Origin of the sequence: Cystobacter fuscus DSM 2262, from assembly GCF_000335475.2 — a bacterium.
Classification (GTDB): domain Bacteria; phylum Myxococcota; class Myxococcia; order Myxococcales; family Myxococcaceae; genus Cystobacter; species Cystobacter fuscus.
In genome coordinates this window covers 454,768-570,110 of sequence record NZ_ANAH02000004.1, presented here as the reverse complement: position 1 = coordinate 570,110, position 115,343 = coordinate 454,768, and the positions used below count along the sequence as shown (strand labels likewise).

Here is a 115,343-nt window from a genome sequence, read left to right as displayed (position 1 = left end):
CTGGACGAGGAGGCGCCGTCCGGTGCGTTCAGCTACTCCAATACCTTCTCCTGTATTTCCGCGAAGGTGCCCTTCCGGCCGCCCCGGCGCACACCGCGCCCCGTGGTGCGCGGCATCCAGACGGCCATCGTCGTGGGCCCCGCCGGCGAGGAGATCCACGTCGACGAGCATGGCCGGATAAAGGTCCAGTTCCACTGGGACCGGGAGGGCCAGCACGATGACAGGAGCTCCTGCTGGGTGCGGGTGAGCCAGCCCTGGGTGGGCGAGTCCTGGGGCGGCATGTTCATTCCGCGCGTCGGCCAGGAGGTCGTCGTCGACTTCATCGAGGGAGATCCGGACCGTCCGCTCATCACCGGACGCGTGTACAACGGGGTCAATCCTCCGCCCCATCCCCTGCCGGACCAGAAGACGAAGAGCAGCATCCGGACGAACTCGTCGCCGGGCGGAGGGGGCTTCAACGAGCTGCGCTTCGAGGACAAGAAGGGCGCCGAGCAGGTGTTCATGCACGCCCAGCGCAACATGGACGTGCACGTCAAGAACGACTCCCTGGAGGACATCCTCAACGACAGGCACCAGACCATCGGAAGGGACCAGAACGAGCGAGTGAAACGGGACCAGAGCCTCAAGGTGCACCGCCACCGCCAGGAGCACATCGGCGGGGACCTGAAACTGCTGGTGGGAGGCATCGACGGAGCAGGCAACCAGGACATCCACGTCAAGGCGAGCCGCAAGGAGAAGGTGGACGCGGACAGCCACCTCACCATCACCGGCAAGCGCAACGAGCATGTGGGGGACACCTGGTCCATCACGCTCGGCAATGACTTGCAGGTGAAGGTGGGCATCAACCACGCGCTGTCTGCGGGCAACGAAATCCACCTGAGCGCCCCCACGGTGGTGATTGAAGCGACCCAAGGACTGACGCTGAAGGTGGGGGCGAACTTCATCACCCTGGATCAGGCCAGCATCTCGGTGATGGGGACGGTGCTCAACCTCAACAGCGGGGGCGCGCCGCTCGATGGCCAGGGCGTGAAGCCCGTCAAGCCGGAGGAGCCCGCGGACGCGCAGCCCACCGAGCCGACGCCCGCGGACGGCGGGTGAGCCAGGACGCACCGGAGGAGCCCCGATGGTGAAGAAGAACGCGGTGGAGCGGCGGCTGGACGTGCTGCACGACCAGTGGACGGAGTTCGCCCAGCTTCCCGAGGCGCGCCTGTTGCGCTGGGTGGTGGAGCCGGACGAGGTGCGCATGGTGGAGGCCTTCCTGCGAAAGGAGGAGGACGAGCGGCTCGGGGAGTGTCCGGACCTCTTCCTGCGCCTGGAGGAGCCCTTCGACGAGCCGGCGCGGTACGGGCACGCGCTGCGCGAGGCCCTGGTACGGATGGAGGAGGAGAGCCGCGCCGGACTGGAGGAAGAGAGCCTGTCGGGCTGGAGGTGTCCTCCGGTGAAGGAGGGCGCGACGGACGAGGAAGCCTTCCTCGCCGCGTGCGAGTCCCTGCGAGACCATTACGAGGACCTGTGCGAGCACCTCGTCCTGGTGCTGCTGCCGGTGAGGGGAACGGACGCGAGCGCCTGGCGCGAGTGGTTGCGGCGCGCGGTGGGGAAGGCGAAGGCCCCGCATGTCCGACTGGTGGTGCTGGATGACGCGAGGACCCTGGCGCTGGAGCCGCTGGCGGAGCTGCTCCCCGAGCGGGTGGTGACAATTCCGGCGAGATTGGACATGGGGCGAGCGCTGGAGGAGCTATCGCGGGAGGCCGGGCACGTGGACACGCCGGGAGGACAGTTCCGGGAGCTGTTCGTGCGGATGGGCAACGCGGCGACGAAGGGGCACGTGGACAAGGTGGAGGAGCTGGGGGCACGGGCGGTGGCGGTGGCGGCCGCGCACGGGCTGGACTCGCTGGTGGTGACGGCGCGCTTCGTGATGGGGGGAGCACACCTGGGGGCGCAGCGGCCGCGCGAGGCGCTCGAGCACTACCGTCAAGCGGAGGCGGCGGCCGAACAGGCGGAGGCCAAGGGTGCACCGGAGGGCACGCCGCTGCGACTCAAGGCGCGACTGGCGCAGGGCGCCGCGCGGGTGACGGCCCAGGAGTACGCCCAGGCGGCCACGCTGTACGAAGAGACGGCGTCCCTGGCGCGCACGTTGAAGGACGCGCGCATGGAGTTGGAGTGCTGGCGGATGGCGAGCTGGTGCTGCGAGCTCCAGAAGGAGGTGGAGCGGGCGTGGGCGCACGGCCAGCGCGCGTGGGACGTGGGCCGGGCCATGGACGCCGCGACGAGGGAGACCTCAACGCTGCCCTACGTGGCGGAGGCGCTGGTGAGGCTGAGCCACGAGCGGCGGGGGCCTCGGGCGGCCCGGGAAATGGAACTGGAAGTCGAGTCGGTGCTGGGCCAGGACTGGCGGCCGGAAGCTCCGGCCGCGGGGGGACAGTGATGCTCGCGGTGAAGCACCTCGACCCCGTGCTGGGCGTGGACATCCACTTCATCATCACCCCGCCGGGGGCGGTGGTGCCCATTCCCCACCCGCATATTGGAATCGTGTTCGACCCGTTCGACTACCTGCCGCTCATCGGGGCGACAGTGAAGGTGAACGGGCTGCCCCGGGCGCAAGCGGGCACGGGCGGGCGCACGCTGCCTCCGCACTTCCCCATTGGCGGGGTGTTCGCCAAGCCGCCGGGCAACGAGAACGAGACGTTCATGGGCAGCGCCACCGTGGTGGTGGAGGACGAGCCCTTCACCTACATGCTGCTGCCGGTGTTGAGCTGCCAGGACATCGGCATGCCCTCGCCGCCGCGCAAGAAGGGGCCCGGAGCGAAGACGCTGCTGTTGCCCCTGTCCATCGCGCTGTCCATTCCCGCCGGACCTCCGGTGTTCGTGGGAGGGCCGCCCACCATCTCCCTGATGGGATTGGGGATGAACCTGGCGATGGGGGGCCTGCTCAAGGGATTGAAGAAGCTGCGCCGGGTGCAGAAGGGCAGCCGGAGGATGAAGGCGCTGTCGGACCGCATCCACCGCAAGGCGGCCGGCGTCATGGACAAGCTGGGGTTGAGCCAGCGTGCCCGGGACCGGGTGCACAAAGCCATCTGCACGCTGACGGGACACCCGGTGGACGTGGTGACGGGGCGGGTGGTGACGGAGGCGACGGACTGGGAGTTGCCGGGACCCATTCCGTTGCGTTTCACCCGCCACTACTCCTCCAGCCTGGGGTGGCGGGACACGGCGATGGGGTACGGGTGGAGCCACTCGTTGGACCTCGCGGTGTGGGAGGAAGACGGGCGGGTGGTGTACCGGGCGGAGGATGGGCGGGAGCTCGAGTTCGACACCACGGGCTTTCCCAGGAAGCGCATGCCCGTGGGCGCGCAGCTCTACTCACCCGTGGACAGGCTGACGCTGCTTCGGGTGGGCGAGCTGCGTTGGGAGGTGGAAGCAGCGGATGGCCTCACGCACGAGCTGCGGCGGGTACCCGGGGAGCGGCAGGCGGGCGTGTGCCGGGTGGTCCGCACGCGCGACCGGGTGGGGCACTCGGTGGAGTACGAGTACGACGGACAGGGCCGGCTGCGGTGGGTGAGGGACAGCGCGGGCCGACGGGTGCTCTTCGAGAGTGACGCGGCGGGACGCCTCATCCGGGTGGCACTGCCACATCCACGCGAGCCGGGACAGGTGACGCACAACCGCTATGTGTACTCGGAGGCGGGGCACCTGCTGGAGGCGCGAGACGCCCTGGACCAGGCCATGCGCTACGCCTACGAGGGCGCGCTGCTGATCCGGGAGACGGACAGAACGGGACTCTCCTTTCATTTCGAGTACGACGGACAGGGTCCGGACGCCTGGTGCATGCGCACGTGGGGGGACGGTGGCATCTTCCACCACCGGCTGCGCTACGACAGACAGGCACACATCACCGAGGTGACGGACTCGCTGGGCCACACCACCACGTACGAGTCGGACGGACGCGGCGTGGTGGTGCGGGAGGTGGACGCGCTGGGAGGGGAGAAGCGCAAGGAGTACGACGAGGCGCTGCGCCTGGTGGCGGAGACAGACGCGCTGGGACACACCACGCGCTACGAATACGACGCACGGGGCAACCGCACGAAGGTGGAGGGGCCGGACGGGGCCGCGGTGACGGTGCGCTACAACGCCCACAACCAGCCCGAGGAGGCGACCGACACCAACGGGGGCACGTGGCGCTGGCGCTACGACGCGCGAGGCCAGCGGTTGGAGGAAACCAATCCCCTGGGGGAGACGCGGCGCTACGAGTACGCGGACGGCCTCCTGGTGGCGGAGGTGGGTGGAGGCGGCGAGCGGACGGAGTATGGGTATGACGAGCACCGCAACCCGACTCGGGTCCACCTCCCCACGGGAGGACTGGTGCGCCTGTCGTATGACCGACGAGGCCGGAGGGTGGCGCTGCGAGATGCGCGCGGTGGCGGGGAGCGGGTGCAATACGACTTGCTGGACAGGCCCGTGCGGGTGGAGGGGCCCGGCGGCGAGGTGCTCGAGAGCCGTTACGACGCGGAGAGCAACCTGCTGGAGGTCAAGGGACCCCTGCGGCAGGTACGCCTGGGCTACGAGGGCTTCCACTGGCCCGCCTTCCGGGAGGAGGCGGGCACCCGGCTGAGCTGGCGCCATGACGCCGAGGGCCGGCTGGTGGAGGTGACGAACGAGGCGGGCGAGGTGTACCGCTTCACGCGGGACGCCCTGGGGCAGGTGGTGCGCGAGGAGGGCTTCGACGGAGCCGCGTGGACCTACCAATACGACGCGGCTGGGCGGCTGACGCGGGCCATCCAACCCAGCGGGCGGACACGGCAGCTGTCCTACGACAAGGCCGGACGGCTGGCACGGGTGGAGTATGGCGATGGCACCTTCAGCGCCTTCCGCTACCGGGCGGACGGGGCGCTGGTGGAGGCGGAGAACGAGTCGGGCAAGGTGGCCCTGGAACGAGACGCGCTCGGGCGGGTGGTGGCCGAGAAGCAGGCGCACGGGGAGGTGACGTCGCGCTATTCGCCAGCGGGCCACCGGGTGGAGGTGGAGAGCACGCTGGGCGCGCACCAGAAGATGCTGCGGGACGCGCTGGGCTCGGTGCGGGGGGTGACCTACACCTCGCCGAGCAGGCCCGAGTGGGCCGTGCGCATGGAGCGGGACGCGGGTGGGCTGGAGGTGGCGCGGTGGATGCCGGGCGGAGTGGAGGCCACCTGGAAGCACGACGAGGCCGGCCGCCCCACCGAGCGACGCACGCGGGTGGGAGGCGGCACGGTGGCCCGGCGAACCTGGCGCTGGCGATCCGAGGGGCAGTTGGCGGCCATGTCCGACGCGGCGCATGGCCCCACCGACTACATCCACGACGTCCGGGGACGACTGGTGGGAGAGAGGCGGCCCGACGGCAGTCTCCAGCACCGAGCCATGGACGTGGTGGGCAACCTCTACCGCCAACCGGGACGGGAGGACAGGCGCTATGGCCCGGGCGGACGCCTGCGGGAGGCGGACGGCATCCACTACACCCATGACGCCGACGGCAACCTGACCGAGAAGCAAACACCCCAAGGCACCTGGCGCTACAACTGGAATGGAGCGGGCCTGCTGCGAGAGGTGCAGCGGCCGGACGGCCAGCGCGTGCTCCTGGACTATGACGCGCTGGCTCGACGCACACGAAAGGTCGTGCTGAGCGCGGAGGCGGAGGACCTATCAGCCCCCGGACGTGAGGTGCGTTTCGTATGGGACGGGCACGTGCCCCTGCACGAGGTGGCCTCGTCCGAGGGACTCACCACCTGGCTGTTCGAGCCCGAGAGCTTCGCCCCTCTCGCCAAGGAGGACACCACCGGGCGCTATGCCGTGGTGACCGACCACCTGGGTGCACCCACCGAGATGTACGACGAGTTGGGGCAACTCGCCTGGCGCATGCAGTTGGACGCCTTCGGAGTGGGCAAAACCGACGTGGCCCTGCGGCACTGCCCCTGGCGCTGGCCGGGACAGTACGCGGACGAGGAAACAGGCCTCCTCTACAACCGCTTCCGCTACTACGATGCGTACGCCGGACGCTACATCAGCCAGGACCCCCTGGGGCTGGCGGCTGGACCCAGCATCTATGGCTACCCCGAAGATCCCCTCTCCGCCACTGACCCCTTGGGTCTGACTGGGTGTCCGGAACTGGCAAAGAAGCAAGAGGCTGCGGCAACTGCACTCACTGCACTCCGGAAAGCGTTCCCTGATGCAAAGGTAGGATTCCGGGGATCTTTGGCTCGCGGAGCAAAGGGGGCCCACAAAAAGGGGGCGCCCTTCGATCCAACGGATTTTGATGTCGACGCCTTCGTCGTGAGTGACGCGCTGGCGGCTCGGGTGGACGCGAACGCCGGAGGGTTCCGCAATCTGGGTAGACTCCCTGAATACCGGGGGCTTATTGGAGATGTCGGTGCGAGCGTGAAGTCAATTCCGGGAGTTCGTCAAGCCGACACATTCAAGGTCAGAGTTTTCTCCGAAGCCGAATTCGAAAAGGTTGGTGCGGACGAAAGATATCTGCTGAGGTAACTACAAATGAAATCTCTCAAATTCCCTGTCGTCTATGTAGACTTCACCAGTCCAGACCCCTTGATGATGCTCGCCCACAAGCTCTCTGAACAGCTTTTCGGTGGCATCGAATTCATCGGAGAGAACTCCGGGATATGGGATGAGGTACCTGCCGTTCGTTTGGCCCGCCGGTTCCTTGGGTTGAGTGTGGAACTGGGTGGGACAGATGGACGCTATACACTTCAGGTTGATGCGCCTGAGTTCCCATGGCCATTGGTGCCCGAGACGGAACGAACAAGTGCCAGCGTGGACATCTCCAGCTTTGTCGCTCATTTGTTGGGGCAGATCCCAGGAGTCGAACTTTCCGTCGACGGTTGGTCTGGTAAGCCGCAATAGGAACTGGGGCAACTCGCCTGGCGCATGCAGTTGGATGCCTTCGGCGTGGGCAAGGCCGACGTGGCCCTCCAGCACTGCCCCTGGCGCTGGCCGGGACAGTACGAGGACGAGGAAACAGGCCTCCTCTACAACCGCTTCCGCTACTACGACGCGTACGCCGGGCGCTACATCAGCCAGGACCCCCTTGGGCTTGCCGCTGGGCCCAGCCTCTATGGCTACCCCGAGGACCCTCTCTCCGCTACCGACCCTCTTGGTCTTTCCAAGAAACCATGTAACGAGGTTTACCGAGAACTTAGCTTTGATGATAGAGTAAATTTTGACTCTGGACTCGGGCTTGTCCCCAAGGGGGAAGGAGGAAGCATCGCGGATCACGTCGCCGGGAAGAAATCCGGTCATATATCCCCAGAAGCTACAAAAACATTCTCTAGCAAGAACGGCTTGGTCGCTATCGATGTGGACAAAGCCATCCAATTGGGCGCCAAGTTCATAGACCATGGAAACGTTCTCAACGCCGTCTCAAAAGACCTAACCAGCAGACGCAATGCAAAACGCGCCGAAGAGGTCTTGTTCAGAGGTCCGATCCCTCAAGAGGCCATTCGGCTGATCAGGAGATAAAATGCCCGCTCTTTCTGAATATACCAACGTTTACAACACTGCCCTCTTGATTCTACAGAAGAAGGGCTTCCAGGTCTGGCTCGACGAGTCAATCGACATGTATTGCGCGGAGAAGGACGGCTGGGACTTCATGGCACAAACTCCCTGCGGACTTCTCGGAGTGGTAGCCATCTTCGAGTACAAGCAGCCCTCGGAGTATCGCGAGTACTGGTGGCAAGAGCAGGGACAGGACATCTACTCGAATCTGCCCCGTCAACCCCGTGCTTACAAACCGGTTTGAAAGAAGCAGGCATTCACGTCAGCGACCGAATGGGCATGCCCCTGATGCATCCTCCTCACGTCCACAAGCGGCGAACGAGGGAGTCATATGCGGCTATCTGGAATGACAATTCGGTATACCCATGTCGCATTGGAGAGATGAACGAAGGTGCACAATCCTCCTCGAAGCGCTATTCGAGGAGATGTTGCACACCCGGGAGGCGGTCGCGGGCCGTGCAACCCAGCGGCAGGAGACGGCACCTGTCCTACGACGAGACCGGACGGCTGACGCGGGTGGAGTACGGAGATGGCACCTTCAGCGCCTTCCGCTATCGACCGGACGGGGCGCTGGTGGAGGCGGAGAACGAGTCGAGCAAGGTGACCCTGGAGCGGGACGCGGGCGGGCTGGAGGTGGCGCGATGGATGCCGGGCGGCGTGGAGGCCAATAGGCTCTGCCATGACCGATGAGAATTCGCAGGTACTCAACCTCATGCAGGCGATGATTGGCGCCATCACGCCCAACTTCCGCAGGGTCACCCTGGAACTGCTCTCCCCCAGGACTGTTTGTCTTCGCTTCATTCTTGAACGAGATGACCCGGATGACCGGGAGGAACTGGATGACATCGCCTTTGAGTTCGAGGCGCTCCAAACCCACGGCATCGAGCTTGACGTGAAGGTCATCGTGGACGCTCGGCCCATCGCGGAACTCGATCTTCCGGGGAGGGTGGTCTTCGGCCGGAAGGAGTAGGTCGTCCGAGGCCCCTCACGAAGCTCCAGCGCGGGAGCGTCGTCACGAGGAGGATCGGCGCCGCGGTTCCAAGGAAGGCCATACGCAGAGTCTCCTGGGCCACCAGCGACCCCGGGTGACGACGCGGCGCGTCCCGACTGCGCGCTGGCCATCACCTCTCCCGACTCGCGGGCCCTCTGGATTGACTCCCCAGTCAGGGGTGTGCAGGAGAATGGGACGCGGGCAGGCGCGGGCCCGCTGCCTGCCTACCCCTCCGCCGCGCCGGGAGTTCCACCATGAAGCTTCCTTCCCCGAACCGCCTCCCCTGGCGCGCCCTCATCGCCGCGGGCGCCGTCCTGTCCTGCGGCACCCCGTCCGTCGACTCCAGCACGCCCGACACCTCCAACACCCAGGTGAGCCAGGCGGGGCTGTCCTGGACGCTCGGCGCCCAGTACGACGCGACGCAGAGCAACATCACCTTCAACGTCTTCTCCTCACGCGCCACCCGCATCGAGGTCTTCGTCTACAACACCGCCCAGGGCGAGCAGGAGAAGGCCCGGTACGCGCTCACCAAGAACGCCAACAACGTGTGGAGCACGACGGTGGCCGTCTCCGCGCTGCGGAGCGCTGGCGTCGCCGGCACCGTGTACTACGGCTATCGCGCCTGGGGCCCCAACTGGCCCTACAGCGCCTCCTGGACCAAGGGCAGCTCCACCGGCTTCGTCTCGGACGTGGACGCGCAGGGCAACCGCTTCAACCCCAACAAGCTCCTGGTGGACCCGTACGCGCTCGAAATCAGCCACGACCCCACCAACCCCAGCAACACGGACGGCACCCTCTATGCCTCCGGCCCCACCCACCGCACCAAGGACAGCGGCACCAAGGCGCCCAAGGGCATCGTCCTCGCGCCAGACACCACCACCTTCGGCACCAAGCCCACGCGCGCCCTCAAGGACGACATCATCTACGAGGTGCACGTGCGCGGCCTCACCAAGGGGGACTCGAGCATCGCCGCCGCCTACCAGGGCACCTACAAGGGCGCGGGCCTGAAGGCCGCGTCACTCGCGGCGCTGGGCGTCACCGCCGTCGAGTTCCTCCCCGTGCAGGAGACGGACAACGACGACAACGACGTGGTCCCCACCACCACCCAGGACGACAACTACTGGGGGTACATGACGCTCAACTTCTTCGCGCCGGATCGCCGCTACTCGTCCGACCGCACCCCCGGCGGCCCCACGCGCGAGTTCAAGGAGATGGTGAAGGCCTTCCATGCCCAGGGCATCAAGGTCTTCATCGACGTGGTCTACAACCACACGGGCGAGGGCGGCTCGTGGAGCAGCTCGGACACGAGCACCTACAACGTCCTCACCTTCCGCGGCCTGGACAACCCCACGTACTACAGCCTCACCAGCGACAAGCAGAGCAGCTGGGACAACACGGGCGTGGGCGGCAACTTCAACACGCGCAACGGCGTGGCGCAGGATCTCATCATCCACTCGCTCAAGTACTGGAAGGACGAGCTGGGCGTGGACGGGTTCCGCTTCGACCTCGCGTCGGTGCTGGGCAACACGTGCGAGCACGGCTGCTTCAACTACGACAAGATGGACAGCGGCAACGCCCTCAACCGCGTGTGGAACAACCTGTCGCCGCGCGCGCCGGGCGGCGGCACGGGCGCGGACCTCATCGCCGAGCCGTGGGCCATTGGCGGCAACAGCTACCAGGTGGGCAACTTCCCCAGCGGCTGGGCCGAGTGGAACGGCTACTACCGCGACACCTTCCGCAAGGACCAGAACCAGCTCGGCTCGGCCACGGTGACGCCGGGCGACCTGGCCACGCGGCTGGCGGGCTCCTCGGACCTGTATGGGGATGACGGCCGCAAGCCCGCCCACTCCATCAACTTCCTGGTGGCCCACGACGGCTTCACCCTCAAGGACCTGTACAGCTGCAACAGCAAGAACAACTCCCAGGCCTGGCCCTACGGCCCGTCCGACGGCGGCGAGGACCACAACATCTCCTGGGACCAGGGCGGCGCGGGCGCGGATCAGCGCCGGGCCGCGCGCAATGGCCTCGCCCTGCTGATGCTCAGCGCCGGCACGCCCATGTTCAACGGCGGCGACGAGTTCCTGCGCAGCCAGAACTGCAACAACAACGCCTACAACCTGGACTCCAGCGCCAACTGGCTCAACTACTCGCTGACGGCGGAGCAGACGAACTTCAAGACGTTCGCCCAGCGGCTCATCGCCTTCCGCAAGGCGCACCCGGCGCTGCGCCCGGCCAACTTCTTCAGCGGCTCGGACACCAACGGCAACGTCATGGAGCAGCTGCGCTGGTTCCGCCCGGACGGCGCCCTGGCGGACTCGGCCTACATGACCAATGCCGGCAACCACGCGCTCGCCTGGCGCATCGACGGCACCGAGTTCGGTGACCCGGCCGCGGCCATCTACGTCGCGTACAACGGCTGGAGCGACGCGGTGAACTTCACGCTGCCCTGGCCCTTCGCCGGCAAGAGCTGGTACCGGGTGACGGACACGTGCAACTGGGCCGAGGGCTCGACTCAAGTGGCGAGTCCCGGCAGCGAGACGCTCGTCGGCGGGGAGAACACCGTCTACGGCGTGTGCGCCCGGGGCCTCGTGGTGCTGATCGCGAAGTAGACGAAGGAGAGCGCAGCGACGGAGTCATCCGCGGGGCGCGGCGCCAGGGAGGGCCGCGCCCCGTGGCGCTTCGTGCTCGCGGAGGGCTGGACTTCTTTGGTAGGTATCCGCGCCATGACTTCAAAAGTCCACTGGATGGACTGTCAGGGCGCCTCTCATGTCGAAGCGGTACTTCGAACTCACTGACGACCTCCACATCCCCGAGCGCTGGGACCTGGACGCGCCCCTGGACGCGCGGGGCCAGCAACTGGCGGAGTCGCTGTTCACGGCGGGCGAGCCGGTCACGTGCGAGGGGCCGCTGAGCCTGCCGCTCCGGGCGTATGACGGCGTGGCGCTGGACTTCACCGAGGCGGGCGTGGGCATCCCGGTCGTCAGCGCGCGGCTGGCCGCCGTCTTCGCCGAGCGGGCGCCCCGGGACACGCAACTGCTGCCCGTGCAGGTGGAGGCCCATCCCGAGCCCTTCTTCCTGCTGGTGTGCACGCGGCGGGTGGAGCAGGAGAAGACGCCCTCCCGCGCGGGTCCTCCGCGACTGGATGTCACGCGGGTGGGTGACGCGCAGGTGTTCCGCGCCCGGGGGTGGCAGACGCTGCTCGTCACCGAGGAGCTGAAGCAGGCGCTGGAAGCGGTGGGCGGCACGGGCCTGCGCTTCTGGGAACTGCCGGCGGCCCCGAGTCCGAGCCCGGGCACCGGCACCGCTGCCGCGGCGGAGGCCCGGCGCCAGGCGCGGGAGCGGCACGAGCAAGCACAGGTGGCGCGCGTGGACTTCTGGCACACGCTGGGCGTGGTGGATGAACAAGCGCGGATTCCCCTGGTGAACCACGGGGCGTGGCCGGGCCGTCGTCAGGCGTGGCGTGTCCTGCGCCGCGCCGGGGGCAGCACCCTGCTGGTGACGGACGGACTGTCGGATCCCTTCCCCGAGAGCGAGGCCCCCTCGGTGGGGTTCGGCCTGGAGCTGCTGCTGGAGACGGACTCGGAGATGAAGGAGGTGCACAAGAATTGGCCCCTCCAGCTCCTGCAGCGGGTGGGTGATGAACTGGCGCGGAGCGAGCCCGTGCGCGAGGCGGTGAAGGTGGGCCCCTTCTGCCTGGATGTGTCGGGCAAGCGGATGCCCACGTTGCTCGTCACCCAGGAGGGCCGGGTGGGCGTGCTGTTGGGTGTGGAGTCGGGGACGCTGCCTGGACACTTCGCACTGCCAGAGGGAGACGTGAGGCTCGTCACGGTGAAGGCACTGCTGCCGGCGGAGTTCGCGTACGTGATGGAGCGAGGAGCCGAGGGCCGGGAGCAACTGGCGCGCTACTTCTCGAGCAGTGGCGAGGAGCACCTGTCCCGGGCGCGGAGGAAGTCCGTGCTGCCCATGCTGCGGTGAGCGGGGCCACCCCTCCCTGCTCGATCGGTGATACCATGCGACTCACGTGGGGGGGGGATGAGTCCATGAAACACCGAGTGCTGACGCTGGCACTGCTTCTCGGCTGGGGAACAGGGTGCCCACATGCCTGGGTCAAGGGAGGTACCATGGACATGGCCTTGCGAAAGGACATGGAAGCGGAGCGAAGGAGCAAGGGGCTGGTGTTCCCTTGCCACATGCCCAGGGCAGAATGGATGGAACTTTGCTTTGACGAAGACGGACACACGACTTCGCTGGAGTGCCCACCAGAATGTCGACCCTACAAGTAGCTTGAGGCGACGCACTCCATGAAATGGCGCATCTTGGGGGCAGTTCTCGTCGGCATTTCCCTACCGCTACCCACGCTATGGCTGCTCGCATCCACCTCGGTCGTTCCCAGCGCGCAATCGCCACATACCCAACGCCGGAATCTCGTTCCCATGCTCACGCCAATCGAGCGGCAGAACGTGCTCACCTATGGCCGGAAGTGCCGAACGGATATGGACTGCGATCCACGGCTGCGCTGTTTCTTCAGCATGGTGACTCAGGACAGTTACTGTGTGGACAGCAGGTGCATGACGGACTCGCAGTGCCCAGATGGATTCGCCTGCCAGACATATACAGCCAGGAACAAACAAGACCTCATCAACGCCTGCTCCCTCGTGGGAGACCGCAAGGAAGGAGAAGTGTGCGCGGGCTTCACTCGCGAGCGGCAGTACGGCTGTGAACAAGGGCTGCGCTGCCATTACCGGTGCGGCCGTCCCTGCCAGCCGGACGACCCAGCCAGTTGTCCGGAGGGCTTCTTTTGTAAGGACGTGCCCACCGGAGCTGTGTGTCAGCCCACGTGCGAGGGGCGCACCTGCCCCGAGGGACAGCAGTGCATTTCGGTGGCCCCGCGCATCTCCATCTGCGCCACGGTCCACGGAGAGAACTGTCAGCAGACCCCTTGCGAGCGGGAACAAGTCTGCACCGTCAGCGACTACCCCCTGTCTCCGGGCGAGGTGTGGATGGGCTGCCAGCAACCCTGTGACACCCAGGCCGAAGGTCCGTTCTGTCCCGAGGACTCGGTGTGTGACCTGTACCGGTGTCGCAAGAAGTGCACACCCGGGGATTCCTCCATCTGCGGAGACGGGTACATCTGCAAGCACCGCACCGATGAACTGTGGCTATGCGAGTCCAACCATCGGACCGCGAGTACTGATTGACATCGATGCTCCACCCGAGCCATCAAAAGGCCGTCCCCGCCCCCAGCACGGGAGAGGCCACGCGGCCCAGTCGCACGGTGCGTGACCCGTTCGCTTCCCACAACTTCAAGACGAAGGGCCCCTCCATCCGCACGTCCTCGACCCGTGCCTCAATGAAGAGATCGACGGATTTGCTCGGCGGAACAGGTTCCTCGGGCCACCCCCAGGCTTGATCCAAAGTCCTGGGGGGAGGTTTTGAGGAGGGGTGGGAGGGAGACAAGCCGTATCAGGCAATGAGGTGGCGTTCTCCCAGACGGCCCTCGCGAGAGGCGCCCCCCGGGGAGGGATACTGGCTGAAGACGGACCCGCGAAGCCGAGGAGGTGGAAGCAGAGGAGACCGGAGCCAGGCGCTGGCGGGCGCTCAGGCAAGTGCGGCCAGAGTCTCCGGGAGCACCGCCAGGCCCAGCAAGCCTTGGTAGAGCACTTCCTGGGTGCGAGCATAGGACACGGGCCTGCCGTCTTTTGGGGGCAGGTGCGTGCGCACCAACGCCAACAGGTTGTAGGCCAGCAGCCGCAGCCAACTGAGCACCACGGGAGCCTGCCCCCGTAGGCTGGCCGAGGCCGTGTCTTCCTCCAGCACCACGTCCGCCGTCCAGTTCGGCCCGTTCTCTATTCCCCAATGCCCTCTCACTACTGTCAGCATCTGCTCCCCCGACAACTCCCCACTGGGAATGGAGGTGAGAAACAGTCGCGTCTCCACCTCGGGCAAACGCCCCTCGCGCTCCCGCGTGCTGCGCACCCATATCCATTGCCGGGCTTCGGGAAACTCTTCTGTCTCGGGTACGGGCGTGACTCTCAACTCCCTTTCCACCCACTCGCCCCGCGCCTTCTCTCTCACTCTCACCTGTACCGGGGCCGTTGCCAGCGCTATCCACGCCACGTCGTGCAACCGGCTGAAGTTCTCCTTGAGCGCGAACAGGTAATGTTTGCCCGCTTCCCTCACCGCCCTCGCGTTCGCCGCGCTCGTCAGCCCCGCGTCCCCTGTCACATACTTGAAGTGCTCGCCATACTTCTCCACGACTCGTCCGAGCAACTTCGCAAAGGCCGTCGCTTCTCCTTGCTTGCCTTCCAACATCATCTGGTCGAGCACCGGGCACGCCCTGCTGCTGGTGAGCGCCGCCCGGAGCGCGAAGGGGTACCAATACTCCTGCCCTTGCTCATCCCGGAGTGTGTGACAGGGCTCGCACGGCGCTTGTCCTCGCGTGCTCTCCCCCGCCTTGCCGTCAATCGACACCACTCCCGCCGCCAGCTTGTCTTGCCTCAGCACTCCCTGCTCGAGTGCTGTCCGCACCGACTGCTGCAACACCTTGTCCCATCCCTCGGGCCCAAGCTGACTGAGCAGTCTATCCAACGTCGTGTCCGACACCGCTCCGCTCAACCCCTTCGGCTCCGTCCCTTCACGCACCAGGTCCTCCCCCAATGCCTCTACCTGTCGCAGCACTCTTCTTCCCGTCGCCATCCCCACCACCAGCAGCGACAGGAGCGCCCCCAACCCGTGCCTCTTGCCGCGACTGGCCCGCGGGTCCACTATCTCCTTGAACGTCAGTCCCAATCGCGTCAGCATCTGCTGCACGGCCGAGGTGTTTGCTCCCTGCTGCTTCCTCGTCCCTGTTTGCTTCTCAGGGGGTGTGGAGGGCCCGCCAGCTCTCCCGCCCCGGTTTTTCTCCCCGTCCACGTCGACTCTCCAACGGCCTCATCTGGCCCGCGTCCTACCTGTGCCGGACTCGTGCCTCGCGATCAGCCCACCGCTGCCCGCGCCACCTCGTCCCATGGATGGGCACCTTACCTCGCCCGTAGGTCCAGGTGGGATAACTTCTCTCGTGGGACTTTGAATCAAGCCTGCGGGCCACCCCTCCCTGCTCGATCGGTGATACCATGCGACTCACGTGGGGGGACGAGTCCATGAAACACCGAGTGCTGACACTGGTACTCATTGTCACCTGGGGAACAGGGTGCCCACATGCCTGGGTCAAGGGCGGTACCATGGACATGGCCCTGCGCAAGGACATGGAAGCGGAGCGAAGGAGCAGGGGACTGGTGTTTTCCTGCGACATGCCCAGGGAAAAGTGGCTGCGACTTTGCTCCAACAAGAATGGACGCACGACTTCGGCCAGCTGCCCACAGGAATGTTGGCCCAGAGATTGAGCCGAGGCAACGCAATCCATGAACTGGCGCATCTTGGGCACAGCCCTCATCGGCGTTATCCTCCCACTCCCCGCGCTATGGCTGCTCGCCTCCGCCTCGTTGGTCCCTGGCTGGAAACCAGCACACGCCGAGCGCCAGGATGTCATTCCCATGCTCACTCCAGCCGAGAGGAACAACACGCTCACCTATGGCCGGAGCTGCCAAACGGACGCGGACTGTGATCCGCGGCTGCGCTGCTTCTTCAGCATGGTGACCCATCACAGCTACTGTGTGGATAGCAGATGCATGACGGACTCGCAGTGTCCGGAGGGATTCACCTGCCAGACCTATACATCCGACAGCGGCAAGGACCTCCTCAACGCCTGCTCGCTGGTGGGAGATCGCAAGGAAGGAGAAGTGTGCGCGGGATTCACTCGCGAGCGGCAGTATGGCTGTGAAAAAGGACTGCTCTGCCATTACCGGTGCGGCCGTCCCTGCCAGTTGGATGAACCCGCCAGTTGCCCGGAGGGCTTCTTCTGCGAGGACACGCCCACTGGCGCCCTTTGCCAACCCACGTGCGAGGGGCGCACCTGTCCCGAGGGGCAGCAATGCGTCTCGGTGGCCCCGCGCATCTCCATCTGCGCCACGGTCCACGGGCAGAACTGCCAGCAGACCCCTTGCGAGCGGGAACAGCCCTGCACCGTCAGGGACTATCCCCTGTCTCCAGGCGAGGTGTGGATGGGATGCCGGCAACCCTGTGATACCCAGGCCGAAGGTCCGTTCTGTCCCGAGGACTCGGTGTGTGACATGTACCAGTGTCGCAAGAAGTGCACGCCCGGGGATTCCGCCGCCTGCGGAGACGGGTACATCTGCAAACACCGCACCGATGAACTGTGGCTATGCGAGTCCAACCACCGGGCCGCGAGTGATGATTGACATCGATGCACCACCCGAGCCGTCATCAAAAGGCGGTCCCCGTGCCCAACACGGGGAAGGCCACACGGCCCAGCCGCACGGTGCGTGACCCGTTCGCCTCCCACAACTTCAAGACGAAGGGCCCCTCCGTCCGCACGTCCTCGACCCGCGCCTCGATGAAGAGATCAACCAATGTGCTCGGCGGAATAGGTTCCTCGGGCCACACCGAGCCTCGCCAGGCTTCACCCTTTGGGCCCACCAACTTCGCCCCGTGAGCTGTCCAGGGCGTCTCACTGTTGTTCCGCACCCGAACCCGTACGATGGCCCTCTTGGAAGTTCGACAGGTGGAGAACTCCGCCGTGATCAACACCGAGCCCAGCGGTTGGACGGTATCACCGGGCACACAAGACATTCCGCGCTCGTCCGCCACTCCAGACACCAACATTCCCGCGAGTCCGAGCGGCGCGTCGCGTCCGGCGTTCAACCTCGCGAGTTCCGCGTGGAGCCGGTCATTCTCCTCGTGAGTTCGCCTCAACTCCGCTTCCAGCGAACTCGCCGAGCGGGGGTGGCGCAAAACCCGGACCTGCCGTTCGGCCATCACGGGATGCATGAGCAGCCGGAAGGAGACACACGCAGGTGCAGCGTCATCCGCGAAGCACACCGTCAACGCACCAGGCTTTTCGCTCCTCGGATTTTCCACGGGCATGAGCGCCAACGTGTGTTTTCCAAGCTCCGCCACCTCGAATCGACCGGAATCCTCGAGCGTCATTCCGTCCGGACGCACGTCCGAGTCGAAGACAAACGTCGTCACCAATCCCGGACTCAGCTGGACCTCGTGCATCTCCGCCAAGGCCCCCACGGTCAACTCGATGCATCGACCCTCCACATCCTCTGGAGGAGGACACATCTGGGAGGGAGCGGATACCCCCATGAAGAGCGACAACATCAGAGGTGAAGTGAACACAGGGCCTTGAACCTCGATGAGAAAGCGATGGGGAGCGGACCCAGAGCGTTCCGGCCCGCGCTCCCCTCATTTGAATTGCTTCACGGCAACCACATACTCCGAGGAGTAGATCAAGACCGTGTCTGGGCTCCTGCCGGGCTCCCGGATGAGCACCCCTCGCCCCCCCTTGAACATGTCCGTCAGCTCCAGACATACCGGAAAAGGTTCTCCGCCCTTGATGCGCGCCTGGGTGAAACGGCCATACACACGGTCCCGCCCCACGGTGAGCATCCCGGAAATGAAGATGCCGGTCTGCCCCGCCCAGCGGCCATGTCGCAAGTCGATTTCCACATGTGCGAGACCTTCCTGCACGGGGATGTTGTTGACCTGCCGGCTGTCAAACATGACCAGTGCTCTCTCGCCCACGGGCAATGCCAACTCACGAGACATAGCCTCGACCGCTCCCGCCGGGCACTCGGCCGGCTCCGGAGTGGCCGACACCTGCCGCTGCGGGGCCGAGCACCCCGCCAAGGCGTGACACACCAGTCCCGCCCCCACCACCCGGGCCGTGCGTCCGAGGGCCTTCTTCGTCTTCGTGTCCTTGTTCAAGCGCGTGTCTTCCTTACCGAGCATCGTGGGAACCACGACGGGCGCGGGGATGAGTTCCTCGGGAGAGGACACCGCGCCCCCCTCAGCGTCCATTGGCCTCCCCGGCGGCGCCATTTCCTGGCCCGAGAGGGATTGAAGCACCCCGAGCGCCAGCCCCAGCACCAGCACCCCGCCGAGCCCCCACCACCACCCCCTCGGGGAACGCCCGGGCACCAGGGACTCCTCCCTGGCCACGGGGCGGCCCCGCACGGGAGGGTGGTGCTCGGCATGGGCCACCAGCCGCTCGAGGCGGGCCAGGGCCTCGTCCGTCTCCAGCGGCGCCACCTCGTGCGTGGTGGCGGTGTCTGGCCCATAAGCGTCACACAACGGCACCTCCCAGTCCGCCCCCGCCCCCGCCCGCGCCGCCTCCAGGGCCTCGCCCACCGCCGCCGCGTCCGCGAAGCGCTCCCCGGGCGTCCTCGCCAGCAGGCGCAGGCACAGCGCGCTCAGGGCCACGGGCACCCGGGGGTTGCGCGCGCGTGGGGGCTCCGGCTCCGGGTGCAGCACCGCCCCCCACTCCGTCCCCTCGAAGGGCCAGCTCCCCGTGAGCAGCCAGTACAGCAGCACCCCGAAGGCCCACAGGTCATCCCCCGGCGGGGACTCGTAGCGCTCGCCCCGCGAGTGCCCCAGCAGGAAGCGCATCGCCTCGGGGCTGCGGTAGCGCGGCGTGCCCGGAGGCAGGAGCACGGTGAGGCGCGGAGCGTTCACGTAGCTCGCGGCGCCGAAGTCCACCAGCACCACCTCGCCCCCCTCCTCGCGCACCAGCACGTTGTCGCCCTTCACGTCCCGGTGCACCACGCCCGCGCCATGCACCGCCTCCAGCACCCCCACCAGCGCCCGCGCCTTCTCCACCACCTCGCGCGCCGAGGGATTCGTCTCCCGCGCCCAGGCGTACACCGTGCGGCCCTTCACGTACCGGGTGACCAGGAAGAGAAAGCGCGGCGCCACCGCGGGCCAGTGTCCATGTCCCTCCAGCGCCGCGATACCGGGCAGCTTCAGCCGCGCCATCACCTCCAGCTCCCGCTGCCCCCACGTGCGCGCGAGCGCCAGCGGAATGAGCTTCACCGCGAATACCCCGCCCTCGCGGCGCGCCCGGTACACGCTGCCCTGTCCTCCCGTCCCCAGCCGCGCCTCCAGGTGGTAGCCACCCACGTTCACGCCCGGGCGCGGGAACTCGAACGCCCGGGCGCGCTCCCGCCTCCAGCCCCTCGGACGCCGGAGCACGAAGGCGCCGCGCGAGTGCACGCCCCGGGCCTGTCCTTCCGCCCGGCTCATCGGGTCGTCGTGGAGCGCGCGGAGTCTCCACCGCGAGCGCTGTAGGAGCCCACGGTCTGGGCCTCGTGCGGCAGGTGGGCCACCTCGCGCTCCAGTTGCCGGACCTCCCGCGCGGCCCGCCAGGCGCCGTACCAGAGGGTCCGGCCCTTCAGGCAGCGCAGCAGCTCCGCCTGCACTTCAGCGGCCGTCACGTAGCGATCCCCGGGCTCCTGGCGCAGCAACGTGTGGACAACCGCCTTCACCGGCTCCGAGACGTCCCGCGCGGCGTACTCCACGTCACTGGGACGGAAGAGCTCGGCCCGGATCGCCAGCTGATCCACCGACCGGGCCTCTTCTCGCGACATGGGGTGGACGGCGAGCCGGAGCAGCAGGAGGAGCCGCGCCACGCGCTGGTCCACGGTCGCCACGTAGTAGAGGTGCTTGTGGGTGAGCAGTTCCAGCAGCACGAGCCCCAGGGAGAACAGGTCCAGCCGTGCATCCGGCCTCGCGCGCACCAGCCGCGGGCACAGCCGCTCGGGCGCGGCATAGTCGGGGTCTCCGAGCGGATCCGTCAGCCCCGTGAGCGTCTCGCGTCCCGGCAGGGGACACCCGGCGAGGTCGAAGTGGGTGAGCTTGGGCTGGCCGCCGCGGTCCACCCGGATGTTGTCCGGGCACACGTTGCGATGAACCAGGCCCCAGGGCGGGAAGTCCCCACCCCGCATGGAATGCGCGGCATGGAGGGCCCCGGCCACCTGGGCGCAGACATACAGGGCGAACTCCTCGCTCAGGGGCCTGCCCCGCATCGCCGCGTAGCCGAGCAGCTTGGTCAGGGAGTGGCCCTCGATGAACTCCGACACCGTGAAGTGCTGGGTCCCACGCGAGTGGCAACCGAGGACGCGGGCGATCCCCGGATGCACGAGCCCCGACAGCAACCGCGCTTCCGCCTCCAGGCGCCGGCGCGGCTTCCAGGGCTGCAACCCCCCCAGGCTCTTCACCACCACCGGGGTGGAGCCGTGGTGCGCGGCGTGCCGCCAGGCCAGGAAGATGAGCTCTCCGTAGGGACCCGTGCCCACACACTTGATCTGCTCGTACTCGACGCCTTCCTCGCGGAAGAGCAGCTGCCCCGTGCCGGGCGGGACGCGCCGGTGCCGGGACGGGATGAAACCGAACATGGGGTGACCTCCATCTGGCGACATGACTCGCCAGGTGGGGTTCACCCTACTTCCAATGTGATGTCCGCCGGAATGACCTGGAGGGTCAGGCACCCCTGGGCGGATGCATCAGGACTCCAGGGCGCACGTGGCCTGGACGATGTTCTCCGCGGCGCGAGGCAGGGGCCGCGCGACGAAGGGCTCCGGGTCCGGATGGATGGGCACCGTGCGCTGGCGCAACGCCCCGCCCTCGCGTCCGGCGACGAAGGACTGCAGCTCCGAGACGATCGACAGGGCGATCTCGTCCGCCCCCTCCGCCCCGATGTCCAACCCCACCGGCCCGTACAGCCGCGCGAGCTGCGCGGGCGTCGGCCGTATGCCCTGCCCCTCCAGCGTCGTGAGCAGCCGCTCGAGGCGGCGCCGGGGACCCAGCACGCCGATGTAGCGCACGGGCGAGGGCAGCAGCCGCGAGAGCAGCTCCTCGTCCTCGGTGAAGTTGTGCGTCATGAGCACCGCGAGCGTGCGCGCGTCCAGGTTCAGCGCGTCCAGCGTCATGCCGGCGCGGGCGCCCACCCACGCGTCCGCCCGGGGAAAGCGCGTCTTCAGGTTGCCCGAGGGCCGCGTACCCACCACCGTCACGTGCCAGCCAATGTTCTTGGCCAGCTCCACCACCGGGTGCACGTCGAAGCCCGTGCCGAAGAGCACCAGCGGCACCGGCGGAGCCACCACCTCGATGGCCACCTCCACCACGCACGTGTCCGTCTCCCGGCGCTGGTAACCCGAGTGGCCGCTCGCGAGCGCCTGCGCCAGGTCCTCCATCAACAGCGCGCGCAGGGCCTCGTCCTGGACGCTCGAGTCCGTACGCCCGAGCGCGTCACGCATCACCCGCGCCCCCACCCGCTCGCGCCCCGTGCCCGAGACGACCACGGTGGCGATCGCCGCCGTCACCCGCTCGGCCTGGCTGCGCTCCAGGAAGTCCAACACGTGGGGCCGGGAGCCCTCCAACCGCTCCAGGAGCAGCTCGACGAGCCCGTTGCAGCCCAGACCCATGGTGAAGGCGAACTCGTCATCCGCGCGCGAGTCGTACTGGATGACGACCGCCTCGCCCTGCTCGGTGCGCCAGAGCGCCTTGCGCAGCACGTCGGACTCCAGGCACCCACCGCTGATGCCGCCCGCGAGCTGACGCTCGCCCGTCATCAACATCCGCGCACCGGGCCGCCGGTACGTCGAGCCCTCCACCCGCACGAGCGTGGCGAGCAGCAGCGGCTCTCCGCTCGCCCGGGCCGCCCTGTACGCGGTGAGGACCTCGCTCAACTCTCGCATGGGGCGTCGTGCCTCCTCGTAGCTCCAGCGGCCAGTGTCGCACACGCCGGGCCGTGGCATGAAATACGGGGGTCATACCTAGTTGCCCGGTGTTTTCGACGCCAATCTCATTCACGCTTCACTCCCAGGGAAATCCCCCAGCGCCGAGTGAAGAAAGGGTGCGCGCATGGAAGCGGTGACGGTGGTGGTGCTCGCGGCGGGGGCCTCCTCGCGGCTCGGCCGGCCCAAGCAGCTCGTCGAGTGGCGGGGGGAGACGCTCGTGCACCGGGCGGCGAGGCTCGCGGTGGAGTCGGGGCTGGGCCCGGTGCGGGTGGTGACGGGGGCGCGCGCGGAGGAGGTCTCCCGGGCCGTGACCTCCCTGCCCGTCACCTGCGTCCACAACCCGCGCGCCGAGGAGGGAATCGCCAGCTCCATCCGCCAGGGGCTCGAGGGCGTCGACACGGCGGTGCTGGTGCTCACGTGCGATCAGCCGTTGCTCACGGCCGAGCACCTGCGCGCCCTGGCCCACACCTGGCGCGACACGGGGGCGCCCATCGTCGCGTCGGCCTACGAGGGCGTCGTGGGGGTGCCCGCCCTGTTCTCCCCGGCCCTGCTCCCGGAGCTGCTCGCGCTCGAGGGGGACCAGGGGGCGCGCGCCGTGTTCCGGGGACGCCGGGTGGAGCCGGTGACGCTCGAGGGCGGAGGCCTGGACGTGGACACCGAGGCGGACGTGGAGCGGCTCCAGGAGCGGCTCCAGGAGCGACTCCAGCGGGGCGGCGAGCCCGGTTGAGCCGCCGCCCGGGCCCGCGCGCTACGCGGACGGAAGCCGCCGGGTGGACTCCACGAGGGCCGCCAGGGGGGCGCTCTCCGAGCGCAGGAGCGCGGGGGCGGGCTGCTCACGGCGCAGCGCCACGTACGCCTTGATGGCGGCGTCCAGGCCCACGTCCCGCTTGGCCTTCTCCGACAGGAACCACTTGTGCTCGAGCACCTGGCAGTACAGCTCGGCCTCGTCCGCCGCCGCGCCCAGGTCCTTCTGGAACTTGTTGATGGTGGGCCGGAAGCGCTCGTCGAGCCAGCGGAACGCCGCCACGCTCAGGGGCACGCTCCGGTTGAGCTCGCGCGTGAGCGTGGCCTTCAGCTCGCGCACCTCGTTGAGCAGCATCGCCGCCTGGCGCTCCTCGGCCACCAGGCCCGTGAGGTTGTGCAGCTGGTGGCGATGGTACTCGCGGTCCGTGACGATGGTGCGCATGCGCAGCTGGCTGCCGTCGCCGCTGGCCACCAGGTCCACCTCGCCCACCGAGAAGCCCAGGTCATTGAGCGCCCGGATGCGCTCGTGGATGCGGTAGCTCTCGCTGCGCGAGATGGGGATCTCCTTGTTGATCTCCGTCCACAGCCGCTCGTAGCGCTGGCGGATGCTCGGGGCCGTCTCGTACACGTCGAGCACCGCGGGCAGCTCCACCTCCTCCATGGCCGCCAGGTCCGCCAGGCCCCCGGTGACGTTCTCCTCCATGATCATCAGGTCCAGCTCGCGCTGGCCGTCGGACAGCTTCGCGTGCAGCTCGGACGTCTCGGCGTCCACCGCGTACGCCTGCAGCTCGCCCGCGTCGCGGCGGAAGAGCACGTTGGACAGGGAGCAGTCGCCCCAGAAGAAGCCACCCAGGTGCAGGCGCACGAGCAGGCTGGCCATGGCGTCGAGGAGCCGCTCGCGGTAGCGCTCCAGGCCCTTGTTCATGAAGAGCACGCGGTAGGGCAGCGACGAGCTCAGGTACTGGGTGAAGAGGATGGCCACCTCGTTGCCGGGCTGATCCGGGGCGCGCACGCGCGCGTGCCCCACGGGGGTGACCGAGGGCAGCCGCCGATCCTCCAGGCCGCGCAGCACGTCGTACTCGCGCTGGCCGATGGGCATGGGCAGCTCCTTGAGCGCGTAGATCTCCGCCCCGTAGCTCACGAAGACGACCGTGTGCCGCGACAGACCGCGCGGCACCTCGACCAGGCGCGGACACACCTCGCGGTTCCAGGCCTCCAGCGGTAGGTGCCAGGGCAGATCCAGGAAGTCCGGATGGCCCTGGCGCAGGTGGATCGCGTTGAGAGCACGAGCGGGCGTCATGACGCCCATGTTAACGCGAGAACCCACGGGAATCAGACTCCGGGTGTCATGAGACACGTGCACTCCTCCCCCGCGCCGGTAGGATCGGCGACCATGAACACGCTTCAAGGATGGACAGCCCTGGTGACCGGGGCCACTTCGGGCATTGGTGAAGCCTGCGCCCTCTCGCTCTCCCAGGAAGGCGCGCGGCTCATCCTAGTGGGACGCCGCGAGGAGCGGTTGCATTCCCTCGCCGCACGCCTCCCTACCCCATCCCACTGTCTCGTATTGGACGTCGGTTCGCGCGAAGAGGTCGACTCCTCGCTCGCCTCCCTGCCGCCGGAGTTCGCCGACGTGGACGTGCTCGTCAACAACGCGGGGCTGGCGCTGGGGCAGTCGCCCGCGCACGAGGCGTCCATGGATGACTGGGAGGCGATGATCGACACCAACTGCAAGGGGCTGGTGTACGTGACGCGCGCGCTCCTGCCGGGCATGGTGCGGCGCAACCGGGGGCACGTGGTGAACCTGGGCTCGGTGGCGGCCACCTACCCCTACCCGGGCGGCAACGTGTACGGGGCCACCAAGGCGTTCGTGCACCAGTTCTCCCAGAACCTGAAGGCGGACCTGGCGGGCACACGCGTGCGGGTGACGGACGTGCAGCCCGGCATGGTGGAGACGGAGTTCTCGCTGGTGCGCTTCAAGGGCGACGCCGAGCGCGCGGGCAAGGTGTACGAGGGCATGGAGCCGCTCACCGCCGCGGACATCGCCGACGTGGTGCTGTGGTGCGTCACCCGCCCCCCGCGCGTGAACATCAACGTCATCGAGGTCATGCCCGCCGACCAGGGCTTCGGCCCCTTCAACGTGAAGCGGCGCTGAGCGCATGACCTCGGACGAACGGCGAGCGGAGCGGGAGGCTCCCCAAGGCGAGCGCACGGTGCACTGCGCGGATGCGCTCGCGTGGCTGGAGGCGCAGGGGGTGCTCGAGGGGTGCTCGCTCATCACCTCCATGCCCGACGTGTCCGAGTTCCCCACCCTCACCCTCGCCGAGTGGAAGGACTGGTTCGTGCGCACCGCGGCGCTCGTGCTCTCGCGCTGCCCGGACGAGGGCGTCACCATCTTCTACCAGACGGACATCAAGAAGGACGGGACGTGGGTGGACAAGGGCTACCTGGTGCAGAAGGCCGCCGAGCAACAGGGACACGCCCTGCTCTGGCACAAGGTGGTGTGCCGCGCCCCCGCGGGGCAGACGACCTTCGGACGCCCCGCGTACTCGCACCTGTTGTGCTTCTCGCGCGACGTGCGCGCCGACCTCTCGCGCTCCACCCCCGACGTGCTCCCCCAGGCGGGTGAGGTGACGTGGACGCGCGGCATGGGCGTGGAGGCGTGCCTCGCCGCCTGCCGTTACGTGCTGGAGAACACCTCCACGCGCCGCATCGTGGACCCCTTCTGTGGCCATGGCACGGTGCTCGCCGTGGCCAATGACCTGGGGCTGGACGCGGTGGGCGTGGAGCTCAGCCGCAAGCGCGCGAAGAAAGCCCGCGCCCTGCGCATGCCCCTGGGCGACACCGAGCCCGGCGACTCGGGCCCGGACGAGGAGTCCTGAGCCACCGCCCGCGCACCTCCCCCGATGCGCGAGCGTTCAAGTTAGGGCTAAAGCCATGACCCTGTCACAGATGCCGGTGCTTGAGTTTCCAGCGATGCTCCACGGTCCTACCGGCGCCATCCTCCGCGCGGTGAGAACCGAGGGCCGCAGGTGGGCCCGGGAGTACCTCAAGACGGGAGCCTTTACCCATCCCCGGCGGATGCTCCAGGTGCCGCCCGGCGAGGTGCTGCTCATGCATTCGGGGGCCGAGTTCGACATCATCCCCCAGCCCCGCTGGCGGGTGCACCTGTTCGACGAGGTCTTCATGTACTTGAATGACGGCGTCCCGAAAGAGGAGCGTCAGCGAATGGAGGAAGCCTTCGAGTCCTTCAGCTTGAGCACCCCGTGGGGGGCACTCCACCATGCAGTATCTCCTCCCCCGCCGCGCAGCGCACAGCGCATGGCGAGGCGGCTCGCCGCGCTGCTGCGCTTCTGGGACGTCCTCCAAGGCCCGCGCTACGCATTCTGGTTTGATCGCGAGTACACGCTGGAGGAGTTGGTGGAGGACATCTACGGCATGACGCTGGAGGCGTGGTGCCCTGGAGGCCCTGTCTCGGTGCACGAGCAGTTGGCACGGACAGTGGAGCACATGTCTCGTGCGACCCGACAGGATTGCATGGAGGCCTTGATCCGGGTGATTCCTGCATTGGTCAAGGTGGACACCGAATTCAAGCACCGAGAGGAACTCAGCGACCCGGGCTTCCTTCGCGAGCGCCTCGGCGCACTCCGCCCAGAGGACTTCGAGGATGTCTCCAGCGCATGGAAATACACGGTGACCATGCAGTTGGCTGCCTGGGACAGGGCGTTGGGGCGACACTAGCATCCCAGCTCTGAAGTGCCCTCCCTTAACGCATCTCCTGCCGCGCCCCCAGCCACTCGGTGAATCGCTGGCTTCCGCCGACGGCGCGCTCCCGGGCGAATTCGGCGAAGGCGGGCACGATCTCGGCTCGTGCCCGCCGCAGCGGTGTCTTCCAATCGGCCGGCTCGCCATGGGCCAGGAGGTCATAGCCGTCGGACAGCACACGCTGCCGGTGGGCGATCACGGAAAAGGGCAGGCGGTGCGCGTTGCGCAGCAGATCGTGGAGCAGCAGGAAGGTCGAGGTGCGTCCGCGCCCGCCGCGGCAGTGATAATGAACCCAGGCGCCGTCGGGCAGGCGCTCGAGAAACGCGACGAAGCGATCGAGCTCTCCGGCATCCGGGCCGTGGTGGTCCGTGACGAGCAGCCGGGCATAGCCGGCGCCGGCCTCGGTGCAGATGGACTCCTCGGTGCACACGGTGCCGAACGCGGCGATGGGACGCACCGGCTCGGGCGGGCCGCGATCCTTGCCCTGGCCGTCGAAGGCGAGTGATTCGTGGCGCCGCAGCGAGTCCAGCAGGCGCAGTTCCTCGGCCAGCGTGGCCTCCCGCGTGCGGCCTCGATTGCCGACATTGCGTGGCGCGTACCACGACACGGGCAGGTCGCCGAGGAACCCGTGTGACTCCTCGCGGAGGTCCACGACGACGAGTGGGCCAGGGGTGTTGGCGGCGAGCGCTCGCAGCGCGGCGCCTCCCATTTGCGCGCTGCCAGACGCACGGAGTGCGTACCAGCCTGCTTCCTCGATACCGGCCGGGACGTTCGCGGTCGAGCGGAAGCGTCGCGGGAGCGCCTCGTCGCCAGCAGCGTCGCGAACAAGGAGTGGAGCGTGTTCGTGTGGTGGGGCCGTGAGCGACATGAATGAACTGTCGCCGAAACCTACCACCTGCGCCAGGGTGCCCATCGCCAGTGCGAGGTGCGGACCCGCGACAAGGCCCAGCGCGATGCGAATCACCACCGCTGGGTCTGGTACACCATTCGTCCCAGCCCAGACGTTCTGGCTGGACTATCCGGGTATTCGGGAGTTCAGTCCCAGGCTCTCCTCACACCAGGAGCCGTACCCGATGAAGAACAGTCCTCTGCTGTTGATGTTGGCGGTACTCCACCTGTCCGGCACAGCCGCCCTGGCCCGGACCGGAATGGCCGGCGCCGAGTCAGGCCACCGCGAAAGCCCCGAGGGTGCCGGGCTGGCCGCGGCGCAGTGCAGCCCGCGCGTTCCGCTGAGCACCCGGGGCCGGTACATCGTCGACCGCTGCGGAGAGCGCTTCAAGCTGAAGTCCTTCAACTGGTTCGGCGCGAGTGATCAGCTCGAGGTGGTGGGAGGCCTGGACAAGCAGAAGCTGTCGGACCTCGTCACGGGAATGAAGGCGCTGGGCTTCAACTCCGTCCGGCTGCCGTTCTCCAACAACATGCTGCACCCGGATGACAACAAGCCCGCGGCGCAGCGGTGTCTGGAGAAGCACGGCGTCACGTGTATCGACACCACGAAGAACCCGGAGCTGCTGAACAAGACGGCGCTCGAGGTCTACGACGCCGTCGTGGCGGAGCTGACGCGGCAGGGACTGGTGGTCATCCTGAACAACCACACGACGAAGTCCATGTGGTGCTGCGGCTGGGATGGCAATGGCTTCTGGGACAGCAGCCAGGCCCTGCAGCGGTGGCAGGACGACTGGGTGATGCTGGCGACGCGCTACCAGGGCAACAAGTGGGTGGCCGGGGCCGACCTGCGCAACGAGGTGCGTCCGGACGGACTGGACAGCCCCAACTGGGGGATGCGCAACCAGCATGACTGGCACATGGCGGCCCAGACGATGGGCAACCTGCTGCTGCGCACGAACCCGGACCTGCTCATCGTCGTCGAGGCGGTCAACTGGTGGGGACTCCTGGACGGAGCGCGCCCGCAGCTCAAGCCCATGAGGCAGCGGCCCGTCGCCCTGTTGCGCGGAGACAAGCTCGTCTACGCCGTGCACAACTATGGCTACACCGGGCCCAATCAGTCGGGAGGCTCGCTGGGCAGCGGCCCGAAGTACAGCGACATGGACAAGGCAACACTCCACGGCACGTTGGATCAGGAGTGGGGCTTCGTGCTCGAGGCGAATCAGGCGTACACCGCGCCGGTCTGGATGAGCGAGTTCGGCGTCGGCTACAACGAGCAGGCGGCCAACTCCCGGGCGTGGTTCAACCACCTCGCGGACTACCTGATCGACAAGGACGTCGACTGGGCCTACTGGGCCATCAACGCGGCGAAGATCCAGAACTCGGTGCAGGGGGAGGAAGAGACCTACGGCCTGTGGAGCTATCCGGACTGGAATGGCGTGCGCGGCGGTGACTGGCGGCTCGGGACGGGCCCCTTGGGCCGACTGCTCGGGGCGGACGGGCGGACAGGCGCCGTGGATGCGACGCGCTTCCTGGCGATGGCCGTCCTCGTGAAGGACGGCGACTCCACCTACTACGTGGACAACAACTCGCTGGATTTCGACTGGCACTCGGGCAAGGCGAAGCTCAGCTGTCCGCGGGGCTACCGCCTGGTGGGGGTGAGCGAGAACTTCTCCATCCTCTGCACCAACGCGGGAGCCGTTCCCGCGCAGCAGGGCACGGGGAGCTACCACACGGTCACCCAGGAGGTCTCACCGCTGCGCTACCCGGGTGACTGGGCCAGCCAGAGCATCAAGTTCGAGTGCCCCACGGGCTCCTACGCGGTGGGCATCTCCACGGCGAACCCGTTCACGATCGAGCTGGCGGGCCTGCTCTGCGAGCAGAACACCGGTGGAATCCCTCTCAACAACAGATCGGCGAAGGACTTCTGGGGAGGAGACCAGCGCGCATCGAACTCGGGAGGCGACTGGAGCGCGGGCAAGCACAAGGGGCAGTGCGCCGACAACCAATACATCATCGGGGTGGCGCATCGCCGGAGCTGGCTCACGGACTACGCGTCGGTGGTGCTCTGCTCCAACTGAGAGCGCTCGGGGCCTCGCGAGTCACCCGCGGACCGTCCAGGCGGAGGGCTGGGTCATCCACCTCGAACCAGCCCTCGGACATCGTGTATCCATCGCGACGATGCCGCGCCCGTTCAGCTCCTCGAAGGCGCTGGCGATGGCGTCGTTCAGCGTTGGCGCGCTCGTCATCCCGGTGTTCCCCGAGCGGCCCGGGCGAGGCGCTCGGACATGCGGCGCAGGTGCTCGATGAGCTCCGGTGGCTCGTGCACCTCGAAGTCGAAACCCATGAAACCCAGGTGGAACGCGAGCGCCTCGAGGCTGTCCGCGCCCGTGTGCACGAGGCACCGCTCCCCCTCCCGTTCCTCCACGCGGGCGGCGACGCCGGACAGGCGCTCGGAGACCGTCCGCGCCGAGGCATGCACCGTCACCCGCGCGCGGAAGCGGTAGACCTCCGTCGAGACGGCTTGCGACACGTAGGCGGCCACGTCCTCGGACGGCAGGGGCCGGGGTTTGAAGGCGCGTCCCGTCCTCGGGCCCGGGCCGATGCGGTCCACGCGGAACGTGCGCCACCCCTCCCGCTCGAGGTCGTACGCCAGCAGGTACCAGCGGGAGCGGGTGTGCACGAGGCGGTAGGGCTCCACGCACCGCGCGCTCACCGCGCCCTCGCGGCCCGCGTAGTCGAAGCGCAGCGACTCCCCATCCCGGCAGGCGTTCGCGATCACCGCCAGGGCCTCGGCATCCACCGTGGGCCCCGCGTCCCCGAGCCGCACGCTCACGGCTTGCAGGGCATTCACCCGGCGCCGCAGCCGCTTGGGCAGCACCTGCTCCAGCTTCCCGAGCGCCCGCACCGCCGCATCCTCCAGGCCCGTCACCGGACCGGCCGCCGCGGCACGCAGGCCCACCGCCACGGCCACGGCCTCGTCGTCCTCGAGCGGCAGTGGAGGCAATTCCTTCCCGGCACCGAGCTGGTAGCCACCGCCCACGCCCGCCGTCGCGTGCACCGGGTAGCCCAGCGTCCGCAACCGCTCCACGTCCCGGCGCACGCTGCGCTCGGTGACGCCCAGCTCGCTCGCCAGCGCTCCGCCCGCCCAGAAGCGCCGGGACTGCAACAGTGACAGCACCTTGAGCAGCCGGGCGGAGGTCTGGACCATGGGACGGCTCCTCGAATCGCGGACCGAATCTGTCCGCGAGGCTTCCTAGCTTCTCCTCGTCACCGGGGCGAGCCCGAAAGCGCCGCGCCCCCTTTCCAGGAGTCCCACCATGACGACCGCTTCCTCCCCTTCCACCGGTGTCCGGACATACCGGGGCAGCTGCCAGTGTGGCGCCGTGCGCTTCGAGGCCGACTTCAATCCGAGCGCCGGAACGACCCGGTGCAATTGCACCATCTGCACCAAGACGGCCTGGTGGGGCATGAACGTGAAGCCGGAGTCCTTCCGCCTCGTGGCCGGCCAGGAGGTGCTGCGTGACTTCTCGCGCCATGAGGCCATCCATGCCCACTTCTGCGGGGTGTGCGGCATCCGCGTCTTCGGGCACGGGAACATCCCGGAGCTGGGCGGCGCGTTCTACGGGGTGAACCTCAACTGCCTGGATGGCGCGGAGCTCTCAGGCGCCCCGGTGCGCTACCTCGATGGGCTCCACGACACCTGGGCGGAACTCGCCGTGGCGCCCTACGTGAGCCCGTTCTCTCCCGCGGCGCACGCCCGCGCGTAGCTCCGTGACCGGGGGCGCGCGGAGGACCACCGAAACGAATTCTTCGACACCTTCCGTGGAGCACGGACGCGGCACGTGAAAACACCATGGGCCCCGGGGAGAAAGTCCCCGGAGGCCCGTGTCTTCTTCAGGCGGAGTAGCTCGTTTGTTAGGCTGCCGCCTCCCGATGCCCGCTGGTCCCGACCTGTTCGCCGCTTCCGTCGATGTGAACCGCTTCGCGCCGCTGGCCGAGCGCATGCGTCCGCGCACCCCCGAGGAGTTCATCGGGCAGTCGCACCTGCTCGGCCCTGGCGCGCCCCTGCGCCAGCTCATCGAGCGCAAGTCCATCGTCTCCTGCCTCTTCGGTGGGCCTCCGGGCGTGGGGAAGACCACGCTCGCGCGCATGCTGGCGGCCAGCGTCGACGCGGAGTTCGTCATCCTCTCGGCCGTCTCCGATGGCATCCCCCGCATCCGCGAGGTGGTGGCCGAGGCCGAGCGCCTGCGCAACCAGTACCACCGGCGCACCGTCGTCTTCGTGGATGAGATCCACCGCTGGGCCAAGAACGTCCAGGAACAGGCCCTGCCCCATGTGGAGAGCGGTCTGCTCATCCTCCTCGGGGCGACGACGGAGAACATCAGCTTCGAGGTGAGGCCCGCGCTCGTCAGCCGCTGCCGCGTCTTCCTGCTGCGCGAACTCACCCCCGCGGACCTCCGGACCGCGCTCCTGCGGGCGCTCTCCGAGGAGAAGCGGGGGCTGGGCGCCCGGCGTCTGAGCGCGAGTGACGAGGCGCTCTCCGTCCTGGTGGAGGGCAGCGGAGGGGACGTGCGCAAGGCGCTGGGCGGGCTGGAGCTCGCGGCCCAGCTCACCGCCGACGGCGCGGAGATTTCGCGCGAGACGGCCCTCCAGGCCACCGGGACCCGGCTGGCACGGCACAACAAGGACGGGGACGAGCACTTCGAGCTCTTGAGCGCCCTCCAGAAGTCGTGCCGGGGCTCCAACCCCCAGGGGGCCATCTTCTGGGCGGCGCGGCTGCTGCAGACGGGCGACCACGTGGCGCTGTGGCGCCGGCTCAAGGTCATCGCCGTGGAGGACGTGGGGCTGGCCATGCCCGAGGCCATCGGCATCGTGCGCGCGTGCGAGGAGGGCTTCCACTCCGTGGGCATGCCCGAGGGGCGCATCTTCGTGGCCCAGGCGACCCTCTTGCTGGCCACGGCGAAGAAGAGCAACCGGGGCTATCAGGCGATGGACGCGGCGCTGGCGGCCGTGGAGGCCCACCCCAACGCGGCCCCGCCGCTCCACCTGCGCAACGCCCCCACCGAGCTCATGAAGGAGCTGGGCTACAAGAAGGGCTACGAGGCGCCTTGGAACCACAAGGACCACTACGTGCCCGGGCAGACGTACCTCCCCGAGCCCCTCGAGCGCTCCGTCTTCTACCGGCCGAGCAAGGAAGGCCACGAGGCGGAGATCCACGAGCGGATGAGCCACTGGTGGCGCGAGGACAAGGCGTCCCGGGGCGAGTGACAACTCCGGCGCCGCCGGGTGCACCCGCCTCTGACGCCCTCCACACTGGGTGATAGAAGCACTGCGCCCGGCAGCGCGACGAGGGAGCCCGTGAGCAAGAAACCATCCACCAGGAAACCCCGGAGCGCCTCGCGGGAAGGTGAGGTGGAACGGGTTGCCCCCTTGGCTCGCTTCCCCGTGGTGGGCATCGGGGCCTCCGCGGGAGGACTGCCCGCCCTCCAGGCCCTGCTCGAGGCCCTGCCCTCCGACACCGGGATGGCCTTCGTCATCGTGCAGCACCTCTCGCCCGACCACGCGAGCGTCCTGCCCGCCCTGCTGGCCTTGCGCACGTCCATGCCCGTGCTCGAGGCCCGGGAGGGGCTGGCGCTCACGCCGGATCACGTCTACGTCGGTCCGCCGGGCGTCCGCCTGACACTCGAGCGGAACACGCTGCACCTCGGCAAGACCCGCTCCACCCAGGGCCCGCCCCGCCTCATCGACGAGTTCCTGGGCTCCCTCGCGCAATCGGCGCCAGGCCGCGCCATCGGCGTCATCCTCTCCGGCTCGGGCACGGACGGCGCTCGGGGCCTGCGCGCCATCCGGAGCGCCGGGGGCACCACCTTCGCCCAGGAGCCAGCCTCGGCGAACTTCGATGGCATGCCCCGCGCCGCCATCGACGCGGGCGGCGTGGAGCACGTGCTGCCCGCCGAGGGGATCGCGGCGGCGCTGGCCCGGCTCGCCCATGGCCCCCAGGCGCCCTTCACACCGCCCCTTCCGCCTTCTTTCTCCTCGGACGGGTCCGGGCAGGATCTGTCCCGTGTCTTCCACCTGCTGCGCACCCGGACGGGGGTGGACTTCACCCACTACAAGTCGAGCACCATCCACCGGCGTCTGGGTCAGCGGATGCGCCTGCGGCGTACGGACCGGCTCGCCGACTATGCCCGCTATCTGGAGGAATACCCCGAGGAGTGCGAGGCATTGGGACAGGATCTGCTCATCCACGTGACGAGCTTCTTCCGGGACCCGGAGTCCTTCGAGGCCGTGAAGCAGCACGTCTTCCCCGAGAGCTTCCGCGACCGCGACCCCAGCAGCCCCTTCCGCCTCTGGGTGCCGGGCTGCTCCACCGGGGAGGAGGTCTACTCGCTCCTCATCTGCCTGCTGGAGTACCTCGGCGAGGACGTCGCCACCACGTCCATCCAGGCCTTCGGCACCGACTTGAGCGAACCGGCACTCGCCCAGGCCCGCGCCGCCTTCTACCCCGAGTCCATCGCCGCCGACGTCTCCCCCGAGCGGCTGCGCCGCTTCTTCGTGCGCGGCGAGGGGGGCTATCGCATCCACAAGTCCCTGCGCGACCTGTGCATCTTCGCGCGGCAGAACGTGGTGGGGGATCCGCCCTTCTCCCGGATGGATCTCATCAGCTGCCGCAACGTCCTCATCTACCTGGACCCGGTGCTGCAGAAGAAGGTCCTGCCCATCTTCCACTACGCCCTCAATCCCGGGGGCTGCCTCCTGCTGGGGAGCGCCGAGACCGTGGGCGCCTCGGTGGATCTCTTCTCGCTGGTGGACCGGCGCAACAAGCTCTACCGCAAGAAGTCCATCTCGTACCGGCCCCACCTCTCCTTCACCTACCGGGAGCCGGTGACCGAGCGGCGCGAGGACACGCCCCTTCCGTCCAGGCGCGGCGCGGCGGAGCAGGATCCCCAGCGGGAGGCGGACCGGCTCGTCCTCGCCTCGTATGGGCCCCCGGGTGTCATCATCAACGACGCGCTGGAGATCCTCCACTTCCGCGGGCACACCGGCCCCTATCTCGAGCCCCTTGCCGGAGCCGCGAGCTTGAACCTGCTGAAGATGGCGCGCGAGGGCCTGGCGCTGGAACTGCGCGCGGCCATCCGCCAGGTCCAGCGGGGCACCAGCCGGGTGCGCAAGGAGCAGGTGCGGGTGTCCGGACGGGAGGGCGAGCGGCGCATCAACCTCGAGGTGAACCTGCTGCAAGCCTCCTCGGACAACCGGGAGCACTACTACCTCGTCCTCTTCGAGGAGGCCCCGGTGCCCCCCGCCTCCACCGCGCCCCGCGGAGCCAGGGTGCAGGAGGTTCGCGGCCAGCGCGCCGCCACCCGCCAGGAGTTGGAGTCGCTGCGCGAGGAGCTGCGCACCACCCGCCAGCACCTGCAGACGCTGTTGCAGGAACAGGAGAGCACCTCCGAGCAGCTGCGCGCCGCCCACGAGGAGGCCCAGTCCAGCAACGAGGAGCTCCAATCCACCAACGAGGAGCTGGAGACGGCCAAGGAGGAGCTCCAGTCCACCAACGAGGAGCTCACCACCCTCAACGAGGAATTGCAGAACCGCAACCTCGAGCTCAGCCAGCTCAACAGCGACCTGAACAACCTGCTGGGCAGCACGCAGATCGCCACCATCATGCTGGGCGACGACCTGCGCATCCGCCGCTTCACCCCCATGGCGCAGGAGGTGCTCGGACTGAGCGCCGGCGACATGGGCCGCTCGCTGCTCGACCTGCCCGTCCCCCTCGAGCTGACCGACCTGGAGCGCGCGGTCTCGCAGGTCACCCGCCAGCTCACCCCCTTCGAGCGGGAGGTGCGCGCTCGCGACGGGCACTGGTACTCGCTGCGGCTGCGCCCCTACAAGACGTTGGACAACAAGCTCGACGGCGTCGTGATGACGCTGCTGGACGTCGACCGGCTCAAGCACAGCCTCGAGGACGCCCACCAGGCCAGGGAGTACGCGGAAGCCCTCGTGGAGACGATGCGCGAGCCGTTCCTGGTGCTCGACGGCCACCTCCGGGTGCTCACCGCCAACCCCGCCTTCTACGAGGCCTTCCAGGTGACCGAGGCGCGGACCCTGGGCCAGCTCGTCTACCAGCTCGGCAATGGCCAGTGGGACATTCCCCAGTTGCGATTGCTGCTGGAGGAGGTCCTCCCGCGCAACGCCCGGCTGCGCGACTTCGTGGTGGAGCACGACTTCGATCAAATCGGCCACCGGCGCATGCTGCTCAACGCCCGCCGGAGTTCCGGCCGGGAGTTGGGAACACAACGCATCCTGCTCTCCATCTCGGACGTCACCGAGCAGACATAAGCCCTGGCGGCGGGAGGGGGGGATGGCTCTCCCCTTCGTATCGATGGTAGAGATTGCCTCTCACCGGGAGCATCCATGCCGGAGTATGCGAGCCTGTCCAAGGCCGAGTTGGCGCAGGCGTTGGAATCCCTGGACTCCACGCCCCTGGCGGCCAACGAACTCAAGCGCTTGCTCAGGGAGTTGCAACGACACCAGCTCGAACTCGAGATGCAGAACCGCGAGCTCCGGGAGACCCAGCACGAGTTGGAGGAGTCGCGCAGCCGCTACGTGGACCTCTACGACTTCGCTCCCATGGCCTGCATGAGCCTGGATGGCCGGGGCTGTCTGCGCGAGCTCAACCTCACCGGGGCCCGCCTGCTGCGGCGCGAGCGTCCCCTGCTGCTGGGCCAGCCCCTCACTCCCTTCGTGGAACCGCGGGACCTGGGCCGCTTCCTCGATCACGTGCGTCAGTGCCTCTCGGGTGAGACGCTGAGCACGGAGCTGGCGCTGCGGGTGGGCGAGGACCGGCTCCTGGTCCGGCTCCACAGCGCGCCCTTCGACGGTGGGGCGCCCCACGGCCTGCTGTGCCGTACGGTCCTGATCGACATCACCGAGCTGCGTCAGATGCAGTTGCGCCTGAGCCTCACCGAGCGGCTGGCCACCGTGGGCACGCTCGCGGCGGGAGTGGCCCACGAGCTCAACAACCCGCTCGCCTTCGTCCTCGGCAACCTCCAGCTCGCCACGCGCCAGCTCATGAGTTCCTCCGAGTCCGCGCCGAAGCAGCTCGACACCCTCCTCAAGTACTTGATGGATGCCCGGGTCGGGGCCGAGCGCATCCAGGGCATCGTGCGCGACCTTGGCTCCTTCTCCCACCCGGACGAGCAACCCCCGGGCCCCATCGACGTGAGGCAGGTGCTCGAGCTGTCCGTGAAGATGGCCTCGGGGGAGCTGCGCCACCGGGCCCGGCTGGTGCGCGAGTATGGGCAGGTCCCGGACGTCCTCGCGGACAGCGCCCGGCTGGGCCAGGTGTTCCTCAACCTGCTGGTGAACGCGGCCCAGGCCATTCCAGAGGGCCACGCGGACCAGCATGAAATCCGCCTGAGCACCTGGGCCGAGGAGCGGACGGTCTGCATCGAGGTGCGGGACACGGGGCAAGGCATCCCCGCGGAGCTGCTCGGCCGCGTCTTCGACCCGTTCTTCACGACCAAGGCGGTGGGGAAGGGAATCGGGCTCGGCCTGTCCATCAGCCATGGCCTGGTGAGGGCGCTCGGGGGCGAGCTCAGCGTGGAGAGCGAGCCGGGACGGGGGAGCGTGTTCCGCGTCCGCCTCCCGGTGGCACCAGCCGGGCTCGCGGCGTCCCCCTCCCCCCCGCGCCGGGAAGCCCCTCGCCGGGGCCGGCTCCTCATCGTGGACGACGAGCCCCTGTTCGCGCTGTCCCTCCGGCTGCTCCTCAAACCGGAGCACGACGTCACGGTCTTCCATGATGCGCGCGGCGCGCTGGAACACCTGCGCGACGACACCGCCTACGACGCCATCCTGTGTGATCTCATGATGGCGGAGATGACCGGGGCGCAGTTCCACGAAGAGCTCTCACGCACCACGCCCGAGCTGACCGCCCGGATCATCTTCATGACCGGCGGCGCCTTCACGCAGAACGCCCGCGAGTTCCTGGCGCGGGTGTCCAACCCCCGGCTCCTCAAACCCTTCCAGCAGCAGGAGCTCGACAAGCTGCTCGCCGTGCTCCTGCGCGAGCCGCGCCTGGTACCCGCGGCGGGAGGCGGTTGGAGGACCCCAGACGAGCAACCCTGAGCCCCGCCCGTCGCATGGCGTCGTGGTCCCTTTCCCTAGAAGGGAGCGGGCGAGTCGAAATCGAGCCGCACGCCCGTGCGTGGGTGGGTGAAGCCCAGCCCCTCGGCGTGGAGCATCAGCCGAGTGTCCTCGCGGCCGAAGCGGACATCCCCGACGAGGGGTGCGCCCAGGCCGAGCGGATGCGCGGTGTGGATGCGCAGCTGAAGCGGATGCCGGGTCCGGGGCCAGAGGAGCACGCGCGTGCGGGCATCGCTCGCTCCGCAGACGCGCCATTCCGTGACAGCCCGCTTGCCGTGCAGTCCATCGGCGAGCACCTCGAGCGCGCCCGTGGAGGTGCCGCGAAGGGCAAGCTCGACGCTCCCGTGCTCACCCCCGAGGAGGCCGTCCACCCACGCCACGTGACGATGCTCGGCCTCGCGGCGCGCGAATTGACGCTGGAGGGACGCCTGCGTGGCGGAGTCCCGCGCGAGCAACACGAGGCCAGAGGACTCCGGCTCCAGCGGATGGACGAAGAGGGAACTGGAGAGCTCCGGAAACCGCCGCTGGAGCCGGACGAGCACCGAGTCCCGTGCGGGCGAGTGACGACCGGGCACGCAAGGCAGTCCGTGGGGTTTGTCGATGACGAGCAGCCACGGATCCTCGTGAAGGACTCGTGGCTCCTCGAGGATGGCCACCGGCCGCGGGGGCGCGGGCTCCACCGCGAGCCCTTCGAGCATGTACGGCAGGAGCTTGCCGCATTTGCTGTCACACGCCGGGTAGTACGCGCCGGACCGCCGGGTCCCCTTGAGCGGGGACGCACCCCACCAGAACTCGGCGAGCGCCAGGGGCTTGAGGTGATGGCGATAGGCGAACGCCAGCAGCTTGGGCGCGGCGCAGTCTCCAGCGCCTCCAGGAGGTGGCTGGGGCGCGAACAGCGCGGCCAGCGGCAGGCGCTCTCCGCGCGCATTGGGAATCACATAGCAGTGGGCCATGCGCCGCCATAGCTCCCGGGAGCGCTCCGCACGAAGGTGGGCGATGTCCGCGAGGCGTGCCTCGCACTCCCGCCGGGCCGCCATCCGCGGCTCACGCGAGGCCTCGTGAAGCGCTTGCGCGTGACGCTGCTCCAGCACCGCCAGCTCCGCCTCCCCCGCCGGCCAGAACGCCTCGCGCGCGGCCGCGTCGAACAGCGGTGGGACGAAGCCCTCCACGTTCCAGGCGCCCTCCAGCATTCCGGAGAACGCGCACAGCGAGCCGAGGCGCCCTCCGGGTGCTTCGACGACCAGCACCCCGAACATCTTGCCGCCACCGGGACGCCACAGCGACTCCCACCGTGCGCGCTCCTGGTGCAGGCGCTGCTGGAGCGCCTCCGCCGAGCGGCGGGCCAGCGGCCCCGGGGGTCCTGGGTCGAAGGGGCTCGCGAGGCGCGCAGGCACGTCCCCAGGAGCCGGCGGCCCCTCGAAGAACGTCACGGTCCGTGGGACGTCCGCATCGCTCACGCTGTCATCCGACACGTCGCTCGTTCCGCTCCGGAAGCTTCCGCCACGACCCACCATACCCTCTTGGCGGGAGCCCCCGGGACGCCGGGCGCGGGAACGTTATCGGCCAGCCAGGAGCCCCTCTTGGAAGTTGAGGCCCTGAGCGGGCGGCGGCACGCGCGGCAGGAAGGCCGACGGCGCCAGACTCCGCGCCGCGTAGTCGATCCCGCTGAAGGCGGCGTAGTCCGCGACCGAGCGCACCTTGCCCAGTCCGTAGACCCCCAGCGGCGCCCCCGAGACCAAGGCGGCCAGCCGCTTGCGCGAGTGCTGCTCCAGCGTCCACCAGCTCACCTCGCGCTGCGACTCGTGCGACGCGTCCCAGTGCATCGCCCGGGGTGGCGCGCCGGATTTGCCGTCGTTGTACAGGTGGTGGATGGGCAGGCCGGGCATGTGGAACAGGTCCCAGCCGTGCGTGTACAGGCGCAGGGCGAACGCCTGCTCCTCGCCGTGGAAGTAGAACCAGGGATCGTACGGGACCTCTTCGACGATGCGCCCGGGCGCGAACACGCAGCCAGCGCCGAGATTGAAGCCCGGCACTGGCTGGGTGGTCTCCACCGGTTGTGCCTCGAAGATGAGCACCGGGTGCTCGGGGTTGAACACACTGCCCGGCCTGACCACTTGGGCCAGCACCCCTTGGGTGGTGGGCTTGCGGACGGGCTCGCCGCCCTCGAAGACGAACGCGTTCGGGTACGAGGAGAGCGCCACCCCGCGCTGCGGCGCGCCGAGCGCACGCGCCTGGGCCACCAGCCGCTCATCCCAGCCAGGGTCGAAGTCCATGTGCGAGTCGAGTTGCAGGAACCAGTCCTCGCCATCGTAGAGCGACATGGCGAGGGCGCGGGCCCAGCAGGGGCCGCGCGCGTCCCGCAGGTCGATGCGGACGCAGCTGAAGCGGGTCGAGCCGCCGGGGCTGGGAACGCGGGCGACATCGGGCCCGGTCTGCTCCACCACCGCGAGGTGCAGCCGCTCCGGCCGTGCCGCGGTCGTCACGGCACGGTGCAGGGTGAAGGGCAGGACCGGGTCGCAGTAGGCGGCGATGCTGACGAAGATGCGGTCGGGGGATGTCATTGCTTTGGAGAGCCCAAGAAAGCGGGGAGGCGGATGGAGGGCGAGGGCCCCATCGCACTACACCTCCGACCTACACGTCGGAGGTCACGTCCGCATTCCTACCGAAACACAGTCACTTGGGCGTACCGATGGGAGCGCTCGTGGGGGCAGGAGTTGACGGGGGGGAAGTGGGCTCAGGCGGCCTGATCGACGGGGCGGGAGTGGGCTCGGGCGGCCTGATCGACGGGGCGGGAGTGGGCTCAGGCGGCCTGGCTGACGGGGGGGGCGGAGTAGGTGCCCCGGGGGGAGTTGCGGGTGTCACGGGGGTAGCAGGCGTATCAGTCAACTCGGGCACGCCATCCTCCTCGCCGTTGAGCGCGTCCGTGACCACCTGGATGATTTCCGGGACCTGGGTCCGACCCTGCGTGCTCGAGGGCTCGAAGCCGTCGGCCTCGAACCTGTTCTGGCGCGGGTTCTTCTCCACCAACGGAGGCGCTTCATTGGTGGGGTCAGCAGGTGGGGTGGGAGTCGTCTCTCTCGACCTGTTCAGGGCCTCGATGATGGCGGCCTGGTTCGAGTGGTTGACGGGTTTGACGGACATGGGAGTTCCTCGAGCGGATGGGCGAGCGGAGTGCCATCAATAATATACGATATGACTGTTCAAGTACAGGCACGGACTCTCGAAAGGAATTCGACTCGAGGAAATTCTCCCTCTGAGAAGCTTCATTCTTGTTTTCTGACACAATGACCAGACGAAAGGAGTTGGCCGCTCCCGTCTGTCCTGGAAATCCGTGAATGAAACAAAAGGGCGGCTGGTAGGCGAGTGTGCGCACGTCGAGCCGCTCGTGGTGCTGCTCGGCCCAGCAGGAGAGTAGTGAAGGCAGACACCAGCCCAGGGAGAGGGCCTGGGCGGCCAGGGGGAAGTGGGCGGCACGCACGAGCAGTGCGGTGAAGCAATACTCCGCGGAGAACAACCACATATCCGACACGGACCAGCCCTTGCCAGGGCACACGTTACCGCCAGGCTCCCACGAAACTCCGTCAGGCCCGCTCTGGGAGTGCAAGGCGACGGCTTCGCTTCCCGCCGCTTCCACGGCTCGAGGCTCAACACCACGCGTGCTGGGGTGGCCCCCGCGCTGCGGCCAGCCCAAGCAGGCCGCGTGGGCAGTGACAGGTGCTCCAGAATGGCGTGCACTGCGTTGGGTGCCATGAAGACATCCAACGCGAACGTCCCGCGCTGTTGATGTCGACCTTCTCGCCGGGTGCCTGGCCTTCCCTACGCACGCACACCGAGGGCACATGCGGAAACGAGGGCAAAGTGTTGATGCCGCTCTCGGAGCGGCGCACCGTCACGTGGCGCGGAGACTGGCCCGCGCCACGTCGCACTCCTCGCAGTGCTCTTCGGGAGGACAGAGGAACAGGAGCGGCTCCGAGGCGAGGAGCTCCAGCGCGACGGCGACGACGTCGCGCGAGTCGCACAGCCGCGCCAGGGCGTGGCCCACGAGGCCCTCGTGTTGCAATGCCCGCGCGCGCAGGGGCGTGTCGAGGAGCTGGAAGCGCCGGCAGCAATGATCCGTCTCGGCGATCATCACGGTGCGTGCGGCGCCGTCGACCTCGACCACGCAGGGGTGCTCGACGGAGTAGGGGACGCCCGCGAGCGCCTCCGCCAGGTGCAACGTGGTGTTCTCGCCGTGGCTCACGCCCAGGAGCAGCACCTGTCCGGCGAGCTCATGGACGCGGCCCACCGGACTGTCTGGACCGTGCGGGGGCGACAGCGGCTGCGGCGCGCAGATGAGCTCGGCCAGCGGCCCCTCGGCGGCGAACGAGCCACCCGGATGCGTGCTGCGCCGGACGCCGGGCTGTCTCCAGAACAGCTCGGCGGTGATGCCCATGTCATGAGTCGGTGTCGACGCGGGATCGAAGAGGGACTCGCCATCGGTCATCGTCGGCATGACCAGCGTGCCCTTCTCCCCGAGCGCGAGCCGCAGCGCGCGGAGCAACCCCAGGGGGCCGTCCTGTATCGGGCGCACCGCTCGGAACGACGTATGCACGAGCAGCACGCCCCCTCGACGCACGCCCAGTGCCCGAAGCTGGGTGGCCACCTCTTCGACGCTCCGCTGCTGTCTCATGGTGCTCCGAAGGGGACGCGTGGTGCTCCAGGGCTTGCTGAAGGATGGAACGGACGGGTTCCTCGACCCCCCGGGGCTTCAAATCATCCCTGAGACCCAGAGTAGGGGCCCGCCATGCTCGCGAGTCTTTCCATGTTCACGATGTTCTTTTCCAGGGGCCGCACGGGTCTGGGGCTGACGACATCGACGGAAGCCGTGGCGGTTTTCATCGGAGGGCTTTCGGAAGGCCGGCGACTGGAAGGGCCTCCGATCCCAAACCCCGGGGAAAGGAGCGGGTCTACCGGGATGCTCTGGAACAGCGCCCTGGGGTCGAGAGCCGGTTGATGCGTGCTCTGCGCGGAGACCTGGGAATAGGCGGGCGGACGAGGAGGCAAGGGAGGCGGGCGAGGAGGCAAGGGGGGCGGCGTGGACCCCACCGGCACCCGGACGCGCTGCGGCACCCGCCACGAGGACGGATCGAGCACGTCCTCGGGCTTCACGGACCCCGCTTGCTGCTGGGGGGCCGCCTTCCCATAAACCGGTCGATTCGGGCTCTGTGTATAGGGAACGTAAGTCTTGTTCTGGGGATTCAGGACAGGGCGTGAATTGTGCGCCGAGGACTGAGGAGCGCCATAACGGTCGGCCGGGATGCGCTGGGAGTAGGCCGCGGACGGGGCGGGCTGGGGAGCGACCTGAGCGGGTTGGCGGCGATGGAACAGGCTGCGAAGACCACCCGACTGGCCGCCCTGTGCACGGTTGAACGGACGAAGAGAGTTGAATCGCATGGATGACCCCTGCGCGTGTCGGTGCGTCTTCTTCCAAAACATTCAGCCCTCCCTGACCCCGGCTCCGTAAGAGTCTTGGAGAAGCTCCACGCCCTCCCCTTATCGCGAAAGTGCGGGCCGTTGTCATCTGGTGACAATAGTCACCACCCTGAGAGGGGCTCGTACCGAGGAGAAGTCCTGTCTGGTGACAACTGTCACCACCCTGGGCTCGACGAGGCGGCGGCTCAGGCGCTCGAGGCGAAGCTCAGTTCAGTGCACCGCCGCGTACCGCCGCGATGCGGTCCACCAGATACTCGGCATCCTGCGCCACGCCGGAGAAGCGCCCGGAGCCCCAGGTGTACAGCCAGGGCAGGCCGAGGAAGTACAAACCGCGCGTGGCGGTGACGCCGCGCACGTGGCTCGGCTGGCCGCGGCCGTTGAAGACCGGCAGGTCGATCCAGGTGAAGTCCGGGCGGAAACCAATGCACCAGATGACCGCCGCGAGGCCCTCGACCGGCAAGCTGGTGCGCTCCTCGGAGGGCCGCCAGACCGGCTGGTAGACCGAGCCCGGCGGTGCCGGGATGCCGCGCTCCTCGATGTACTTGTCGATGCTGGCGTTGATGCGGTTATAGACGGCGTCGGCGTTGTCCAGGTTGACGGCCAGGTTCGGCGCGAAGCGCAGTGTTCCGCCCTCCAGCTCATCCAACTGTCCATGGAGCTGCATTCCCTGCATGGCGAACACACGCAGATCGATGTCGCGCCCGCCATCCCGTCCGGTGACATAGTGATTGGTGTTGTCGCGCACCCCCTCGCGCAAGGGGTGCCGGTCCACACCCATGGCGTAGTAACCCATGTCCGCCAACCAGGCGACCACGTCCCTGCCGCGGTAGAAACGCGCACAGCGAGGTGCCTCCCCCACCGCCAGATGCACCTGCCGGCCGGCCAGGTGAAGATCCTCGGCGATCTGCGCGCCGGATTGCCCGGAGCCCACCACCAGCACGGGACCGTCTGGCAGGCTCTGGGGATTGCGGTACCGCGCGGATTGCAGTTGGAGGATGGACGGCGGCAGCCGCTCGGCGAAGCGCGGGATGATCGGCGTGTGGTAGCCACCGGTGGCGACGATGACCTGCTCGGCGCTGAACTCCCCGGCGTTGGTCATCACCTGATAGCCGCCCCCGGCGCGCGCGGCGAGCCGCCGCACCGTGACCCCTTCGCGGACCGGTGGCCGCACCGTCTCGATGAAACCATCCAGGTAGGCGATGATCTCGTTCTTCTTCATGAAGCCATGCGGCTCGGCCCCCTGGTAGGGAGCACCGGGGAGCGCACACTGCCAGTTGGGAGTGACCAGGGTGAAACTGTCCCAGCGTTGCTCGCGCCAGGTATGGGTGAGGGTGCGGCTCTCCAGGACCAGGTGGTTGATGTCTCGCTGCTGAAGGTAATAGCTGGCGGACAGACCGGCCTGCCCGCCACCGACGACGATGACGTTGTGATGGGACATGGGATGTATACCTCTGGGACAAGGTTTCGCGGTCGTGTCAGACCTGCTCGGCGCCGTGGGTCCGCAGGTCGAGTACCTCGACGCGGGCGCCGCGGGCCGGATATTGGCGGGCCAGCAGACGGAGACCGGCGAGGCTGTCCATCGCCGAGCTGCAATAGAATCCGCGAACCTGCTTGACGCGCTCGGATGCCGCGTTGAACGCGGTCTCGGCGAGGGAGAGGAAGTCCGCCAGCGGGTAGCTGTGACCAGCCTTGAAGTGCTCGTAGACGACCGTGGAAGGAGAGTAGGCGGTGCTGAGCTTGCCATCGGGCCAGCGCAGCTTGATGTTCACGGCGGGCATGTCAGTGCTCCTCGGGTCGGGGCGGGCAAGCGAAGCCAGTGAAGGGCCGCTCCCCCAGGTTCCAGAATTCAGCGCGTTGGTCAGCGTGCTCGACCCACAGCCGGGCGCTGGCATCGAGCTGGCCAATGGCGGCGCAGTGCACGCCCTCGGTGGCGAAGGTGGCCTCCACGTATGGCCAATCCGCGGCGTCCAGGGTCATCAGGAAGCCGTAGCTCGGGAAGACTCGCAGCCAGCGCTCCAACGGGACACCGGCCGGACATGGCAGGGCATCGAGATCGACCCGGGCCCCACAGCCAGTGGGCTCCAGCAGCATCAGCAGGGTGCCGAGAATGCCGGCGTTGCTGATGTCCTTGGCGGCGCGCAGGCGGCCCGCCTCGGCGAGGGCCGGCAGCAATTCCAGTCTGGCCCGCAGGCGCTCGCCCGGCACCCCTTCGAAAGCCTTCCAGTAGGGCGCGTCGCCATGCCAGCGGCCATCGAGGTCGACGGCCATCGCCAGCAACTGGCCGGGCGCCGCGTGGAAGGTCGAGAGCAACGTTCGCGCCCAGCCGGTGATCGCCACCGCGAGGCAGGCGGGATTGCCCGGTGCCTGATGGGTGTGGCCGCCAGCCAGACGCACGCCGTAGGCGGCACAGGCCGCCTCCATTCCAGCGAGCAGTTGATCGGCGGCGGCCGCGTCGTGGTGCCAGTAGGCATTGACCACCGCCTGGGCCCGGCCTCCCATGGCGGCGATGTCGCTGACATTGGCCATGACCGCGGACCATCCGGCGAACCAGGGGTCCTGCTCCACGAAGGCGGGCAGCATGCCTTCCATGGCGAGGAGCAGGTAGCCGTCGCCACAGCGAAACGCGGCGGTATCGTCCCCCGGCCGCGTGTAGCGCTCCTCCCCCTTCGCGGGCGGTCCAGCGAGGCGCCGGGCCGGATGCTGGATGGCTTGTTTGGCGCGCATCGCCGGCGTCTCGCGCAGAGCCGACAGCAGCGTGGCGAGCTCAGCCATGACGGTGCTCCTCACGGGGCGGCGAGCCGCCGTGCCGCGGCAGGAAGGGATAGTGTTCCAGCTCCGCCTGCATCAGCACGTGGGGCTGGCCGAGCAGCTCCAGGCGTTCCAGGCTGCGCCAGTGCAAGCGCTGGAACCAGGTCTCGTTGGCCGCTTGCACCGTGGCGCGGAAGGTGTGGCAGCCGAGCTCCCTGGCCCGTGCCACCGCTTCGTTCACCAGCGCCTGGCCGATCCGCGCGTGGCGGCGGTAGTCCCGCGCCACGCAGAGCCTGCCGCCGTACCACAGGCCCTCCCCTTCCTCGTAGATGCGCACCGCGCCGACCACCCGGTCGGCCATGCCGCAGGCGTGGGCCACGGCGACGATGGGGATGGCCTGGAAGTCCCGGGGGTCGCGGTCCTGTTCCAGCAATCGCTGCTCACCGACGAAGACCGCGCGGCGCAGGGCATAATAGTCGGCGCGTTCCCAGGCCTCGCTGGCGGGCTTGACGCGCAGGTCGTCGGCGCGCCAGGGCTCGAAGGTGTCCGGGATCAGGGCGAAGGAGGCACTCATCACTCGTACCCCTTGAGCGCCGAGCAGGCTCCGCATCGGGCACAGCCAGCCTTGATGCGCTCCGAGTGCAGCCCGTGACGGCGCAGGCTGCCCCCCAGACGTGAGTAGAGCCGCTGCATGAACGCGCTGTCGGGCTTGGGGTGATGGGCGAGCGGTGTGCCATCGATGGGGACGAAGGGCACCACGAAGGGATACACCCCGAGCGCCGCCAGGCGCTCGCCCATGGCGGCGATGGCGTCTTCGCTGTCGCCCAGGCCCGCGAGGATATAGGTGCTCACCTGGCTGCGGCCGAAGACCGAGACGGCTGCGGCGAAGGCATCGAAGTAGCGTGTCAGCGGCACTCCGGCCTTGCCCGGCATGATTCGCTGGCGGACCACGTCGGTGACCGCCTCCAGATGCATGCCGAGCGACACCACGCCGCTGTCCGCCAGACGTTGGAACCACGCGTTGTCGTCCGGCGGCTCGCATTGGGCCTGGATCGGCAGGTTCACCGCGGCGGTCACCGCGGCGGCGGATTCACAGAGGAGGGCGGCGCCGCGATCCGGGGTCTGGGGCGTGCCAGTGGTCATCACCATGTGCTTGACGCCGTCCAGTTCCACCGCCGCCCGGGCCACTTCGGCGAGCTGGGCCGGGCGCTTGCGGGCGATCGTCCTTCCGGCGGCCAGCGACTGGCCGATGGCACAGAACCGACAGGCGGTGGCGGCCTCGTTCATGCGCACGCAGTGCTGGAGCACCGTGGTGGCCAGCACGTCGCGACTGTGCAGGGTGGCGATCTTCCAGTAGGGCGTGCCCTCCGCCGTGGTGAGACCGTAGAAGCGCGGGACCCCCGGCAGTTGGACCTCGCCCACGGGAAGGCCCTCGCGGAAGAGCCGCGCCCGCGTGCCGCTCTCGTCGGGCACCGCGGCGTAGGGCGAGTCCAGCGAGGCGCGGTTGAGCATCGGCACCATGGCCGTGCGCTCGCCCAGGCTGAGGGCCTTGTGATCCGAGGGCCCGGCGCCGCCTTTCCGAGACAGACCGTCGGCGCCCTGCCAACGGACGCCATGGCATTGCAGCTCGACGAGCAGCTCGTTGGCCGGCAGTGGAACGACCGGAGGGGTTTCACCGCCGGACATGGGAGGCCTCCTCGAGGTTCTCATGCCGAGCATGGACGTGCGCGGTGGCGCGGCGGTCGATGAGCAGGCTGAGCAGCTCCGGACGGCTGTAGTGGCCAACCGAGTCCATCATGCGTTTGCGCTTGTCGATGAGCGTGAGGTCGAGCTCGGCGATCACCACCCCTTCACCGCCGCACAGCGGTTCGCCGAGCAGCTTGCCTTCCGGCGAGACGATGGCGGTGAAACAACCACCGGAGATGGGTCCCATCGCGCAACCGGTGTCCGCCATGAGCCGCGCCTGTTGTTCCGGGCTGAGCCAGGCGGTGGCGTTGACCACGAAGCAGCCGGATTCCAGTGCGTGGTGGCGGATGGTGACCGCGATCTGCTCGGCGAAGATCTCGCCCACCAGCGAGCCGGGGAACATCGCCGCGTGGATCTGCTCGCCATCGGCCATCAGCGCGTAGCGCGCCAGCGGGTTGTAGTGTTCCCAGCACGCCAGCGAGCCGATCCGGCCGACGCGGCTGTCCACCGCGCACAGGCCAGAGCCGTCGCCTTGACCCCAGACCATGCGCTCATGGTAGGTCGGGGTGATCTTCCGGCGGCGCTGGATGAGCCGGCCGTCGGCATCGAACAGCAATTGGGCATTGTACAGGGTGCCCCCGTCGCGCTCGTTGACGCCCAGGGACACCACCATGCCCGCCTCGCGACAGGCCTCGCCAATGCGCTCGGTGACGGCGGAAGGCACGATCACCGACTCGTTCATCAAGCGCAGGTGTTCCTTGCCCATGGCCACGGGGGCCTGGACGAAGGAGAAATAGGGGTAGTAAGGCACCACGGTCTCGGGAAAGACCGCGAACTGCACGCCGTCGCGGCCCAGTTCGAGGATCTGCTCGCAGATCTTCGCGACGGTGGCTTCGCGGCTGTAGAGCACCGGGCTGAGTTGCACGGCGGCGGCACGAATGCTGGGCATGGCGGGGGATCCTCGCGGGAAATGGCGGCACCCCTCCCGCGTCGCGAGAGGGGTGGAAGGCAGCGGTTCAGGCCGTCCAGGTGTCGATGATCAGCGCGCCCTCGCGGCGCATCAGCAGGCGCAGATCCATCACGTCCAGCGGATTGATCGGGCGAATGCCCTCGATCAACGCCTTCTCCGTCTGGCCATAGAGCGCCTGCAGGGCGAAGCGGCACGCATACACCTCGCCGCCTTCCTTCATGAAAGCCTTGAGCTGGTTGTTCACCGCCATGTGGCCCGGGAAGGCCTCCGCGCCCAGCGTCGGAAAGCCCCGCTGCACGCCCAGCTGCACGCCGGGGCCGTACAGCAGCACCTTGGTGTCGAAGCCCTTGCGCAACAGGCGCTTGGCCTGGAGCATGTTGACCAGGCCGATGGAGCCTTCAAAGGCGATGGTGTGGAAGGTGATCAAGGCCTTCTCGCCGGGTCTGGCCTTGACATCCTCGAAGACCTTCTCCTCGTGGTCGACGAGGAAGTCACCATCCTTATAGGCGGCAATATCTACGCTTGGCATTGCACTGTCTCCAGCGGTCGCGGAGCACCGGGTCCGGCGCTCCATGAGGTTCGCTGGAGATGATTGCGAGGGACGTGCCAGAAGGCCCGGCCGCCCTTCCGCCGGGAAGGATCCCCCTGGTATCACCCGGTTGTACGTCAGAGGGGAGGTTTATGTCTTCCGGCCCGGTACGACGAAAAGCCGTAGATTCACGAACTTTCGTAGTGCTTCGTACGAACTCCCGTAGGTGTATGAATGTATGACCTCGATTACATCTCTGGCGTTACACAGCTCACGTACTCCGCCCGGCACATGGCCTTCGAACATTGCAGCGAGGCCATCCTGCTGCTCGATCTCCAGGCGGAGCGATTAGAAGATCTCAACGTCGCCGCCAGCCGTCTGCTCGGCTATACACGCCAGGAGTTGCTGACCCTGCCGACGGCGGAAATCCTCGGTCACCCACTGCCGGACCTGGAGTCCTTCACCCGATACGCCCTGGAGCACGGCAGCGCCTGGAGCGATCGCTTCACCTGCCGGCGGCGGGACGGTGAGTACCTGCCGGTGGAGCTCTCCGCGACCCATCTCCGATACGAGGGCCGGTCACTCCTGGTGCTGACGCTGCGTGACCCTCGCCGCGAACGCTTCCCCCAGGACGAGCCACGGACCGAGCAGGCCCCGCGCGGCGGACTCATCGAGTGGCGCGATGTCCTCAAGTTGTTCCAGGAAAACGAGCGGGGCAATCAGCTGCTGCTCAGCGCGGTGGGCGACGGCATCTACAGCATCGACAGCCAGGGCCTGGCCACGTTCGTCAACCCGGCCGCGGCGCGCATGTTCGGCTGGGGCGTGGAGGAGATGATTGGCAAGAACATCCACCGCATCCATCACCACAGCCACGCCGATGGCGGCCCCTATGCCGATGAGGATTGCCCCATCTACCAGGCCGTCCGCGACGGTCTGGTCCACGAGGGCCTCCAGGAGGTGTTCTGGCGCCGCGATGGCACGGCCTTTCCGGTGGAGTTCACCAGTACCCCGGTGCTCGCGGACGACCGGATCATCGGCGCGGTGGTGGTGTTCCGCGACATCACCGAGCGGCGCAACACCGAAGCGCAGCTCCAGAAGGCCCTGGCCGAGCTGCGGACACTCAAGGAGCGGCTGGAGGAGCAGAACGCCTATCTCCAGGAGGAGATCAGTACCGAGCACCAGTACCGCGATATCGTCGGCCGCAGCGCGCCGATCCTGAAGATCATCCAGCAGATCGACGTGGTGGCTCCCACCGATGCCAACGTCCTGATTCATGGCGAGTCCGGCACCGGCAAGGAGCTGATCGCCCGGGCCATCCATCAGGCCAGCCAGCGTCGCGACCATCCGCTGATCCGGGTGAACTGCGCGGCCATCCCCGCCGAGCTGTTCGAGAGCGAGTTCTTCGGGCATCTGCGCGGCGCCTTCACCGGGGCGGTACGCGACCGCATCGGCCGTTTCGAGCTGGCCGACGGCGGCACCCTGTTCCTCGACGAGATCGGCGAGATTCCCTTGGAGTTGCAGAGCAAGCTGCTGCGGGTGCTCCAGGAAGGCCAGTTCGAGCGGGTCGGCGAGGAACGAACCCGGAGCGTGAACGTGCGCATCATCGCCGCGACCAATCGAGACCTGCGCGCCGAGGTGGCGGCCAGGCGTTTCCGCGAGGACCTGTTCTTCCGCCTCAACGTCTTCCCCATCCACTCACCGAGCCTGCGCGAGCGCCGCTCGGACATTCCCCTGCTGGCGGCGCATTTCATCGAGCACATTGGCGCGCGGCTGAAACTGCCGGGGCGGCGGCTGAGCAAGGGCGACATCACGCGGCTGCAAGGCCACGACTGGCCAGGCAACATTCGCGAGTTGCAGAATGTCATCGAGCGGGCGTTGATCACCTCGCGGGGCAAGGAGCTGAACATCGACCTGCCCGCGAGTGGTGCCCAGGTCCACCCGGAACCCGCGGAGCCCCGGAAGATCCTCACCGAGGCGCAGATCCGCGAATTCGAACGCGACAACCTGCGCGCGGCGCTGGAGGCCTGTGGGGGCAAGCAGTTCGGAAAGGGGGGCGCCGCCGAGCTGCTGGGCATCAAGCCCACTACCCTGGCGTCACGCTTGAAGAAGCTGGGCATGCTGAGCTGAACGCTGGATCGATGAGGCGGCGGGCTCGATTCCCGCCGCCTCCACTGTTTCAAGCTGTAATCACGGGTGGTTAAAAGCCTCTGGCGTAAATTAATTTGCCAAGTTGTTGATATTGTGTTCTACGCGTTTTGTGAAGCGAAATAGCGAGTTGGAAACCGTCATCCGGACGAAGTACGAAGCCATCTCTCCAGTGCTTGACGAGCGAGCTCGCCGCCTTTGGGCAGCTGCTGAGTCTCAAGCCATTGGCTACGGCGGTGACGCGATTGTTTCGGCAGCCACGGGCCTGGCCCGCGCGACAATCCGTGCTGGTCGTGCGGAATTGGAGCAAGGCGTGACGGCGACGAAGCGTGTGCGCCAGCCTGGAGCTGGTCGTCCGAACATTGAAAGGACGCAACTCGGAGTGAAGAAGGCTCTCGAGCGACTGGTATCCCCTCTCACGCGGGGGGATCCGATGGCGCCGCTGCGCTGGACTTGCAAGAGCAAAGCTCATCTGGCGGACGCTCTGAGCAAGGAGGGGTTTTCTGTGAGCGCCACGACAGTGGGCCATCTGCTGCACGAATTGGGTTACAGCCTTCAGGCGATGCGCAAGAGTCAAGAAGGCACGTCGCACCCTGATAGGAATGCGCAGTTCGAGCACATCAACGAAATGGCTGCGGACTTCCAGCAGCGCAACCAACCGGTTATCTCCGTTGACACCAAGAAGAAGGAGTTGGTGGGCGACTTCAAGAACGCGGGCCAGGAATGGCAGCCCAAGAAAACGCCCGAGAAGGTGCAGGTGCACGACTTCCCCGATGATGCAATCGGCAAGGCCATCCCCCACGGCGTGTATGACATGGCGCGCAATGAAGCATGGGTGAGCATCGGTCTGGACCACGATACACCGGCCTTCGCGGTAGCGTCGATTCGCCAATGGTGGAGGACGATGGGGCTGCAATCCTATCCGCACGCTACCGAGTTGTTGATCACAGCGGATGCAGGCGGCAGCAACGGCTATCGGCCCCGTGCATGGAAGCTTGAATTGCAGCGATTCGCCGACGAAACCGGCTTGCATATATCTGTCTGCCACTTTCCGCCAGGCACAAGCAAGTGGAACAAGATCGAGCATCGCCTCTTCTGCCATATTACCCAGAACTGGCGAGGCCGCCCACTCATCAGCTACGCCACGATAGTGAATCTCATTGGCAGCACGCATACAGCAACGGGACTTCACGTGAAGGCAAGGCTCGACCGTAAGGGCTATCCAACAGGAGGCAAGATCTCCAATGCAGAAGTCAAGCGGTTGGCGCTAAAGAAGTCCAAGTTTCATGGCGAGTGGAATTACGAGATTTCCCCACGCAAGTTGGCAAATTAATTTACGCCATAGGCCGTTATTAACCCCGGGGCTGAGCCCTGGACGCTGGCGGGGGCGGCGCTGGTGGACAAGGCAGGGGAACGGGTGGACCTTGCGACATGGCAGCAGGCACCCATCCCCGCGAGTGGTGCCGGTGCCGTCGTGGTGGGCATCGAGGGGGAGTCCGCGCAGCTCGGCTGCCCCTGCACCCTCAAACTGTGGGAGGCAACCGGGCCGCGCACCGTCACCCTTGAGAGCGTCACTTTCCCCGAGGGCAAAGCGAAGGGGCCCTGAGCACGGCCAGCGCGAGCCGTGCCGAGCCTCAAGGGGCTGCGCGCCCGCCGATCTCCGGGAAGCGCTCGTAGGCCCGTTTGAGCGCGTCCAGGTGAGCAGGGTTGTCCAGGTCGAGCGGCGCATCGGTGAGCTGCACGACCCACCCCCCGCTCGCCGTGCGCCTCGCCTGTGACAGCAGCACGGCGTCGCGGGCCGGGTCCGGGAAGCCGATGGCCCGTGCGGAAGCGGCGGACCAATAGTTCAGCCACCCCAGGTAATGCGGAATCTCAGGCGCGGGGAGTTCCCATGGGAGTTTGAGTGAAGGCAGCCCTTTAGGCGGGACATGCGGATCCTCCCCCGGGTGGCGAAACTGCTCTGAGACTGTCACGGCTATTCCATCCGGATCCACGCGCCCCCAGAACGCGCGAGCGCCCTCCGCAACAGCTTCTAGCACGTCCGCTGCCGCTGCAATGCCGGTTGCGTTGAGCGGCAGGGCTGCATGGACTTCAAACTGTGCCTGACCACCCGGCGAGGTGCCCGCAGGGCTTTCCCATCCAGACACCGTTACCCGGTGGCTCTCGTCGCCATTGCAAATGAGCCGAAACCCCCTTCCGGTCGGCCTCCCTTGGGCGAGCCATGACTCGCGCTGCGGCAGCCGGACCAGCTTCCCCTCGCGAGAAATCGTCCACTCCAGGCGTAAGCCAGGGAACGCGCGTTCCATTCCATGAACAACAGCCAAAGGGCGGCTGTCGGCACCTACGAGCGCAGGCGCGTAGACGATAATACCAATGTCGTTTTCTTGCGTTGCAGGCATTTCAGCACCACTCCATGATGACAACTTTGAGGGTGGGGTCTTGCTTGAGCAGGGCAGCTTTGTGTGCTGCGCTGCGCACACCGACCTTGAAGTCAAATCCGCAGGCCAGAGCAAGGGCGCGCTCGTACTGCAACTTCGGCAGTTGTTCCTCAAGCACAATTCTCCGAAGTTCGGGCGGGTACGTGTCGAAGTTGTCGGTCTTGACCTCCCACAGCGTGCGCGTGGCCAGTTGCAGCGCGTCGAAGTCCTTCCCATTCACGAACACATCCCCACCTGGGTTAATGTTATTCGGAATTCTGTCGGCGCACTTGTTGTGCAATTTATTACCGCCACGGTGATAATTTTTCGGTATGGGCTCGCACCTGTTGCGATCTCGCTCCGAAGTCTCGGGTGGATCCAGAGGCGGGAAAAAATCCGGCCCCTTTGGCTCCGGCTTGGGTCTTTTTGTCGGCGAGGGTTTCTGCGGGGCGGGCTTCGCTACAGGCACGGGCTTCACTTCAGGCACGGGCCGCGCTTCCGGCACCGGCTGCGTCTCCGGCACCGGCTGCGTAGGCGGCCGAACCTGGGGACGGCCCCTCTTCTCGTAAGCCTCCAGGGCCTCTTTGATGGCGAATCCCACCACCACCACGCCCGCCACGACTACCGCGCCCACGACGATCTCCGGCGCCGCGAGGACGCAGACCCCGAGCCCCATTGCCGCAGCGCCCGCTGAGGCCACCGCACATCGTCCCGCGAGGTCGTGGAACTCGATCCGGTCATGGTCGAGGGCCTGATAGCACCGCTCCGCCAGCACGGGCCAGGGCTCGGAAGCTTCGCGGACGGCGCACCGCCCCCCATCCGTCCAGGGCAGCGCCGCCGCTCGCTGGAGGTTGGCATACCTCGGGTCCCAGTCCACGGGCTCTTCCGGGCTTGGTGCTGACGTCGCGCAAGCGGAGACGTAGAGCAGAAGTGCGATGCACGCTCGGAAACGCATGGCCGGTCCTCCCTTGAATCTAGGACCTGGCGGGTCCTGGTGGGTCCGGTCGGAGTATGAAAGCGCCCCCCGACAGCGACGAACGAGTGCGCAGACAGCTCCCCGTCATGTCGCGCATATGTCGCACGAGCCTGCGGAATGGCCTGGAACGGGGCGGGACAGGGTGGGACGCGGCGGGATGACGACTCCCAGGCATTCCGGGCGGTTACGAGGTAAGGGCGCGAATCTGCTAGAGGTTTCGCACCGCCCGGCGCGGGTTCGATTCCCGCCGCGTCCAGTAGAGGTTGCCCGCCACTCTGAGCCGCGCCCTCTGCTGCGGGGACCAAATCCGGCTCCTTGGGACCAAGTTCGGACCAAACGGAGGGGCTCCAACGTGGACAACAGCAGGGTGTGGACTGGCAGGTGGAAGGGAGGGCGAACCTTCAACGGCAAGGATGGCCGCCCGGTGTTCGTGCTGCGCAAGATGGTCCAATACCCAGATTCCCGTGACGCCGTACCGCCTCCTACATGCTTGCCGCGCCCGAGCCATGCATCACTGCTGCTCCGCGCACCGAACCCGCCTTGCTCCGGCGTTCTCCGCGCCGCTTGGCCGTCAGAGGGCGCCTGCATACTCCGGGCAGTCCCGCCAGGACCCATCTGGTCCTGACTGGGTGGGAGGATGTAGCCATGCCTTTCCGCGCGTGCATCGCGCTTCTGCTCTTTGTCTCCGCCTGCGCGAGCGCGCCCCGCCCGCCGTTAATGCCACGGCCCCACGCCATCGCCCTGACTCCTCCTTCGAGCCCCAGCATCCGGCTCGTCTCCGCGCCGAGGGAGCCGGTGCAGCCACCGTCGCTGATTGGAAAGGCGGACCTGGACCATGCCAGGGTGTTGTTGTCTCGTGCGCGCAACGACCTGGCGCCGCGTCAATGGGAAGCGTTGAATCGCACGCTTACCGCGGCGGAACAGTCCTTCGAGCGCTTCTCCAACGCCGCGAAGGCGAGCGGGCAAGCCGCCGAGGTGTCGAGGGGGGCAGAGGCATTCGTGCGGGCCGGACGTGCCAGGACGGTCGTTGTGGCGCTTCCCCAAGTGGGCCCATTACTCGCGGTCCTCGCGCTGCTCTATCCCCCCAGCACCGCCCCGGCGGAGATCGACCGCCGCCCGGAGTGGGTCGACGCTCAACGGGAGTACGAGGCGCGACTGCGGGAGGTGGCGGAGCAGTCGCGGCGGCTCATGGAGGAATTTGAGCGTCAGGAAGCATCCGAAGGCGCTCCACTCGAAACAGCTGGACAAGGCGCCGTGCTCCGCGATCCGGCCGCGTATCGAGGCTCTGAAGAATATTGTGGATAAGCGGTGGGAGATTCAAAAAAAGTGCTTTGGAGGAAAGCCCGATCCGGGCCACAAGACAATCATGCTCCAACTCGAACAGGCGATCGCGAAGGCCGAGAGACTCGAAAAGGAGAATTGCGCCCCAGGTCATCCGATGGCGGAGAAGTGAGCCATGTCGAAAGAACTTTTCGCAGCGATCACGCAGCACGATACGGCCCAGGTCAAGGCGTTGCTGGCCGGGGGAGCCGATCCGAACGAGCCGCAGTCGAAGTGGCCAGGATTGCTTCCGTTGCAGGTGGCTATCAACGAACTCTCCGACGGAGGCGAGTTCGACGTGGTCCTGGCGCTCATTGAGCACGGCGCGGACGTCAACGCCTGGGACGCAGAGGGGGACTTGACCCCCTTGTTGGTGGCGGTCTGCGAAAATGAGATGGCGGCAGTCGAAGCGCTCGTGAAGGCGGGGGCCGAGCCCAACGTGTGCAGCAGCGAAGGGGACACGCCGCTGCGGGTGTGTGTGGAGATGGGCAATGTGGGCATGGCCTCTCTCCTCCTGGGCGCGGGGGCCACTCGGACAATCAACGACTGGGGCGGGCTGACCGGATACACCGCGCTTGGGCACGCGGCACGTCGGCTGGACCTTCCAATGATCAAGTTGCTTCTCGACGCGGGCGCCGATCCGAAGGCCCCGGACGAGGATGGCCGACCCGCTCACTACCGCCTGCCGCCGCGCGCTGAATCCGACTCCCAGACATGGGATACCGCGTTCGATCTGCTCGGAGGAGCGAAGGACCGCATGCCCTTGTAGAGTGCAGGGCGCGAGTCTCCGGTTCACGCGGGCGGGGCGCCGCTCGAGGACAACTCCGCGCACCAGGACACGTTCAAACGGGCCTCCGAGCGATTCACGAAGATCGGCGGACGCTCCATCCCTTGAGGCTCGGCACGGCGCGTGAGAACTGCTGGTTACCGATGCCCTGCACACCCCCAGCAGGCTGCAGGGCGGCTTACTCAAGCCGCTACGCAGGTGCTCCACTTCATCTCGGAGCAGGGACTGTGCGGGTGGGGGCGCTACGTCGAAAGGAGGTGCCCACCGCCCGGTCCCCCCCCTTCTGAGCCTCATATGGCAGTGAGGCATCCCGACATCGGCGAGACGGTGGGGGATTACAAGGTCGTCGCGGAGTTGGGGGCGGGAGGCCTTGGCGTCGTGTACAAGGTCGAGCGCGGAGGCCGCTTCTTCGCGTTGAAACTGCTTCTCGGCCCCATGGATGGGAGAACCAAGCGGGAAATCGGCATCCTCGTCCACCTGGAGAACCCGGGCGTCGTGCGCTACGTGGGCTCGGACTTCTGGCCGCATCCGGCGATAGGCCATCCCTATATCGTCATGGAGTACGTACCGGGAGACACGCTGGAAGCGTTCGCGCTGAAACACAATCCTTCCGCGCGCAAGTGCGTGCGCATCATCCTTGACGTCGCCCGGACGCTGGGGGAAGTGCATGGGGCGAGGGTGTTTCATCGGGACTTGAAGCCCACCAACATCCTGATTCGCGAAACGAGCGAACGCCCGGTCCTGATTGATTTTGGTATCGCTTCTCTTGGCAGTGCGGCTTGACTCACGGAGACGCGGCTTCCACCTGCAACGGAGGAGTTTCGTGCCCCCGAGCTGTCGCGCTGGAGCTCCTCGCCTCGGAGCCGCTCCTGTTTCTCTGTCCTCCCGAAGAGCACTGCGAGGAGTGCGACGTGGCGCGGGCCAGCCTCCGTGCCTCGTGACGGCGAGTGCGCCCGCTGGGGCTCTCGGAGGCAGCTGAAGGTCGGGCTCGACGATACCCTTCACCGCGCGCAACCAGGCGCGGGACCCGGACCCGCGCCCACGAGCCGCGTCGACCACTCCTGGGCCACGGCGAACCACCGGGGTGCGTCCAGAATGGTGTTGAGCATGTGACCCGCGCCGGGCAGCACCCAGGCCTCCACACACGGCACCCGCGGGCCGAGCCGGGGCGCCTCGAGGGCGAGCAGCGTCTGGGCGCTCGAGCACAGGTTGCCGCTGGTGAGGGTGGGGCCGCAGAAGAGCGTGTCCCCGGCGCCGTTGGCGAGCAGTACCGGGACACGGATGTCCAGCGGGCGCGCGATGACGGTGGGAAAGAGGGAGAACTCGGTGAGCGTCAGCGTGCTCTTGGTCCGCTCGTCGAGGGCGATCACCGCGGGGTCCGCCTTGCCCGGGGCATGGAAGGTGAGCTCGCGAGAGCCGGGCACGGTGGTCAGGTACGTCGGATCATGGCTCTTGCCGAAGAAGGCCGGCTCCAGGGCGGCGGGCCGCAGGGGCAACAGGACATTCAACGGGGCGGTGGGCTGGAAGGTATGGCTCACCCCGCTGAGGATGACGCCATCGACATCCTGGTAGTCGGTCGCCTCGTACCAGGCGGTGAAGGAGCCGTAGGAGTGGCCGACGAGCACCACCTTCTCGAGAAGCCGAGCGCGCCCGCGGGGCCCCGCACCGAGCCCGCGCGCAGCGCCTGGACGACCTGGTGGACGACATAGGCGTTGGACTCGATGGTGACGAGGGCGCCCAGGGGATGGGAGCTCGCCCCGCCGCCGATGCGATCCATGGCCAGGGTGGCGAAGCCCGCCTCCAGCGCCGCGTTCACGTACGAGTAGCGCGCGGTGCCTCCCGTGGGGTCCGGGAAGTCCCAGTGCAGATGCGTATAGGTGATGCCGTGCACGAGCAATTGCACCGTGGCCGGCGGCGGACCCTCGGGCAAACACAGGCGCGCGAACACCTGCTGATTCCTGGGCAGGCCGGGCGCGAGCGCCACCGCGATGAGATTGTCCTGGCAGCCCCGCCCGGCCGCGAGCGCCTGAGTCCCCGGCCCGAGGAGTGCTCCCAGCAGGATCAAACCCAGTGCCACGTTGGCGAGCATCCGCCGCGTCCACGTCGTCGTCATGTCCATCCCTTCGGGCAGCCAGGTGGATACCCTACCGCCAGGGAGTGAGGTTTCACGAGGCCCCCCTCCCCACCGGGCCGCCAGGGTTGTCCTCGAGGACACCTTGGAAGAACGCGGGAGCGTGGGCCCGTCCGTTCATGAAGCGCCGCTGAAGGCGCGATCGACAGGCGCTCCGCCCATCTGTGGAAAGCGCTTGTATCCGCGCAGGAGCGCGTCGATGTGGGAGGGATTGCCCAGATCGAGCGGCGTCTCCGTGAGCCGCACCATCCAACCGCCTGTCGCGGTGCGCTTCGCCCGCGAGAGAAGGTCCGCGTCACGCGTGGGATCCGGAAAGCCGAGGGACCTCGCGGCGGCGGCCGACCAATAGTTCAGCCACCCCAGGTGCCATGGCATCCCAGGGGAGCGGGTGTCCTCCGAGCGCTCGAGCATGGGCCGTCCCGAAGGAGGAACTCGCGGCTCCATCCCCGCCACCATGTCGTTCGGCGTCGCATGCCCCCAGTACGCGCGGACCCCTTCCGCCACACGCTCCAGCAACTCCGCCGCCGCTTCGCTGTCGACCGCGCCCAGGGGCCACTTCGCATGGACTTCGAATTGCTCCCGCCCGCTTGGAGAAAGAGCCGCCGGCCGTTCCCACCCAATGAGTGTCACGAGATGGCCCGCGCCCGCGTCGCGAGGTCTCGGAAGTTCCTCGTGCACGGCCTCCTCGCCGAGCCACGCATCGCGCTGAGGCGATGGGATGAACCGCCCCCCGTCGGAGATCGACCAGGCCAGGCGCAAGCCAGCAGGCGTGTGTCCCGGCTCCGACGCAACGGAGTGAATACGCTCGTCATTGCTCTCGAGCGCGGGGGCGTAGACGCCGAAGATGATGGATTTGCGCGAGGCCGTCATCCAGGCACCAGACCATGGCGCCGACGCCCAGGCGTAGGGGAATCGACGTCTCGTGGCCCCTCCTCCGCCGTACGAAGCGCGACGTGGTCGTAGCGGGTGGCCCCGCCGGGAAAAGGTTGTCGGAAACTCATAACACCTTTATCGTTTCCTGAGTTTCCAGCGCCATTTCCAGGAGGACGAGCCATGACCACCCCACAGTTGCCGTCCGGGCCCCGCATCACTCCGGTGCAGACGTTCCGCTTCCTCCGGGACGCCACCGGCTTCTTCCTCGACTGCCGCGCGCGCTACGGGGATCCATTCACCGTGCCGCTGCCGGTGGGCAACGTGGTCATCACCGGAGACCCGGAAGGCATCCGCGACATCTTCAGCGCGGACCCGGCCCTCTTCGAGCCGCTGGGCCAGCTCCCCCTGGCCCCCGCGGTGGGAGACCACTCGCTGCTGCTGATCGCCGGGCAGCGCCACAAGCGCGAGCGCAAGCTGCTCATGCCGCCCTTCCACGGCGAGCGCATGCGCGCCTATGGGCAGCTCATGCGGGACATCACCCTGCGCGCGGTGGAGACACTGCGTCCGGGAGGCCCCCTGCGCGCCCAGGAGCTCACCCAGTCCATCTCCCTGGAAGTCATCATCCGCGCCGTCTTCGGCATCGAGGAGCCGGAGCGCATGCGGCGCTACCGCGAGGTGCTGGCGGGCTACATGGAGTCCTATACGCCGCTGCTGATGCTGGCGGTGCCGCTGCGGCGCTCCTTCGGGGGCCTGGGCCCCTGGGCCCGCTTCCAGCGCCACGTGACGGAGCTGGACCAACTGCTGACAGAGGAGCTCGCCACCCGGCGCGGGCACGAGGCGGGCCACACCGACATCCTCAGCCTGCTGCTCGCCGCGCGGGACGAGGAGGGCCAGCCCATGGCCGACGTGGAGCTGAAGGACGAGCTGCGCACCCTGCTCATCGCCGGCCACGAGACGACGGCCATCGGCATGGCCTGGGCCCTCTACCACCTGCACCGCGCCCCCGGGACGATGCGGCGGCTGCTGGAGGAGCTCGCCCCGCTGGGTCCGCAGCCCGAACCGGAGGCGCTCGTGAAGCTGCCCTACCTCACCGCGGTGTGTGACGAGGCGCTGCGCCTCCACCCCGTCGTGCCGGTGGTGAGCCGCCGCACCCTGGCCCCCTTCACCCTGCGTGGGCGCGAGCTGCCGCCCGGCACGGGTGTCATGGCCGCCATCTGCCTGGCACACGTGGACCCGGTGCTCTACCCCGAGCCCGAGCACTTCCGTCCCGAGCGCTTCCTGGAGCGCAAGTACTCGCCCTTCGAGTACCTGCCCTTTGGCGGCGGGGCTCGGCGCTGCATTGGAGCGGCCTTCGCGCAGTACGAGATGCGCATCGTCCTGGGCTCGCTGCTGGCCGCGCACCGCTTCTCGCTCGCCAACGGCACACCGGAGCGCCCGGTGCGCCGCAACATCACCATCGGCCCCGCGAGGGGCGTGGAGATGGTGTACGAAGGGCCGCGGCAGGGAGCCCTCGCATGACGGAAGTGGACGATGCGCGCGCGCGCATCCTGGAGAAGGCCGAGCAGTGCTTCCTCGCCCACGGCTACTCGCGCGTGACGATGGATGACATCGCCACCGAGCTGCGGATGAGCAAGAAGACGCTCTACCGGCACTTCTCCAGCAAGGAGGAGCTGGGCGAGGCGGCCATCGTGGCCCTCTTCACCCGCATCGGCGAGGAGCTGCGGGCCATTCTCGAGGACGAGCGGCGGGACTTCGGCGAGCGGCTGGAGGCCTTCGCGCGAACGGTGGCGGGCCACTACGGACGCGGGGCCGCGGTGCTCCGGGACCTGCAGCGAGACGCCCCCGCGCTCTGGCAGAAGCTGCTGGAGCTGCGACGCCAATCGGTCCAGGAGCGCTTCGGTGCGTTCGTCGCCGCGGGGGTGAAGGCGGGTGCGCTGCGCTCGGACATGGAGCCCCGGCTCGTCATCCTCATGGTGCTCACCCTGGTGGACCAGCTCATACGGCCCGACGTGCTGGCCGAGCTGGAAATGACGGCGGAGCAGCTCTTCCCCCGCATGCTGGGCGTGGTGCTCGATGGCATCCGCACGAAGCCTGGGGGCCCTCCTCCCCCGGCGAACAAACCGCGCGGCACACGGGCCTGAGCACGGGGGCCCGGCCCCCCGTCCCGCTCCCGGAGGGCTAGTCGCGCCTGGCCAGGACGAGCGGCCCCGTGGGCCCCAGGTTCTCGAGCTCTGGTGCTTCACCTCGCCGCGCAGCAGCCGGTAGCCTGCCGAGCGGTTCGGGATGATGTCATCCTCGCTGATGCCGCGCGCCGTCCTCATGTGGGTGGGCTTGACGAGGGGCACCTTTTCTCCCGGTTGTCAATTCAGCAAAAAGCGCATGAGCTCTCCGCGAGGCGAGTTGTTAATAGAGGGGGCCTCATGCGAAGGGGGCGAATGGGCGGAGACTGTCCAATGACAACACTCCTGGTGACTACGCAGCCCAAGCGAGGAAATGCGCGAGCAGTTCGACCCCTTTGATCAGACAGTCAAATCCCAACCTGTATGCACAAGGAGTTCGTATGAAAACCGTACCGAAGTGGAGTTCCGTTGAAAAGTTCATCTTCGGAGCGTTGACGTGCCTCATGACGGCGGCGGGTTCCGGATGTGCCTCGCAAACCAAAGAAGCCTCCGCTCCACCGCCCGCGCCGCAACAAACGACGATCAATCCCTCGAACGTCGAACAGCCTCCCGAGGCGGACCAGGGACCGGGGCAAGATCCACGGAGTGCCATTCCGTCACCGGACGAGAAGCCTATCACGCCCGATGAAATCGAGCGGGCCGCGAATCCCTCTCCCGCGGACCTCGCTCGGGCGGCCCAACCGGGCCTCATTGCCGACACGAGCCGGCCTTTCAACGAATACGTATGGCTGACGAGCCACAATGCCTTCTCCTGGGGCAGGGATTCCGGCGGAATCGGTTCCAACCAGGAGATGTCCCCGGTCTACCAATTGGCGCGCGGCGTGCGCGGACTGATGTTCGACATCCACGAATCCAGCGTCTTGCTGTGCCATGGAATCTGCTACCCCGGCAGCCGGAGCCTCGCGGATGAATTCAAAATCAGCGTGATGCCAACCCTCACAGTGAACCGGAACGCCGTCATCACCGTCTTCCTCGAGGACTACACGGACAGGGCCGACCTGACCCGAGCCTTGAGCAGCATCCCCAACCTGGCGACCTACACCTTCAAGCCGACGACGTGGTCCTCGCGAAAGCAATGGCCCACGCTCGGCGAGTTGATCAATGCCAACCAGCGCTTGTTCATCATCACCAACAAATCGCAGAATGCGGGCGACCATCAAACGAGTTCCGGCACCGTACACCTGATCTACGACCAGAATCTCAACGTCGAGAACACCTATAATCTGGGCGACCTGGTCACCAGCCACAATTACTCCTGCGACACACGCTGGAGCAGCATCCCGCTCGATACCGTGGCGGCGTCGTCCACCTATCATGGCTGGCCCCGGCTGTTCGTGATGAACAACTTTCATAAAATCCCCTACCCGTTGCATGGGGACCTGGACAATCGCTTCGACAAGTTGCTGGACCGTGACCAATCGTATTGCCGCCCCAAGGCGAAGCGGGAACCCAACTTCATCGCGCTGGATCAAGTCAATCGCGGCGATGCCACCGAATACGTCGAGTGGCGAAACAACGGCGGCGTCATCTTTTACGAAGGCGGCAGCGGCACCGAGGACATCGTCTGCGGCTTTGCGACCACCATCAACCGGAGCATCGACCTCCAGTCGAGCGACGACGCGCGGCTGGGGTGCGAGAACGACGAAGCGCGCTCACTCGTACTGTCCGGCGTGAAGAAAGGCGTTCGCATCTCGCTGTATGACAACCCGAGCGGCAACCGCGAGGACGACTGGTACTTCCTCGAGGTCAAGCGCGACATTGGAATGAACGAGCGGGTGGTTGTGCCGAGCTTCGAGACGAGCACGGACAATTCCAACTATCGCGCGGTCTACCTGCGAAACAATGGCCTCGACGGAAAGGTTTCGCGAATCCGGGTGGAGCCCCAGGCCGGGGACATGTTCGCGGACGCCTCGGTCGTCCTGTACGAGGGGAACAACGCGTCCCAGAACATCGTCTGCACGCTGCCCCTCACGACCGGCCAATTTGTCAATTTCAAGAACAACGGCTATGGCTGCGACAATGACGAGGCGCGGTCCGCGAAAATCGTGATCGCCAAGGCGGGAACGACGCTCACCGTCTACGACGACCCGAGTGGCGGCACCGGCGACGATTACACGACCATCTACGTCAAGCAGGACATCCTGCAGCCCAGGGTCGTCGGAACCTTCCAGTCCTCATTCGAGGACGCGTTCCTCAAGGTCACGTTCAAGAACCACAACGGCCTCGACGGCAAAGTGTCGTCCGCTCGAATCCAACGCTGAAAGTCGTCATGGGATGTACAAGCAGGCGAATACGGCCCTCCCAAAGACACCCGCGGGTTCGAGCACCGGGCCCGCGACCACCCGCGTGCCGGCCACGGACGGGCTTGGGAGGAACTCGCCGCGCGCCGAGGACGGCGTGGATGGGACGGCGGTGGCTGGTTCGGACCGCCTTCACCGCCAAGCCGACTCCCCCCTAGAACGCATAGCGCAGGTGACGGATCAGGTGCCGATAGAACGGCAGTCGGCCCATGACCCCGTACATCGCCCCGGAGAACCAGTTCCTGGACAGCCGTTCGACCAGCCTGGGCATCGTCAGGAACTCGACGTCCTCGGCGAGGTGAAGCTTCGGGACCTGCTTCTCGAGTTCGTGCGGATCGTCGACTCCCCAGACGAGCTCGACCTTCGCGCCGCGCACCGTCGCGAGGCGGGAGACCAGGCGCACCATCGCTCCGCTGTAGCCGTCGAACGCGAGCTGCCCGCCCGGAAACTGATCGGTGATCCGCCGGAACAACGCCGTCCCGTCCTTCTCGTGCAGGTACATCACCAATCCCTCGGCGACGACGAGAACGGGCGTGTCTCCAGGGATCGCGTCGAGCCAGGAGAGCTCGGTCACCGAGGCGCCAATCCGGCGATAGCCCTCGCGCTCCGGATACAACTGCTCGCGCAAGGCGATGACGTCGGGAAGGTCGACGTCGAACCAGCGGACCTTCGGCCCCGGGTCGATCCGGTACACGCGGGTGTCGAGGCCGCAGCCAAGGTGCAGGACCGTCGACTCGGGGTTCGCGGAGAGGAACGCTCGCGTCCACTGGTCGAAGTGCCAGGCCCGCATCGGCAGGGTGACCTCGCCTCCCTTCGGGAGCTTCAACGCCTTGAAGTCGTAGTCGATGCGCGCCGTGGCGTCCGCCGCGAATCGGTCGCCGAGGATTGAGTTTTCGGCCGCAGCATCCATCGCCTTGCCATACAGCGTGGCGAGGTACGTCTCTTTTTCCCTGGTCAGACGAATCTTCTTCGCTTCCATCGTTGCCTCGAGCCGTGGCGGCGCCGATCGCCGCCAGCGAAACAAAGCTACTCAGGGTCGAGCGGCGCCAGCAGGCGGAAGCAGCTTCAAACCATTCGGTGTCCCAGGAGACGTTCCCGCGCGACCCCCTTCCCCGAACCACCGGCCCAGGGGTAGCGTGCGTTCCCCAGTACTTCCTTGCTGGCGCGCTCATCGCGACCCCCTCCTCGTCGTGCCTGCCTGAGCTGAGGTCCCCTCTCGTGTCCCGCGCCACCACCAACTTCGATCCCGCGTCCGTGGACGTGGAGGGCCTGCTGGCCGACATTCGCGCACTGCGCGCCGAGATCGACGCCTCCATCGGTGAGGCGGACTATCTCCACCTGCGGCGCATCGAGCGCTGGGGCCGCACGGCCACGGTGCTCGGCCTGGCCACGTGCTGGCTGCTGCCCAACCCGCTGAGCATCGCGGCGTTGAGCATTGGCCGCTCCTCACGATGGATGGTGATGCACCATGTGGGGCACCGCTGCTACGACCGCGTCCCAGGCACCCCCGTCGAGCGCACGAGCAAGGAGTTCGCCAAGGGCAAACGCCGCTTCCTCGACTGGTTCGACTGGATGCTCCCCGAAGCCTGGGTGTTCGAGCACAATGTGCTCCACCACTCGCACACCGGCGAGGACGGGGATCCGGACGTGCACGAGCGCAACGCCGAGGGCTTCATGCGAAGCACCGGGCTTCCTCTCGCGCTGCGCTACCTCCGACTCGTGCTGCTCGCGAGCACCTGGCGGGCCAGCTACTACGCGCCAACGACACTGGCCTCGTTCCGGCGCAAGCGCCGCCCGGACGGCCCGCTCACCCGCGAGGAGTGGCGCGAGGTGCTGCTGCGCGGCTACGCGCCCTACATCGCCTGGAATTTCGTCCTGCTGCCCGCGCTCTTCCTGCCGCTGGGCACCTGGGCCGCCTTCAGCGCCCTGTGCAACTCGCTCCTGGCAGAGATCCTCTCCAACCTGCACACCTTCATGGTGGGGGGACCCAACCACACCGGCGAGGACCTGTACCGCTTCGACTCCGCGCCCGGGGGCAAGGGCGAGCGCTACGTCCAGCAGGTGATTGGCACCACCAACTACCACACCGGGGGAGATCTGAACGACTACCTCCACCTGTGGCTCAACTATCAGATCGAGCACCACATCTTCCCGGACCTGCCGATGCTCCAGTACCAGCGGGTGCAGCCGAAGGTGCTCGCGCTGTGCCAGAAGTACGGCATCCCCTATGTGCAGGAGAGTGTCTGGACGCGCTTGCGGAAGATGGTGGACGTCGCGGTGGACAAGAGCACCATGCGGAGGCTTGCCCCCCGTGAGGCGGCCATGGAGCCCGGTTCGCGCTCCGATGTGGCATGAGGGGTTCCCGCTTTGACGGCCACAGGCGTTTGGGGCGCTGCCGGGGGATGAGCGTGGGATGGGTGGCGACTCCCTCCTATGCGCCCTGCTGGCGTCCGCGGAGGAACAGCAGGCCGGCCACCACCACGAAGGCCAGGGCGGACACGGCGAGCGACGCGTGGGTGTTGGTCACGCTCCCCAACAGCCCCACGGTCACGCCGCTGAACGCCCGCAGGCCGGAGGCCGACATGCTGAAGAGCCCCAGGACGCGGCCTCGGATGGCGTCCGGCGCATTCAGCTGCACGAGCGCCTGGGTCATGCTGCTGAAGGACAACTCGAAGAACCCGGCCAGGAACAGCACGGCGATCGCCGCCGGATACGAGCGCATGAACGCGAACGTGAAGAGCGAGCAGCCCCAGAGCAAGGCAAGCTTCATCGCGGAAGCGGCCTCCGTCGGCAGCCAGGTCCCGCGTGTCTCGAGCAGGATGCCCGCGAGCAGGGCACCGGCCGCATCCGCCGCCAGCAGGAGCGTATAGGCCGTGCCGGGGTCTCCATGGCCCAGATCATGGGCGAAGCCCGGCATCTGCGCATGGTAGCTGTTGCCGATGAAGAAGGAGGCCGCCCCCGCCAGCAGGATCATGGCCGCGACCATGGGCAGCTCACGCACGTCGCGGATGGTCTGGACGATGTCGGCGAGGCCCCGGACGGCCCGCTTGGGGCCCGCCGTCATCCCGCGAAAGTGCCGGCCATAGGGTGCGCTCATGAGCCAGAGCAGCAGGGGCAGATAGAACAAGACATTGACGAAGATGCCTTGGGTGGGCCCCAGCGTCTTCATGATGAGGCTGCCCACGCCGGGGCCCACCAGGACCCCAAGATAACGAGCCGTCGCGTTCAGGCGGACCGCGCTGGTCAGGTAGCCCGCGCCCACGATGTCGTAGAGCAACATCTGGCTGGAGGTGCTCCAGAGCACCCCCGCGCAGCCGTGAATCGTGAGCAGGACCATCGCGTGCCATAGCTGCAAGGAGTCCGTGACGAAGAAGTATCCCCATCCCACGGAGGCGGTGATGAAGAGCACCATCCCGGCCTGGATGAGACGCCGGGAGTCGAACCGGTCATTGAGCGCCCCCACCGGCACCGAGAACATCAAGAAGGGCAGCCAGTGGGACACCACCGCGAACCCGCCCAGCGCCGCCGAGTGGAACTTCTGGAACGCCACCCAGTAGCTGATCACGTGCTCGATGTTGTCGGCCATCATCGCCAACATGAACGTGATGAGGAAGGTCCGGTATCCAGGGATGCGGAGCGCGCTCGAATCCGCAGGGGGGGAGGCCGCGACAGAGGTCATGGATGTTCACGCACAGGGCTGAGGGATGCCCCCCCTTCTTACATCAGGCCTGCTCACTTCGCGGGAAAGAACCCGCCCGGTTCCACACCTGATTGGGGGCACTCGCCACGTGCTCCGCGCGCGCCCTCTTCGTCGGCGCACGAGCCCTGCCGCAGTGCCGCAATCGTTGGTGCTCGCGCAGAACCCGGTAGAAGGTGGACTCCCCCCTCTCTGCCCTGCGCGCCGTGACTCCGGCCCCCATAGGAGTCGGAGGTCCGCGAGACGGGAGGCGGCCCCCTGGCAGGATCCTTGCTCGCCAGAGAGGCATGTCCGATGGTTGCGCGAAGGAAGGGGCTCTTCCCAGGCATGGCTGCCGAGACGCCTTTGGAGGATGCATTCTGTGAGGATGGATGTCCGTGGACTTCGGAATCTCCTGGAGGAGCTGGAGCCTGGCCCGGCCTTCATCCAGCACCTGGGTTGGTCCCACCCCCCGAAGTCGGCTCACGCATGGCAGTCCATGTCCCTCCGTGGCCATGCCCTGGAGCGACGAACAGTCGCGGAACTGGGGAACGCGGTGGTCCTGGAGGTCCGCTCCCGCGGTGGCCTCTTTCCCGGTGCCCGGGAGCGCGAGCTGGCCTACAAGGAGCTCGCGAAACGCCACCCCGAGCACCTGGTCGTCTTCGTGGATGGACGGAGGACGAAGAGCCTCTGGTGGTGGGCCAGACGCGAGCAGAGGACGGACCCGCGGACCCATGTCCATCTGCGTGGACAGCCCGGCGGGCGCCTCGTCGAGAAAGTGGCCCTCCTCCATGACGCGCTGGGCGGACAGGGGCGTGGACAGGACGAGGCGCTCGCCGAGGTGGCACGCGGATTGCGCGAGGCCATGGACACCCGGCCGCTCATCTCGCGCCTGACCCAGGACCTCCAGCACTACCATGAGCTGCTGCTCCGCCAGCACCAGGTGTCCGATCCATCGGCATGGTTGCTCCTACAGCGGATGATCCTGCTCGCATTCTTGCGGGGGAAGGGACTGCGCGCCGGTTCCACCGAGCCTCCCAACCCATTCCTGGAAGTCCGGGAGGGGCAGTCGGCATACCTCTCCGACAGGCAGATGAAGGCGCTGCTCTTCGAGGGCAGCGCGCAGGACGAGGAAGAGGCGCGTCCCGAGTTCGACCTGACCGCCGAGACCCTTCATGCCTTGTTCCAGTTCGTGGAGCGCTACTCCTGGAGCCTGGAAGCCGTCCCCGCCTGGGAGGGAGATGTCACCCCGGACGTGGTGGAGGAGTGCTTCGCCCGGGCAGTCCGGTCGCGGCACGCGGGCGCGGTCCGCCCCCCACCCGAAGTCTCGAGGTATCTCTGTGAGCAGGCCGTGCACCCGGTCATCCTGGATGCGATACGGCGTCTCACCGGCATCCGGTTCGATCGTTTCGATGACCTGCTGCTCGATCTGGACACGGCGGTCTGCCGCCGGCTGCTTCACGAGGTGCTGCCAGGGCTCCGGCTCCTGGATCCCTCGTGTGGTACGGGAACGCGGCTGAAGGAGGCGCTGGAGACTCTCGCGGCCGTCCACCTCGCGATCCTCCACCGTATCGAAGCGGAAGAGGACGAAGGGCTCCTGGCGGAAGTCGCGCCGTGGCGCCAGGCACCGGGCGGACCGGACTACTTCATCCGCAAGCGGATCCTCCTGCGCAACCTCTTCGGGGTCGACGAGGACGCGGTGTCGGTCGAAGTGGCCCGGTCTCACCTGCTCCTGGGGCTGCTGTCGGCCGCGAAGCGCAACGCGCGAAGCAACCCCCTGCCGTCCCTGGAGTTCAACCTCCTGTCGGGCAATGCGCTCGTGGGCCTGACCGACACCGCGAACGAGCGCTCCCAGTGGGTGACGCAGACCGTGCGGCCCTTGCTGGAGTCCTATCGCGCGTCGGAAGAGCACCGCGGGCCCGAGGCCCTGCGTGACTGGATTCGGGGCTTCAGACAGAAGGCCTCCGAGCAGTTGAATGACCTTCTTCTCGAGGAGCTCTGGCCTCATAGAACCAAACGACCCCTGGGTCGGGAAGACATCGCGGCGCTACGTCCCATCCACTGGTGCCTGGACTTCGGGGATGTGCTCGAGGAGCACGGCGGGTTCGATGCCATCCTCACGATTCCTCCCTGGGAAGTCCTCAGCGGGCCTGGTCCCGTGAACGACCTGCTCCGTCGAGCCCATCCCCACTCGACCGAGGGCTGGGGACGAGCCGCCCTGTACAAGTTCTTCATCGAGCGCGCGTTCCACCTGCTGCGCCCCGGTGGGCAGGCGGCCATGGTCGTGCCCTCGAGCTTCTACTCGGAGCAGGGGAGCAGTGGATTACGGCAATGGCTCCTGGAGCAGGGAGCCCCGCGGGTGGTGCTGGGCCTCTCGAACGAGTACCACCTGTTCGACGAGGTGCACAGGAGCTTCAAGTTCTGCATCCTCGCCTTCGGCAAGGACAGCCCCTCCGAGTCCTTCGAAGTCGCATTCCGGGTGGACCCCCGGGAGGCCATCCAACGCGAGGAACTCGACGCCTTCCTGCACGACAGCGCATCACGGCTCACGTTGACGGAGGAACTCGTCAGACGGCTCTCCCCCGCCTCCCTCTCCATCCCGGAACTCCGGAGCAGGGACGATCTCGTCATCTCCGAGAAGCTGATGCGGTTTCCGTCCCTGGCCACCCCTGGCACTCCCACGGAGCGGCTGGCGTTGAAGATCGGGCCCTCGCGACACAGGCTCCGGGACGTGTGCCAAAGTCATCCCGGTCCGCGTGGCCTTCCGCTCTGCGGGGGAAGGACGATCCAACAGTACGGTTGGGATACCTCCTCTGTCTCCTTCTGGGTAGACGAGGAGAAGGCCCATGCCCGGTTGCCGCTCCCCGAGTTCGCCGGGGAGCGGGCCTATCGCCTGGCGCTGCGCACCATCGCAACGAGTGCGAACAGGCGGACGCTGATTGCCACCGTCCTGCCGCCCCACGTGCTCTGCGACCAGTCGGTGATGTGGGAGAACCCCGCCGCGCTCGTCTCATGGGAGCGCTTCTTCCTCGTGGCGCTTTTCAATAGCTTTGTCCTGGATTACCTGGTCCGCCAGCGACTCGGTGGAGCGAACATCCTCCGGTCCGTCCTCATGACGCTTCCCATTCCCCAGCTGGATGCATCCGAGGCACGACTGCTTTCCGTCGCGCGGCGAGCGGCCCGCCTCATCTGCACCACCCCCGACTTCGATGAAGCGGCCCGGGACGTGGGACTCCGAGGGCATCGGGACGGAGCCGTGGAACAGGTGGAGCGCATGCGGTTACAAGCGGAGCTCGAAGGGCTCGTCGCACACCTCTACACGCTGGAGGAGGTGGAGTTCGCGCACATCCTTTCGACCTTCCCCCTCGTCCCGGCGGCCCAGAGGACCGCCGCCCGCAACGCCTACCGGGATGTCACCCATGGGGTCATCGAATGAAAAGCAGCGGTCACCTTCCCCTGGCGCAGGTGCAATTCAAGCACTTCAAGGCCATCCGCGAGACCGGCCCCCTGGCGTTCGGGCCCCTCACCGTCTTCATCGGTAACAACGGCTCGGGAAAGAGCAGCATCATCGAGGCGCTCGAAACCGTGCAGCGGCTCTCGCGCGAGGATCTGGACGCGGCCCTGGTCCCCTTCGGTGGCTATGAGCACGCGCATTACAAGGGAGAGGTCAAGGCCCGCCCACGCGCCCAGGGAGAGCGAAGCCTGGGCAAGGCGCCCATCCACCTCGAGTTCCGCGGCCACACGGGCTCCCAGGCGTACTCCGCCCAGCTCACCCTCGAGGAGCGTGAGAACAACGAGGTCTTCTTCAGCAAGGAGAAGGTCACTCGCGGTGGAATGACGTGCGAGCGTGATGCGCAGGGCCGAGTCACCGCGAAGCAGAAGGGAAAGGCGGCTGTGAGGCTTGCGAGCGAAAACCCTCAAGACTCACTCGTCGGCGGCTTCCTCGACGGCTTCATCACCCAGTGGCAGTTCGTCCGGCTCAACCCCGACGTCATGGGGAGGCCCGCCCCCATGCAACGCTCGGGACGAGAGATCCGGCTGGCTCCGGACGGCGCGAATGTCGCTCAGTACCTCTGGTCATTGCAGCAGGAGGATCCTGGAGCCTTCGAGGGGCTCATCGCCGCGGCGCGTGAAGTCCTGCCCTATGCCACCGACCTGCAACCCGCCATCACCCGTGAGTTGACTCAAAACGTCTATCTGCGGCTCGTCGAACAGAAGTTCGAGGTGCTCGGATGGATGCTCTCCACGGGAACACTCCGGGTCCTCGCCTTGCTGGCCTTGTTCCGCCATCCGCGGCCTCCGCCGCTCGTCCTCATCGAGGAGTTGGAGAACGGCCTGGATCCGCGCACCCTGGCCCTGATCGTGAGCGAAATCCGGAGCGCGGTCCTCTCCGGCCGTCAGCAGGTCATCGCCACGACCCACTCGCCCTACCTGCTCGACCTGCTCGACCTGAGCCACATCGTCCTGGTCGAGCGCAGGGAGGGGACGCCCGTCTTCCGCCGCCCCGCGGATGACGCCGAGCTCTCGAAGTGGTCCCGCGAGTTCGGGTATGGCCCGGGGACCCTCTACACGCGAGGCCAGCTCAAGGAGCGGGGAGGGATACCGTGAAGATCGGAATGATCTGCGAATGTGCTCCAGGTGGTCCCGATATCAAGATTGGCAAGCACTTCGCCATGCAGTTCGTTCCCGGGGCTGTCGTCGAGGAGAGGACGATGGGCAACAAAGCCAACCTCATCCGCGAGTGTGGGGATGTGACCAGGTTCCTCCTCGAAAAAGAGCGGTGTGACGTCGTCTTCATTGTCTGGGACCTGGCGCCCGCGTGGCCCGACCAGCACGAGAAGCGCTGCCGCTTCAACGACAAGGAGGGCATCCGGAAGTCCTTCCTGGCGGCCTACGGGAAGGAGGCCCCGCCCTGGAACAGGATCGTACTCATCTGCGTCGAGCAGATGTTGGAAGCGTGGATCCTCGCCGACGGCACGGCCGTCGTCGAGCATGTCCGGAGACGGACGCACGAGCCACCTCGATTCAAGGAGGTCCGGCGTCCGGACCGGGAGCGGGATCCCAAATCACGGGTGATCAACTATTTCAAACAGGCCGGTCGTACCTACAACGAGCACGTGGACGCCGCCCCCATCATCATGAGTGCGAGCCTTTCCAAGCTGCGACAGTCCGAGAGCTTCCAGCGCCTCGAGGACAAGCTGAGGCAACTCGCCCAGCCGGTGACACCGCGGCGCCGGTGAGGTGCACGAGCGCGTCCGGTTCCTCGAGCAACCGGTCCACCTCGGGCGGCCCCCCGTACCTCTCGGGGTGACCCTCTTCACCGCCCCTCACCGCGTGTGGCCACCCCCCATGCGCGAGCGCACCAGCTTCTCCAGCAGGCGCCCTCCCTGGGCAATGCGCTCGGGAGACAGCCGCTTGAGCCGCCACAACCACCGGCCCACCCGCATCGGCACCACGTAGAACTCGTCCTCCTCCACCCCACGCACGCACGCCCGGGCGATCTCGTCCGGCCCCACCGGGGACTTGTCCACCAGGGTCGCCGCCAGCTCCCGCAGCCGCTGGCCCGCCTCGTCCGGCCCGACGAGCCAGGCGGCCGCGATGTTCGTGCGGAAGAACGTGGGACACACCACCGACACGCCGATGCCCGCCGGCTTCAGCTCCGCCAGCAGCGTCTCCGACAGCGCCACCACCGCCGCCTTGGACGCGTTGTAGGGCGCCAGGAAGGGCGCCGACAAAAGCCCCGCCGCCGAGGCCACGTTCAGCACGTGCCCCGAGCCCTGCCGGCGCAACAGCGGCACGAAGCTGTGGCAGCCATGGATGACGCCCCACAGGTTCACGTCCAGCACCCGCTTCCACTCCACCAGCGGCAACTGGCCCACCTCGCCCGCCGCCGCCACGCCCGCGTTGTTCACCACCAGGTCCACCCCGCCCAGCACGCGCTCGCACTCGCGCACGAGCGCGTCCACCTGCTCGGGCCTCGTCACGTCGCAGGCCACCGCCCACGCCTCCCCCCCCGCCTGCCCCACGCGCCGCGCCGTCTCCCGCGCCTCGGCCTCGTTCACGTCCGACACCAGCACCCGGCCCTGGCGCTGCGCCAGCGCGAGGCACAGCGCCCGGCCCAGTCCACTGCCCGCTCCAGTGATGACCGCTCGGGGTCGTTCGGGAAGGCGCATCTCGTCGACTCCTCACAGCGCGGGCCCCTCGCCCGTGCGGGCCCAGTATGCCCCGAGCCGCCCGTTCTCCGCTGGGGCCCCCCCCCGCCAGCGCTCGCCCGGCGCTGCCTCGTTCCAGCAGGCGCCGGGAGGCAAGCACCTCGCGCGAAAAGCGTCGTGAATTCCGCAATTTCCGCACCAGGTGGGCCCCTGTACTCCCCAGTCGTTCGTGTCGCGAGGAGACGGGCGGCTTCCTTGGATTACTCACTTCCACGTCACCGCCGCATGGTGCATTCTGATCCACCGCGCCGCCGCTACGCGCCTCCCCATCCAGGACCGCTCCATGATTCGTCTCTCCTCCCTGGTGACTGTGGTGACCCTCCTGCTGGCCCCCGGGCCCCTGTGGGCGATGGAAGGCCCCCTGGTGCCCAAGGACGCCGAGGCCCTGGCGCGGCGCCTGGGAGAGACCACGTGGGGGATGGAGGAACTGCTCGCCGGCAAGGTGGAGCAGGTGGTGGTCACCCTGCGCGTGGAGGAGCTGGACGGGAAGGGGCAGGTGAAGCACGTCCAGGAGCGGGTGGACCGCTTCCGGTTGAAGGATGGCCAGCAGCACCGGGAGATCCTCCAGGCGCGCAAGGACGGCGAGGACGCCACCGCGGCGCTGCGCAAGGACCTGGAGGAGCGCCAGCGCAAGGGGCAGGGGCGCGCGGAGTTCAGCTCGGTGAACCTGCCCTTCGCCTCCGCGTCGCTGGCCCTGCACCGCTTCTCGCTCGCGGAGCCGGATCCGAAGGATCCCCAGCGGGTGCGCCTGCGCTTCGAGCCCCGGAACGACAAGGCGCCCTGGGTGCACAAGGGCGAGGCGCTGGTGAACCCGAGCACCGGCCAGCTCGTGCGGCTGGACTACAGCCCGTCCATCCTCCCGGACATGGCCGAGCGCGTGGACGTGCGCATGGAGTTCCGCCCCCAGCCGGGCGTGGGCCAGGTGCTCGACACGCTGCATGTGGAGGCCGAGGGCGGCTTCCTCTTCTACAAGAAGCGCCTGCGCATCACCGCGCGCTACTCCCAACTGGTGCTGCCCAGTGGGACGACGGCGCTCGTGTCCACCTCGAAGTGAGGCGGCAAGGGAGCGCGGGGAGAGGCTCTCTTGATAAAGACTTTTCCGGCTTGAAAACCCTCACGCCGTCGAAACCATCCATACCCAATGACATTGGAAGCCGGTTCGGCTCCACATATACCGCGTGTGCGGCTCCTCGCCTGTTGTCCCCAGGTACAGGTCTCCGGCTCTCTCCCCCACCGTTCCCCCTGGAGACGGTGACGCGGCCGGGCAACGGCCGGGGTGCTCACGGGTTGATACAAACCCCCGAGGGATGAGACACCCATCGACACTTCCCGTGGAGGCCACGCTGAATCGCCCCCGAGCGGGCACGGCCTCCCGGCACGGCGGGAACACCTGCGTTAAGCTGTCCTGCCGCGGGGGGGGAGCGGTTCAGCAGAGCGCCCGCGAGGAGTGACCTACATGCCGTCGAGCCTCTGGACTCACGACTTCCTGGACGCGATGCGGACGAGGACGGATCCGCTCGCCGACGGAGTCATCGAGACGCTGTTCGCGGATGGAAAGGTCGGCACGGTCAATCAGTTGATGAGCACACTGGTGAGCAACGGCGATCTGCCCTCGAACCAGTTGCCTGTGTATGTGATGGAATACCTGCTGCGCACGAAGGCCTCCGTGCCACGGCTGGACACCCATAAGCTGCGCCGGGGCCAGGAAGTCTTCGAGTGCTACGGCCCCGAGGTGATGATGATCCTCGGCTTCTACTCCCTGCCGGCGGCGTACGCGGCGCGCAGGGGCGTGCAGGTGCTCCACCGCACGGGCTCGCTGCGCCACCGTCCCGTGCGCCGCGTCTTCGAGACCGCGCAGATGGTGGTGGATGTGATGAGCCAGGGAGGCCTGGAGCCCAACGGCCGGGGGGTTCGCACCACGCAGAAGGTGCGGCTGGTGCACGCGGCCATCCGCCACATGATCCGCCATGATCGGCGCAACCCCTGGGACGCGCGGGAGCTCGGCGAGCCCATCAACCAGGAGGACATGGCCGGCACGTTGATGACGTTCGCCCAGGTGGTGCTCGAGGGCTTGCGCGCGTTGCGCATCGACCTGGACCCCGCCCAGCAGGAGGCGTGGATCTACGCCTGGAGCGCCGTGGGGCGCATCCTCGGTGTGGACGAGCGGCTGCTGCCCGAGGACGTGGACGAGGCGCGCCAGCTCACCCGGTTCGTGCGCGAGCGGCAGATCCAACCCTCCCCCGAGGGCATCGCCATGACGGCCGCCCTCATCGAGGGCATGAAGGAGCTGGTGCCCGACTTCCTCGAGGGACTGCCCGCGAGCATGATCCACTTCTTCCTGGATCAGGACCAATGGGGGGGCCTCAACGTGGCGGACATGCTGCACGTGCCCCGGCCCGACTGGACAGCCAGCATCGCCCAGGCCATCCCCTCCATGGAGGGGCTCACGGAGGGGCTGACCGACTGGGTGGGAGATCACACCTTCCTGCCGGCCCGGCTGCTGCGGCTGCTCAGCAAGGACATCGTCGAGGCGATGCTGCGGGCGGAAGCCCGGGGCCAGCGCACCCACTTCCACATTCCGCAGCAACTGCAGGACCGCTGGAACCTCAAGCCCGTGGGCCGGGTGCCGCCCCCGCCACCGGGACGGCACACCCCGACGGACTCCACCCGCCGGGTCGCCTGAGCCCTAGGCCGCGAACGGCAGGCGCCAGGGACGTTCGCGGCGGGAGGGACGCGCCGCGGACACCACGGGCCGCGCCGCCGGGCGAGGCCGCCCGGCGAACAGCTGCCAGGACGGACGGATGGGCAGGTAGTCGCACAGGATGCGCCGCGTGCGTTCTTCCCACCCGGAGCCCGGCACGTCCCCCTCCCAGAGCACGAGGAAGGGGTGGTGCGCGTGCACCTGGCGCACCACCGGGTGGGTGCGCCAGGCGCGGCACAAGTCGCGGCGCGCCCGTGCCGACAAGCCGCGGAAGGAGCCCTCCTCGTGGAGCGAGTCCCCCAGCAGGAGGATGAAGTCGAGATCCTCCTCGTGCCGCGACAGGCGCTGGCCGGTGTCGTCACCGGAGCCCAGCAGATCCCGATAGCTGGCCACCACGAAGTGCAAGGGTCTGTCCGAGGCGGGGGCCGGGCCCGTGCGGGTGCGGCCGCGGGGAGAGCCCAGGGTGCGGCCGTTCTTCTCCAGGACGAAGCGGTAGTGGTAGCGCGTGCTCGGCGCCAGGTTCGTCACCCGCACCTTGAGGGTGTGGTCGCGCACGGGCGTGGTGCACAGCCCCGGCACCTCCAGCACCCGGTGCGCGAAGTGCTCGTCCCGGGCCACCTGGAGGGTGAGCACGAGCGGGGCACCCGGGTGCGAGGGATCCACCGCGCGCGTCCACAACACCACGCCATCCGCGCCGGGCTCTCCCGACGCCACCGACTGGGGAAAGTACGCGCTCCCGTCCTCCACGGCGCTGGACGCTCCAGAGTCCCGGAGGCGGCCTTCCGCCGGAGCGACGAGGGTCAGGAGACTCGGGTGGGGCGCGAACACGGGCACGGCGACCTCCGCTTCTCGGCCGGGCCAGGAAGACCCGGAGAGCGGAACGACGGTACGCACCGCATCCACCTGTCCCTCTACGACCGCGGGGCAGCCTGTCCACCACCCGCCAGCCGCCCACCGCGAAGCATCCACTTCCCGGCACGAGACGCCGGGCTCACTCCCCGTCCGCGGGCTCCAGCTCGCGCGTCATCTCCACCATGGTGGGGCGCCAGCCGAGCCGGGTGAAGAGCCGCCGCGCGGACTCGTTGCCCACCGCGGCCATCAGCATCACCCGCGGCACGCCCAGGGCACGCAGCCGCCGCACCAGCTCCTCGGCCAGCCTCGCCCCCACCCCGGCGCCCCGCGCGGCCTCCTCCACCCACAGGTCGTGCAGCTCCCCATGGGCCTCGCGCAGGGCGTTCCAATCCCGCGACTCCACGGTGCCATAGGCGTAGCCCACGAGTTCGCCGTCCCGCTCGGCCACGAGCACCACGGCGCGCGCGTGCGCGAGCTCCCGACTCAACCACCACCGGTAGCCGGACTCCACGTCCTCTCCCGGCGACATGAAGCGCCGGGTATCCAGCTCGTGGTGCATCCGCACGAGCCGGCCCCCCATGCGCCCGAGGGCCGGGCCATCCTCGGCCCGGGCGGGACGGACGAGCAGCTCGGGCGCCGCGCGAGACACCACGCTACACCGAGGCCGAGGACGACTCGGCGGGCGCCCGGGGCAGCTTCACCCGGAAGGTGGAGCCCTTGCCCGGCGTGCTGTCCACCTCGATGGCGCCGCCCAGGCCCGAGACGATGCCGTAGCAGATGGACAGGCCCAGGCCCGTGCCCGTGCCCGGCGGCTTCGTCGTGAAGAAGGGATCGAAGATGCGGCCCAGGTGCTCCGGCGCAATGCCCACCCCGTTGTCGCGCACCTCCACCAGCACCCAGTCCTCGCGCAGGTGCGCGCTGATGCTCACCTGGGGCTCGGCCCCCTCCTTGATGGCATAGCCCGCGTTGTTGAGCAGCCCGAGGAAGACCTGCTCCAGACCCTGCTCGCTGCCCCACACCGGGGGGATGTCCTGGAAGTCGCGAATCACCCGCGCCCGGGGCCCCAGGTTGTAGCTCGCCCCACTCAGCGCGTGGTCGAGCACGTCGCGCAGGTCCACCTGCTTCTGGGGCTCGCCGTCCAGCCGGGAGAAGAGCCGGAAGTCATTGACGATGCGCAGGATGCGCTCGGCGCCGATGAGCGCGTCGGCGCACACGTCGCTCAGCTCGCTCGCGTCCACCGGCCGTCCCCCCTTGGTGGACTCGTCCAGCTCCGAGCGCAAAAAGCCCACGCTCGCCATGATGACGCTCAAGGGGTTGTTGATTTCATGCGCCAGCCCCGCCGTCAGCCGTCCGAGGGCCTCCAGGCGCTGGGCCTGCACCAGCCGGGCCTCGAGCCGGGCCCGGTCCTCCATCTCCTTGCGCAGCCGATCATTGGCCACCGCCAGCTCGCGCGTCCACTCCTGCACCTCCTGCTTGAGGTCCTCCATGCGCTTGTGGCTCTGGCGCAAGAGGCTCCACTTCTCGCTGAGGGCGTGCGCGAGCTGACGCACCTCGATGTTGTCGAAGGGCTTGCGCAGGATGAGCAGGCGCTGGCTGATGCCCAGCCGCTGCGTCATCTCCTCCCAGGAGTAGTCGGAGTAGGCCGAGCAGAGCACCACCTGCAGGTCCTCGTCCTCCTTCCACAGGCGCAGCGCCGTCTCCACGCCGTCGATGCCCGGGGGCATGCGGATGTCCACGAAGGCCAGCGCGTACGGCTTGCCCTGGGCCAGGGCGGCCTTCACCAGCCCCACGCCCTCCTCGCCCTGGTAGGCCGAGTCCACCACGAAGCCCGCGTCCACGGGTGCCGCCGCCACGTCCCCGAAGAGCGCGGCCTCCATGGCGTCCAGCGCGGCGGTGGCCGGCGGGGGGCAGAGGATCTTACGGAAGTCCTGGTGGATGGCCTGGTTGTCGTCCACCACGAGGATACGGCGGTTGGGTGTGATGGTGGGGGCAGTCATGCCCTGCTCTCCTCTCCCGACATGGGCAGATCAATGGTGAAGGTGGCGCCGTGACCCCGGCCCTCGCTCGCGCAGGAGAGGAACGCGTCCATCTCCCGAGCCGCCAGCGCGCTGATGTGGAGGCCGAACCCGTGGCCATCCTTCTTCGTGGTGAACCCCTGGGTGAACAAGCGCGGCGCATCCTCCGGCGCGATGCCTATCCCATTATCCGCCACCGCGATACGGACCCGCTCGGGGGGCACCCGTTCCACCCGGATGGTGAGCAGCTTGTCCGGCCGCCCGCTCTCCATCAGGGCATGGCCCGCGTTGGTCAGCAGGTTGAGGAGGATTTGCAACAGCTTGTGTCGATCCAACCGGACCATCATCGCCTCGGTGTACTCGCGCCGCACCCCGATGCCCTGGCGCTCCAGGGACACGGCGTGCAGCCGCAGCGCGTCATCCAGCAACTCCGTCACGTCCAGGCGCTCCACCACGCCCGAGAAGTGGGCGTGCTCCTGTTGCATGCTCACCACCGACTTGATGTGCTCCACGCTCTTTTGCAGGGTGCGAACCTCGTCGAGGAACTCCTCGCGTTCCTCGGCGAGCTGACCAGCGAGCGCCCCAAGATAGCCGGGCAGCTGCCGCCCGCGCGCGTCCTGGGAGAAAAAGACACATAAGTCTCCCTCGTGCTCGCTCAAGAGGCCCGTGACGCGGGTGAGGCCACCGGGCACGCGCGACTGGTGGAGCCGCTCGGCCAGCAGGTTCACCGACACGTTGACGCTGTTGAGCGCGTTGCCCACGTTGTGCAGCACCCCGGTGGCGATCTCCGCCATGCCCGCCCGCCGGGACACGTCCAGCAGGTTGCGGTGCATCTCCCCCAGGCGCGCCTCGGCCTCCTTGCGGTCGGAGATGTCGCGGCCGAACAGCGTCATGCCCACCACCCGGCCGGCGGCGTCGAGCACCGGGGTGAGCGACAAGTCCAGCACGCGCGGGTGGCGCAGCGAGGAGGGCGAGGCCTCGAAGCGCACGCGCTTGCCGGAGAACACCTTCGCGCAGCACGCCTCCCAGCGCTTGCGCAGCGACTCGGGCGCGCCGGGCGGCAGCAATGGCTTGCCCGGCTCCGGCTCCTCCCCGAGCAGCTCCCGGTACACCTCCACGAGCGCCGGGTTGGCCGCGATGAGCAGCCCCTGGGCATCCACCGAGCACACCACGTCCTCGGTGTTCTCCAGCAGGCTCGTCAGCTTGCGCTCGTGGTCGCGCTGCGCCCGCAGGGCCTGCTCGAGCGCGCGGTTGGCGTGGTCACGCGCCACGATGAGCAGGCAGCACAGCGCCCACGCCCCGAGCATGAAGAAGGCGGTGAAGAAGTTGCGCACCCCGAGCCCCGGTATCCGCGAGTGCACCAGCGGCACCACCACGGCCGCGTTCATTCCCCCCACCAGCGTGAAGAACAGGCCCGGGCGCGGTCCCAGCAGGTAGACCGCCAGCAGGGGGATGAGCATGCAGATGGGATGCGCCCCCTCGGGCGTGTCCTTCACGTTCATCGCGGCGACCATGATGCCGCCGGTGAGCATCGTGCACACCATCAGCGCCGCGGGACGCGTGGTGGCGCCCCAGCGCAGCGTCAGCAGCGAGGCCCCGTACCCCAGGCCGCACACCACCCCCATGGGCACCATCCCGGGAGCCGGCAGCAAGGGCACGTAGAAGAGCAGGAACAACACGTCGCACAGCAGCATCACGCAGTTGGCCGCCACCAGCAGCCGGCCCCGGTCCAGCTCCTGGCTCGAACCGCCGCGCAGCCGCTCGGACAGCATCGCGTCCAGCACGGCCAGCAGCCGCACCACGAAGCCCACGCGCGCACCTTCCCGCGGCCGCGACGTTCCGGCTCCCTGTGCTCCCAACATCCTCGTGGACATGCTCGGCATGGATTCGGGCTGCCCCGGCGCCCGCCGCCGGAGTATGCCCCAAACCCGTCAGGCCTCGCAGACCGGATCAACCGGACTCCATCGCCGAAGCCGAGACCCGCTGAGTCCCCGACTACCCATGTGGGTGGACGTCACCCGGCCTCGGGGGCCTCCCACTCCACGAGGAAGCGCGCGCCCGGGCCCTCGGAGGACAGGAAGCGGGCGCGCGCGTCGCGGCCTCCGGCGAGCCCGACGAGGGCCTCGAGCAGGCCCTGGTGGTAGGCCGGCTGCTCCATCACCTCGTTGAACCACACCTCGCACGAGGTGGGGCCGAGCTCCTCGACGCGCGACTCCACGTAGTTGTCCGCGTTGCGCAGGGTGGGATTGAGCCGGCGCAGGAAGCGCAGCGGCCCGAGCAGGGTGGCCACGTTCACCATGGCGTTGCCCACCAGCGTGTGCACCAGGCCGTGGATGACCTCCTGGCCGAGCCGACGCCAGGACGTCTGGGGCGGCTGGCCGGGGAACAGATCCGCGGCGGCGATGCGCAGGGCGCGCGCCCACGTCTCACTGGAATAGGCGGGCAGCAGCGGCCGGGACAAGTCGACTCCCACCTCGCTCAGCGCCTGGAGCGCCGGGGCCGACAACCGGCTCCCCCACTCGCTCCGGAAGAGTCCCGCCACGGTGTGCTCGAACACCCACCGCTCCCGTGCCTCCGGGAGACTTCCCTCGTCCGACGATCTCTCGAGCCCCTGCATACCCCCACCCTCCCCTCGGCGACATCCCCGGGGAAGCTAGGAACCCTCCTCCGGGGCTCCAGGGCGGAACCCCACCGGGGGCCAGGGGCTGATGACTGGTCAACAGGGAGCAGCACCCGGAGTCCACCCCGCGTTCACTCGAGGATGGCGAGGGGGAGGCCCGTGCGGGCTCAGGGCTCCGGCTGGGGTTGAGGCGCGGGCTGGGGCTTGGGCTCCGGCGCGGCGCCATGCTGGTGGGCGCGGCGGTACTCCTCGTAGCCCTTGGAGTAGGTGCCACCGAAGAGCTTGTCCAGGTAGGCGAAGAAGCCGGCGTAGTTGCCGAAGAACCGCCGGTGATGGAAGTCGTGGTAGGCCGAGCCCTTGTAGAAGGGCACGAGCAGTCCCGGGTTCCACGGCACGTCGTAGCCGCAGTGCCCATCGGCCGCCTCGAACTGCCGGAAGATGATCCACACCCACAGCGTCACCACGTGCGCCCCCACGAGCGAGGGCCCGGTGAGCACCAGCGTCGAGGTCGCCACGAACTCGACGGCGTGCATGTAATTGCCGGTGAGCGCGAAGGGGATGGTGATGCGGTGGTGCACCGAGTGGACGTGCTTGTACAGCCACGGGGTGTGCAGCGTCCGGTGCATCCAGTAATAGAGGAAGTCATCCAGGACGATGAAGAAGGCGATCTGCGCCACCATCACATACCAGGGGGGCAGGGCCCCCATGTGGATGCCCGACAGGTGGCGCATGAGGGGCCAGGCGAGCACCAGCCCGAGGAATGACAGCAGGCTGTTGATGGCCAGGCGGCCCAGCGAGGGCCAGAACCAGCGCTTGATGGGGAAGTCGCGCCCCTGCACCCGGTAGCGTTGCAGCGACTCGGGATTCTTGTAGGCCACCCACGTCCAGGGCAGCGCGAAGGCGAGGAAAGCACCCACACTCAAGAGCGTCGAACAGACGCCAACGAGGAAGAAGCGCTCGTCTTGGTACATCGCCAAGAAGCTCTTGAGAAAACCCATGGCGCCTTCCATGTCCGCCCTCCCGCGGTGAAGCGTGTATGGAAGGCGTGAATCCACCGCCTCGCCATCTCGCCCCCCGGTTAATTGACCCAGCTTAACCGGGGAAGTGGCCGCGAGCGAGCCGGTGACGAGCTTGCCCGTCCGATGACACGTGAGGCCAGAAGGCCCACGGCCGCTCGGCTCCTGGGCGGCTGCCAGGCGTCAGAGGTATTCGCCGAAGAGGATCGTCACCCGTTCGGACAAGCGTTTGAAGAGACCGCGGCGGCGCCAGGAATCCCAGCGGACCTCGACGGAGTGCTTCAAGTCCTCCTCGAACGCCTGGGCGAGCTGCCCGGCCATCCGCGCGTCATCCACCACCAGCGAGCCCTCCTCGGCGCTCAGCGCCAGCGGATCCAGGTTCGTCGAGCCCACCATGGACAGCGCGTCGTCCACGAGCAGTGTCTTGGAATGCATCATCGACACCTCGTACTCGAAGATGCGCACCCCGTGCTCGAGCAGCCGGTCATAGATGGCGAGCTGCCCCGCGAGCACGGGGCCGACGTCGTGGTGGCGGCTGCCCGGGGTGAGCACCCGCACGTCCACCCCCGCCTTCGCCTTGGCGATGAGCATGTCCTGCATGGCGCCGGTGGGGATGAAGTAGGAGTTGGAAATCCACAGCCGCCGCTTCGCCGAGGCGATGGCGAGCAGCGTCATGCGCTCGGCGTTGGTGAGCACGGGAGCACCGGTGTGGGTGACGAAGCCCGCGCGCGCCTGCCCGGCGGAGGGGATGGAGTCGGGAAAGGCCTCGGCGGGCAGCATGCCGCCCCCGGCCTCCTGCCAGTTCTGCGCGAAGGCCAGCTGCATGCCGCGCACCGCGGGGCCCTTCACCCAGAGGCTCGCGTCGCGCCATTGCTCGGGCTCGAGCCCCTCGCCGAGCCAGACCTTCCAGATGCCCCAGCCTCCCGTCACCCCGCTCACCCCGTCGAAGACGGCCACCTTGCGGTGCAGCCGCGACTGGAAGCGCTTGAGGTCCAACGCCGACAGGGTGCCCTGCAGGCGCCGGAAGATGCGCACCTCGCACCCGGCCGCCACCAGGTGCGGCCCCACGGTGTTCTCGAAGCGCATGCTGCCCAGGGGGTCCACCAGGATGCGGCACGTCACCCCGGGCCGGCGCTCGCGCAGCGCCTGGATGATGCGGTCGGACGGGTCTCCCGCGCGCCAGATGTAGACGAGGATGTGGATGCTCGAGCGCGCCGCGCGGATCTCCCGCTCGAGCACGTCGAACACGTGGCCGTTGTTGACGAGCTCCACCTCGTTGCCCGGCTCCAGCTCCACGCCCACCGTCTGGTACCAGGCCAGGGAGCGCCCCTCGGGCGTGACAGGGATGTCGTCGCGGATGCGCAGGGCGAGCCGGTGATTGGGCAGTGGACAGCCCGCGAGAAGCACGGCGAGGACGAGCAGCGGCCAACAGGTTTTCACCCGCGAAAGCTAGTCACGGCCCCGGCCCCTGGACCCCGGGACACCCCGGTGCGTCCACCCGGCGACACATGGGCCCCGACTCTGTCCGCTGACGGGCGTCGCGCCGCGGGCTCCGGGTGGACGGTGCGCCCACCCGGTCCCATCCCTGCCCCGGGGGGCCACCCGCCTTCGCGCCCTCGTCTGGACACCATGAGCCGCCCTGTCTTCACATCTCTCGCCTCGCTGTTCCTCATGCTGTGCCCACTCGTCTCGCCCGCGGCGCAGGAGCCCACCCCCGACACCGGGGACGCGCCCACGCGGCTGGCGCTGATGCCGGAGGGTGGGGACGCCCCGCTGAACATCGAGCCGCCACTGCCCGCCCAGCGGCCCCTCGGGCGCAGGCCGGTGAACGCCTCGCCGCAGATGACCCTGGACGCCCCGGTGCCCGCGGGCGCCTGGGCGGTGTACGGCGGCTTCACGCTGGTGCCGCTCGGGGGCCTCTATGGAGCGAGCCGGCTGGGCGGCGAGCGGCTCTGGGTGACGGCGGCCCAGACGGCGGCGGGCGGCGCGGTGGGAGCACTGCCCGGCTCGCTGCTCTTCCTCCAACCCCCGGAGGCCGGCGGCCGGTGGGCGGAAGCGGACGTGGCGGCGTTCGGCGCGGGGCTGGTGCTCACCCCTCCCCTGGCGGCCCTGGGCACCTGGGGCGTGGGCGAGCTCGCCGGCGGAGGCGGTCAGGGCCGGGCCTTCCTCGGCGCCCTGGGCGGCGCGGCCGTGGGCATGCTGCTCGGCGTGGCCCTGCATGGCGTGATGGAGGAAGTGGTGGGCAACCGCGACGCGCTCGGCTCCTTCCGAAAGGCCATCGCGCTGGGCTTCATCGGCTCGGGTTCCACCATGGGCTATCAATGGGCCGCGGGTGGCTCGCGCGCCCGGCGCCGCTGATAGGGTGCACCCGCTTCTGCTCCACACAGGAAGGTCCCCGTCCATGACGCGTCTGTCCCCCCTGCTGTCCCTCTGCCTCCTGCTCTCCGTGGCCGCGTGTGGCTCCTCGGAATCGGGAGACCCCGCCAAGGTCACCTACGCGCCCGTGCTGGGCGTGGACCTGACCGCCATGAACCGCAGTGAGTCCGGCCTCTACACGCAGGACCAGGTGGTGGGCACCGGCCTCGAGGCCACCAACGGCCGACTCCTGGAGGTGAACTACTCCGGCTGGCTGCCCGACGGCTCGCTCTTCGACACCAGCCTGGGCCGCAAGCCCTTCTTCTTCACGCTCGGGCAGGGCCGGGTCATCCGGGGGTGGGACGAGGGCCTGGTGGGCATGAAGGTGGGCGGCAAGCGCCGGCTCGTCCTCCCCTCCGACCTGGCCTATGGCGAGCAGGGCAACTCCGGCATCCCGCCCAACTCCGTGCTCATCTTCGACGTGGAGCTGCTCTCGGCGCGCTGAGCACTCGTCCGGCTCAGGCGGGAGGGCCGCCCGCATGGGCCCGGGCGGAGGCCCCCTTCTGCGCCCACGTGGCCCGGAACGTCACGCCCCGGGAGTCGGTGTGGAGGATGCCCACCTGGGGCAGCTCGGCGCCGCCCATGCGCATGCCCGCCATCACCAGGCCCGCGGTGAAGTGGCGCAGCACCTCGTCGGTCTCGTTGAACCACAGGTCCATCTCCGTCTCGGAGACGTCGGTGAACTGGACCTCGGTGTAGTTGTTGCCCGAGCGGAAGCTGCGCTTGGCCCGCTGCAACATGCGCCGGGGCCCGAGCAGCCGCAGCGAGGCGAACATGGCGCGGCCGATCATCGTCTCCTGGTAGCCGTCGATCATCCGCTCGCCCAGCTTGTGCCACGCCATCGAGGGCAGCTCGTTGGGGAAGGCCACCGGAGCGCTGAGCGCGATGCACTGGCTCCACGTCTTGATGGGGTAGGCGGGCAACAGGGGCCTGTCCAGGTCCACCCCCGCCGCGCGCAGCTTCTCCTTGAGCAACGCGGGCACACCCTGGGGGAAGGCCCGGGAGAACAGTCCCTGGACGGTGTGATTGAAGACAAGCGGGGTATCCGACATGACGCATCGCTATATCGCGCCCACCTCCGTGGTGGGAAGTCGCTCTTGTCTGCTTGAACGGGGAGCACTCGGCTCCCTCCCATGCAGCAGCTGGACGGGGCGGCCCTGACCCCGGGCCCGGGTGCGCACCTCCCCCGACACATCCAGGACCCGAACCGACCCCTAGCCCGAGGGAGCGGACGGCTCACCGGCGCCCTCCTCCGACAGGCCCGGCAGCTCCAACTGGCTCCGGGGAGGACTCCGGGGCGCCCGCGCCCGGTGCGCGCTGGAGGAGCGCGAGAAGCGGCGGGGCGGCGCATCGGTGGGCAGCAGCTCCCCGGCATCCGCCCACCCCGCCTGGACGAGCTCGTCGAAGGAGGGCCCGGTGGCCACGGCCTCGAGGCGGCGCGCCTGCCTGTCGAGCTCGCGGATGGCCTGGAGCCGCTCGTCGTTGCCGAGCCGGGCCGCGTCCACCGCCGCGCGCATCACCCGCAGCGTCTCGTCATAGATGTCCAGCCGCACCGGGAAGGGGTGCCGATCCTTGCCTCCCTGCGCGAGCGAGAAGCGCGCGGGATCCGTGAAGCGCGAGGGCGTGCCATGGAGGACTTCCGCGACGCTGGCGAGCGCCGCCACCGTGCGGGGGCCCACGCCGGGGGTGAGCAGCAGCTCGGCGAAGTCGCGCGGGCCCTGCTCGGCCGCGGCGGCGAGCGTGCCATGCAGCCGGCGCAGGACCACATCCTCGTGCGTCACCTCCTCGTGGACGGGCAGTTGCAGGTGGGGCAGCACCGGCGTCACGGGCCGGGGCGCGGGCTGGGGGAGCCGTTGCCGCAACGCCCCCGTCACCACGTCCGGCCCCTGGGACACCAGCTCCACCAGCGCGGCGCGCGTGCGCGAGGCGCGCTTGTCCGTGAGGTTGACGATGACGCCCTGGGACGGCCCGTCGATGGCGGCATGGGGCTCTTCCACGAAGCTGGACAGGCCCTCGGACAACCAGTGGTAGCGCCGGGCCTGCCGGGCCTCCGGGTTCATCCCCTGCTGCACCACCGCCCACGCGTTGTCGTCCGCGAGGATGAGGCTGTGGGAGTACAGCTCGAAGCCATCCTGCACCGCGGCGCTGTCCACGCGGGCGGTGAGGCGGCTGGCGCGCAGGAGCGTGGGGGCGTCGATGCCCACCCGGTCGCCGATGATGCTCAGCTCGTCGGGCACGCGGCGCGCCTGCACGCCCTTGCCGCCCACGACATACAACCCGAGCTGGCGCCCCCCGGGGGTGAGCCCTCGCTTGAGCGCGCCGAGCACCGTGGTGGTGACACCCGAGGAGTGCCAGTCCATGCCCATGACGGCCCCGAGCGACTGGAACCAGAAGGGGTGCGCGAGCCGGCGCAGCACCTCGTGACGGCCATAGTGCAGCACGAGCGCCTCCACGAGCACGCGGCTCATGCGCGCCATGCGCTCGGCGAGCCAGTCCGGCACCCGGCCCGAATGCAGCGGAAGATCCGCGCTACCGGTGCGTGCCATGGCGGACTCCGAGGGAGACGTCGAAAGGGGCTTCAAAGGGGACTTCAAAAGTCACATACTGGAGTCAACCTCGTGCCTCGGGTCCTTGTTCTCCGAGGGCCGTGACCCGCCCCTGGGCTGGCCGCTCCCCGGACAGCCCCCCGGCCGCCTGTGTTAGAGAAAGCGACGGCCATGACACTCGTCGTGCACCCCCACTTCCACCGGCGCCGCACCGGCGTGACGGCCCATACCGAAGTCGTCGTGTCGGAGCTCGCGCGCACCTCGGAGACGCGGGCGCTGGGCCGGCACCTGGCGGCCCACGTGCCGCGCATCGCCTGGGGCGAGCTGTGGCGGCGCCTCCGCCAGGAGCCCGTCGTCTGGCATGCGCACCGCAACAACGAGATGCTCGTCGGCCTGCTGTTGCGGCTGCTGAGCCGCCAGGTGCGACTCGTCTACACGCGCCATGGGGGCACCAGGCCGGGGCGCCTCACGCGGCTGCTGGCCCGCAGGGCCGAACGCCTCATCACCCTCAACGCCCAGGGCGCCGAGTGGATGGGCATTCCCTCGGCGCGCATCGGCCACGGGGTGGACCTCGCGCGCTTCGTGCCCCCAGCGGACCGCGACGCCGCCTGGAAGGCACTGGGGCTGGGCGGCCGACACGGCGTGGGCGTCGTGGGGCGCATCCGTCCTCCCAAGGGCCAGGGCGACTTCGTGGAGGCGGTGCGCCCGCTGCTCTCCGAGTTTCCCGAGTGGCGGGCCGTGCTGGTGGGGCAGGCGCGGGGCCGCAAGGACAGGGCGTGGGCGAACGAGCTGCGCGCCTCCACCGCGGACGGCCTGGTGCTGGCGGGCGAGCACGCGGACGTGGTGCCCTGGTACCAGGGAATGGACATCATCGTGCAACCCTCGCACGCCGAGTCCTTCGGCATGGTGCTGCTGGAGGCCATGGCGAGCGGGTGCTGCCTGGTGGCGACGCGGCTGCCCCACGTGCCCGCCCTCGTCGAGCACGGGCGCACGGGCTTTCTCTTCGACCCCGGGGACGTGACGACGCTGCGCGAGCACCTGCGCCTGCTGCTGCGCGAGCCCGAGCGCGCCCGGGCCGTGGGCCGCGCCGCCGCCGAGGAGGCCCGCGCGCGCTTCGGCGTGGCGCACGAGGCCCAGGCGCTCTGGCGCGTGTACCAGGAAGCCCTGGGGCGCTGAGACCCGCTCAGGCCGCGGGCGTCGAGGCGCTCTGCTGGGAGTCCGCGGCCATGGGCAGCGTGACGAAGAAGCACGTGCCCCGCCCGGGCTCGCTCTCCACGCGGATGTCTCCGCCCAGCGAGGTGATGATGCGGTGGCACACCGACAGCCCCAGCCCGGTGCCCACGCCCACCGGCTTGGTGGTGAAGAACGGATCGAAGATGCGCCGCAGGTGCTCGGCGGGAATGCCGGCGCCCGTGTCGCGCACCTCCACGGTGACCCGGCCGGGCCCGGACATGCGCGCCACCACGCGAATCTCGTTCTCCTTCACCCGCCCCGGCTCGATGGCGTGCGCCGCGTTGATGAGCAGGTTGAGGAACACCTGGCCCAGGCGCGCGGCGTTGGCGTGCACCGGGGGGACGCCCTCGCACTCCTCCACCAGGAGCGCCCGGTCGCGCGTCTCGTGCCGCGCCATCTTCACCGCGCTGCGCACCACCTCCGCCACGCTCACCGGGCCGAGCGCCACCTCGTCCGGCCGCGCGAGCGTCCTCAAGTCCTGCACGATGAGGCGCACCCGCTCGGCGCCCTCGTTCGCCTCGGCGAGCGCGGAGACCAGCTCCTGGTGCAGCTCCTCGCTCGGCGCGCCGCTCAACGCCGTCAGCTCCTGGTGCGCGAAGCGCAGGTTGCTGAGGATGAAGGCGAGCGGGTTGTTGATTTCATGGCCCACGCCCGCGGCGAGCCGACCCACGGAGGCGAGCCGATCGGCGGCCAGGAGCTGCTCCTGGGTGGATTGCAGCTCCTGGAGGCTCTCGCGCAGACGGGCGTTGGCCTCGGCGAGCTCGGAGGTGCGCGCGCGCACGGTGTCCTCCAGCAGGGCCTGGTAGCGCAGGGCCTCGCGCTCGGAGGATTCGGCCTCGGCGCGGATCATCCGCTGCTTCTCCTCCAGGGACTCGCGCAGCTCGCGCGCCATGCGGCCGATGGCGTGCGAGAGCATGCCCAGCTCGTCCCGGGCCACGGCGGAGGTGGCGGCGTCGATGTCGAAGTCCCCCTGGCCGATGCGCCGCGCCACGGCGGTGAGCTCGCGCAGCGAGCGGCGCAAGGGGGCGAGGATGGCGGCGGTGACGAGTCCCATGAGCAGCAGGCCGAAGGTGGGCACGAACACCGCCACCCACCGGGCCTGCCACACGTGGTCGTCCAGCAGCACCTGGAGCGACGCCGCCTCGGCGCGCTCCTTGCCCTGTGCCTCCACGATGCGCCGGCCCACGGTCTGCTCGAACTCCGAATACAACAACCACTCCACTTGCGGCGCCACGGGCACGGAGGGGGGCAGCTCGCGCACGCGCCGCTCCGCCAGGGCCGCCCAGGCGAGCAGCATCCGCTGGATCTCCTGCTGCTGCTGCTGCTGCTGCCGCTCCGCCACCACCTCCGACCAGTCCACGCCGGCCAGCACGCGCCCCTTGAGCTCCAGGGTCTGACCTTCCATGAGCCGCGCCGACGCCGCCTCCGCCAGGGCCGTCATCTCCCGGAGCACCAGCCCGGTGTCCTCCTGGTTCTGCCGCGCCTGGGCGAGCTGGTTGAGAAAGGGCCAGGCGAACGAATGCAGCCGCTCGAGGCTGTCGATCTGATTCTGGATGGACGCCAACTGCTGCCGCAATCGCTGGCCCCGGCTCGCCCCGGAATAGAGGAGCAGGGCCATGAGGCACACCAGCGTGACCGCCACCCCCGCGACCAGCAGGATCCTGGCGCGAATCGTCATGGCCACTCCTCGGAGACCCCCGGCACGCCCCCCATGCTCTCATGGAGCACCACCGGCACGCGAGGGGGGGGCCGAGCCGCTCCTCGCGGACACTCACGGGCGCGCGGCGCCGACCACCCGCTGCTGCAGGCGCGCATAGAGCTCCAGCACCAGCCGCAGCTCCTCCGCGGTGCGCTGCTCGATGGCGCCATGGTCACCGCGCTCGTAGCTCTCCCACACGCCCTTGCTCGAACCCTTGCGCTCGCGCAGGCCCAGGCGCCCGGCCATCTCCCGCGTCGTCTTGGGATAGAGCACGGGCTCCTCGGGAAACAGGAAGCTCGCCTCGTGGGCGAGGTCGATGGGCCGCGCCTTGAAGAACAGCTCGAACCAGTCGGCCGCGCGGGCGGTGTCGTGCAGCAGCGAGCGGCAGTAGAGGGCGGGCAGGTCGAACTTGGTGATGCCCGCGCCGCAGACGACCAGGTCCACCGCGGGCTTGCCCAGGATGCGCGCGTTCTCCGCGCGCTGCCGCTCCCACTCCTCCTCGAAGCGCCGCTGGATGGCGCCGAGCAGCGCCGCCTCGGACCCGAAGTGCCACAGCCACAACCCATCGATGCGCGGCGCCTCGGGGATGGGGTCCGCGAAACGCTTGCTGTAGAAAGCACCTCCCAGCAGCACATGCCCCGGCCGCGCGGGGTTCACGATGAGCGAGCCGCGGCTCGCGGTGCGGTCGTCCGGAGGGGCATAGGCCTCCAGGTCGAAGAACAACATGAGGTCACCTCACCGCGGAGCATCTCATGTGCCTCCCCGCGAACGTTGCCGGCGGCGCGGTGTTCATGAGTGGGACATTGCACCATCCAGGGGCAACAGGGGGCCGGGGACGTGGTGAGATGCGCGGGCTCGGAGGTCCTCCCATGCCATCTTCCAGATCCACGTGGTGCGCCGCGCTCGCGGCGGGATGCTTCTTCACCGCCCCGCTCGCCGAGGCGCGCTTCGGCGGGTCGAGCACCTCCACTCCGCGAGACGCCCGCGCCTCGGAGTCCCGGAGCCCGAGCACCCATGACGCCTCGCCCGTGCGGACGGAGCCGGAGAGCCCGGCACCGGCGCCCCGGGCCGAGCCCCCGGCGACCCGTGCCCGGCGGGGGCTGATCGTCCCGAGGGCCGGGTGGGTCCCCGGGGCCGCCTTCGTCGCCGCCTATCGCCAGCACCGCGACTACCCGGCGCGCCGCCCGGAGCAACCCGAGGAGGAGGGCTCCACCCACCTGGTGCGACTGGGAGTGGAGGCGCAGTCCGCGAGGCAGGGCCATGCGCTGGGCCTGAACTTCGGGCTGGAGGAGGAGCGCTGGGGCATCGCCACGCGGCTGGGTGGGCTGTCATTGAAGGCGGAGGACGACGTGGGCGGGAGGGATCGGCTGTATCTGGCGGACGCCCACGTGACGTACGCCGCGGCCGTGAGCCATCGGGGCCGGCTGCGCATCGAGACGGGCGTGGCGGCGGTGCGCGCGCCGGACGCCACCTTCGTGGGGCCGAGCCTGGCGCTGTCCTTCGAGCGCTGCCTCTTCGGCGCCCTGGACCTGGAGGGGCGGATCCAATGGGTGCCCCTGCCGCACCTGCAGGTGGACGGACAGATGGGCCTCGCGCTGCACCTGGGCGCGCTCTCCGTGCGCGGGGGCTGGCGGGGGCTGTACCTGGATGATCGCGGGCTGGTGGACCGTGTCGTCCACACGGAGGGAATCGGCGGCCCGTTCGCCGGCGTGGGCCTGAGCTTCTGAGCCACCGGCCTCGCGCCGCGCCTCCCGCGTGGTATCAGGAACCCACCCCGAAGCCCTCTTCCGCGAAGAGCGGACCAGCCTCGAGGGCCCTACTGGGAGACACCGATGACACAGCCCTGGACACTCGAAGATTTCGTCAAGGACGCGCTCGGCCGCGTGCCGGAGATCGCCGCCGAGGAACTGCACCACGGCACGTCCCGCCAGGAGATGGTCCTGCTGGACGTGCGCGAGGCGGAGGAGACGGCGGGGGGAGCGCTGGAGGGCGCGGTGCACCTGCCGCGGGGCCTGCTGGAGCTGCGGGTGCGCGAGCACGTGGCGCGGAGCGACACGCCGGTGGTCGTCTACTGTGGCGGGGGCAACCGCTCGGCGCTGGCGGCGGACGTGCTCCTGAAGATGGGCTACACGCGGGTGCGCAGCCTGGCGGGTGGCATCGAGCGCTGGCGGCGGCTGGGCCTGCCCATCACCGGGGGAGCCGGGGTGCGTCCGCCGCCGGGGAAGAAGCTCGGCTGGGAGGAAGTGCGGCGCGAGTTCGCCATCGTGGCGCGGTGCGTGCCGGTGCTGGGCGAGGGGGAGCGGGCGCTCGTGTACATGGATCACGCGGCGAGCACCCACGCGCCCTCGTCGGTGCTCGGGGCGTATACCGAGTTCGTGGCGCGCGAGTACGCCAACATCCACCGGGGCACGCACCACCTGTCGCGCAAGGCCACCGAGCGCTTCGAGGAGTGCTACGGCATCATCGCGCGCCACGTGGGGGCCGAGTTGCAGCGGGGCACCATCTGCTTCACGAGCAACACCACGCAGGCCATCGACCTGTGCGCGCACGTGCTGGCGGAGCGGCCGGGCCTGGTCGTCACCACGGAGATGGAGCACCACTCCAACGAGCTGCCCCACCGTCGGCGGGGCCCCACGCTGCGCGCGCGGGTGACGGACGAGGGGGAGCTGGACCTGGGGCACCTGGAGGAGCTGCTGCGGGGCAACCGGGTGAAGCTGGTGGCGGTGACGGCGGGCTCCAACGTCACCGGGGTGATGCCGGACCTGCGCCGGGTGGCGCGACTGGCGCACGAGCACGGCGCGCTGGTGTTGGTGGACGCGGCCCAGGCGCTCGCGCGCATGCCCATCGACGTGCGCGATCTGGACCACCCCGAGCACATCGACTTCCTGGCGGGGGCGGGGCACAAGGCCTACGCGCCCTTTGGGGCGGGCTTCCTGTATGGACCGCGCGCGATGATGAGCGAGGTGGCGCCGTACATTCCAGGGGGAGGCACGGCCTCGCGGGTGACGGCGAATGGCGCCGAGTACCTTCCCGCGCCGGACCGGCACCATGGAGGAACGCCCAACATCGCGGGGGTGGTGGGCATGGCGCGAGCGCTCGCCTTCCTGCAAGCCATTGGGATGGAGGAGGTGCGGGAGCACGAGGTGCGGCTGATGGAGCGCATGCTCCGGGGGCTGCGGGAGCTGGAGGGCATCACGCTGTACGGGCCGCCGGACGCGCACAAGCGCCTGGGGGTGGCGACCTTCAACGTGGACGGGGTGTCGGATCTGCTGGCGGCGGCGGTGCTGTCCGAGGAGGGAGCGATCGCGGTGCGCAATGGACGCTTCTGCTCGCACCTGTACATGGACAAGCTGCTCGCGGCGGGGGCGAAGGCGGCGGGAGGGGAAGTGCCCACGGGGGCGGTGCGCGCGAGCGTGGGCCTGTACAACGACGAGAGCGACGTGGACCGGCTCTTGGAGTACGTACGGAAGGTGAGGGACCGGCAGTGGCGCGGGCGCTACCAGGTGAAGGGGGACGTGGTGAGCGCCGAGTTCGCCGGCCGCTGCGCGGACAAGTGGATGGAAGCCACGAAGGACTGAGGCTCCCTCAAGGCGCTGGGGAAGAGATCCTCTTGAGCATGTCGACGACGGAGAAGGGGAAGAGGGCCCGGTGCTGGATGTTGCGGTAGTAGACCGCCAGGTAGTGCTCGCCACCAATCTGGATGACGGACTGGAGAGGTGGCGCGGCCTGGGCCTTGAACCAGTCCCACGCCTCCTCCCGGGTAGCGAAGTGGGCCACGGCCGGAGGGAGCCCGTCACGTGTCATCTCCGCGATGTGGTAGGCGAGCGTGGCAGATGGCGGGAGGTAGCGCTTCTGGCGATCGGCCGAGGACATGACGATGTGGTACTCGTTCGCGATCAGCACATGGGCCATGTCGGGCGGAATGGGACGCACCTTCAGCCAGGCCTGAGCTTCCTCCAAGGTGTCGAATGCGGCGATGATCCGGGCAGGAGCATTCGCGCCCTCGTCCTCGTAGTACTCCTCGAATTCGTAGAGCTGCCCGTTGCGCCAGATGAACCAGAGCGCCTCGATGGCCGTGAGGAGCAACTCCTTGTCCTCGGGAGACTGGGCGTTTTCATGAGCCAACCCGAGCAACTCCTGCACTCGCAGGATGCGTTTTTGGATGGTCATTGGATGGCCACCAGAGCGTGAGCATCGACCCCGAGGCCCGCATCGGACAGGAGCACCGCGGGCACGAGGACGAACAATCCCGCTCCCCCGGACACCGTGACGAACACCACACCCGCGATGACCACCACGCTTCCCGCGAGAAGCGCCTGGCGGTTGTCCGTCAACCAACCCACGGCCTTGTCCGTGGCCGAGAACTCGTGGGTTTGACGCCCCTGCGCCTCCTCACAATCGAGATAGGGCCGCAGGCACTCGTCCCTACAGAACTCCTCCTTGGCTCCCTTTCCCCTGCCCCTCGTCAGGTGTCCGTACCCACGAGCAAGAGGACGCGCCATGCACTTCTCGACACACTCGAGGTGTTCCGCGTGACAGTCGCGTGGCCGCATGGAAGCGAACACGACCTCCCCCTCCGTGCCCCGGCTTCGTGACGGACGCTTGTACGCGGACAGGTCGAACAGCTCGGCCCGGCGCCATGCGTGCGTCATCCCGCCGTCCGTGCCCTCTTGGAGGATGAGCACGAAGTGGGAGAGTTCCTCGACGGCGGGCGGGAGCATCACCTCCACCGCTTCCTCGCGAACCGGTTCGAGCGACGCGGAGCCCGTCGCGCAGCCCGAGACCAACGCCCACAGGAGTACGCCCCAGAGCGGGCGCGAAAGCCGACAAGTGTAAGCCATGTGAAGCACCCTACCCTTGCCGGGCCCTCAAGGCGCCACCTCCCTCAAGGCGCTACCTCAGAGGAAGGGCGTATGTCGCCCGCTCAACTGCCTCCCCGTGACGCCTTGAGCAGGTAGTCGCCCAGGTCCTCGCGCAGCTTCGTCTTGAGGAACTTGCCGGTGGAGGTGCGGGGAATCTGCGGCAGGAAGACGTAGTCCTCCGGCAGCCACCATTTGGCGAAGTGCGGCTCCAGGTGGGCGATGAGCTGCTCCTTCGTGGCCGACTGGCCGGGCTTGAGCACCACCGCGGCCAGCGGCCGCTCGTCCCACTTGGGGTGGCGCGCGGCGAACACGGCCGCCTCCAACACCGCCGGGTGCGCCATGAGGGCGTTCTCCAGCGCCACCGAGCTGATCCACTCGCCGCCGGACTTGATGACGTCCTTGGAGCGATCCGTGATGCGCACGTACCCCTCGGCGTCGATCGTCACGACATCGCCCGTCTTGAACCACCCGTCCGCCGTGAACCGATCCGCGCCCTCGTCGCCGTAATACGAGGAGGCCACCCAGGGGCCGCGCGCCTCCAGCTCGCCCATGGTGGTGCCATCCCAGGGCAACACCTGTCCCGAATCACTCACATGGCGCAACTCCACGAAGGGCACCGCGTAGCCCTGGGTGGCACGCAGGGCGAGCCGCTCGGCTTGGGGGCGCTGCTCGTGCTGACGGCGCGGCCGGGCGAGCGTCCCCACGGGATTGAGCTCCGTCATCCCCCAGGCATGCGTGACGACGAGGCCATGGCGGTGGAGGAAGCCCTCGATCATCGCCGGGGGCGCCGCCGCGCCGCCAATCAACATCGAGCGCACCGAGCGCAGGTCCCAGCGCTTGGGCTCCTGATCCAACAGCGCGAGGATGCCCAGCCAGATGGTGGGCACGCCCGCGGCGAGCGTGACGCGCTCCTGGGCCATGAGGTCCAACAGGGAGGAAGGGTCCAGGTGCGGCCCCGGAAAGACGAGCTTCGCGCCCGTGAAGAAGGAGCTGAAGGGCAGGCCCCAGGCGGCGGCGTGGAACATGGGCACCACGGGGAGCATGGTGTCCGCCTCGCCCACGCCGATGGTGTCGCTCATGCACTCGGCGAGCGAGTGCAGCACGATGGAGCGGTGCGAGTAGAGCACGCCCTTGGGGTGGCCGGTGGTGCCCGAGGTGTAGCAGAGCATCGCCGCGGAGCGCTCCTCGAGCGGGGGGAAGGCGAAGGAGTCCGGCTCGGCCGCGAGCAGCGCCTCGTAGTCGAGCCGGCCCTCGGGCACGGGGCCGTCGTCCGGGACGACGAGGACGTGCTGGACGCTCGGCACGGTGGCGATGAACTTCTCGAGCAGCGGCAGGAGCGAGCGGTCCACGACGAGCACGCGATCCTCGGCGTGCCGGGCGATATAGCCGAGGTCGTTGGGGTGCAGGCGCAGGTTGAGGGTGTGGAGGACCGCGCCCATGGAGGGGACGGCGAAGTACAGCTCCAGGTGCTGCTGGTGGTTCCAGCACAGCGAGGCCACCCGGTCCCCCGGCTTCACGCCCAGCCGGGTGAGCGCATGGGCGAGCCGGGCCGCGCGCCGACAGAAGTCGGCGTAGGTGGAGCGCTGGAGCGACTTGTCGGGCCGCCGGCTGACGATCTCCGAGGAGCCGAAGTAGGTCCGGGCCCGCTCGAGGAAGTGGGTCAGCGTGAGCGGGAAGTCCATCATGCGTCCGGTGAGCATCGGTGCACCTCGCGGCGGAAAGAGGGCGCTCATGCTACCGGGCCCCCGAGCCCCGGAGTACTCGCGGGAAGGTGCCCCGGGGGATGACGCACGAAGTCACACGGGCGCGGCGGACTTCACGCCTCGCGCAGCCGCAGCACCACCTTGCCCGTGGCCTTGCGCGCTTCCAGCTCCCGCAGGCCCTGGGCCGCCTGCTCCAAGGGGAGCACCCGGCCCACCACGGGCTCCACGAAGCCCTTCTCCGCGAGCACCGCCAGCGCCTGGGCGATGTCCGCCGAGATGCCGGGCTCCTGCACGAGGAAGCCGCCCCAGGCCACGCCCACCACGTCCACGTTCTTGAGCAGCAGCCGGTTCACCTTCACCTCGGGGATGCGCCCGCCCGCGAAGCCCACCACCAGGAGCCGGCCCTCGGGTGCCAGGCACTTGAGGCTCAGGTCGAACATGTCCCCGCCCACGGGGTCCACCACCACGTCCACGCCCCGCCCCGCTGTCGCCTCCTTCACCTGCGCCACCCAGTCCTGGCTGGAGAGGAAGGCCCGGTCCGCGCCCGCGCTGCGCGCCACTTCCGCCTTCTCCTCGCTGCTCACCACCGCGAGCACCCGCGCGCCCGCGCCTCGCGCCACCTGGAGGCTCGCCGTGCCCACCCCGCCCGCCGCGCCGAGCACCAGCACCGTCTCGCCCTCCTCGAGCCGGCCCCGGCGGTGCAGCGCGAAGTGCGCCGTGTGGTAGTTGAGCACCGTCCCCGCCGCCGCCTCGAAGCTCCACCCCTCGGGAATCGGAAACGTCAGCGAGGGCGCCGCCGCCGCCACGTCCGCCCAGCCCCCCAGCATCGTGAAGGCCATCACCCGCTGTCCCACCTTCACCTGCGCCCCCTCTGGAGCGCTGCGCACCACCCCCGCCACCTCCACGCCGGGCACGAAGGGCAGCGCGGGCTTCATCTGGTACTGGCCCCGCGACAGCAGCAGATCCGGAAAGCTCACCCCCGCCGCCACCACGTCGATGAGCACCTGATCCCCCGCCTCGGGCTCGGGCAGCTCCACCAGCTTCAATCCCTCGGGACCGTCCAACCGCTCGAGCTGCAACGCGCGCATGGTGTTTCTCCCCGGCCCGTCACCGCGCGGACCGCGTGGGTGTGGGCCGGCGAGGCTACACGATTCCAATCGCTGACAAGGAACCTCGGAAATGCCAGGGATTCCCGGCGGCACCTCTCACCCAACCACTTGCCCCGACGGATGACCACTTCCTCCGCATGTACATGCACATGTGCGAGCGCATGCGTGGGCCTCTCCCATGGACGCGGATGGAACCCATCACGTCCCTTCCGTCAAGAGCGATGGAGCGGCTCCGTCCAGGTGGGTGGGGGGTGCCCGAGTGCTCGGCTGCCCCAGTGCCGACTTCAGTGGGAACGGACGAGTTCAGATAAGGTTGACGACTTTCCGTCCAACCTCTTACGCTGGCGACAACGGAAATCTTGGAGTCCGCCGCATCTGAACAGAGGGGGTCGTCCCCGCTTCTGGCGGACGGTGCGATCCTCTATCATCAGAACCGCCTCGATCCCAATTCATGACAGGCTCAGCAATGCGAACCGCCTCACCAGTCGGAGCCCCCTCCAGCGAGCCACGCACAACGGACGCGCCCGCGGGAGCGGACGCTCGTTCCAATGTGGTGGCTTCCGCGGTGGATCCGTTCGCGCCCGGGGCGGGCAGCGCGCCCACCCCCCCGGTGCCGCTCTCGGTGGTGCCGCCGCCTCCGGCCACCGTTCCCCCCTCGCGCTTCGCCCCCGGCTTCACCGCCAAGCTGAACCTGGTGACGGACGTGGTGCTCGTGGTGACGGCGCTGCTCACCGCCACGACGCTCATGGGGCATGATCTCCGTCTGGAGCGCACGGACGTGTGGGTGCTGCTCGGCGTGGGCGTCATCTCCTGGCTGGTGGCGGGCACGGCGCTGTGCCTGTATGACGCGCGCTTCGCGGAGCGCGAGCGGCTGGATGATCTCGCGCTCATCTCCATCCAGGTGCTGGCCGTCACGGTGGTGCTCTTCCTCACCCGGCTGTTGATGGGCACCGAGTCGTGGATCGTCGCGCTCAGCCTGTTTCCGCCGCTCTTGTGGCCCTCGGTGGCGCTCTTGCGCCTGTTGGTCTTCCGGCGGCTGGCGGTGCGCGAGGAGCCGTTGGACGAGGTGCTCATCCTGGGCGTGGGCGCCATGGGGCGGCTCACCGGGGAGGATCTCCGCCACAAGCACCGCCGCAAGGTGGTCGGCTACCTGAAGTTCGGCGGCGAGGCGGCGGTGGAGACCCCGGCGCCCGTGCTGGGCACGACGAAGGACCTGGAGAGCGTGCTGAGCACGGTGCCGGTGAACGAGGTCTACATCTCCGGCAACATCGTGAAGAACCACACGGAGATGCAGGCGGCGGTGAAGGTGTGTGAGAAGTTCGGCATCCCGTTCGCGCTGCCGGCCTACCAGATGCGCTTCGACCGGGCGCGGCCGGTGGATGACAACGCCATCTCCGACGGCTACCTGCACTTCGTCACCCACGCCTTCCAGCCGCACCAGATGGCGCTCAAGCGGCTGTTCGACATCGTCAGCTCCGCGGCGGCGCTGCTGATGCTCTCGCCGCTGCTCATCGCGGTGGCGCTGGCGGTGAAGCTCACCAGCCGCGGTCCCGTCTTCTTCCGGCAGGAGCGCGTGGGTCTGCACGGCAGGACCTTCGGGATGCTCAAGTTCCGCTCCATGGTGGTCAACGCCGAGGAGCTCAAGGCCAAGCTGGAGGCGCTCAACGAGCAGACGGGCCCCGTCTTCAAGATGAAGAACGACCCGCGCATCACCCGGGTGGGCCGCTTCATCCGCAAGTACTCCATCGACGAGCTGCCCCAGCTCATCAACGTGCTGCGCGGCGAGATGAGCGTGGTGGGACCGCGTCCGCCCATCCCCAAGGAAGTGGCCAAGTACGCCGCCTGGCAGCGCCGCCGTCTGTCGGTGCGCCCGGGCCTCACCTGCATCTGGCAGGTGTCCGGCCGCAACCAGATCTCCTTCGAGAACTGGATGTACCTGGACATGCAGTACATCGACCACTGGAGCCTCAAGAACGACATCAACCTCATCCTCAAGACGGTGCCGGTGGTCATCACCGGCAGCGGCGCGAGCTAGCGGTCACCGGGCCGCGGGGGGAGCCCCAATGCGCGCTCCCCCGGCCCGGAAAAGAGGCATGCTCCCGAGGGAAACAGGGCGCGGCGAGTCCGCCCGCCCGCCCCGGTTGAAGCGAGCCCGGGCCCGCCCGCCGGCCCTACAGACCTGTAGCCGTTAGTTTGACGAGGGGGCACCGCTGTCGTTCACTGCACGGACTTTCTCATCGAGGAATCCGTCATCGACATGCCTCCCACGAGCGCGGCGCCCACCAGGGCCGAGCCCGTCTCTCCCCAGGTAGATGCCCATACCTCGCTGCGCAACGCCCTGAAGCTGGGCGGTTCGCTGCTGGTGACGTATGGCATCGCGCTGGTGATGCGCATGGTGTTGCCGCGCTACCTGGGGCCCGAGGGTTTTGGCCGCTACGGCTGGGCGGACGGCTTCTCCGGAGCGTTCTTCGTGCTCAGCGCGCTGGGGCTGGACGTCTACATCCGCAAGGAGGTGTCCGTCCGGCCCGAGCACGCCAGCGAGTTCTTCGGCGGCACGCTGCTGTTGCAGGTGGGGCTCGCGCTGGGGCTGACGGGGGCCATGTGGTGGGTGATGCGCGCCAGCGGCGAGCCGCCCGAGGTGCAGCGCCTGGCCCTGCTGCTCGGCGGCTACCAGTTCTTCTACCGGCTCAATGCCATCCTCGCCGCGGTGCTGCACGCGCGCGAGCAGGTGGACGGGCTGTCGGTGGCGCACGTCGCCATGAAGTGCATCTGGGGCGGCGGGATGCTGCTGGTGCTGCTCTTGCGGCTGCCCCTGCCCTGGCTCGCCGCGCCCTTCATCGGCGCGGAGGTCTTCAAGGCCGTCTACCTCTTCCACCTCACGCGCGCGCATGCCGGGCTGAAGCTGCGGCTGGACGTGCGCTCCACGGTGACGGCGCTGCTGGCCGCCCTGCCCTTCTTCCTCAACGACGCGGCGCTGGCCACCAATGGCCGCGTGGACGTGAGCCTGCTGGGCCTCGTGGCCAACAAGACGGAGGTGGGCTACTACAACGCCGTGTGGGGCATCGCCGGCATGACGATGCTGCTCTCGCCCATCCTCGGCTGGGTGCTCCTGCCGATGATGTCGCGCGCGGCGGCGAGCTCGCCCGAGGAGTCCACCCGCCTCCTGCGCCGGGGCCTGGAGGGCATCCTCGTGGTGTCCGTGCCGGTGACGCTGGCGCTCGCGCTGGGCGCGGAGACGTGGGTGCGGTTGATGATCGGCCAGGCCTACCTGCCGGCCGCGCCGGTGCTGCGGCTGCTCGCGCCCATCTTCGTGCTCACCTACGTGGCCACGGTGTGTGGCAGCTGGCTCATGGCCGCGGGCCGCACCTGGACGGTCACGCGCACCTCCCTCCTCGCCGCGCTGATGAATCCCGCCCTCAACCTGCTGCTCATCCCCCTGCTGCTCGCGCGGCTCGGGCCCGCGGGCGGCGCGAGCGCCACCGCCCTGTCGCTCGCCATCTGCGAGGTCATCGTCACGCTCATCCTCGTGGGCGCCATCGGCTCGCGGGCCTTCGACGCCCGGGGGCTCGCCGTGGTGGGCAAGACGCTCGGGGTGTGCGCCGCCGTCACCGTCGTCCATCTGCTGCTGGGCCGCGCGGGGCTGGACGCGCGCGACCTGGGGCGCGGGCTCGCCCGGCTGGTGGTGGATGGCGCCGTCTACCTGTCCCTCGTCCTCGTCACCGGCGCGCTGCGCTGGGACGAGGTGCTCGCGCTGGTGCGCCGGGTGAAGGCTCGCCGCGAGTCCACCGCCACCGCGCAGTCCCCCCTCCCGGAGGAGCGCGTCGCATGAAGACCCTTCCGTCCCCCCTGAGTCCCGCCCGGTGCCGTGTCGCGCGCCTGGCCGCCCTGGCCGCGCTGCTGTTCGTCTCGGCCTGCTACCACCCCGGCCGCTTCGTCTGGGTGGATGACTACCGCGAGCCCCCGCCGTCGCAGCAGGACGACAGCTACCTCATCCGCAATGGGGACTTGCTCGACGTCAACGTGTGGAACCAGGATCGCATCTCCAGTCGGCCGCGCGTGCGCGACGACGGCCGCATCAGCCTGCCGCTCATCAACGACGTGGATGCCGCCGGGCAGACGCCCGCGGCGCTCGCGCGCGCGGTGGAGCAGAAGCTCAAGGAGCTGGTGGCCAACCCCGTCGTCACCGTCATGGTGCAGGAGGCGCAGCTCATCCGGGTGTCCGTGCTGGGCGAGGTGCGCAACGCGGGCCAGAAGAAGCTCGAGTGGGGCGCGGGGCTCTTGCAGGCCATCTCCGAGGCCGGCGGCTTCACCGACTACGCGCGCGAGGACGCCATCTACGTGCTGCGCCGCGAGCCCGGCTACCAGAACCAGGAGCCGGTGCGCATCCGCTTCACCTGGGAGAACCTCAGCCGCAACGAGGGCAATGCCGCCACCTTCCGCCTGAAGACGGGCGACGTGGTGGTGGTGGAGTAGACGCATGGCGCTGCCCGCCCTGGCGCTCGGCTGGCTGTTGGTGGCCTCCGTTCCGGCCGTCAAATACAAGACCCAGGTGAGTCTGAACTCCGTCGTCCGCACGAAGCTGCTCACCGAACAGGCCGGCAGCGACGTGGTGGCGGACGTGCTGCTCGCCCCGCGCCTGGACAGCGTGCTGTACACCAACCGGCTGGAGGTGAAGTTCGTCGCCGAGCCGCAGTTCTTCCTGCGCCAGGTGCCCCTGCGCCCCACCTTCGAGTTCCTGCTGTCGGCCTATGCGTGGGTGGAATACAAGCTGCGCCGCGACTTCTCGCTGGTGGCCGTCCACACCACCACCTTCGGCACCTTCCCGCTCAGCGACTTCCGGGGCGCCGGGGGCAGCGATCTGCCGGTCGGTCGCGGCGAGTCCCAGGGGTTCCTGCTGAGCAGCTCCTACGTCTACACGGAGACCCTGGCGGGCTTTCAGGGCTCGTTCGGCGTCAAGCGCCTGATGGTGGCGGGCACCTTCGGGTGGATCGTCAACGGCTTGTTGGAGTACCCGGTGCGTCCGCTCAAGCGCGGCGAGGCCGCCTATCCCCAGCAGCGCATGCCCCAGCTGCGCCTGGAGGCCAACTACGGCGCCACCCGCCGCGACTACCTCACCCTGCTGGTGCTCGGCCAGGATGTGTCCTTTTCCACCGCCAACCGGGACTCCGTCCTCCAGGTGGCCCCGGGAATCAAACACTCCTTCAGCCCGCTGGTGGATGTGAGCCTCGCGCCGGGCATCGCGCTGGGCCGGGTGTACCCACGCCGGGAGGAGGTGGAACCGTACAACGTGACCATGCCCACCCTGGAGACGGCCCTCGAGGCCCCCGTGCCCCTGGGCCATCACTGGCCCGTGGCGGCCCGGCTGCGTGCCCGATACCTGCCGTACATGGATCCGCTCAGTACCCAACTCGTACCGCGGGGTGAGCTGGGCGTGGATCTGAAATGGGAGGGCCGGCGGGATGCCAAGGTGACCGGTGGCGTCCGCTATGCCCACCCGCTTACCTCTGGACTGCACCGCAACGATCAGGAAGTGCGGGCGGAGGTGGAGGCGCTGCTGCCCCTGCCGCTCTCCCGCTACCTCTTCATGCAAGCGAAGGGACAATTCACCTGGCGACATCATGCCGTCCTGTCGTTCCGGCCCCAGACCGGGGAGTTCAGTCCGGTTGTCCAGTGGTTCACGAGCGTTGGATTGGTCGTGCGCTATGACCGTGGTAGGCTTTGAGACCATCAGGCCATGAAGAAGTTCCTGTTGATGTCCGTGTTGTACGCACTGCTCGTCCTACCGAGTCTGGCGGCGCGGGAGCCCAACGCGGCGCGCGGCGTAAAACGCGCGGTGGCGATGTTCGTGGCGTACAACTTCTTCTACATCTTCGTCGTCCTGGTCGTCTGGATGTCGATGGAAGGCTGAAAAGGCCAGAGAGACGCGTATGGAGCAGCAGCAAGGAGCAGTTCTCGTCGTCGAGGACTCACCCATGTTCCGCCGGATGGTGAGCGATCTGCTCCAGTCGATGGGCTTCGCGCGGGTGCAGGAAGCCGGCAGCGGACAGGCCGCCCTGGAGTTCCTCGCCGAGCACCGCCCGATGCTGGTGTGCCTGGATCTGACGCTGCCGGATATCTCGGGTTACGAGGTGTGCGAGTTCATCCGCTCCACGCCGGTGCTCCAGGACATCCCGGTGTTGATGATCTCCGCGCGCACGCAGACGATGGACCGGGCCCAGGCGGAGGAGGCGGGGGTGAGCGGCTACCTCATCAAGCCCTTCACGCCCGAGGAGTTCCGTCACCAGTTGGAGCGGGTGCTGGCGGCCCGTCCTCGTAAGGAGGCATGAGCGACATGGCCTCGAGCGAAGAACACCCCGAGCAGGAGCGCGCCCAGTCCCAGCTCTTCGACTGGGAGGCGATGCACGACTACTACAGCTACGTGAAGAACGCCGTGCTGCGCCACAAGCTCCTGGCGCTGGGCACCTTCGTGGTGACGGCGGCGCTGGGGCTGGCGCTCGCCAAGTTCCTGCCGCGCACGTTCTACGCGGAGTCCATCCTGCTGACCAAGAGGACCGCCACCATCGCCGCGCTGGTCAACCCCGAGCGCATCGCCGCGCTGGAGCCCGAGGCGCCCAGCCCCGTGCGTCCGCCGGGGGAAATCGACTCGGTGACGCGCTCGACGGCGCGCGCGGTGATGAAGCGCGAGAACATCGTGTCGCTCATCAAGCGGGTGAACCTGCTGGACCGCTGGGAGGCCACGCGCGCCCCGCTGCTGCGCCTCAAGGACACGCTGGTGCACCTGCTCTCCGGCCGTCCCACCGAGGACATCAAGCTGGACGCCATGGTGGGCATGCTGGAGAAGCAGCTGAGCGTGAACACGGACGATGGCCGGGTGAGCCTGTCCGTCACCTGGCCGGATCCCCAGCTCGCCTACGAGCTGGCCGACGCCGCGCAGAAGAACTTCCTCGAGTCGCGCCAGCGCGAGGACATGGCCGCCATCGACGAGGCGCTGGAGATCCTCCAGGGCTACGAGCAGACGGCGCTGGAGAACTACAAGACCTCGGTGCTCGAGTTCGACAAGATCTTCGCGCAGATCATGATCGAGCGCCGGCGCGCGGTGGGAGACCCGCGCGTGGGAGGCTTCAACACCAACGAGCGCATGGCGGAGATGCGCTTCCTCATCCGCGCCAAGCGGCGCGCCATCTCCGACGCCGAGGAGAAGCACAACCGGCGCCTGGAGGAGATGCGCGCGGAGATGAAGGCCAACAGCCGGCTGTACGGGGAGAGCCACCCATCCATCGTGGCGCTGGAGCAGAGCGTGGAGTCGCTGGCGGCCAACGGCTCGCCCCAGGTGCACGTGCTGCAGAAAGAGGAAGACCAGTTGGCGCGCGAGTACTCGCGCATGGGAGGCGGCTCGGTGCCCTTCCCCGACGAGCCCATGCCGGACCCGTACGGCCTGGAGCGGGTGCTCATGGGCATCCTGCCGGGCATGCTGGAGAATCCCAAGGTGCGCACGGCGATGGACGACGTGCAGGCGCGCACCATCACGCTGCAGCAGGTGCGCAAGCGCATCGACGCGGCGAAGCTCGAGCGCGACATCGCCCGGGCCAACTTCAAGTACCGCTACACCGTGCTCACCCCGGCCGAGTTCCCCCGGAGCCCCATCAAGCCCAACGCCAAGGTGATCGCCCTGGGGGGCATCCTCGCGGGGCTCTTGCTGGGCGTGTTCGCGGCGATCGCCCGCGACGTGCTCAGCGGCCGGCTGCTCCAGTCCTGGCAGGTCAAGCGTGGGCTGGGTCTGCCCGTGCTGGCGGAGATGGAGACCCTTCCCCTGGAGAGTCAGTCCCGCTAGCGCGGCGCCTCGCCATGCCCCCATTGGAGTTCCCCGCCCCGTGATGTTGCTCGATCTGACGCTCCTCGTCCTGGCCCTGCCGGTACTCGCCGCCTCGGGGTACCTGTTGTTGCTCACGCTGCTGTCCGGGCAGAAGCCAGCGCCGCCCCGGGTGGCCCCGCGGCTCAAGTTCGACATCATCATCCCCGCCCACAACGAGGAGGCGGGCATCGCGCGCACGGTGACCAACCTGTCGCGGCTGGACTGGCCGGAGCAGTTGCGGCGCATCCTCGTGGTGGCGGACAACTGCTCGGACGCCACGGCCGAACGCGCGCGGGAGGCCGGCGCCACGGTGCTCGAGCGGCACAACCAGCAGCTGCGCGGCAAGGGCTATGCCCTGCAGCTCGCCTTCGACAAGAGCCTCGAGGAGGGCTTCGCCGACGCGGTGGTAGTGGTGGACGCGGACACGGAGGTGACGCCCAACCTGCTGCACGCCTTCGCGCTGCGGCTGGAGGCGGGAGCGCACGCGGTGCAGGCGCACTACGGTGTGCTCAACCCGGAGGCCTCGTGGCGCACGCAGCTCATGGCGGTGTCCATGGCGCTCTTCCACAAGGTGCGCTCGCTGGGCCGCGAGCGCCTGAGCGTGTCGTGCGGCCTGCGCGGCAACGGCATGTGCTTCACCCACGCCATCATCCGCCGGGTGCCCCACGAGGCCTTCTCCATCGTGGAGGACCTGGAGTACGGCATCCGCCTGGGCCAGGCGGGCGAGCGCGTGCACTACGCGTGGGAGGCCGAGGCGCTCGGGGAGATGGTGTCCGGGGAGAAGGCCTCGCGCTCGCAGCGCCGCCGGTGGGAAGGCGGCCGCATGGCGATGATGCGCCAGTACGGCCTGCCGCTGCTCGCCGAGGGGCTCGGCAAGCGCGACCGCATCCTCGTGGACCTGGCGATGGACTTGCTCGTGCTGCCGCTCTCGTGGGTGGTGCTGGGGGCGCTCACGCTCACGGGGGCCTCGGTGGCGCTGTCGCTCGTGCAGGGGCACCTGGCCTGGTCGGCGGGGGCGGCGGCCTTCGCGGTGGCGAGCCTGGTGCTCTACGTCATGCGCGGCTGGTGGGTGTCCGGCATGGGCCTGCGCGGGCTGCTGGCGCTCGCGCGGGCACCCTTCTACGTGGGCTGGAAGCTGTGGCTGCTGACGAGCCCCGCGGAGAAGAAGGGCGAGTGGGTGCGCACCACGCGCGAGACGCCCAAGACCTGAGGCGGGGACGATGGAGGCCTTCCTCTCGCGCACGCCCGTCTTCCTGTCGCTGCTGGCCCTGCTGGTGGCGGCCACGCTGGGGCTCGTCATCCTCGCGCCCAAGGTGGCGGTGCTGCCCATGGTGCTCGCCGCCGCGCTGTGGTGGGTCTGCCAGCAGCCGGTGCGCAAGCTCACGCTCGGCCTGTTCGCCATGGCCGTCACGGTGGACCTGGTGCCGGAGGTGCCCTACGACGGGGAGTGGAAGTCCCCGCTGTACTTCCCCGGCAAGCTGCTCTTCATCAACCTGAGCAACGTCCTCGGCGTGCCCGGCCTGGGCTTTCCCCTGCTGGACATCGCCACCCTGGGCTTCCTCGCGCTGTACGCCTACCGGCGCGCCAACCGCATCAACATCGACGAGTACACGACGCCGCTGCCCAAGCCGCTCGTCATCGGGTTGCTGGTGCTGCCCGCCACCATCCTCTGGATGCAGGTGCTCGGCATCTACATCAACGGGGGCAACTCGCGCGTGGCCACGTGGCAGTGGCACCAGATGGCGGCGCTGCCGCTGCTGGTGCTGCTCTTCAACGTCGCGCTGCGCGGGCCCGAGGACTTCCGCACCATCGGGCGGATGCTCGTGGTGGGCTGCTGCACCAAGGCCTTCCTGGGCGCCTTCTTCGTCGTGACCATCGCCCGGCCGCGGGGCCTGTACTTCGAGTACGCCACCACGCACTCGGACTCGATGCTGTACGTCGCGGGCCTCATGACGGTGATGATGTCGTGGTTCGAGCAGCCCACGCGCAAGCACTTCTGGCGGATGGTCATCGTGAGCGCCGTCATCTTCATGGGCATGCACTACAACGACCGGCGCCTGGGCTACGTGAGCTTCGTCTTCTCGCTCATCGCCGCCTTCCTCATCACGCCCCGCAGCCCCCTCAAGCTCAAGTTCCTCCGGCTGGGAGTGGTGCTCCTGCCCTTCTTCCCCTTCTACCTGGCGGTGGGCTGGCAGACGCCCACGGGCATCTTCGGGCCGGTGGGCATCTTCCGCTCGGTGCTCGAGGGAGAGAACCTGGAGAAGGGGCAGATGGACTACCGCGACATCGAGAACCTCGACGTCATCCACACCTGGCAGAAGAACCCCGTGCTCGGCCGCGGGTGGGGCCAGGAGTTCGAGGAAATCATCCCCCTGCCCGACATCTCCCACGCCTTCGCCGACTACCTCTACCACCCGCACAACTCGGTGCTGGGCATGCTCGCCTTCGGCGGGGTGGTGGGCCTCAGCGGCCTGTGGGGTTGGATTTCCGTGGCCGTTTTCTTGACGGTGCGCACCTACTACCGCGCCCGGGAACCGATGCACCGCGCCGGCGCTTTGGTGGCCATGGCCGTCATCGTGGCCTATACCAACCAGTGCTTCGGCGACATGGGCAGCATCAGCTGGCTCGGCACCCTCCTCATCGCCATGGCGGTCACCTGCGTGGGCAAGGTGGCCACCCTGACGGGGGCCTGGCCGAGCCCAAGGGTCGCGAAAACATCTGAAGTCGTTCCAGTTGGGGGAACTCGCACCCAAACGGGAAATCTTGTATGATACCGCACCGAAAGCCCAAGCGGCCACGGAAATATGACACTCCGCGCACTGGTCCGGCATCTTCGGGGGTGCCAACCGCCCCGGGACGCGGTAGTATAGTTCCGGCCATGTTCGAGCCTCACGACAAGAAGACGAAGGGTGGCTCGCGCACGGGAGGCCCCACGTCACCCGACATGCGGCGCGTGGTGCAGCCGCTGTCCGTCGTGCGGGGGAGTCGGCCGCAGCCCCCTCCGCCCAGCCCGGAGCGGGAGCAGGAGGCCGATGGCACGGTGGCCACGGTCGCGGCGGAGACGGCGCAGCCGCAGTATGCCCCCACGCCCAGTGTGCCGTCGAGCACGCTGTTGCAGCTCTGGGCGATGCTCAACCAGCGTCACCGCTGGTCCTCGCTGGTGGTGGTGCCCTCGCACGCGGGGGGCTCGGGACTGCAGGCCGTCCAGGCCATTCTCGAGGTCGCCAGCCGGCAGAGCAGCACGCCGCTGCACTTCCTGGACGCCGAGGGCCTGGAGCTGGGCGCCTCGCAGCACGTGGTCAGTGAGATGCAGGCGTACGTGGAGCAGGGCGACCGGGTGGTCGTCCTCATCGACTCCGTCGTCGCCAACCCCCTGGGGCTGGAAATCGCGCTGGCGGCCGAGAAGGCGCTCTTGAGCGTGACGCTCGGCACCTCGGATTACACCTCCGCCCGCCGGACGCTGGACCTGATTGGGAAGGAGCGCTTCCTCGGAAGCGTTACCCTCCAGCCCCCGTCCGGAGCCCTGAAGAAATGAACGCAGCTTCCGGCGCCCCTGGCGCCGTTGTTCCTCCTCGGCCCGAGGCCTCGCGCCCGCGGCTGAGTGTGGTCGTTGCCACCTACAACCGCGCGGATCTCATCCAGCGCCTGCTCCACCAGCTCGCCCGCCAGACGCTGCCCCCCTCGGACTTCGAGGTGGTGGTGGTGGATGACGGCTCGCGCGAGCCGGTGGCGCCCGTGCTGGAGAAGCTCTCGCTGCCCTATACCCTCCGGGTGGAGACGCAGGCCAACGCCGGCGCGGCGGCCGCGCGCCACCGGGGCGTGCTCGCGGCCCGGGGCGACATCGTCCTCATCACCGACGACGACATGCAGGTGGCCGAGGACTTCCTCGCCCGGCACCTGGCGCGCCACCCCCAGGGCTCGCGCAACGTGGTGCTGGGGGGAATCCGCCCGGATCCCTCCATCTCCGACATGCCGCTGTTCGAGCGCTGGTACGCCTGGCTCAACAACCGCATCGCCGCGAGCCTGAGCGGCCCCAAGCGGCGCGCCCACGGCTGGCAGCTCTTCACCGGCAACGTGTCCTTCCGGCGCGCGGACTACGTGGCCGCGGGCGGCTTCGACAAGAGCCTGGGCCAGTCCGAGGACATCGAGCTGGGCGTGCGCCTGGAGAAGGCCGGCTGCCGCTTCGAGTTCTGCGCCGCCGCGCACGTGCTGCACGGCTCGGATCACACCAGCTACGAGAAGTGGCTCAAGCGCGCCCACCGCTATGGCGTCTTCGACTCGCGCGTGGCGGACAAGCACCCGGACGTGCCGCAGGTGGACCCGTGGCGCTTCCTCTTCGAGATGAACCCGCTGGCCCGGCCGCTGCTCGCCGCCGCGGTGGTGGCGCCCGAGGCCACGCGTCCGCTCACGGAGGCGGTGATGGGCGCGGCGCGGCGGGCCGACGAGGCGGGCTACGCGAAGCTGGCCTTCATGGGCACCTCGGTGACGTACGCCATGGAGTACCTGCGCGGGGCGCGCGCCGAGGCGGGCTCGCTGGGCCAGGCGGCGCGGCACGTGGCGCGCTTCGCCCTCAGCGCGGGCGGGCCCGGCCAGGTGCGGCGGCTCGTCCAGGCGCTCCAGGAGGACGCGCTGGAGGCGACGCGCTCGGAGCACCACGGCCAGGCGAGCCCCAAGGCCGTGGCCGCCATGGTGCTCACGTCGGACGGCTACCGGGTGCTCGCGCTGCAGCGGCTGCGCGAGGCGGCGCGGGGCCTGGGCATTCCCATGGGCAACCACGCGCTGCGCGTGGCCCAGACGGCGCTGCTCGGCGTGGAGATTGGCAAGGACGTGCAGCTGGGCACCGGCGTCTACTTCGTCCACAGCCTGGGCACCGTCATCGGCGGCGACGCGAAGATTGGCAACCGCGTGCGCTTCTACGGCAACAACACCGTGGGCACCGCCAAGGATGATGGCTACCCCACCATCGAGGACGACGTGTGGGTGGGCGCCGGCGCGCGCATCCTCGGCCCCATCACCATCGGGGCCCGCTCGCGCATCGGCGCCAACGCGGTGGTGCTCCAGGACGTGCCGCCCGACAGCGTGGCCGTGGGCATCCCCGCCCGCGTCTTCCCGCGCCGGGACGTGGACGGCGAGTGATGCGGCCCGTCTTCTCGTCATGGCGCGGCCGCTGGTCCCGCGTCGCCCTCCTGTCCGGCGTCTGTCTGGGCGCGCCCCTGCTCGCCTCGTGCAAGCGCGGCTCCTCCTCCCAGGAAGCCAGTGCCGGCGCGAGCGTCTATGACATCCCCGCCATCACCGAGGCCCTCTGGAGCCGGGGGTACTTGATGGAGGGATGGGTCGACGAGGGCTGGTCCGAGCGCGAGCTCAAGCCCCCCGGCCCGGCCCGGCTGCGCATGGACAAGATGGGCGGCTGGATGCTGCGCAAGAAGGGCCTCCAGGGGGAGTTCGGAGGACTCGCGCTGCGCTACCGCGCCCCCGCGGACTTCGGCGACTTCCTCGAGGTGCGGCTGGAGACGGAGGGCGAGACGATCTTCCCCCGCGTGAAGGTGAACGCGAGCCACGTGGCGCGCCGCGACGGGGACCAGGTCCAGCTCTTCATCCCGCTCGAGCAGCTCAATCCCAAACAGGCCGAGTTCAGCAGCGTCGTGCTGCGCGCCTACAAGAACGTGGGCACGGACTGGGTGGAGATCGAAGAGCTGGGCCTCACCGCGCCCGGCGGCATGACGCCCGCCTTGGACACCGCCAGCCCCTCACAGGAGTCGCAGGCCAGCGCGGCCCCCTCCGGCGCCGTCGTCGAGCCCATGGACCTGGCCTACGACAACGGCCTGCTCCCGGGCTGGGAAGACCGGGGGTGGGCCGAGCACGAGTTGGAGAGCGCATCGCCCGCGAAGCTGCGCCTGCACAAGTTCGGTGGGTGGAGCCTGTCCAAGAGGGAGCTCGGGACCGACTACGGCGGCCTCACGCTGCGCTACCGCGCGCCCAAGAGCTTCGGGGACTTCCTCGAGGTGCGGCTGGACTCCGATGGCGAGACGCTCTTCCATCGCGTGCGCGTGTCCGACGCACACGTCGTCGCCCGCGATGGGGATTGGACGCAGGTGTTCATCCCCATGAGCGAGCTCAACCCGCGCAAGGAAGCCTTCACGCAGCTCGTGCTGCGCGCCTACAAGCCGGTGGGCGAGGACTGGGTGGAGATCAGCCAGCTGGGCCTCGCGCGGCTCGCCGACCGCGCCACCCCGCCGCCGCCGCCCCGGCCCCCTCCCGCCGTCGCCCAGACGGCAAGCCCTCCCCGCCCGACTCCTTCCTATCCCGCTCCCTCGCCCGTTCCCACGCCCGCTCCCGCCGCCACGGGGGGAGGCGCCCGCCCGGGCTTCGGCAACGCCAAGGGCCCGCGCGTGGTGGTGGACTGCACCGCGCCCGGCCACTCCATCAGCCCGCTCATCTACGGCATCGCCTTCAGCAACCTGCGCGAGCTCAAGGAGTCCCACCAGTGGGAGCTGGGCGCCACCGCGCGCCGCTGGGGAGGCAACGCCAGCTCCCGCTACAACTGGAAGATTGGCAACGTCTGGAACACGGCCAACGACTGGTACTTCCGCAACGTCGTCCTCGGCACCCGCCCCGACTACACCGCCGACAGCTTCCTCCAGGCCAACCTCCAGCACGGGCTCCAGTCCGCCCTCACCGTGCCCCTCATCGGCTGGGTGGCCAAGGACGCCACCTCCACGAGCTTTCCCCGCTCGCTCTTCGGCCCCCAGCAGAAGATGGATCCGGACGTGCCCGAGGCCGGCAATGGGCTCACGTCCTCGGGCGAGGCCCTGCCCCCGCCCGAGCCCACCCAGACGAGCGTCGAGGCCCCTCCCTCCTTCATCCACGAGTGGGTGCGCTCGCTGCGCGAGAAGGACAAGAAGCGCGGGCGCAGCGTCCAGATGTACATCCTCGACAACGAGCCGATGCTCTGGAACACCACGCACCGCGACGTGCACCCGGAGCCCGTCACCTATGACGAGCTGCTCGAGCGCACCATCGCCTACGGCTCCGCCGTGCGCAAAGCCGACCCCGACGCCGTCATCGCCGGCCCGGCCGAGTGGGGCTGGACGAACTACTTCCACTCGGCGGCGGACCTGGCTCCGGGCGGCAACAAGAAGGACATCAAGGCGCACGGCAACCTCGCGCTCTTGCCCTGGTACCTCAAGAAGCTGCGCGAGCACGAGCAGCAGACGGGCACCCGCATCCTCGACGTGGTGGACGTCCACTTCTACCCCCAGGGCAAGGGCATGGGCATGGAGGAGCGGGGCGCCACCGATGCCGACACCTCCGCGCGGCGCATCCGCTCGGTGCGCGCGCTGTGGGACCCCTCGTACGAAGACGAGTCGTGGATCGAGGACACCGTGGAGCTCATCCCCCGCCTCAAGCGGTGGATCGCCGAGTACTACCCCAAGCGGGGCATCTCCATCGGCGAGTACAACTTCGGCGCCACCACGCACATGAGCGGCGGGCTCGCGCAGGCCGAGGCGCTCGGACGCTTCGCCGAGCAGGGCATCACCTCGGCCTTCATGTTCACCTACCCGCCCCGCAACAGCCCCGCCTTCTGGGCGTTCCGCGCGTTCCGCAACTTCGATGGCCAGGGCGGCCGCTTCCTCGACCACTACGTGCCCTCGCGCTTCGACAAGCCCGCGGACGCCCGGACGACGTCGCTGTTCGCCTCGCGCGATGACAGCGGCGAGCACATGGTCTCCGTCGCGCTCAACCTGGACGCGGACACGGCGCGCACCACCCAGGTGGAGTTCAAGGGGTGCGGCAACGTCGAGAGCGTGCGGGTGTTCGGCTACCGGGGCGGGCCGGCGGGCTTCTCCGAGAACCGGACCTTCCTGACGTCGGGCAACAGCGTGCAGCTGGTGTTGCCGCCCTGGTCCATGTCCGTGCTGGACCTGAAGCTCGCGCGGTAGGCGGCCACCGCGCGGCCCGGCGCGGGAGAGCGGCCCCTCTCGCGAGGCCCCTCCCCGGGTGACTCAGGCCGCGGCCCGCTTGGGCGACACGGCGGAGGCCGCGAGCGCTTCCACCTGCTCGCTGCTCAGCTCCAGCTTGGCCTCGGAGCCCCGCCACACGAAGGGGATGCCCGGCTGGCGGTAGAGATTGGGGGGGATGTCGCGCGCGAGCTGCGCGTGCAACTCGGGCAGCTTCGACCAGTGCAGGCCGTGCCGCGAGTGATGCGCGGTGTGGTAGCCCAGGTTGCCCGTCATCAGGTTGTAGCCCCGATGGAGGATGTTGTACGAGGCTTGGTTGTGGTCGTCCGTCTCCAGGCCCACGTGGTGGAAGTAGGTGGCCCACACCGTCACGTAGAGCGACACCGCCATGGGCACCAGGAAGACGAAGAGCGCGTTGTACCAGTTGTGCCAGAAGAGCACGCCCAGCAGCACCACCTGCAGCGCGGCCATGCCCACGAAGGTGCGCAGCGCCTTGCGGTGCTGGGGCTGCTCCAGGCCCACGCGCAAGGCCCGCGGATAGGCCGTGAGCGCCGTCTTGAGCGAGTATTCCACCTCGCCCATCGTCGACCCGTCATCGCGCTTCCAGCGCGACTCGTCCTTGTCCTGGTCCAG

General features: G+C 68.5%; 95 protein-coding genes (2 of these 95 only partly in view). 53 read left to right on the top strand and 42 right to left on the bottom strand.

What is annotated here, in order from left to right; all coding sequences use genetic code 11:
- The 11 genes from D187_RS07000 to D187_RS54800 all read left to right on the top strand — a co-directional run.
- Positions 1–1,098 carry the 3' portion of a type VI secretion system Vgr family protein gene (locus D187_RS07000; RefSeq protein ID WP_051256237.1) on the top strand. Its footprint begins 1,017 nt before the window's first position, so only the last 1,098 of its 2,115 coding nucleotides appear in the window; the start codon falls outside the window, past its left edge; it ends in the stop codon at positions 1,096–1,098.
- 25 nt (positions 1,099–1,123) lie between these two features.
- Positions 1,124–2,425, top strand: a complete 1,302-nt coding sequence (locus tag D187_RS06995; RefSeq protein ID WP_002628425.1) for a hypothetical protein — start codon at positions 1,124–1,126, stop codon at positions 2,423–2,425.
- On the top strand, positions 2,425–6,513 hold the full coding sequence (locus D187_RS06990) for a DUF6531 domain-containing protein (protein ID WP_002628424.1): 4,089 nt from the start codon (positions 2,425–2,427) through the stop codon (positions 6,511–6,513). The genes D187_RS06995 and D187_RS06990 overlap by 1 nt, the downstream gene beginning before the upstream one ends.
- A gap of 6 nt (positions 6,514–6,519) precedes the next feature.
- Entirely contained in the window at positions 6,520–6,888 is a 369-nt protein-coding gene (locus D187_RS54805) for a hypothetical protein (protein WP_155893202.1), read from the top strand.
- A 45-nt stretch (positions 6,889–6,933) separates the two neighbouring features.
- Positions 6,934–7,503: an RHS repeat-associated core domain-containing protein gene (locus tag D187_RS49555; protein WP_211241467.1), complete on the top strand. Its 570-nt coding sequence runs from the start codon at positions 6,934–6,936 to the stop codon at positions 7,501–7,503.
- Position 7,504: 1 nt separating this feature from the next.
- Entirely contained in the window at positions 7,505–7,783 is a 279-nt protein-coding gene (locus D187_RS06980) for a hypothetical protein (protein ID WP_002628423.1), read from the top strand.
- A 212-nt stretch (positions 7,784–7,995) separates the two neighbouring features.
- Positions 7,996–8,229: an RHS repeat domain-containing protein gene (locus D187_RS06975; RefSeq protein WP_002628422.1), complete on the top strand. Its 234-nt coding sequence runs from the start codon at positions 7,996–7,998 to the stop codon at positions 8,227–8,229.
- Complete coding sequence (locus tag D187_RS06970; protein WP_211241466.1) at positions 8,219–8,509, top strand: MafI2 family immunity protein; 291 nt, start codon at positions 8,219–8,221, stop codon at positions 8,507–8,509. The genes D187_RS06975 and D187_RS06970 overlap by 11 nt, the downstream gene beginning before the upstream one ends.
- 275 nt (positions 8,510–8,784) lie before the next feature.
- On the top strand, positions 8,785–11,139 hold the full coding sequence (locus D187_RS06965) for a glycogen debranching protein (protein WP_002628420.1): 2,355 nt from the start codon (positions 8,785–8,787) through the stop codon (positions 11,137–11,139).
- Between the two features lie 157 nt (positions 11,140–11,296).
- Positions 11,297–12,505, top strand: coding sequence for a suppressor of fused domain protein (locus D187_RS06960; protein ID WP_002628419.1), 1,209 nt, complete (start codon positions 11,297–11,299; stop codon positions 12,503–12,505).
- Between the two features lie 458 nt (positions 12,506–12,963).
- The gene (locus D187_RS54800; RefSeq protein WP_155893201.1) at positions 12,964–13,728 is read left to right on the top strand and encodes a hypothetical protein; all 765 of its coding nucleotides are present in this window, start codon (positions 12,964–12,966) and stop codon (positions 13,726–13,728) included.
- A gap of 400 nt (positions 13,729–14,128) precedes the next feature.
- Here the strand turns inward: D187_RS54800 and D187_RS06955 are convergent, their stop codons facing one another.
- Positions 14,129–15,331, bottom strand: coding sequence for an ISAs1 family transposase (locus tag D187_RS06955; RefSeq protein WP_245591638.1), 1,203 nt, complete (start codon positions 15,329–15,331; stop codon positions 14,129–14,131).
- Between the two features lie 731 nt (positions 15,332–16,062).
- Between D187_RS06955 and D187_RS06950 the strand changes: the two genes are divergently transcribed.
- A complete protein-coding gene (locus D187_RS06950) occupies positions 16,063–16,827 on the top strand; it encodes a hypothetical protein (RefSeq protein WP_020917830.1) in 765 nt (254 codons plus the stop codon).
- A gap of 25 nt (positions 16,828–16,852) precedes the next feature.
- On the opposite strand, the gene D187_RS59175 is transcribed toward D187_RS06950, so the two are convergent.
- The 4 genes from D187_RS59175 to D187_RS06930 form a co-directional block, all read right to left on the bottom strand.
- On the bottom strand, positions 16,853–17,737 hold the full coding sequence (locus D187_RS59175; protein ID WP_076606114.1) for a DUF2381 family protein: 885 nt from the start codon (positions 17,735–17,737) through the stop codon (positions 16,853–16,855).
- A gap of 99 nt (positions 17,738–17,836) precedes the next feature.
- On the bottom strand, positions 17,837–19,672 hold the full coding sequence (locus tag D187_RS06940) for a serine/threonine protein kinase (protein WP_002631155.1): 1,836 nt from the start codon (positions 19,670–19,672) through the stop codon (positions 17,837–17,839).
- Complete coding sequence (locus D187_RS06935; RefSeq protein ID WP_051256235.1) at positions 19,669–20,823, bottom strand: serine/threonine protein kinase; 1,155 nt, start codon at positions 20,821–20,823, stop codon at positions 19,669–19,671. Before D187_RS06935 ends, D187_RS06940 begins: the two co-directional genes overlap by 4 nt.
- Positions 20,824–20,931: 108 nt before the next feature.
- Positions 20,932–22,125, bottom strand: coding sequence for an XdhC family protein (locus D187_RS06930; protein ID WP_002631153.1), 1,194 nt, complete (start codon positions 22,123–22,125; stop codon positions 20,932–20,934).
- Between the two features lie 166 nt (positions 22,126–22,291).
- Between D187_RS06930 and D187_RS06925 the strand changes: the two genes are divergently transcribed.
- Positions 22,292–22,894 carry a nucleotidyltransferase family protein gene (locus D187_RS06925; protein ID WP_002631152.1) on the top strand — a complete coding sequence of 201 codons (603 nt, stop codon included), beginning with the start codon at positions 22,292–22,294 and terminating at the stop codon, positions 22,892–22,894.
- Between the two features lie 21 nt (positions 22,895–22,915).
- Here D187_RS06925 and D187_RS06920 read toward each other — a convergent pair whose 3' ends face one another.
- Positions 22,916–24,238: a DUF4032 domain-containing protein gene (locus D187_RS06920; protein WP_245591627.1), complete on the bottom strand. Its 1,323-nt coding sequence runs from the start codon at positions 24,236–24,238 to the stop codon at positions 22,916–22,918.
- A gap of 66 nt (positions 24,239–24,304) precedes the next feature.
- Here D187_RS06920 and D187_RS06915 point away from each other — a divergent pair, with 66 nt between their 5' ends.
- From D187_RS06915 to D187_RS49550, 3 genes are read left to right on the top strand one after another with little or no spacing between them, the layout of a single operon-like run.
- Positions 24,305–25,066 carry an SDR family oxidoreductase gene (locus D187_RS06915; protein ID WP_002631150.1) on the top strand — a complete coding sequence of 254 codons (762 nt, stop codon included), beginning with the start codon at positions 24,305–24,307 and terminating at the stop codon, positions 25,064–25,066.
- Positions 25,067–25,070: 4 nt separating this feature from the next.
- Positions 25,071–25,793 (top strand): class I SAM-dependent methyltransferase, encoded by a 723-nt coding sequence (locus D187_RS06910; protein WP_002631149.1) that lies wholly within the window; start codon positions 25,071–25,073, stop codon positions 25,791–25,793.
- Between the two features lie 55 nt (positions 25,794–25,848).
- Positions 25,849–26,652, top strand: coding sequence for a hypothetical protein (locus D187_RS49550; RefSeq protein ID WP_076606099.1), 804 nt, complete (start codon positions 25,849–25,851; stop codon positions 26,650–26,652).
- Between the two features lie 25 nt (positions 26,653–26,677).
- Here D187_RS49550 and D187_RS06900 read toward each other — a convergent pair whose 3' ends face one another.
- The gene (locus D187_RS06900; protein ID WP_002631147.1) at positions 26,678–27,385 is read right to left on the bottom strand and encodes a protein-tyrosine phosphatase family protein; all 708 of its coding nucleotides are present in this window, start codon (positions 27,383–27,385) and stop codon (positions 26,678–26,680) included.
- Positions 27,386–27,749: 364 nt separating this feature from the next.
- On the opposite strand from D187_RS06900, the gene D187_RS06895 reads away from it, so the two are divergent.
- Positions 27,750–29,642, top strand: coding sequence for a glycoside hydrolase family 5 protein (locus tag D187_RS06895; protein WP_002631146.1), 1,893 nt, complete (start codon positions 27,750–27,752; stop codon positions 29,640–29,642).
- Positions 29,643–29,806: 164 nt separating this feature from the next.
- Here D187_RS06895 and D187_RS06890 read toward each other — a convergent pair whose 3' ends face one another.
- Entirely contained in the window at positions 29,807–30,772 is a 966-nt protein-coding gene (locus tag D187_RS06890; RefSeq protein ID WP_002631144.1) for a helix-turn-helix transcriptional regulator, read from the bottom strand.
- A 109-nt stretch (positions 30,773–30,881) separates the two neighbouring features.
- Between D187_RS06890 and D187_RS06885 the strand changes: the two genes are divergently transcribed.
- The 4 genes from D187_RS06885 (at position 30,882) to D187_RS06865 (ending at position 37,689) form a co-directional block, all read left to right on the top strand.
- A complete protein-coding gene (locus D187_RS06885) occupies positions 30,882–31,331 on the top strand; it encodes a GFA family protein (protein ID WP_002631143.1) in 450 nt (149 codons plus the stop codon).
- Positions 31,332–31,497: 166 nt separating this feature from the next.
- The gene (locus D187_RS06880; protein ID WP_002631142.1) at positions 31,498–32,832 is read left to right on the top strand and encodes a replication-associated recombination protein A; all 1,335 of its coding nucleotides are present in this window, start codon (positions 31,498–31,500) and stop codon (positions 32,830–32,832) included.
- Between the two features lie 162 nt (positions 32,833–32,994).
- On the top strand, positions 32,995–35,901 hold the full coding sequence (locus tag D187_RS06875) for a chemotaxis protein CheB (protein WP_002631141.1): 2,907 nt from the start codon (positions 32,995–32,997) through the stop codon (positions 35,899–35,901).
- A gap of 75 nt (positions 35,902–35,976) precedes the next feature.
- Entirely contained in the window at positions 35,977–37,689 is a 1,713-nt protein-coding gene (locus D187_RS06865; RefSeq protein WP_002631140.1) for a hybrid sensor histidine kinase/response regulator, read from the top strand.
- 35 nt (positions 37,690–37,724) lie between these two features.
- On the opposite strand, the gene D187_RS06860 is transcribed toward D187_RS06865, so the two are convergent.
- The 10 genes from D187_RS06860 to D187_RS06815 all read right to left on the bottom strand — a co-directional run bounded on the left by D187_RS06860 (position 37,725) and on the right by D187_RS06815 (position 49,112).
- Complete coding sequence (locus tag D187_RS06860) at positions 37,725–39,221, bottom strand: RluA family pseudouridine synthase (RefSeq protein ID WP_002631139.1); 1,497 nt, start codon at positions 39,219–39,221, stop codon at positions 37,725–37,727.
- A gap of 42 nt (positions 39,222–39,263) precedes the next feature.
- On the bottom strand, positions 39,264–40,268 hold the full coding sequence (locus D187_RS06855) for a GlcNAc-transferase family protein (protein ID WP_002631138.1): 1,005 nt from the start codon (positions 40,266–40,268) through the stop codon (positions 39,264–39,266).
- Positions 40,269–41,596: 1,328 nt separating this feature from the next.
- Positions 41,597–42,376 (bottom strand): AAC(3) family N-acetyltransferase, encoded by a 780-nt coding sequence (locus D187_RS06850; RefSeq protein WP_043428585.1) that lies wholly within the window; start codon positions 42,374–42,376, stop codon positions 41,597–41,599.
- Positions 42,377–43,384: 1,008 nt separating this feature from the next.
- The gene (locus tag D187_RS06845; protein WP_002631134.1) at positions 43,385–44,617 is read right to left on the bottom strand and encodes an MSMEG_0569 family flavin-dependent oxidoreductase; all 1,233 of its coding nucleotides are present in this window, start codon (positions 44,615–44,617) and stop codon (positions 43,385–43,387) included.
- Positions 44,618–44,654: 37 nt separating this feature from the next.
- A complete protein-coding gene (locus D187_RS06840; RefSeq protein ID WP_002631133.1) occupies positions 44,655–44,957 on the bottom strand; it encodes an MSMEG_0570 family nitrogen starvation response protein in 303 nt (100 codons plus the stop codon).
- A 1-nt stretch (position 44,958) separates the two neighbouring features.
- Positions 44,959–45,951 (bottom strand): sll0787 family AIR synthase-like protein, encoded by a 993-nt coding sequence (locus D187_RS06835; protein WP_002631132.1) that lies wholly within the window; start codon positions 45,949–45,951, stop codon positions 44,959–44,961.
- Entirely contained in the window at positions 45,944–46,501 is a 558-nt protein-coding gene (locus D187_RS06830; RefSeq protein WP_043428584.1) for an MSMEG_0567/Sll0786 family nitrogen starvation N-acetyltransferase, read from the bottom strand. Before D187_RS06830 ends, D187_RS06835 begins: the two co-directional genes overlap by 8 nt.
- The gene (locus D187_RS06825; protein WP_002631130.1) at positions 46,501–47,613 is read right to left on the bottom strand and encodes an MSMEG_0568 family radical SAM protein; all 1,113 of its coding nucleotides are present in this window, start codon (positions 47,611–47,613) and stop codon (positions 46,501–46,503) included. The genes D187_RS06830 and D187_RS06825 overlap by 1 nt, the downstream gene beginning before the upstream one ends.
- Positions 47,600–48,562, bottom strand: a complete 963-nt coding sequence (locus D187_RS06820; RefSeq protein ID WP_002631129.1) for a Nit6803 family nitrilase — start codon at positions 48,560–48,562, stop codon at positions 47,600–47,602. Before D187_RS06820 ends, D187_RS06825 begins: the two co-directional genes overlap by 14 nt.
- A 67-nt stretch (positions 48,563–48,629) precedes the next feature.
- Entirely contained in the window at positions 48,630–49,112 is a 483-nt protein-coding gene (locus D187_RS06815; protein WP_002631128.1) for an MSMEG_0572/Sll0783 family nitrogen starvation response protein, read from the bottom strand.
- Positions 49,113–49,346: 234 nt separating this feature from the next.
- Between D187_RS06815 and D187_RS06810 the strand changes: the two genes are divergently transcribed.
- The 3 genes from D187_RS06810 to D187_RS59170 all read left to right on the top strand — a co-directional run bounded on the left by D187_RS06810 (position 49,347) and on the right by D187_RS59170 (position 52,863).
- The gene (locus tag D187_RS06810) at positions 49,347–51,239 is read left to right on the top strand and encodes a sigma 54-interacting transcriptional regulator (protein WP_002631127.1); all 1,893 of its coding nucleotides are present in this window, start codon (positions 49,347–49,349) and stop codon (positions 51,237–51,239) included.
- Between the two features lie 148 nt (positions 51,240–51,387).
- Entirely contained in the window at positions 51,388–52,590 is a 1,203-nt protein-coding gene (locus D187_RS06805) for an ISAzo13-like element ISCfu1 family transposase (RefSeq protein WP_002631126.1), read from the top strand.
- A gap of 18 nt (positions 52,591–52,608) precedes the next feature.
- Positions 52,609–52,863, top strand: a complete 255-nt coding sequence (locus D187_RS59170; protein ID WP_076606098.1) for a DUF2381 family protein — start codon at positions 52,609–52,611, stop codon at positions 52,861–52,863.
- A gap of 28 nt (positions 52,864–52,891) precedes the next feature.
- Here D187_RS59170 and D187_RS06795 read toward each other — a convergent pair whose 3' ends face one another.
- Together D187_RS06795 and D187_RS52000 are read right to left on the bottom strand one after the other, a co-directional pair.
- Positions 52,892–53,656 (bottom strand): DUF5953 family protein, encoded by a 765-nt coding sequence (locus tag D187_RS06795; RefSeq protein WP_043428578.1) that lies wholly within the window; start codon positions 53,654–53,656, stop codon positions 52,892–52,894.
- A gap of 1 nt (position 53,657) precedes the next feature.
- On the bottom strand, positions 53,658–54,449 hold the full coding sequence (locus D187_RS52000; protein WP_306413563.1) for a DUF6310 domain-containing protein: 792 nt from the start codon (positions 54,447–54,449) through the stop codon (positions 53,658–53,660).
- A gap of 846 nt (positions 54,450–55,295) precedes the next feature.
- Between D187_RS52000 and D187_RS56325 the strand changes: the two genes are divergently transcribed.
- The 3 genes from D187_RS56325 (at position 55,296) to D187_RS06775 (ending at position 57,540) form a co-directional block, all read left to right on the top strand.
- Positions 55,296–55,955, top strand: a complete 660-nt coding sequence (locus D187_RS56325; RefSeq protein ID WP_043428576.1) for a hypothetical protein — start codon at positions 55,296–55,298, stop codon at positions 55,953–55,955.
- A 151-nt stretch (positions 55,956–56,106) separates the two neighbouring features.
- Positions 56,107–56,739 carry an ankyrin repeat domain-containing protein gene (locus D187_RS06780; protein ID WP_043428574.1) on the top strand — a complete coding sequence of 211 codons (633 nt, stop codon included), beginning with the start codon at positions 56,107–56,109 and terminating at the stop codon, positions 56,737–56,739.
- 312 nt (positions 56,740–57,051) lie between these two features.
- On the top strand, positions 57,052–57,540 hold the full coding sequence (locus D187_RS06775) for a serine/threonine protein kinase (RefSeq protein WP_043428572.1): 489 nt from the start codon (positions 57,052–57,054) through the stop codon (positions 57,538–57,540).
- A gap of 218 nt (positions 57,541–57,758) precedes the next feature.
- On the opposite strand, the gene D187_RS57535 is transcribed toward D187_RS06775, so the two are convergent.
- The 3 genes from D187_RS57535 to D187_RS06765 form a co-directional block, all read right to left on the bottom strand.
- Entirely contained in the window at positions 57,759–58,382 is a 624-nt protein-coding gene (locus D187_RS57535) for an alpha/beta fold hydrolase (protein ID WP_051256234.1), read from the bottom strand.
- A complete protein-coding gene (locus D187_RS57530; RefSeq protein ID WP_245591625.1) occupies positions 58,292–58,870 on the bottom strand; it encodes an alpha/beta hydrolase in 579 nt (192 codons plus the stop codon). Before D187_RS57530 ends, D187_RS57535 begins: the two co-directional genes overlap by 91 nt.
- Positions 58,871–59,005: 135 nt before the next feature.
- Positions 59,006–59,758, bottom strand: coding sequence for a DUF5953 family protein (locus D187_RS06765; RefSeq protein WP_002631118.1), 753 nt, complete (start codon positions 59,756–59,758; stop codon positions 59,006–59,008).
- Between the two features lie 183 nt (positions 59,759–59,941).
- On the opposite strand from D187_RS06765, the gene D187_RS06760 reads away from it, so the two are divergent.
- The 3 genes from D187_RS06760 to D187_RS06750 all read left to right on the top strand — a co-directional run bounded on the left by D187_RS06760 (position 59,942) and on the right by D187_RS06750 (position 64,202).
- Positions 59,942–61,279: a cytochrome P450 gene (locus tag D187_RS06760; RefSeq protein ID WP_002631117.1), complete on the top strand. Its 1,338-nt coding sequence runs from the start codon at positions 59,942–59,944 to the stop codon at positions 61,277–61,279.
- On the top strand, positions 61,276–61,902 hold the full coding sequence (locus tag D187_RS49535; RefSeq protein WP_002631116.1) for a TetR/AcrR family transcriptional regulator: 627 nt from the start codon (positions 61,276–61,278) through the stop codon (positions 61,900–61,902). The genes D187_RS06760 and D187_RS49535 overlap by 4 nt, the downstream gene beginning before the upstream one ends.
- Before the next feature lie 419 nt (positions 61,903–62,321).
- On the top strand, positions 62,322–64,202 hold the full coding sequence (locus D187_RS06750) for a phosphoinositide-specific phospholipase C-related protein (protein WP_002631115.1): 1,881 nt from the start codon (positions 62,322–62,324) through the stop codon (positions 64,200–64,202).
- Positions 64,203–64,395: 193 nt separating this feature from the next.
- Here D187_RS06750 and D187_RS06745 read toward each other — a convergent pair whose 3' ends face one another.
- Positions 64,396–65,220, bottom strand: coding sequence for a class I SAM-dependent methyltransferase (locus D187_RS06745; RefSeq protein ID WP_002631114.1), 825 nt, complete (start codon positions 65,218–65,220; stop codon positions 64,396–64,398).
- A 239-nt stretch (positions 65,221–65,459) separates the two neighbouring features.
- Here D187_RS06745 and D187_RS06740 point away from each other — a divergent pair, with 239 nt between their 5' ends.
- On the top strand, positions 65,460–66,596 hold the full coding sequence (locus tag D187_RS06740; protein WP_002631113.1) for a fatty acid desaturase family protein: 1,137 nt from the start codon (positions 65,460–65,462) through the stop codon (positions 66,594–66,596).
- Between the two features lie 76 nt (positions 66,597–66,672).
- Here the strand turns inward: D187_RS06740 and D187_RS06735 are convergent, their stop codons facing one another.
- Complete coding sequence (locus D187_RS06735; protein ID WP_002631112.1) at positions 66,673–67,920, bottom strand: MFS transporter; 1,248 nt, start codon at positions 67,918–67,920, stop codon at positions 66,673–66,675.
- 496 nt (positions 67,921–68,416) lie between these two features.
- Between D187_RS06735 and D187_RS06730 the strand changes: the two genes are divergently transcribed.
- From D187_RS06730 to D187_RS06720, 3 genes are read left to right on the top strand one after another with little or no spacing between them, the layout of a single operon-like run.
- Entirely contained in the window at positions 68,417–71,353 is a 2,937-nt protein-coding gene (locus tag D187_RS06730) for an Eco57I restriction-modification methylase domain-containing protein (RefSeq protein ID WP_155893200.1), read from the top strand.
- Positions 71,350–72,525: an AAA family ATPase gene (locus tag D187_RS06725; protein WP_002631110.1), complete on the top strand. Its 1,176-nt coding sequence runs from the start codon at positions 71,350–71,352 to the stop codon at positions 72,523–72,525. Before D187_RS06730 ends, D187_RS06725 begins: the two co-directional genes overlap by 4 nt.
- Entirely contained in the window at positions 72,522–73,157 is a 636-nt protein-coding gene (locus D187_RS06720) for a DUF4276 family protein (RefSeq protein ID WP_002631109.1), read from the top strand. Before D187_RS06725 ends, D187_RS06720 begins: the two co-directional genes overlap by 4 nt.
- 87 nt (positions 73,158–73,244) lie before the next feature.
- On the opposite strand, the gene D187_RS06715 is transcribed toward D187_RS06720, so the two are convergent.
- Entirely contained in the window at positions 73,245–74,090 is an 846-nt protein-coding gene (locus tag D187_RS06715) for an SDR family NAD(P)-dependent oxidoreductase (protein WP_002631108.1), read from the bottom strand.
- A gap of 322 nt (positions 74,091–74,412) precedes the next feature.
- On the opposite strand from D187_RS06715, the gene D187_RS06710 reads away from it, so the two are divergent.
- On the top strand, positions 74,413–75,183 hold the full coding sequence (locus D187_RS06710) for a hypothetical protein (protein ID WP_043428568.1): 771 nt from the start codon (positions 74,413–74,415) through the stop codon (positions 75,181–75,183).
- 402 nt (positions 75,184–75,585) lie between these two features.
- A complete protein-coding gene (locus D187_RS06705; RefSeq protein ID WP_002631105.1) occupies positions 75,586–76,812 on the top strand; it encodes an oxygenase MpaB family protein in 1,227 nt (408 codons plus the stop codon).
- A 3-nt stretch (positions 76,813–76,815) separates the two neighbouring features.
- Here the strand turns inward: D187_RS06705 and D187_RS06700 are convergent, their stop codons facing one another.
- The 7 genes from D187_RS06700 to D187_RS06670 all read right to left on the bottom strand — a co-directional run bounded on the left by D187_RS06700 (position 76,816) and on the right by D187_RS06670 (position 84,773).
- Complete coding sequence (locus tag D187_RS06700) at positions 76,816–77,724, bottom strand: PhoD-like phosphatase N-terminal domain-containing protein (RefSeq protein WP_162159623.1); 909 nt, start codon at positions 77,722–77,724, stop codon at positions 76,816–76,818.
- A 97-nt stretch (positions 77,725–77,821) separates the two neighbouring features.
- Positions 77,822–78,334, bottom strand: coding sequence for a GNAT family N-acetyltransferase (locus D187_RS06695; protein ID WP_002631103.1), 513 nt, complete (start codon positions 78,332–78,334; stop codon positions 77,822–77,824).
- Between the two features lies 1 nt (position 78,335).
- Positions 78,336–79,679, bottom strand: a complete 1,344-nt coding sequence (locus D187_RS06690) for a hybrid sensor histidine kinase/response regulator (protein WP_002631102.1) — start codon at positions 79,677–79,679, stop codon at positions 78,336–78,338.
- Positions 79,676–81,508, bottom strand: coding sequence for an ATP-binding protein (locus D187_RS49530; protein WP_002631101.1), 1,833 nt, complete (start codon positions 81,506–81,508; stop codon positions 79,676–79,678). Before D187_RS49530 ends, D187_RS06690 begins: the two co-directional genes overlap by 4 nt.
- A gap of 203 nt (positions 81,509–81,711) precedes the next feature.
- Entirely contained in the window at positions 81,712–82,254 is a 543-nt protein-coding gene (locus D187_RS06680; RefSeq protein ID WP_162159622.1) for a DUF2378 family protein, read from the bottom strand.
- Positions 82,255–82,484: 230 nt separating this feature from the next.
- A complete protein-coding gene (locus D187_RS06675) occupies positions 82,485–83,315 on the bottom strand; it encodes a sterol desaturase family protein (protein ID WP_162159621.1) in 831 nt (276 codons plus the stop codon).
- 201 nt (positions 83,316–83,516) lie between these two features.
- Positions 83,517–84,773, bottom strand: coding sequence for a phospholipase D-like domain-containing protein (locus D187_RS06670; RefSeq protein WP_002631098.1), 1,257 nt, complete (start codon positions 84,771–84,773; stop codon positions 83,517–83,519).
- A gap of 189 nt (positions 84,774–84,962) precedes the next feature.
- Here D187_RS06670 and D187_RS06665 point away from each other — a divergent pair, with 189 nt between their 5' ends.
- Together D187_RS06665 and D187_RS06660 are read left to right on the top strand one after the other, a co-directional pair.
- Entirely contained in the window at positions 84,963–85,691 is a 729-nt protein-coding gene (locus D187_RS06665) for a hypothetical protein (RefSeq protein ID WP_002631097.1), read from the top strand.
- Between the two features lie 43 nt (positions 85,692–85,734).
- The gene (locus tag D187_RS06660) at positions 85,735–86,193 is read left to right on the top strand and encodes an FKBP-type peptidyl-prolyl cis-trans isomerase (protein ID WP_002631096.1); all 459 of its coding nucleotides are present in this window, start codon (positions 85,735–85,737) and stop codon (positions 86,191–86,193) included.
- A 13-nt stretch (positions 86,194–86,206) separates the two neighbouring features.
- Here the strand turns inward: D187_RS06660 and D187_RS06655 are convergent, their stop codons facing one another.
- A complete protein-coding gene (locus D187_RS06655; protein ID WP_002631095.1) occupies positions 86,207–86,800 on the bottom strand; it encodes a DUF2378 family protein in 594 nt (197 codons plus the stop codon).
- A gap of 162 nt (positions 86,801–86,962) precedes the next feature.
- Positions 86,963–88,294, bottom strand: a complete 1,332-nt coding sequence (locus D187_RS06650; protein WP_002631094.1) for a DUF763 domain-containing protein — start codon at positions 88,292–88,294, stop codon at positions 86,963–86,965.
- Between the two features lie 171 nt (positions 88,295–88,465).
- Here D187_RS06650 and D187_RS06645 point away from each other — a divergent pair, with 171 nt between their 5' ends.
- Entirely contained in the window at positions 88,466–89,470 is a 1,005-nt protein-coding gene (locus D187_RS06645) for a glycosyltransferase family 4 protein (protein WP_002631092.1), read from the top strand.
- A gap of 7 nt (positions 89,471–89,477) precedes the next feature.
- Here the strand turns inward: D187_RS06645 and D187_RS57525 are convergent, their stop codons facing one another.
- Entirely contained in the window at positions 89,478–91,205 is a 1,728-nt protein-coding gene (locus D187_RS57525; protein WP_002631091.1) for a sensor histidine kinase, read from the bottom strand.
- Positions 91,206–91,298: 93 nt separating this feature from the next.
- Positions 91,299–91,952 carry a hypothetical protein gene (locus tag D187_RS06635; protein WP_002631090.1) on the bottom strand — a complete coding sequence of 218 codons (654 nt, stop codon included), beginning with the start codon at positions 91,950–91,952 and terminating at the stop codon, positions 91,299–91,301.
- 143 nt (positions 91,953–92,095) lie between these two features.
- On the opposite strand from D187_RS06635, the gene D187_RS49525 reads away from it, so the two are divergent.
- Complete coding sequence (locus D187_RS49525; RefSeq protein WP_002631089.1) at positions 92,096–92,953, top strand: hypothetical protein; 858 nt, start codon at positions 92,096–92,098, stop codon at positions 92,951–92,953.
- 105 nt (positions 92,954–93,058) lie between these two features.
- Positions 93,059–94,804: an aminotransferase class V-fold PLP-dependent enzyme gene (locus tag D187_RS06625; protein ID WP_002631087.1), complete on the top strand. Its 1,746-nt coding sequence runs from the start codon at positions 93,059–93,061 to the stop codon at positions 94,802–94,804.
- Between the two features lie 7 nt (positions 94,805–94,811).
- Here D187_RS06625 and D187_RS06620 read toward each other — a convergent pair whose 3' ends face one another.
- The 4 genes from D187_RS06620 to D187_RS06605 all read right to left on the bottom strand — a co-directional run bounded on the left by D187_RS06620 (position 94,812) and on the right by D187_RS06605 (position 98,879).
- Positions 94,812–95,396 carry a hypothetical protein gene (locus D187_RS06620; protein ID WP_002631085.1) on the bottom strand — a complete coding sequence of 195 codons (585 nt, stop codon included), beginning with the start codon at positions 95,394–95,396 and terminating at the stop codon, positions 94,812–94,814.
- Positions 95,393–96,067, bottom strand: a complete 675-nt coding sequence (locus D187_RS57515) for a hypothetical protein (protein ID WP_245591624.1) — start codon at positions 96,065–96,067, stop codon at positions 95,393–95,395. Before D187_RS57515 ends, D187_RS06620 begins: the two co-directional genes overlap by 4 nt.
- An 83-nt stretch (positions 96,068–96,150) precedes the next feature.
- Positions 96,151–97,788: a long-chain fatty acid--CoA ligase gene (locus D187_RS06610; RefSeq protein ID WP_002631081.1), complete on the bottom strand. Its 1,638-nt coding sequence runs from the start codon at positions 97,786–97,788 to the stop codon at positions 96,151–96,153.
- A gap of 116 nt (positions 97,789–97,904) precedes the next feature.
- Positions 97,905–98,879: an NADPH:quinone oxidoreductase family protein gene (locus tag D187_RS06605; protein WP_002631079.1), complete on the bottom strand. Its 975-nt coding sequence runs from the start codon at positions 98,877–98,879 to the stop codon at positions 97,905–97,907.
- A 472-nt stretch (positions 98,880–99,351) separates the two neighbouring features.
- On the opposite strand from D187_RS06605, the gene epsZ reads away from it, so the two are divergent.
- The 12 genes from epsZ (at position 99,352) to D187_RS56695 (ending at position 114,692) form a co-directional block, all read left to right on the top strand.
- Positions 99,352–100,935, top strand: coding sequence for an exopolysaccharide biosynthesis polyisoprenyl-phosphate hexose-1-phosphate transferase EpsZ (gene epsZ, locus D187_RS06600; RefSeq protein ID WP_438356941.1), 1,584 nt, complete (start codon positions 99,352–99,354; stop codon positions 100,933–100,935).
- Positions 100,936–101,157: 222 nt separating this feature from the next.
- Positions 101,158–102,729: a flippase gene (locus D187_RS06595; RefSeq protein WP_002631075.1), complete on the top strand. Its 1,572-nt coding sequence runs from the start codon at positions 101,158–101,160 to the stop codon at positions 102,727–102,729.
- On the top strand, positions 102,726–103,373 hold the full coding sequence (gene epsY, locus D187_RS06590; RefSeq protein WP_002631074.1) for an exopolysaccharide export protein EpsY: 648 nt from the start codon (positions 102,726–102,728) through the stop codon (positions 103,371–103,373). The genes D187_RS06595 and epsY overlap by 4 nt, the downstream gene beginning before the upstream one ends.
- A gap of 4 nt (positions 103,374–103,377) precedes the next feature.
- Complete coding sequence (locus tag D187_RS06585; RefSeq protein WP_002631073.1) at positions 103,378–104,622, top strand: hypothetical protein; 1,245 nt, start codon at positions 103,378–103,380, stop codon at positions 104,620–104,622.
- Positions 104,623–104,634: 12 nt separating this feature from the next.
- A complete protein-coding gene (locus D187_RS56700) occupies positions 104,635–104,808 on the top strand; it encodes a hypothetical protein (RefSeq protein WP_002631072.1) in 174 nt (57 codons plus the stop codon).
- A gap of 19 nt (positions 104,809–104,827) precedes the next feature.
- Positions 104,828–105,226 carry a response regulator gene (locus D187_RS06580; protein WP_002631071.1) on the top strand — a complete coding sequence of 133 codons (399 nt, stop codon included), beginning with the start codon at positions 104,828–104,830 and terminating at the stop codon, positions 105,224–105,226.
- A gap of 5 nt (positions 105,227–105,231) precedes the next feature.
- Entirely contained in the window at positions 105,232–106,731 is a 1,500-nt protein-coding gene (locus tag D187_RS06575) for a GumC domain-containing protein (protein ID WP_002631070.1), read from the top strand.
- Positions 106,732–106,774: 43 nt separating this feature from the next.
- Positions 106,775–107,962 (top strand): exopolysaccharide biosynthesis GT2 family glycosyltransferase EpsU, encoded by a 1,188-nt coding sequence (epsU, locus tag D187_RS06570; protein ID WP_043428565.1) that lies wholly within the window; start codon positions 106,775–106,777, stop codon positions 107,960–107,962.
- 10 nt (positions 107,963–107,972) lie between these two features.
- A complete protein-coding gene (wzy, locus tag D187_RS06565; RefSeq protein WP_002631068.1) occupies positions 107,973–109,523 on the top strand; it encodes an exopolysaccharide repeat unit polymerase in 1,551 nt (516 codons plus the stop codon).
- Positions 109,524–109,630: 107 nt separating this feature from the next.
- A complete protein-coding gene (locus tag D187_RS06560) occupies positions 109,631–110,287 on the top strand; it encodes a hypothetical protein (protein ID WP_002631067.1) in 657 nt (218 codons plus the stop codon).
- Positions 110,284–111,888: an exopolysaccharide biosynthesis glycosyltransferase EpsD gene (gene epsD / locus D187_RS57500; RefSeq protein ID WP_020917825.1), complete on the top strand. Its 1,605-nt coding sequence runs from the start codon at positions 110,284–110,286 to the stop codon at positions 111,886–111,888. Before D187_RS06560 ends, epsD begins: the two co-directional genes overlap by 4 nt.
- Complete coding sequence (locus D187_RS56695; protein WP_002631065.1) at positions 111,888–114,692, top strand: glycoside hydrolase family 44 protein; 2,805 nt, start codon at positions 111,888–111,890, stop codon at positions 114,690–114,692. The genes epsD and D187_RS56695 overlap by 1 nt, the downstream gene beginning before the upstream one ends.
- Before the next feature lie 63 nt (positions 114,693–114,755).
- Here D187_RS56695 and D187_RS06540 read toward each other — a convergent pair whose 3' ends face one another.
- Positions 114,756–115,343: the 3' portion of a fatty acid desaturase family protein gene (locus D187_RS06540; protein WP_002631064.1), read on the bottom strand. It continues 297 nt past the right edge of the window; the window shows 588 of its 885 coding nt (coding positions 298–885); the start codon falls outside the window, past its right edge — the gene reads right to left on this strand; it ends in the stop codon at positions 114,756–114,758.

Excerpts from the sequence above, each read along its gene's own strand:
- D187_RS06995 (WP_002628425.1), top strand. The coding sequence starts at position 1,124 with ATGGTGAAGAAGAACGCGGTGGAGCGGCGGCTGGACGTGCTGCACGAC.
- D187_RS06990 (WP_002628424.1), top strand. The coding sequence starts at position 2,425 with ATGCTCGCGGTGAAGCACCTCGACCCCGTGCTGGGCGTGGACATCCAC.
- D187_RS54805 (WP_155893202.1), top strand. The coding sequence starts at position 6,520 with ATGAAATCTCTCAAATTCCCTGTCGTCTATGTAGACTTCACCAGTCCA.
- D187_RS06980 (WP_002628423.1), top strand. The coding sequence starts at position 7,505 with ATGCCCGCTCTTTCTGAATATACCAACGTTTACAACACTGCCCTCTTG.
- D187_RS06970 (WP_211241466.1), top strand. The coding sequence starts at position 8,219 with ATGACCGATGAGAATTCGCAGGTACTCAACCTCATGCAGGCGATGATT.
- D187_RS06965 (WP_002628420.1), top strand. The coding sequence starts at position 8,785 with ATGAAGCTTCCTTCCCCGAACCGCCTCCCCTGGCGCGCCCTCATCGCC.
- D187_RS06960 (WP_002628419.1), top strand. The coding sequence starts at position 11,297 with ATGTCGAAGCGGTACTTCGAACTCACTGACGACCTCCACATCCCCGAG.
- D187_RS54800 (WP_155893201.1), top strand. The coding sequence starts at position 12,964 with ATGCTCACGCCAATCGAGCGGCAGAACGTGCTCACCTATGGCCGGAAG.
- D187_RS06955 (WP_245591638.1), bottom strand. The coding sequence starts at position 15,331 with ATGCTGACGCGATTGGGACTGACGTTCAAGGAGATAGTGGACCCGCGG.
- D187_RS06950 (WP_020917830.1), top strand. The coding sequence starts at position 16,063 with ATGCTCACTCCAGCCGAGAGGAACAACACGCTCACCTATGGCCGGAGC.
- D187_RS59175 (WP_076606114.1), bottom strand. The coding sequence starts at position 17,737 with ATGGGGGTATCCGCTCCCTCCCAGATGTGTCCTCCTCCAGAGGATGTG.
- D187_RS06940 (WP_002631155.1), bottom strand. The coding sequence starts at position 19,672 with ATGAGCCGGGCGGAAGGACAGGCCCGGGGCGTGCACTCGCGCGGCGCC.
- D187_RS06935 (WP_051256235.1), bottom strand. The coding sequence starts at position 20,823 with ATGTTCGGTTTCATCCCGTCCCGGCACCGGCGCGTCCCGCCCGGCACG.
- D187_RS06930 (WP_002631153.1), bottom strand. The coding sequence starts at position 22,125 with ATGCGAGAGTTGAGCGAGGTCCTCACCGCGTACAGGGCGGCCCGGGCG.
- D187_RS06925 (WP_002631152.1), top strand. The coding sequence starts at position 22,292 with ATGGAAGCGGTGACGGTGGTGGTGCTCGCGGCGGGGGCCTCCTCGCGG.
- D187_RS06915 (WP_002631150.1), top strand. The coding sequence starts at position 24,305 with ATGAACACGCTTCAAGGATGGACAGCCCTGGTGACCGGGGCCACTTCG.
- D187_RS06910 (WP_002631149.1), top strand. The coding sequence starts at position 25,071 with ATGACCTCGGACGAACGGCGAGCGGAGCGGGAGGCTCCCCAAGGCGAG.
- D187_RS49550 (WP_076606099.1), top strand. The coding sequence starts at position 25,849 with ATGACCCTGTCACAGATGCCGGTGCTTGAGTTTCCAGCGATGCTCCAC.
- D187_RS06900 (WP_002631147.1), bottom strand. The coding sequence starts at position 27,385 with ATGGGAGGCGCCGCGCTGCGAGCGCTCGCCGCCAACACCCCTGGCCCA.
- D187_RS06895 (WP_002631146.1), top strand. The coding sequence starts at position 27,750 with ATGAAGAACAGTCCTCTGCTGTTGATGTTGGCGGTACTCCACCTGTCC.
- D187_RS06890 (WP_002631144.1), bottom strand. The coding sequence starts at position 30,772 with ATGGTCCAGACCTCCGCCCGGCTGCTCAAGGTGCTGTCACTGTTGCAG.
- D187_RS06885 (WP_002631143.1), top strand. The coding sequence starts at position 30,882 with ATGACGACCGCTTCCTCCCCTTCCACCGGTGTCCGGACATACCGGGGC.
- D187_RS06880 (WP_002631142.1), top strand. The coding sequence starts at position 31,498 with ATGCCCGCTGGTCCCGACCTGTTCGCCGCTTCCGTCGATGTGAACCGC.
- D187_RS06865 (WP_002631140.1), top strand. The coding sequence starts at position 35,977 with ATGCCGGAGTATGCGAGCCTGTCCAAGGCCGAGTTGGCGCAGGCGTTG.
- D187_RS06860 (WP_002631139.1), bottom strand. The coding sequence starts at position 39,221 with ATGGTGGGTCGTGGCGGAAGCTTCCGGAGCGGAACGAGCGACGTGTCG.
- D187_RS06855 (WP_002631138.1), bottom strand. The coding sequence starts at position 40,268 with ATGACATCCCCCGACCGCATCTTCGTCAGCATCGCCGCCTACTGCGAC.
- D187_RS06850 (WP_043428585.1), bottom strand. The coding sequence starts at position 42,376 with ATGAGACAGCAGCGGAGCGTCGAAGAGGTGGCCACCCAGCTTCGGGCA.
- D187_RS06845 (WP_002631134.1), bottom strand. The coding sequence starts at position 44,617 with ATGTCCCATCACAACGTCATCGTCGTCGGTGGCGGGCAGGCCGGTCTG.
- D187_RS06840 (WP_002631133.1), bottom strand. The coding sequence starts at position 44,957 with ATGCCCGCCGTGAACATCAAGCTGCGCTGGCCCGATGGCAAGCTCAGC.
- D187_RS06835 (WP_002631132.1), bottom strand. The coding sequence starts at position 45,951 with ATGGCTGAGCTCGCCACGCTGCTGTCGGCTCTGCGCGAGACGCCGGCG.
- D187_RS06830 (WP_043428584.1), bottom strand. The coding sequence starts at position 46,501 with ATGAGTGCCTCCTTCGCCCTGATCCCGGACACCTTCGAGCCCTGGCGC.
- D187_RS06825 (WP_002631130.1), bottom strand. The coding sequence starts at position 47,613 with ATGTCCGGCGGTGAAACCCCTCCGGTCGTTCCACTGCCGGCCAACGAG.
- D187_RS06820 (WP_002631129.1), bottom strand. The coding sequence starts at position 48,562 with ATGCCCAGCATTCGTGCCGCCGCCGTGCAACTCAGCCCGGTGCTCTAC.
- D187_RS06815 (WP_002631128.1), bottom strand. The coding sequence starts at position 49,112 with ATGCCAAGCGTAGATATTGCCGCCTATAAGGATGGTGACTTCCTCGTC.
- D187_RS06810 (WP_002631127.1), top strand. The coding sequence starts at position 49,347 with ATGTATGACCTCGATTACATCTCTGGCGTTACACAGCTCACGTACTCC.
- D187_RS06795 (WP_043428578.1), bottom strand. The coding sequence starts at position 53,656 with ATGCCTGCAACGCAAGAAAACGACATTGGTATTATCGTCTACGCGCCT.
- D187_RS56325 (WP_043428576.1), top strand. The coding sequence starts at position 55,296 with ATGCCTTTCCGCGCGTGCATCGCGCTTCTGCTCTTTGTCTCCGCCTGC.
- D187_RS06780 (WP_043428574.1), top strand. The coding sequence starts at position 56,107 with ATGTCGAAAGAACTTTTCGCAGCGATCACGCAGCACGATACGGCCCAG.
- D187_RS06775 (WP_043428572.1), top strand. The coding sequence starts at position 57,052 with ATGGCAGTGAGGCATCCCGACATCGGCGAGACGGTGGGGGATTACAAG.
- D187_RS57530 (WP_245591625.1), bottom strand. The coding sequence starts at position 58,870 with ATGACGACGACGTGGACGCGGCGGATGCTCGCCAACGTGGCACTGGGT.
- D187_RS06765 (WP_002631118.1), bottom strand. The coding sequence starts at position 59,758 with ATGACGGCCTCGCGCAAATCCATCATCTTCGGCGTCTACGCCCCCGCG.
- D187_RS06760 (WP_002631117.1), top strand. The coding sequence starts at position 59,942 with ATGACCACCCCACAGTTGCCGTCCGGGCCCCGCATCACTCCGGTGCAG.
- D187_RS49535 (WP_002631116.1), top strand. The coding sequence starts at position 61,276 with ATGACGGAAGTGGACGATGCGCGCGCGCGCATCCTGGAGAAGGCCGAG.
- D187_RS06750 (WP_002631115.1), top strand. The coding sequence starts at position 62,322 with ATGAAAACCGTACCGAAGTGGAGTTCCGTTGAAAAGTTCATCTTCGGA.
- D187_RS06745 (WP_002631114.1), bottom strand. The coding sequence starts at position 65,220 with ATGGAAGCGAAGAAGATTCGTCTGACCAGGGAAAAAGAGACGTACCTC.
- D187_RS06735 (WP_002631112.1), bottom strand. The coding sequence starts at position 67,920 with ATGACCTCTGTCGCGGCCTCCCCCCCTGCGGATTCGAGCGCGCTCCGC.
- D187_RS06730 (WP_155893200.1), top strand. The coding sequence starts at position 68,417 with ATGTCCCTCCGTGGCCATGCCCTGGAGCGACGAACAGTCGCGGAACTG.
- D187_RS06725 (WP_002631110.1), top strand. The coding sequence starts at position 71,350 with ATGAAAAGCAGCGGTCACCTTCCCCTGGCGCAGGTGCAATTCAAGCAC.
- D187_RS06715 (WP_002631108.1), bottom strand. The coding sequence starts at position 74,090 with ATGCGCCTTCCCGAACGACCCCGAGCGGTCATCACTGGAGCGGGCAGT.
- D187_RS06710 (WP_043428568.1), top strand. The coding sequence starts at position 74,413 with ATGATTCGTCTCTCCTCCCTGGTGACTGTGGTGACCCTCCTGCTGGCC.
- D187_RS06705 (WP_002631105.1), top strand. The coding sequence starts at position 75,586 with ATGCCGTCGAGCCTCTGGACTCACGACTTCCTGGACGCGATGCGGACG.
- D187_RS06690 (WP_002631102.1), bottom strand. The coding sequence starts at position 79,679 with ATGACTGCCCCCACCATCACACCCAACCGCCGTATCCTCGTGGTGGAC.
- D187_RS06675 (WP_162159621.1), bottom strand. The coding sequence starts at position 83,315 with ATGGGTTTTCTCAAGAGCTTCTTGGCGATGTACCAAGACGAGCGCTTC.
- D187_RS06665 (WP_002631097.1), top strand. The coding sequence starts at position 84,963 with ATGAGCCGCCCTGTCTTCACATCTCTCGCCTCGCTGTTCCTCATGCTG.
- D187_RS06660 (WP_002631096.1), top strand. The coding sequence starts at position 85,735 with ATGACGCGTCTGTCCCCCCTGCTGTCCCTCTGCCTCCTGCTCTCCGTG.
- D187_RS06655 (WP_002631095.1), bottom strand. The coding sequence starts at position 86,800 with ATGTCGGATACCCCGCTTGTCTTCAATCACACCGTCCAGGGACTGTTC.
- D187_RS06650 (WP_002631094.1), bottom strand. The coding sequence starts at position 88,294 with ATGGCACGCACCGGTAGCGCGGATCTTCCGCTGCATTCGGGCCGGGTG.
- D187_RS06645 (WP_002631092.1), top strand. The coding sequence starts at position 88,466 with ATGACACTCGTCGTGCACCCCCACTTCCACCGGCGCCGCACCGGCGTG.
- D187_RS57525 (WP_002631091.1), bottom strand. The coding sequence starts at position 91,205 with ATGACGATTCGCGCCAGGATCCTGCTGGTCGCGGGGGTGGCGGTCACG.
- D187_RS06635 (WP_002631090.1), bottom strand. The coding sequence starts at position 91,952 with ATGTTGTTCTTCGACCTGGAGGCCTATGCCCCTCCGGACGACCGCACC.
- D187_RS49525 (WP_002631089.1), top strand. The coding sequence starts at position 92,096 with ATGCCATCTTCCAGATCCACGTGGTGCGCCGCGCTCGCGGCGGGATGC.
- D187_RS06625 (WP_002631087.1), top strand. The coding sequence starts at position 93,059 with ATGACACAGCCCTGGACACTCGAAGATTTCGTCAAGGACGCGCTCGGC.
- D187_RS06620 (WP_002631085.1), bottom strand. The coding sequence starts at position 95,396 with ATGACCATCCAAAAACGCATCCTGCGAGTGCAGGAGTTGCTCGGGTTG.
- D187_RS57515 (WP_245591624.1), bottom strand. The coding sequence starts at position 96,067 with ATGGCTTACACTTGTCGGCTTTCGCGCCCGCTCTGGGGCGTACTCCTG.
- D187_RS06610 (WP_002631081.1), bottom strand. The coding sequence starts at position 97,788 with ATGCTCACCGGACGCATGATGGACTTCCCGCTCACGCTGACCCACTTC.
- D187_RS06605 (WP_002631079.1), bottom strand. The coding sequence starts at position 98,879 with ATGCGCGCGTTGCAGCTCGAGCGGTTGGACGGTCCCGAGGGATTGAAG.
- epsZ (WP_438356941.1), top strand. The coding sequence starts at position 99,352 with ATGACAGGCTCAGCAATGCGAACCGCCTCACCAGTCGGAGCCCCCTCC.
- D187_RS06595 (WP_002631075.1), top strand. The coding sequence starts at position 101,158 with ATGCCTCCCACGAGCGCGGCGCCCACCAGGGCCGAGCCCGTCTCTCCC.
- epsY (WP_002631074.1), top strand. The coding sequence starts at position 102,726 with ATGAAGACCCTTCCGTCCCCCCTGAGTCCCGCCCGGTGCCGTGTCGCG.
- D187_RS06585 (WP_002631073.1), top strand. The coding sequence starts at position 103,378 with ATGGCGCTGCCCGCCCTGGCGCTCGGCTGGCTGTTGGTGGCCTCCGTT.
- D187_RS56700 (WP_002631072.1), top strand. The coding sequence starts at position 104,635 with ATGAAGAAGTTCCTGTTGATGTCCGTGTTGTACGCACTGCTCGTCCTA.
- D187_RS06580 (WP_002631071.1), top strand. The coding sequence starts at position 104,828 with ATGGAGCAGCAGCAAGGAGCAGTTCTCGTCGTCGAGGACTCACCCATG.
- D187_RS06575 (WP_002631070.1), top strand. The coding sequence starts at position 105,232 with ATGGCCTCGAGCGAAGAACACCCCGAGCAGGAGCGCGCCCAGTCCCAG.
- epsU (WP_043428565.1), top strand. The coding sequence starts at position 106,775 with ATGTTGCTCGATCTGACGCTCCTCGTCCTGGCCCTGCCGGTACTCGCC.
- wzy (WP_002631068.1), top strand. The coding sequence starts at position 107,973 with ATGGAGGCCTTCCTCTCGCGCACGCCCGTCTTCCTGTCGCTGCTGGCC.
- D187_RS06560 (WP_002631067.1), top strand. The coding sequence starts at position 109,631 with ATGTTCGAGCCTCACGACAAGAAGACGAAGGGTGGCTCGCGCACGGGA.
- epsD (WP_020917825.1), top strand. The coding sequence starts at position 110,284 with ATGAACGCAGCTTCCGGCGCCCCTGGCGCCGTTGTTCCTCCTCGGCCC.
- D187_RS56695 (WP_002631065.1), top strand. The coding sequence starts at position 111,888 with ATGCGGCCCGTCTTCTCGTCATGGCGCGGCCGCTGGTCCCGCGTCGCC.